Raw genomic sequence first — 115343 nt, 5'->3', positions numbered from 1 at the left:
GGCCGCTCGGCCTGGTGCACGCCCCCGACCCCGGGGCACTCGCGGCGGTGGCCCGCTTCTTCGCGACCAAGGACTTCGCGGTGAACAGCCGGACCGTGGTCAAGGGCCTGCGCCTGGAGGCGTCCGACGCCGGCTTCCGCACGGGCCGGGGCCCGGAGGTCGTGGGACCGCTGCTCTCCCTCGTCATGGTGATGGCGGGGCGGCCGGCGTTCCTGCCCGACCTCGACGGCGACGGCATGCCGGAGCTGCGCCGGCGGCTCGGTCAGGCGTCGGCGGGCACCTGACCGTCGGCGGAGGACTCGTCCCGCCCGGCCTCGCCCTCGTCCGCATCCGGCACGCGGTCCGGCGCCCGGTCCGGCACGTGGTCCGGCGCCGCTCCGCCCACGTCGTCACCCGTGGCGAAGATCGCCCCGACGCCCGCGCCGAGGCGCGTGTCCTGCGCGTTCTCCCGCACCCGGGCCAGCATGCCCGAGGCGTCCGCCGTGGCGCCGACCAGCACCGCCGCGGCCCCCGCGACCACCTCGCCGGCGATCAGTCCCGCGGACGCCAGCGGGTTCGCGCCGACCTCCGACAGCCGCCCCGGCCCGCCCGCACCCGCGGCGACCCACTGGCCGGCCAGCATGAGCACCCCCGGCGTGAGGAGCACACCGGCGAGCACCCAGGCGACGTCGGTCCAGCGCACCAGCTCCGGCTCGAGCCGTCGCCAGGCGAACAGCCCGGCCACGACGCCGCACGCGATCACGAGCACCGGCGCCCAGGCGCTGACCGCGTTGGCCCAGTCCTCGCCGGGCAGCGCGCCGAGCAGCGGGATCGCGGGCAGCGGCCCGGAGATCGTGCCGAAGGGCGTGAAGCTCGTGCCCTCCCCGACGGCGAAACCCGCACCGGCGAGCCAAGAAGCCGCCCAGAGCACGAGGTTGGGCAGCAGCGCGAGCTGGGCCACGGCGAACACGATGCCGCCGGTCCAGCCGGGTTCGAGGGCGGTGATGATGTCGGACGACGTCGCCCGGCCCGCCACCGCCCACGCGACCACCAGCAGCGCTGACGCACCCACGAGCAGCGCCGTCGCCACCGTGCCCGCGCGCAGGCCGAGCCGGAGCGTCGCGGGCACGAGGTCGCGGCCGGTACGGCGCAGGGCGAAGACCTCCGCGCGTTCGCCCAGGGCTGCGGGTCCGGGCGCGTCAGGACGGGCAAGGAGCCCCAGGCCGGTGCCGAGCCCGCCCATGACCAGGCCGCCCACGGCCGCGAGCGCGAGCGACCAGCCCGGTGCGCTGCCGGCGAGCAGGGCGACGCCCGTGGCGCCCAGCGCGTACGCGACCGTGCCGGCGGCCCAGCAGCGCACGGTGGTCACGGCGAACCGCTTGGCCGACGCGTAGACGGCGAACAGCGCGAGCACCGCGATGCCGAGCGGGGCGAGGGAGACGGTGACGTCGTCCGCGGTGAGCGGCACGCCGTGCCCGAGGAGCCACAGGCCCGCCGCGATCTCGACCGCGGAGCGCACCTGGACGGCGTCGGCGGCGCCGTCGGCCGGGGCGGCCTGGGCCGCCGTCCCGACGAGGTAGGCGACGACGGCGGGCAGGACCACGACCGCGAGGGACAGCACCAGCGCCTGCGCCGACGCGACGGCGCCGGCGACGAGCTGGGCGAGGGTCGACGGCCCGGCGGGCTGCGCGGGCTCGTCGACCAGCCGGCTCCGCCGGGCGGCCGGCCTGCTCGCCGGACGGCTCGTCCGGGCGCCCGGGGCGCGAGGGGCGGTGGTCGGGCGGGGTGGTGCGCTCACGCCCTCATCTTCACCCGCCCCCCGGTGTCACACGGGGGACATCCTTCGGCGCGCCCGGGTGAACCTGCCCGGATATCACGGCCGGACATGGATCTGACGGAGTGGTCTGGGGTAAAAGCCCGGTTCGCCACGCGACGAGGCCCCTCGCCCGGCGCGGCCGGGGCGAGGGGCCTCGTGGTCAGCGAGTCGTCAGAGCGACTGCAGGATCTCGCGCATGAGGTCGGCGGTCTCGGACGGCGTCTTGCCGACCTTGACGCCGACGGCCTCGAGGGCCTCCTTCTTGGCGGCGGCGGTGCCGGACGAGCCGGACACGATCGCGCCCGCGTGGCCCATCGTCTTGCCCTCGGGGGCGGTGAAGCCCGCGACGTAGCCGACGACCGGCTTGGTGACGTGCTCCTTGATGTACGCGGCGGCCCGCTCCTCGGCGTCGCCGCCGATCTCGCCGATCATCACGATCGCCTTGGTCTCCGGGTCGTTCTCGAAGGCCTCGAGCGCGTCGATGTGCGTGGTGCCGACGATCGGGTCGCCGCCGATGCCGATGGCGGTCGAGAAGCCGAAGTCCTTCAGCTCGTACATCATCTGGTAGGTCAGCGTGCCCGACTTGGACACGAGGCCGATCGGGCCCTTGCCCGTGATGGTGTGCGGGGTGATGCCGGCGAGCGACTCGCCCGGCGTGATGATGCCCGGGCAGTTCGGCCCGATCATCCGGGTCTCCTTGCCCTGCAGGTACGACCACACCTCGGCGGTGTCCTGCACCGGCACGCCCTCGGTGATGACCACGAGCAGGCCGATGCCCGCGTCGATGGCCTCGATGGCGGCGTCCTTGGTGAAGGCCGGCGGCACGAAGACGACGGAGACGTCCGCGCCGGTCTCGGCCATGGCCTCCTTGACCGTGCCGTACACCGGCAGGGTCACGTCGTTGCCGGCCTGGTCCTTGTGGGTCACCGTGGTGCCGGCCTTGCGGGCGTTCACGCCGCCGACGATCTGCGCGCCCGAGTCGAGCATCAGGGCGGTGTGCTTGGCACCCATGCCGCCCGTGATGCCCTGGACGATGATCTTCGAGTCCTTGTTCAGGTAGATCGACATTGTTGTGGAGTCTCTGCTTTCGAAGTCTTCAGCGGGCGATCAGGCGGCGGCAGCCTTGGCGGCGGCGAGGTCGGCGCCACCGTCCATGGTGTCGGCGAGGGTGACGAGCGGGTGGTTGCGCTCGTTCAGGATCTGGCGGCCGAGCTCGACGTTGTTGCCGTCGAGACGGACGACCAGCGGCTTGGAGGCCTCGTCGCCGAGGATGTCGAGCGCGCCCACGATGCCGTTCGCGACCTCGTCGCACGCGGTGATGCCGCCGAACACGTTCACGAACACCGACTTGACCTGCTCGTCGTTCAGGATCACGTCGAGACCGTTCGCCATGACCTGCGCGTTGGCGCCGCCACCGATGTCGAGGAAGTTGGCGGGCTTGACGCCGCCGTGCTTCTCGCCGGCGTACGCGACGACGTCGAGCGTGGACATGACCAGGCCCGCGCCGTTGCCGATGATGCCGACCTCGCCGTCGAGCTTGACGTAGTTGAGGTCGTTCTCCTTGGCCTTCGCCTCCAGCGGGTCGGCCGCGGCGGAGTCCTCGAGCTCGGCGTGGTCCGCGTGGCGGAAGCCCGCGTTCTCGTCGAGGGTGACCTTGCCGTCGAGGGCGACGATCTCGCCGTCCTCGGTGCGGACCAGCGGGTTCACCTCGACCAGCGTGGCGTCCTCGGCCTCGAAGACCGTCCAGAGCTGCTGGATGACGGCGGCGACCTTGCCCTTGATGTCGTCCGCGAAGCCCGCGGCGTCCACGATCTCGGCGGCCTTGGCCTCGTCGATGCCGACGGCCGGGTCGACGGCGATGCGGGCGAGGGCCTCGGGACGCTCGACGGCGAGCTGCTCGATCTCCATGCCGCCCTCGACCGAGCACATCGCGAGGTAGTTGCGGTTGGACCGGTCCAGGAGCACCGAGAAGTAGAACTCCTCGGCGATCTTGGCGCCCTGGGCGATCATCACGCGGTGCACGGTGTGGCCCTTGATGTCCATGCCGAGGATCTCGGCGGCCTTCTCGGCGGCCTCCGCGGGCGAGTGGGCCAGCTTGACGCCGCCCGCCTTGCCGCGACCACCGGTCTTGACCTGGGCCTTCACGACGACAGTACCGCCGCCCAGCTTCTCGGCGCCTTCGCGAGCTTCCTCGGGGGTCGTCGCGACAACCCCACCCAGCACGGGCACGCCGTGCTTCTCGAAGATGTCGCGCGCCTGGTATTCGAACAGGTCCACCCTGCTGCGTCCTTCCATCGGGATGCGGCCCTCAGACGTCGTAGTCGCCCGGAGCCCGGCTGAAGCGATGTCTCGACGTCAAGACATCCCGGTACAGGGTAGCCCCGTATTGCTTGTGGTTCCGAACGAAGCGGCGGTATTCCGCGGCTCTCTACGTGGCGGTCACCACAGCCTGCGTCAGGGCAATGTGTCAACCAGGGTTGACACGCTCCGTTGCGTCAACCAAGGTTGACACATGACCCAGCAAGCACTCGCCGCATCCGCCGCCGGGGACGACCCGGCCGAGGGGCTGCGCGCCGTCCGGGCCCTGCGCGAGCTGGCCGACCGCCTCGAGGCGCTCCAGGTGGAGCGCGCCCGGCGGCTCGGCTGGTCCTGGCAGGACATCGCCGGCGCACTCGGGGTCTCCCGGCAGGCGGTCCACAAGAAGTACAACCGGAGGATCTGATGTTCGAGAAGTTCACGAAGGACGCCCGCGCCACCGTCGTCGAGGCCCAGGTCGTGGCGCGTGACGCCCACAACGACCAGATCGACGGCCGCCACCTCCTCGTCGCGCTCGCGTCGCGGCCCGGTCCGGCCCGCGAGGCCCTGGCCGCCGCGGGGGTCGACGTCGCCGAGCTCCTCGGACGGGCGCGGAACGGCCTCACGGCCGGCGACGCGCTCGACCCGGCAGCGCTCGCCGCCGTCGGCATCGACCTGGACGAGGTGACGCGCCGCACCGAGGCCACGTTCGGCGAGGGCGCGCTGGCCCGGGCGGGCCGGGCGCTGCGCGGGCGCCGCGGGCACATCCCGTTCACGCCGGACGCCAAGAAGTCGCTGGAGCTCGCGCTGCGCGAGGCGATCCGGCTGGGCTCGCGCGAGATCACCGGCGGGCACCTGCTGCTCGGGCTCACCCGCGCCGACTCCCCCGCCCGCCGTCTCCTGGCCGACGGCGGCGCCGACCTCGACCGCGTCCGGCACCTCGCGGAGGGCTCGGCCGAGGCGGCCTGACGCCGTCCGGAACCTGCCATCTGACTGGTATCGGCCAGGTTTCCGGCCTGCTGTTACACGCGCGAAACCCAGTGGTCCGACCCCCGGCACTAGGAAAAGGGCACGTTCTCTCGAAAGGGACTTCTGTGCTCACCATCTCCACCCCCGTCAGGGGGCTCGTCGCCGCAGGCGTGACGGCCGCCCTGGCGGTCGGTGCCGCGACGGCTTCCGTCGCGGCACCCGCGAGCCCCGGCGGCCCCGCCGCACCGGGCGGCACGACGGCGGCGCTCCCGCCGTCGTCGCCCGGCTCGCGCAGCGTCACCCTGATCACCGGCGACACCGTCACCCTCGCGACCGCGGCGGACGGCTCGACCGTCACCACGGTCACGGGACCCGGCGGCGTCGCCTCGTCCTACCACCGCACCGAGCGGGACGGCAGCACGTACGTCTACCCGGACGCCGTGCTGCCCTACGTCACCGCCGGCACCCTCGACGACCGCCTGTTCAACGTGACGCAGCTCCTGGCGACGGGTACGACGACGCTCGCACCGACGCGCTGCCGCTGATCGTGCGGTATACCGAGGCGGCGGCGCGGTCGCGCGCCACGACCCCGCTCGACGGCTCCGACGTCGTGCGCGCGCTGCCCAGTGTCGACGGCGCCGCCGTCGCGCAGGACCGCGACGACGCGGCCGCGTTCTGGACCGCGCTGACCGGCACTCCGGGCGCCACGTCGGGCGCCGAGACCGCCCGGGGCGCGGACGGCACGCCCGCCTTCGCCCACGGCATCGAGAAGGTCTGGCTCGACGGCCCGGTCACCACTGACCTCGCCGAGTCGACCGCCCAGATCGGCGCGCCCGAGGTGTGGTCCGGCGGCAACACCGGCGAAGGGGTCGACGTCGCCGTCCTGGACACCGGCATCGACCCGACCCACCCGGACCTCGCGGACCAGGTGGCCGCGGCCGAGTCGTTCGTCGAGGGCGAGAGCTTCATCGAGGACTACGCGGGGCACGGCACCCACGTGGCCTCGACGATCGTCGGTACCGGCGCCGCCTCCGACGGCGTCGAGCGGGGTGTCGCACCCGGCGCACGCCTGCACGTCGGCAAGGTGCTGGACAGCGACGGCCGGGGCTACGAGTCCTGGATCATCGCCGGCATGGAGTGGGCCGCCCGCGACCAGGACGCCCGCGTGGTCAGCATGAGCCTCGGCGGCGCGCCCGCGGGCACCGACGACCCGATGGCCGCCGCGGTCGACGAGCTCAGTGCCGAGACCGGCGCGCTGTTCGTGGTGGCGTCGGGCAACTCCGGCCCGCGCTCGGTCGGCACCCCGGCGATGGCGACGTCGGCCCTCGCGGTCGGCGCCGTCGACGCGTCGGACGCCCTGGCCGAGTTCTCCAGCACCGGACCTGCGCTCGACGGCGGCATGAAGCCGGAGGTCAGCGCCCCCGGCGTCGACATCCTGGCCGCCCGCTCGCAGCTCACCCGCGGCTCGGGGCTGTACACGACCATGAGCGGCACCTCGATGGCGACCCCGCACGTGGCGGGCACCGCGGCGCTCGTCGCGGCGGCGCACCCGGACTGGACGGCGGAGCAGATCAAGGAGGCGATCGTCAGCACGGCCGTCGCCACCCCGGACCACACCGCCTTCGAGACCGGCAGCGGCCGGGTCGACGCGGTCGCGGCCGTGGACGCGACCGTGTTCGGCACCGCGAGCGCCGGCTTCGGCTTCCACGTCTGGGGCGAGGAGCCCGACGAGCCGGCGTCGAAGCCGATCACGTACACCAACCTCGGGGACGAGGCGGTCGACCTGGACCTGGCGGTCGAGGGCGCGGTGCCGGACGGTTTCCTGGCCCTGTCGGCGGACTCGGTCACGGTGCCGGCGCACGGCACGGCGTCGGTGACGCTCACGGCCGACCTCTCGCTGCTGCCCGCGGACGCCGACCTCTCCGCGCGCGTGGTGGCGACGGACGGCTCGGGCGCGGTGCGCGCCCGCACCCTGACGGGCGCGACCCGGGAGGGGCAGCGTCAGGACCTCACCATCACGGTGAAGGACGGCGCGGGGCGCCCGGCGGGCGGCAAGGTGATCGTCACGTCGGACGACATCTTCGCGGGTGCCGACCTGGACGAGGACGGCACCGCCGTGCTGCGCCTGCCGGTGGACAGCTACAGCGGCTGGCTGAGCGTCGACGTCGAGGGCGCGAACGGGCCGGGCTCGCAGGGTGCGGCGCTGCTGAGCTTCACCGACGTGGACCTGAGCCAGGACCGCGCCGTCGTGCTGGACGCCCGCAAGGTGGTCCAGGTGCAGGCCGTGGTGCCGCAGGAGACCGATCCCGCGGTGATGCGCCTGGACGTGCTGCGCTCGTACCCGAACGGCGGCCTCACGGCCAGCTCCATGTTCCCGGGGCCGGAGTACGACAGCCTGTGGGCGCTGCCGACGGACCGGAAGGTGACGGACGGGCTGTTCGAGTTCGGCACGCAGCTCCGCCTGGAGCAGCCTGCCCTCACGATCGACCAGGGCCGGGCCGAGCTGGGTGACCTGCGCGTCAGGCGCGGGTCCACGCCGCTGCCGGCCGGGCGGCGCACGCTGCCGGTGGTCGAGGTCGAGGGGGTGGCCGACCTGGCTCGGGCGGCGGCCTCACCCGGGGCCGGTGGGCCCGGGCACGGCCCGAAGCCGCCCGCGGTGAAGGGCAGCGCCGTCGTGGCGCACGCGAGCACGGTCGAGGAGATCGCGCCGCTGGCCGACGCGGCCGCCGACGCCGGGGCGCGCCTGCTGCTCGTCGTGCACGAGGGCACCGGACGCCTGGCCCCGTGGGACGAGGCGCCGTGGACCCCCGGTGCGCCGGCACCCCTGACCGTGGCGACGCTGACGTCCGGCCAGGGCGACCGGCTGCTGCGGTCGCTGGACGGCCGGCGGCCGGAGGTCACGGTCACCTCCAGCCCCACCACCGAGTACGCCTACGACGTGGTGCACCACTGGACCGGCGCCGTGCCGGCCCGGCCCACATGGACCACGACCAAGCGGGACCTCGCCCGGGTCGACGTCTCGTTCCTGCACGAGCGTCCGGGCCCGGCCCTGGAGTCCCGGTTCGACCTGTGGCACGGCTGGACCGCGGGCAACCAGCTCGCCGCCCCGGCGCAGGGTGAGCGCACGGACTGGGTGGACGCGGACACGTCGTGGACGCAGAGCGCCCACCTGCCGGGCGAGATGGGGCAGTCGTCCCTCGAGGTGCTGCGGTACGCGGCCCGCTCGACCAGCGAGGTGACGTTCTTCGGGCCGATCCTGCGCCCGCGCATGGGCGAGCTGGACCTGCAGCCGGTCCGGTACCTGGACCAGATGTACGTGCGGGTGCCGGGCTGGGGCGACTCCGGCAGCGGGCACCTGGGGTCCACCGGCGGCGGCAACTTCGCCGTCCGCAACTGGGCGGCGCTCTACCAGGGCGACACCGAGCTGCAGTGGAGCAACGCGGAGTTCCTGCCGGTCACGGGCCTGCCGGACGAGCGGCTGCCCTACCGCGTCGTGGTCGACAACGACCGGGCCGGCTGGACGGGGACGTACTCGACGCACACGCGCACGGAGTGGACGTTCACGTCGGGCGCGACGGGGCCCGACGCGGCCGAGCCGCTGCCGCTGGTCCAGCTCGACTACGGCATCGACACCGACTCCGCCGGACGGGCCGCGCGCACCGCCCGGCTGTCGGTGACGCCGTCGCACCTGACCGGCATCACCGCGACGGTGGGCCGCCCGACGGTCGAGGTCTCGTACGACGACGGCGCCACGTGGCGGCGGCTCGACCTCACGCGTGACCGTGGCTCCTGGTCGGGGCGGCTGTCGGCGCCGAAGGGGGCCGCGTTCGCCACGCTGCGGACGTCGGTCACCGACAGCGAGGGCAACGGGGTGACGCAGACGCTGACGCGGGCCTTCGGCCTCCGCTGACACGCGGCACCCCGGCAATCACCTTCGAGGCCGAGGTTGCTTCGCTTTGAGGCCGCTCAAAGCGAAGCGACCTCGGCCTCGAAGCGGATCGGGGCGGACGACGGCGGGGCCGCCGCCGCAGTCACGTCGACATCGTGGACTTTCGCCCGGAACGTCCTGTGTGCCCCGCTACGATCGGGCGCCATGAAGCACGCCCGCAGCGACGGACCCGACCTCGCGTTCCGGATCGGCCGCCGGGTGGTCGCGGCCGTCGCCGATGACATGTCGACCGCGCAGCGCGTCGGTGTCGGCGTCGTCGGGGCGCTCGTCGCCCTCACACCGTTCGGGGCGTGGAGCCCGGCCCAGGCGCAGACCGCCCCGCTGGTGACCGGCACCGCCGTCGAGGTCGGGCCGTTCGAGGTGACCGTCGAGAAGGCCGCCGTCGCCGACGACCTGGGCCTGCTGGTGCCGGAGCCGGGCAACCAGATGCTCGCCGTCGTCGCGAGCGTGACCAACACCGGCGAGGTGCCCGAGTACAGCGTCACGCTGGGCGACACCATGCCCGCCCCGCGCGGCGTCGGCATCGTTCCCGAGGAGCCGTTCGGCGAGCCGGCGGCAGAGACGGGCGGCGAGGCCGACCTGCCCTCCCCCACGATCGTGAACATCGCGGACGGGACGAGCCGCAGCATCCTGAACCCCGGGGTGACCTACCGCCTCGCGTTCATCTGGGAGCAGAGCGGCGACTTCGCGGGCGAGACCGTGCCGCTGGAGCTGATCGACCTCGGCTGGGTCGAGGAGGACCTGGCGGGCCTGGACGACGGCCACTGGTACGTCGGCGAGGCGGCCTTCTCGGGCGACGTCCCGGTCGGGCAGGCGGGGCCCGGCACAGAGGCAGGGCAGCAGTGAGGCACGGACGCCGCCGCATCACCTGGTCGGGCACCGCGCTCGTGCTCGGCGCCGTGACCGCGGGGTGCGCGCTGGTCACCTACCTGCCGCAGGACCAGGGCCTGGACACGCCCGTCGTCGTCGAGGGCGTCCCGGGCGAGACCCTCGACCTCACGTACGCGGAGCTCACCGTGACCGACGTGCGCGTCGCCGACACGCTGGAGGGCACGACGGAGACGGCGGTGGCCGGCGGCACGTTCCTCGTCGTCGACGTGACGTGGCGGGCCACGCGGACGCAGACGACCTTCGCGGGGGCCGAGGTCACCGACAGCCAGGGCCGTCGGTTCTGGCCGTCCGCCCTGGGCGACTGCGCGGCGTCCGCCACGTCCCAGCCGGGTTACGCCTGGCGTGCCACGTACTGCTTCGACGTGCCGGAGGACGCCCTGGCGGGCGCGACCGTACGGCTCGCCCGCGGCAGCCAGTCCGAGGAGCACGCGGAGCAGCGGCGCGACGCCGTCGCCGTCGTCGACCTCGGGATCACCGCGGGCGCGGCGCGCACCCTGTGGGACGCGGCCGAGACCGTGCGGCCCGAGCCGCAGGGGTTCGCCGTGCCGGGCGCGGGAGACGCGGCTACGGGAGACGCGAGCACAGGAGACGCGAGCACAGGAGACGCTGGAGGGGACGCATGACCACGCTGGTGACCCCGGCCGTACCGGGGCCGGGCGGGGAGCAGGACGAGCGCCCGGCGCCGAGCCTGCCGCCGGGCATGCTGCCCGGCACGATCCCGCCGAGCCCGCCGCCGCAGGCCGCGCGGGCGGGCTGGTGGCGGCGCAACGTGGTCTGGCTCGTGCTGCTGCCGGTGGCGGTCGTGGTGGCGGCGGGGGCGTCGTCGTTCCGGGTGTGGGCCTTCTGGTGGCCGACGGGGCTGCACCACGAGGTGGACCGCGTCACGCAGGGCGGCGTGGCGCACTACGCGGGTGAGTACTACGACCTCGGCCTCAGCCTGCCCGAGCGGGCGAACACCGACGTGCTGCGCGAGGTCGACATGACGGTGACGAACGTCGAGCAGGTGGCGACCCTGCCGGCGCCCCAGTTCGGCGACCCGGTGGAGGTCCCCGACGGGTCGGTCGCGTACCAGGTGCAGCTGCAGCTCGCGGCGGAGCCGCAGACGGACCTGTCGGGCTGCCAGATCGTCCTCGTGGCCGACGACGGCACGCGGTACGGGGAGGACACGTCGGACCTGCTGCTCGGCTCGGTCTACCGCTGCCTGCCGCCCGACGCCGAGGACTCGCTCAGCGTGCAGCCGTCGTGGGACGTGACGTCGTACGTGCTGGTGGACGCCGACGCGACGATCACCCAGGTCTGGCTCGCGTTCGGGGGCCCGGAGTACGTCAGGACCGACCTGCCGCCGCGGTGACCGGGCCGGCGGCGCGCTCCTCCGCCTCCTCCGCGCGGACCGCGAGGCCGTGCTCGACCAGCCGTGCGACGGTCGCCGCCACGAGCGCCGCCGCGAGCGCCAGCGAGATCGCGAGCCCGGCCGCAGCCTCCATGGGGCTGAAGGCGAGCCAGGTGTCGCTGTCCACGGGGCCGGTGACGGCACGCACCAGCCAGCCGACGGCGTACGGCGCCCGCATGACCACGAGGTAGCCGAGGCAGAAGACGAGCATGGGGCCGAGGCCGCCGTGCACGATCATCTTCAGCCCGTCCCACAGGGCGGAGAGCCGGGCGCGCAGGTCCTCGGTGAGCGACTCCAGCAGCGAGCGCAGGCCGGACGGGATCCAGGTCATGCGGTCGAGCCAGCGGTGCTCGGTGGACGGCGGCTCCATGAGGCGGTGGCCCAGCACCACGGCGCCGATCGCGAGCCAGGCCAGGGGCGCGACCAGGACCACGTCGAGCGACTCCAGGACGGTGACCGCGTTGTCGGCGGCGACGGACGCGGTCTCGTTCGCGGTCTCCCCCAGCGCCTCGCGCGCCGAGCCGATCGAGCCGGTCGCCGCCGCGACGAGCTGCCGGTCCTCCGCGACACCCCAGAGACGCTGCTGCACGGTCTCGATCTGGCCGGCCACCTGACCGGTCCAGTAGATCTCCAGGACCGCGCCGAGCACCGCGATGCCGAGGAACCCCACCCGCCCCTCGAGCCGGCCCAGCAGCCAGCGGAGCAGGAACGCGACGGCGACGATGGCGCACAGCGTCCAGCCGGACCAGACCCCGAGCCGGGCCGTGAAGTCCACGCCCTGCGTGGTGAACGTGTCGTTGAACAGCTCGTCGGCGGCGGCCTCGTTGAGGAACCGGGCGCGGTCGGCGTCCATGAGGCCCTCGACCTCGTACACCACGAGGAAGGGCACCAGCACGGAGAGGGCGACGTCGACGAGGCGCCGCTCGCGCTTCTCGGACGGCATCATCGGTGCGCCCGAGCCGGGCAGCAGGCCGGGGACCCCGCCGCGCGCGGGGGCCGGGTCCGGGCGCAGGACCGGGAGCGAGCCGCGGCACACCCAGAGCATCCCGACCACGGGCAGGAGGTAGCCCAGCGGGCTGACGATCAGCAGGAGCTGGGCCACGAACGAGTTCCAGTCGCTCAGCTCGACGGCGCCCCACATCGCGCCGTTGCGCACGGCGACGCCCAGCAGCCCGAGCGTCAGGAGCGCGGGCCAGTGCGCCACGAACAGGCGGCCGGCCGAGAGCAGGATCCTCATGGCGACACATAGTGGCCCATACCGGGCACCGGGCGCCAAGCCTGCCCGCGGGACGGGGCGGGCCGTGGTCCCCTCCCTTTCGAGACCGAGGTTGCTTCGCTTTGGAGGCCTCGAAAGCGAAGCAACCTCGGTCTCGAAGAAAAGGAGGGGACGACGGCGGACCTCAGGCCGCGTCAGCGACGCCCGTGGCGACCGGCCCAGCTGGGCCGGCCCGGCTGGGCCGGGGGTCGCTCAGAGCTTCGTGATCGCCGTGTACTTCAGCGCGATGCGCTTGGTGCCGTTGGTGCCGAAGTCGATCTTGACGACGGCGTTCGCCTCGACGTCCACGACGGTGCCGAGACCGTACGAGTCGTGGGTGACGCGGTCACCGATCTCCAGGCTGGGGACGTTCTTCTGGACGTCGATGCCGCCGAACCCGCCCTTCGCGCCCGCCTTGCGCTGCGGCGAGAACGCGTTGGTCTGACCACCGCCCGAGGCGCCCGAGCCGGACGCGCCGGACCCGCGCGACCCGCCCGTCCGGCCGCCCGACCAGGACGAGCCGGACCCGGACCCGGACCCGCGCGGGCCCCGCCCGGAGCCGTAGCCGCCCGAGCCGTACCCGCCGCCCCAGCCGCCGCGGCCCGCGCGGATGGCCGCTGTGGACGACTCCCGGCGCCGCCAGTCCCACAGGTCCTCGGGGATCTCCTGGAGGAACCGGCTCTCGGGGAACTCGTTGGACATGCCGAAGGCCGCCCGGGTCGAGGACCGCGTGATGTAGAGCCGCTCGCGCGCCCGGGTGATGCCTACATACGCCAGCCGGCGCTCCTCGGCGAGCTCCGTGTCGTCGTGCAGCGAGCGCATGTGGGGGAACGTGCCGTCCTCCATGCCCGTGAGGAACACGACCGGGAACTCCAGCCCCTTGGCCGTGTGCAGGGTCATGAGCGTGACGACGCCCTGGTTCTCGCGGGGGGCCTCCTCCGCGGCGCCGTCGGCCACGTCCTCGTCGGGGATCTGGTCGCTGTCCGCGACCAGCGACACCCGCTCGAGGAAGTCCGCGAGCGAGCCCTCGGGGTCGGTCTCCCCGAAGTCGACGGCGACCGCGTGCAGCTCGGCGAGGTTCTCCACGCGGCCCTCGTCCTGCGGGTCCTCGCTCGCGCGCAGCTCCGCGAGGTACCCGGTGCGGTCGAGCACGGCGCCGAGCACGACGGCGGGCGCCGCGCCGTCGTCGACCAGGCCGCGCAGCTCCCGCATGAGGTCGCGGAACGCGAGCAGCGGCTTGAGCGACCGGGTGGTCATGCCCGGGATCTCGTCGGCACGCTCCAGGGCGGCACCGAACGAGATGCGCTCCCGGTCGGCGAACGTCGCCACGAGCGACTCCGCACGGTCGCCCAGGCCACGCTTGGGCACGTTGAGGATGCGGCGCAGGTTCACGTCGTCGTCCTCGTTGGCCAGCGCGCGCAGGTAGGCGACCGCGTCCTTCACCTCGCGGCGCTCGTAGAAGCGCGTGCCGCCGACCACCTTGTACGGCAGCCCGACGCGCACCAGCACCTCCTCCAGCGCCCGCGACTGGGCGTTGGTGCGGTAGAAGATCGCGACGTCGCCCGGGCGCACGCCCTCGGCGTCCCCGAGCTTGTCGATCTCGTCGGCGACGAACCGGGCCTCCTGGTGCTCGTCGTCCGCCACGTAGCCGACGATCTTGGCCCCGGCCCCGGAGTCGGTCCACAGGCGCTTGGGCGTGCGGCCCGCGTTGCGCGAGATCACCGCGTTGGCCGCGGTCAGGATGTTCTGCGTGGAGCGGTAGTTCTGCTCCAGCAGGATGGTGGTGGCGGCCGGGTAGTCCTTCTCGAACTCCAGGATGTTGCGGATCGTGGCGCCGCGGAAGGCGTAGATGGACTGGTCCGAGTCGCCCACGACGGTGAGCTCGGCCGGGTCCAGGCCCGTCTCGTCGGACACGCCCACGCCCGCCAGCTCCCGCACCAGCGTGTACTGCGCGTGGTTGGTGTCCTGGTACTCGTCGACCATGATGTGCCGGAACCGGCGGCGGTAGTGCTCGGCGACGTTCGGGAACGCCTGGAGCAGGTTCACCGTGGTCATGATGATGTCGTCGAAGTCCAGCGCGTTCGCCTGCGCCAGGCGCGCCTGGTAGCGCGTGTAGACGTCGGCCAGCACCTGGTCGAACTTCGGCGTCGCCGCGTTGCGCTCGTCCGCCGACTGCCCGCCCCAGGGCCTGCGGATGCCGCCCGCCGGCTCGGCCTGCGCCTCCTGCTCGGCGTGGGCGCTCGCCTGGCGCGCGTAGGTCTCCGGGTCGACCAGCTCGTTCTTCAGGTCGCTGATCTTGTTGGACAGCCCGCGCGCCGGGTACTTCTTGGGGTCGAGGTTGAGCTCGCGCGTGACCAGCGTGATGAGGCGCTGGCTGTCCGCCGCGTCGTAGATGCTGAAGCTCGACCGCAGACCCAGGTTCGTCGCCTCCCGGCGCAGGATGCGCACGCACGCGGAGTGGAACGTGGACACCCACATGCGGTTCGCCGCGGGCCCGACCAGGCCCTCGACACGCTCGCGCATCTCGGCGGCGGCCTTGTTCGTGAACGTGATCGCGAGGATCTCCCCCGCCCGCGCCCGCCCGGTGGCCAGCAGGTAGGCGATGCGGTGCGTCAGCACGCGCGTCTTGCCCGACCCGGCGCCCGCGACGATGAGCAGCTGCCCGCCCTCGTGCACGACGGCGGCCCGCTGCTGCGGGTTGAGCCCGTCCAGGAGCTCCTCCGGGTCGAGGTGCGCGTAGGCGCCCCGGGCGCGCGGCGCCTCGGACTCGTGGGGCAGGCCCGCCAGCCACTCGGGCTCCGCGGGCAGCGCCGACTCGCCCGGGTCGCCGTCCGGCGCGTCGTCGTCCCAGCGCGGTGCCGTGCTGGGCAGGCGCGCCTCGTCGCCCGGCGCGGCGGGTTCGAGGCCGGGCAGGGACAGGCTGTCGAAGAGGGAAGTCATCGCCCCTAAGCCTAGGCGGGCTCACCGACACTGCCGACGGGCCACGCGCACTGCCGACGGGCCACGCGGCCCGGCCGACCGGCCGCCGCACCGCCCGCTATCACCGCTGCGATATCACGACGCCATTTCTGTGCTTCACCACCGCCCTGCCATACCACCCCGGAAAATGCCACCCCTGAACCCGGGTGATCTGTGGATGAACAATGCCGGGTGAAACGCTGGTTCACCCCCTCCCGCGCTTTCTGCCCCCGCCGGGCCGGGCAAGAATTTCGCACATGCCTCCCGCCGCCCCGCACGTGCTGGTGATCATCCAGAACCTGCCTTTCCGGATCGACCGCAGGGTCCGTTCCGAGTGCCGCGCGCTGACGGACGCGGGCTACCGCGTGAGCGTCGTCTGCCCGCAGGAGACCCCCGACGAGCCGGCCCGGTTCCAGGTGGACGAGGTCACCGTGCACTCGTACGCCCCGCCGCCCCCGTCCCGGGGCGCCGTGGGGTACGTGCGGGAGTTCGCCGTCTGCTGGTGGCGCACCGCGCGCGCCGCGGCGCGCGTGCACCGCACCGCCCCGTTCGACGTGATCCAGGCCTGCAACCCGCCGGACACCTTCTGGCTCCTGGCCCTGCTGTGGCGGCTGCGCCGCGGCGTGCGGTTCGTGTACGACCAGCACGACCTGTGCCCCGAGGTGTACCTGGCCAAGTTCGGCCGCCGCGACCTGCTCTACCGGGCCCTGCTGCTCCTGGAGCGCGCGACCTACCGGACGGCCGACCACGTCATCTCGACCAACGGCTCCTACCAGGAGATCGCGCAGCGCCGCGGCCGGGTCGACCCCGCGCGCAGCTCGGTGGTGCTGAGCACGCCGGACGCCGACCTCATGCGCCGCGGCGACACCGAGCCCGGGGCTCGTGACCAGGCCAAGCACCTCGTCGCGTACGTGGGCATCATGGGCGCGCAGGACGGCGTGGACCGCCTCCTGGCCGCCGCCGACCACGTGGTGCACGAGCGCGGGCGCACCGACGTGCGGTTCGCGCTGCTGGGGTTCGGTGACGCCCTCGACGACCTGCGGGCCGACTGCACGCGCCGCGGCCTGGACCCGTTCGTGACCTTCACCGGCAAGGTCGACCACGCCGCGATCGGCCGCTGGCTGTCCAGCGCCGACCTGGGCGTCACCCCCGACCCGCCGAGCGAGTTCAACGACCGCTCCACCATGAACAAGACGCTCGAGTACATGGCCCACGAGCTGCCCGTCGTCGCCTCGGACCTGACCGAGACGCGGCGCAGCGCGGGCGAGGCGGCGCGGTACGTGCCGGGTACCGACCCGGCCGCCCTCGGCGACGCGATCCTCGAGGTGCTCGACGACCCGGAGCGCGCCCGCGCGATGGGTGCCGTAGGCCGCGCCCGGATCGAGGGCGAGCTGTCCTGGCGCCGGCAGGCGGCCACCTACGTGGGGGTCTTCGACCGCCTCACCGGACGCACCGGCGAGCGCACGACGGCGGACGCCGCACCGCTCGGGTGAATACCCGGGCACGACATTCTTTATCACCCCGTGCGCCATTTCTGAGTTCACCCGGCAAAAAGCAGTCTCCGGGTGAATGTGCGGCACCGCGGGGTGATATCGAAACGCACCGGCAGTAGCGCCACGGGGCCGGGACGTACATTTGACCGAAGCCCGGGGCGGGGGACGAAAAACACCCGCCGGGCCGATCCGAGCTGATACCGGAAGAAGGCAGCATGGACCACGACATCTTGCGCGCGGCAGTGGTGGGCGCCGGGTACTGGGGACCCAACCTGGCGCGCAACTTCGCGGCGTCGGACCGCTGGGAGCTGGCCGCCGTGTGCGACCTCGACGCGGACCGCGCCGCGCGCGTCGCCGCGGCGAACGGCGGGGCCGACGTCGAGACGTCGCTCGCCGCCCTGCTCGAGCGCGACGACATCGACGCGGTGGCGGTGGCCACCCCCGCGGGCACGCACCACGCCATCGCCCTGGCCGCGCTGCGCGCCGGCAAGCACGTGGTGGTCGAGAAGCCCATCGCGGACCGGGCCGGCTCGGCGGCCGAGATGGTCGCGGAGGCGGACGCCCGGGGCCTGGTGCTGATGACCGACCACACCTACTGCTACACGCCCGCGGCCCGCAAGATCCGCCAGCTCGTGGCGGACGGCGAGCTCGGCGACATCCTCTACATCGACTCGGTGCGCATCAACCTGGGCCTCGTGCAGCCCGACGTCGACGTGTTCTGGGACCTCGCGCCCCACGACCTGTCGATCATCGACTTCGTGCTGCCGGGCGGGCTGCGCCCCCGCTCGGTCGCCGCGCACGGCGCCGACCCCATCGGCGCGGGCCGGTCCTGCGTGGGCTACCTCGTGCTGCCGCTCGACGGCGGCGCCGTGGCCAGCGTGCACGTCAACTGGCTCAGCCCCACCAAGATCCGCCGCATGACGATCGGCGGCTCGCGCCGCACGCTCGTCTGGGACGACCTGAACCCGCAGCAGCGCATCAGCGTCTACGACCGCGGCGTGGACCTGGAGACCCAGGCGCTCGACAGCCTCGAGCGCCGGGCCGCGACCATCTCCTACCGGCTGGGCGACACCTGGTCCCCCGCCCTGGAGGAGCGCGAGGCCCTCGGCACCATGGTGGCCGAGCTCGCCGACGCCATCCAGGAGGGGCGCCCCGCCCTGACCGACGGGGCCGCGGGCCTGCGCGTGCTCGACGTGCTGGAGGCGGCCGACCGCAGCCTCGCGGCCGGCGGCGGCGTCTCCCCCCTCGGGTCCGAGGCCCTCGAGCTCGCCGGAGGTGCCGCATGACCGCCCTGCAGGACGCGCGCGTGCTGGTCACCGGCGGCGCCGGGTTCATCGGCAGCCACCTCGTGGACGAGCTGCTGCGCCGCGACGCCGCCTCGGTCACCGTCGTCGACAACCTCGTCAACGGGCGGCGCGAGAACGTGGCGGACGACGCCCGCGTGCGGCTCGTGGCCGAGGACGTCCGCAGCGCCGCCGCGCTCGCCCTGGTCGACGACGCGGACGTCGTGTTCCACCTCGCCTGCCTCGGCGTGCGGCACAGCCTGCACGACCCGCGCGAGAACCACGAGGTCAACGCGACCGCGACGCTCGAGCTGCTCGAGCGGGCCCGGGCCGCCGGCGTCGGCCGGTTCGTGCACGTCAGCTCCAGCGAGGTGTTCGGCACCGCGCAGTACGCCCCCATGGACGAGAAGCACCCCACCTGGCCCGAGACGGTCTACGGCGGCTCCAAGCTCGCGGGCGAGGCGTACGCCCGGGCCGCGTACCGCACCCACGGCATGCCCGTCGTGGTGGTGCGCCCGTTCAACACCTTCGGCCCGCGCAGCCACTTCGAGGGCGACAGCGGCGAGGTGCTGCCCCGCACGATCGTGCGCGCGCTGTGCGGCCTGCCCGCCTTCGTGTACGGCGACGGCGAGCAGACGCGCGACTTCCTGCACGTCACCGACACCGCCCGGGCGCTGGCCGACATCGCGGGGTGCGACGCCGCCGTCGGCCGCACCGTCAACGTGGGCTCCGGCGCCGAGGTGACCATCAACGACCTGGTCTCCACGGTCGCCCGCCTCGCCGGCCGGCCCGACCTCGAGCCCGAGCGCCTGGAGGCCCGCCCGGGCGACGTGCGCCGCCTGCTCGTGGACAACACGCTGGTGCGGGAGCTGACCGGCTTCGAGCCGCGCACCAGCTTCGAGCAGGGCGTGGCCGACCTGGTGGAGTGGTTCCGCGGCCGCCCGGAGAGCCCGCAGGAGATGCTGGGCCGCATCGAGGACCGCAACTGGGTCGCGGCGGGCGCGGGGGTGACCGCATGACCGCCGTCGAGACGGGCCTGCCGCGCGTCGACGTCATGCGGCCGTGGCTCGGCCCCGAGGAGATCGCCGCGGTGGCCGAGGTGATCGAGTCGGGCTGGGTGGCGCAGGGACCGCGCGTCGCGGCCTTCGAGGCCGCGTTCGCGAGCGCCATGGACGCCCGCGCCGCCGTGGCGACGTCGAGCTGCACGACGGCGCTGCACCTCGCCCTCGTCGTGGCCGGCATCGGCCCGGGCGACGACGTCGTGGTGCCGTCGTTCTCGTTCGTCGCCACCGCCAACGCCCCCACCTACGTGGGCGCCCGCCCCGTCTTCGCCGACGTCGACGCCGCCACCGGCAACGTCACGGCCGAGACGGTCGCCGCCGCCCTCACGCCCGCCACGCGCGCCGTGATCGCCGTCGACCAGGGCGGCGTACCCGTGGACCTCGACCCGATCCGCGCCCTGTGCGACCCGCTCGGGATCGTCGTGGTCGAGGACGCCGCGTGCGGCGCCGGGTCGACGTACCGCGGCCGCCCCGTCGGCGCGGGCGCGGAGATCGCCGCCTGGTCGTTCCACCCCCGCAAGATCCTGACCACGGGCGAGGGCGGCATGCTCACCACGAGCCGCCCGGAGTGGGCCGACCGCGCCCGGCGGCTGCGCGAGCACGCGATGAGCGTCTCGGCGGCCGACCGCCACGCGTCGCTCGTCTCGCCGCCCGAGGAGTACGGCGAGATCGGGTTCAACTTCCGGATGACCGACCTGCAGGCCGCCGTCGGGCTCGTGCAGCTCGGCCGGCTCCCCGAGATCGTGGCGCGGCGGCGCGAGATCGCCGCCCGCTACCGGGACCGCCTCGCTGACGTGCCCGGGCTACGCCTCGTCGAGGACCCCGCCTGGGGCGCCGGCAACGTGCAGTCGCTGTGGGCGGAGGTGCGGCCCCCGTACCCCGTCGACCGCGAGGGGCTGCTGCGCTCGCTCGCCGCCGCGGGCATCTCCGCGCGGCGCGGCATCATGGCCGCGCACCTGCAGCCGGCGCACGCCGGCCGGGACCACGTGCCGCTGCCCGTCACCGAGCGCCTCACGGGCGCCACCCTGATCCTGCCCCTGTTCCACCAGATGACGGACGCCGAGCTGGACCGCGTGGTCGAGGCGGTCCGCGCACCCGGGGAGCGGTGACCATGGGAGCGGCGTGGGGCGGGCCGCTGCTGCTGGTCGGTGCGAGCGGGCTCGCGCGCGAGGCGCTGGCCGTGGCGCGGGAGGCGGGGCGGCCCGTGCTGGGCGTGCTCGACGACCGGCACGCCGACCTGCCGCCGTCGGTGGGCGGCGTGCCCGTGCTGGGCCCCGTCTCCGAGGCGGCCGCCCACCCGGACGCCGAGCTCGTGCTGTGCGTCGGACCCAGCCGCACCCGCGCCGCCGTGCACGAGCGGCTGACCCACGGCCCGCGCTTCGGGAGCGTCGTCGACCCGTCGGTGCGCAACCCCGGCACGTGCCCCGTGGGCGAGGGCGCGGTGCTGCTGGCCGGCGTGACGATCACGGCCGACGCGCGGCTGGGCGCGCACGTGGTCGCGATGCCCGGGGTGACCGTGACCCACGACTGCGTGGTGGAGGACTTCGCGACGTTCGCGGCCGGGGTGTCCCTCGGCGGCGGCGTGCGGGTGGGCCGCGCGGCCTACCTCGGCATGAACGCCTCCGTGCGCCCCGGCGTCCGGATCGGCGCGGGCGCCGTCGTGGGCATGGGCGCCGTCGTCCTGGCCGACGTGCCGGACGGCGAGACCTGGGCCGGCGTGCCCGCGCGTGCCCTGACCCCCCGCGCGACCCCGCGCACCGCCGTGGGAGGCCGGCGATGAGGGTCGTCGTGTACGTGCACCACATGGAGATCGGCGGCAGCCAGCTCAACGCGCTGGAGCTGGCCCGCGAGACCGCCGCGCGGGGGCACGACGTCGTGGTGCTCGCCCCGCCCGGCGGCGCGCTGTGGGACGTCGCCCGCGGGTTCGGCCTGGAGCTGGAGACGCTGCCGACGCACCTGACCTGGCCGTCGCCCCGGAACATGGCGCACGCCGTCTCGGCGGTGCGCCGGCTGCGCGCCGACGTCGTGCACGCCTACGAGTGGGGCCCCGCGATCGACGTCGCGCTCGGGCCGCACCTGCTGCTCGGCACGCCCGCGGTGGTGACCACGCTGTCGATGTACGTGTCGGGCTACATCCCCCGGCACGTGCCGCTCATCGTGGGCACGCGTCTGCTCGCGCAGGAGGCGGCCGCCCGGCATCGCGACGTGCGGCTCATGGAGCCGCCCATCGACACGACGGCGAACGCGCCCGGCACCGGCGGAGGCGCCGCGGCGCGGGACCGCTGGGGGTTCGGCCCCCAGGACGTGGTGCTGTCGGTGGTCTGCCGGCTGTCCGACGACCTCGACAAGACCGCGGGCGTGCTCGAGGCGATGGAGCTCGTGGGCCGCGGCGGGTGGACCGGTGCGCTGTGCCTGCTGGTGGCGGGCGAGGGCCCACGCTCGGCCGACGTCGCCGCGCGCGCCGCCGAGATCAACGCCGCCGCGGGACGGCGCGCCGTCGTCGTCGCCGGGGCGCTGGACGACCCCCGCCCCGCGTACGAGGCCGCGGACGTGGTGCTCGGCATGGGCAGCTCGGTGCTCAAGGGCATGGCCTTCGGCAAGCCCGTGGTGGTCCAGGGCGAGCGCGGTTTCTGGCGCCGCCTCGACGAGCAGAGCCTGCCCGTGTTCCTGGAGCAGGGCTGGTACGGGTCGGGTGGGGACGGCGTCGCGGCGCTGGCCGACGCGCTCGAGCCGCTCGTGCGCCGCCCGCTGCTGCGCGCGACCCTCGGCACCTTCGGCCAGCGGGTCGTCACCGACCGGTTCTCGCTCGCGTCGTCGGCGCAGCACCTGGAGCAGATCTACCGCGAGGCCCCCGCGGCCGGCCGCCGCTCGGCGCGCGCCCTCGCCCGCACGGCCGCCCTCGTCGCCCGCGACACCGCCCGCGGGCGCCTGCGCGAGAGGCCGGCGCATGGCTGAGGAGCTGAGCGGGCGCGTCGCCCGTGCCCTGCGCTGGAGCACCACCGGCACGCTGGTGGTGCGGCTCGGCAACCTCGGGCTCGGCATCGTCATCGCCCGCATCGTGTCGCCCGAGGAGTTCGGCCTGTACGCGATCGCACTCACGGTGCAGAGCGTGGTCATGGCCCTGGCCGACCTCGGGCTGAGCGCCGACCTGGTGCGCAGCCCGGACTTCGAGCGCCGCACCGGGCCGGTCGCGGTGCTCGGCCTGGCCACGGGCAGCACCCTCGCCGTCGGCACCGCGCTCGCCGCGCCCGCGCTCGCGACCGCGATGGGCGGGCCGGGCGCGGCCGGACCGATCGCGATCCTCGCGGGCACGTTCCTGCTCGCCGGCCTCGGCGTGGTCCCGTTCGCCGCGCTGCAGCGGCGGCTGGACCAGCGCGGCCTGTTCCGCTCGACCGCCGTCGACTTCGGCGTCGGCGCCGTGGTCACGCTCGTGCTCGCGGCCCTCGGGCACGGGCTGATCGGCCTGGCCGTGGGGCGCGTGGCCGGGCAGGCGTGCGGCGTCGCGCTGCAGTTCTGGATCGCGCGCACGGGCCTGCGCCTCTCGTGGGACCCCACCGTGGCGCGGTCCGTGCTGGCCTTCGGGCTGCCGGTCGCGGCGGCGAACCTGCTCTCCTGGGTGCTGCTGTCGGTCGACCGCGTGGTGCTGGGGAACGCCGCGGGCGCCGTGGAGCTCGGCTACTACGTGCTCGCCGCGAACATCTCGACCTGGCCCATGACCCTGGTGGGCTCGGCGTTGCGCTCGGTGACCCTGCCCGCGTTCTCCCAGGTCCGGGAGCGGGCGCGCGCCACCCTCGTACCGCTGCTCGGGCCGGTCTGGTGGGCCGTCGTCGCGGCCGCGGCGATGCTCGCGGCCCTGGCCCACCCCGTGGTCGTGCTGGTCTACGGCGCCCGGTGGGAGCCGGCCGCCGGGATCCTCGTGCCCCTGGCCGCCGCCGGGGCGGTCCGCGTGCTGGCCGACGTCGTGGCCGGCTACCTCTACGCGCTGGGCCGCTCGCGCGGCGTGCTCGTGGTGCAGGTCGTGTGGCTCGCCGCTTTGGTGCCCGCCGTGCTGGCGGGTGCGCGGCTCGGCGGCAGCCTCGGCGTGGGCGTGGCGCAGGCCGCCGTCGGCGTCGGGGTGCTGGTCCCCGCCTACCTGGTGCTGCTGCGCCGCTCGCGCGACGAGGTGGGCGCGCTCGCCCTCGCGCTCGCGGTGCCCGCCCTCGCCGGGGCGGGCGCGGTCGCCCTGGGCATCCTCGTCGCGGGCCGCGCCGGGGACCCGCTGCTCGGCGGGCTCCTCGGCGGCGTGGTCACCCTCGTCGTCTACCTCGCCACCACGCTCGCCTGGGCCGTGCCGCGCTGGCGCGCCGCCCGCGCGGCGCTCGACGGCCCGGGGCCCGCGGACGACGACCCCGCCGTCCAGGACCCCGCCGTCCAGGACCCCGCCGCACGCACGACGGACGACGACCCCGGCGCCGGTGCGGCGCCGGTCCCGGAACCGGCACACGCCGCCGGGCCCGCCGCCCCGGCCACCCGACCGAGAGGAACGACCCGATGACCGAGACCACGACGAACGCGGCGCCCGCCCAGCCCGCGGCCGCAGACCAGCCCGTGCCCTTCCTCGACCTCCAGGCGCAGACCGACGAGGTCGCGCCCGAGGTCCGCGAGCGCTGGGACGAGATCCTGCGCACGTCCGCGTTCGTGCTGGGCCCGGCGGTGGACCGGTTCGAGCGGGAGCTCGCCGAGCACACGGGCGCGCGGCACGCCGTCGGCGTCGGCAACGGCACGGACGCGCTGGAGATCGCGCTGCAGGCGGCCGGGATCGGCCCGGGCGACGAGGTGATCGTCCCGGCCAACACGTTCTTCGCGACGGCGGAGGCGGTGCTGCGCTGCGGCGCGACGCTCGTGCCCGTCGACGTCGACGACGACTACCTGATCGACCCGCAGGACGTGGCCGCGCACCTGACGCCGCGCACCCGCGCCGTGGTGGCCGTGCACCTGTACGGGCAGATGGCGCCGGTGGCGCGGCTGCGCGAGGTGGTCGGTCCCGACGTGCTGCTGGTCGAGGACGCCGCCCAGTCGCAGGGCGCGAGCCGTGACGGCCTGCGCTCGGGCGGCGCGGGCGACGTGGCCGCCACGAGCTTCTACCCGGGCAAGAACCTGGGCGCGTTCGGCGACGGCGGCGCGGTCCTCACGTCGCGGGACGACGTCGCCCTGCGTGCCCGGCGCCTGCGCAACCACGGCGGCGTCGGCCGGTACGAGCACCTGGAGGTCGGGACGAACTCGCGCCTCGACGCGCTGCAGGCCGCGGCGCTGTCGGTGAAGCTGACCCGCCTGGACGGCTGGAACGCCCTCCGGTCGGCGGCCGCCGGCCGGTACGCCGCGCTGCTGGCCGAGGCGTTCGCGGACGTGCCCGAGGTCGTGGTGCCCCGCGAGGTACCCGGGGCGGTGCACGTGTGGCACCTGTACGTGGTGCGCGTGCCGGGGCGGGCCGCGGTGTCGGAGGCCCTGTCCGCCGCGGGTATCGGCCACGGCATCCACTACCCCGCACCCGTGCACCTGCTGCCCGCCACCGCGCACCTGGGCCTCGGCCCGGGCACGGCGCCCCGGGCCGAGGCGCACGCGGGCGAGATCCTGTCGCTGCCGATGTTCCCCGGCATCACGGCGGCGCAGCAGGAGCGGGTCGTCGGCGCGCTGCACGCGGCGGTCCGCACGGCCCGGGCCGGGGCGCCGGGCGGGCGCGACCGCGCCGTGGTCGGATGAGCGCCCCCGCGGCCCCGGCCGCTCACCCGGGGACGCTCGACCGCGCGGTGACCGCGTGGCGCGCCTGGGTGGACCGGAACGCGACCGGCGCCCCGGGCCCGGACCGCGGCGCCACCGGCGGCCTGGTGCGGGTGCTCGGCTCGTGGGTGCGGTCGCCGCTGCGGCCGCGCGAGGTGCGGCGCGCCGCGCCCGCGGCGCCGCACCACCGCCCGACGGTCTCCGTGGTGGTGCCCTGCTACAACTACGGCCACTTCCTGCCGGAGACGGTCGGCAGCCTGGTGACGCAGGAGGGCGTGGAGGTCGAGGTGATCGTGGTCGACGACGCCTCGACGGACGACAGCCTCGCCGTCGCGCACGGCCTGGCCGGGCGGTACCCGCAGGTGCGCGTGGTCGCCAACGAGCACAACGCCGGGCAGGTCGAGTCGTTCAACCGCGGCTGGGCGCAGAGCACGGGCGAGCTCGTGGTGCGGCTCGACGCCGACGACCTGCTGCCGCCGGGCGCGCTCGCGCGGGCGGCGGCGGTCCTGGAGCAGCACCCCGAGGTGGGCCTGGTCTACGGCCACCCGCAGCACTTCGACGACGGCACCGACCCGCGGCCCGCCCTCGGCGGGCTCACCTGGACGGTCTGGGACGGGCACGCCTGGCTCGCCGAGCGGTGCCGTACCGGCGTCAGCTGCATCACCTCCCCCGAGGTGGTCATGCGGTCCGCGCTGCTGCACGACGTGGGGCCGCTGGACCCGGAGCTGAGCTTCACGATGGACGTCGAGATGTGGCTGCGGCTCGCCGCCGTCAGCGACGTCGCGTACGTGGGCGGCGCCGACCAGGCGCTGCACCGCGAGCACGCCGGGAGCCTGAGCGTGAACGAGGGGTCCGGCGCGCTGCTCGACCTGCGCGCCCGCGCCGACGCCTACGACCGGCTGTTCGCCAACGTGGGCGACCGGCTCCCGGACGCCCGCGACCTGCACGACCGGGCGCGCGCCGCGCTGGCCCGCGACGCCCTGCGGTACGCCGCCGCGGCCGCCGACCGCGGCGAGTCGCCGGCGCAGTACCTGGACCTGGCGGCCGAGTCGTGGCCGAAGTCGGCCGCCTGGTTCGCGACCGCGCGCATCGCGGGGCGCGCGCAGCGGGCGGCGCGGACCGGTCGGCACCCGCGCGGCGCCGCCGTGCGCCGGGTCGTGCGCCGTGCACGGACCGAGCTGACCTACCTGCGCTGGGCGACGTCCGGCCTGTGACGACACGGACCACGACGCCGCGGACCACCACGCTGCGGACCACCACGAGCGAGGAGACCTACCGATGAACCGGCTGACCAGGGCCACCGCGACGATCCGCCGCCTGCGGCAGGTGGGGCCGCGCGGGCTGGCCCAGCGCGTCGCCGCCCGCGCCTACCGCGCGACCGACGCGCGCGACCTCACCTTCCACCTCGACGTCGCCGACGTCGCCCGCGCGGTCCCGGCCACGCTCGCGACGCCGGAGCCCGTGCCCGGCAACCGCCCGCTCACGGTCGGCTGGGTCACGTCGCCGCCCGCGGCGGGGTCGGGCGGCCACACCACGCTGTTCCGCATGGTCGAGGGCCTGGAGGCGCGCGGGCACAGGTGCGTGGTGCTGCTGTACGACCGGCACGGGCTCGACGTCGCGCAGCGCACGGCCGAGCTCCGCGCGGGCTGGCCCGGGGTGCGCGCGGAGGTCCGCGACGCGCGCGAGGGCTTCGCCGGGCTGGACGCCGTGGTGGCGTCGTCCTGGGAGTCGGCCCACGTCATGCTCGCCTACGACGACACGCCCACGCACCGGCTGTACTTCATCCAGGACTACGAGCCGTACTTCTACCCGCGGGGCTCGGAGTACGAGCTGGCGGCCATGACGTACCGGTTCCCGTTCCGGCGCATCGCCCTCGGGGACATGGTCGCGGGCTGCCTGCGGTCGGAGCTGGGCCAGGACAGCGACCTGGTCCCGTTCGGCTGCGACACGGCCACGTACCGGCTGCCCGAGCCCGCCGTGCCGCGGTCCGGCGTGGTGCTGTACGCGAAGCCCGACGTCGGACGCCGCGGCTACCTGCTCGCCGTCCTGGCCCTCGAGCGCTTCCACCGGGAGCACCCGGACCAGCCGATCCACGTCTACGGCTCCCGGCCGACGGACCTGCCGTTCCCGGTGACCTACCACGGGCGCCTCACGCCGGACGGGCTCAACGCCCTGTACGGGACGGCCGTGGCGGGTCTGGCCATGTCGTTCACGAACATCTCGCTCGTCGCGGAGGAGATGCTCGCCGCCGGCGTGGTCCCCGTGGTCAACGACTCGCCCCTGGCCCGGGCCGACCTGCCGAACCCGTACGTCGCGTGGGCGGAGCCGACGGCCGAGGGCATCGCCGCCCGGCTCTCGTCCGCCGTGACGCACGCCGACGTGGCCGGGCAGGCGGAGAAGGCCGCGGCGAGCGTGACCGGGCGGTCGTGGGAGCTCACGCAGCGGCAGGTCGCCCGGATCGTGGAGGACGAGGTCCGTGGCCGGTCGCAGGGCTGAGGGGGGTCACGGCGCCGGCGCGCCCGAGGCCGAGACGGGCGCGCGTCTCCAGCACGACGATCAGCGACAGCGTCACCGCGACGCCCAGCACGCCTGCCATGCCAGCTGCCCGGGCCCGCGAACCCTTGACCTGGTGCACGACCGTCGACTCGGGGGCGACCGTCACCGTGATGTCGTTGACGGGCTCCACGCGGGCGTCCCGCTGGAGCGCGTCGAGCTCGTGGGCGATCTGCGCGATGATCGCGTGCTGCCGCTCCTCGACCTCCTCGGCGGTCGCGGCGACCACCTCGACGTACAGCACCTGCTCGGCGAAGTGGGTGGCCCACTGGCCGCCCGTGTCGGGCAGCCGCACGGACCAGCCGTCCCGCACGCCCTCGCCCACGAGCGTCGCGTCCGGCGAGGCGTACTTCGTGACGGCGTCCGGGCCGGACACCGCCTTGGCGACCACGCCCGCGGTGATGATGAGGTCCTCGGACGTGGTGCGCAGGGCGTTGGGGTAGGCGGTGCTCGGCGGCGCGAGGAAGACCACCTGCGTGCGGCTCCAGTACACGCCCTCGTCCAGCGTGGTGGCGTAGACCCCGCCCAGGGTCACGACGGCGCCCACCACGAGCACGGGCCAGCGCCGCAGCGCAGCACGCACCAGGTCCCACAGCGTCATCGGTTCTCCGCCATTTGTCGAGTGCGGGCGAAATTCGGGCCGGGCGGGCGAAATTCGCGCGGATATCGCACTGCCCTCTCCATTCCCGGCCCTTGGCACGATACCTTTGTCGAGCGTGGCGTGAAACGCCCGGAAAGGGTGAACACATGTCATTCCTCGACGTGATCGCAGCCGTGGGGCGCCAGTGGATCGTGGCCGTGGTGGGCGTCCTGGCGACCGCCGCGCTCGGCTGGGGCGCCACCACGATGGAGCCCCCCGTGTACACCGCCCGGGCGCTGGTGCTGCTGGTGCCCTCCGAGCAGGCCGTGGGCGTGGGCGGCAACCCGTTCCTCGCGCTCGGCGGCCTCGACCTGCCCGCGCGCGTGGTGGTCGCCTACTACGAGAGCGACGTCGCCAAGGCACGGTTCACCGGTGGCTCGGCCGACACCGAGTACGTCGTCGCCATCGAGGAGTCGACCCGCGGCCCGGTGATCGCCGTCGACGTCACGGACGCGACGCCCGGGCGCGCGCTCGAGACCCTGAACCTCATCACGTCGTCCGTGCCCGACGAGCTGCGCCGGCTCCAGGAGGAGGTCGACGCGCCGCCGGACACCATCGTGTCGACGCTGGTCCTGGCCAAGGACGAGCAGGCGGAGACCGACATGAGCGGCACCGTGCGCATGCTGATCGCCGCCGTGGGCGTCGGGCTCGTGGTCACCGTGGTCGGCGCCGTGGCGATCGACGGCGTGCAGCGCAGCCGGGCCCGCGGGCGCCGTCCGGTCACCGGGCCGCCCGTGGTCGGCCCGCCGTCGATCGAGCCCCAGGGTGCCCCGAAGGGCGGGGCCACGCCGTCGGGCAAGCCGGTGGTGGGCAAGCCGCCGGTCGGCAACCCGGCGTCGGGCAAGCCGCCGACCGTCCGCCTGCCCAGCGTGGCGCCCGCGTGGCACAACCCCGCACCCGACCCTCGTGACCGGCGGAGGGACGACGCGGCCGCCCGGGCCTCCACCGCGGAGCCCCGGTGACGCAGACGCGGCCGCCGGCCACCCAGCGGCACGCGGCGCCGCCCCCGCCGATGTTCCGGCGCCGGCTGCCGTTCGACGTCGTCACGTGGCTCTCGGTCTACCTCGTGCTGCTGTTCGCCGTGCCGTCGAAGCTGGTCCTCGGGCCGCTCGGCAGCGCGGGGGCGCCGTCGATGGTGGCCGGGCTGGCCGCCCTGCTGCTGTGGGTGCTCATCGGTGTCGGCAAGGCCCGGCCCGGCCTCGGCGGTGCCCGGCTCGTGCGGGTGGCGCTCGGGCTGTTCCTGCTCAGCGTCGGCCTCTCGTACGTGATCGCCATGTCGCGGCCGATCGTGTCGAGCGAGGTCAGCCCCGCCGACGTCGCCCTCCTGTCGGTGCTGTCCTGGTCGGGCACGCTGCTGCTGGCGCACGACGGGATCGTCTCGGCCGACCGGCGCGACCTGCTCGTGTGGCGGCTCGCGCTGGCCGGCGGCGCGATGGCCGTGCTGGGCATCGCCCAGTTCGTGCTGGGTGAGCTGTTCGTGGACCGGCTCAACGTGCCCGGCCTGACCCTGACCTCGCCGTACGAGCTGGGCGAGCGCAACGGCCGGATCCGCCCGCAGGGCACGGCGACGCACCCGATCGAGTTCGGCGTGCTGGTCACGATGCTGCTGCCGCTCGGTCTCCACGTCGGCTTCGAGCACACGCACCGGCCGGCGCTGCTGCGGTGGGCGCCCGCCGCGGCGTCGCTGATGCTGCTGCCGCTGACGGGCTCGCGGTCCGCCTACGTGGGCGCAGCCCTGGGCCTGGTGATCCTGCTGATCGGCTGGAAGGGGCCGCGCCGGCGCCGGATGCTGGGCGTCACCGCGGCGGGCGGCGTGACCGGGATCGTGGTCGCGCCCGGGATGCTGAACTCGATCCTCGGGCTGTTCTCGGGGGCCTCGGAGGATCCGAGCGTCGCCTCCCGCACGGGGTCGTTCTCGCTGGCGGGCGAGTTCATCGTGCGCGACCCGCTCTTCGGGCGAGGGCTCGGCACGTTCCTGCCGACCTACCGGATCTTCGACAACCAGTACCTGCTCCTGGCCGTCACGGTCGGCGTGGTGGGCACCGTCCTGTTCGCGGGCATCGGGGTCGCGGCGGTCCGGGTGCTGCTGCGTGCCCGCGCGCGCACGGCCCTCACCGACCAGCGGACGCACGACCTCGCGCTCGCCCTGATCGCCTCGGTGGTGGTGGGTTTCGTCAGCCTCTCCTTCTTCGACGCCTTCGCCTTTCCGATGACCATGGGCGCCCTCTTTCTGGTGACCGGTCTGGCCGGCGCGCTACGGGATCCCGAATGACCCGGGAATCACCCCGATATTCACCCGCTCCCGCATTCCGTGCGCGTACCTCTTCCCTCACGATGAACGAATGATCAATCTCTGCTTTCACGGCATCGGCGCGCCCCCGCACGGCGTGCCGACGGCGGAGGCCGCGTACTGGATCGGCGCCGACACGTTCCGCCGCGTGCTCGACCTGGTCGGCGAGCGTCCGGACGTCCGGCTCTCGTTCGACGACGGCAACTCCTCCGACGTCGACGTGGCGCTGCCCGAGCTCGCCGACCGCGGCCGGACGGCGGAGTTCTTCGTCATCGCGGGCCGCCTCGGCGAGCCCGGTTCGCTCTCGGCGGACGACGTGCGCGGGCTCCGCGCGGCCGGCATGGGTGTCGGGTCGCACGGCATGCACCACCGCGTCTGGCGCCGGCTGAGCCGTGCCGAGCAGCACGAGGAGCTCGTGGTGGCCCGCGACCTGCTGCAGGACGTGCTCGGCGAGCCCGTGCGGACGGCGGCCTGCCCGCTGGGCCGGTACGACCGCGGCACGCTGACCGCGCTGCGCCGCCTGCGCTACGACCGCGTGTACACGAGCGACCGCGCGCTCGCCCGCCCGGGCACGTGGCGGCAGGCGCGGTTCAGCCTGCGCGCGCACGACACCGCCGACGACGTCGCCACGTGGCTCCGGCACGGCGACCGGTACACCACGCGGCTCGCGGACTCGGCCCGGACCTTCGTGAAGGGGCTGCGCTGATGGGCGCCGAGGTGGCAGCGGTGGTCGTGACCTACAACAGCGAGCGGCACGTCGGCGCCCTGCTGGACAGCCTGCCCGCGGCGTTCGGCGACGTCCCCTACGTCACGGTCGTGGTGGACAACGGGTCCACGGACGGCACCCTGGCGCTGCTGCGCGGCCGCGGCGACTGCACGGTGGTGGAGAGCGTCAACGACGGCTACGGCGCGGGCATGAACCGGGCGGTGCGGCACGCGCCCGAGACGTCCGCCGTGCTGGTGCTCAACCCGGACGTGGAGCTCGACGCCGAGGCCGTGCCGCGGATGCTGAAGGTGCTGCGCCGCCCGGGCGTCGGCGTCGTGGTGCCGCGCACGCGCGAGGAGGACGGCAGCCTGTCGCCGACGCTGCGCCGCACCCCGACCGTGGCCCGCGCCGGCGGGCTGAGCTTCACGGGCCTGCCGATGCTCGCGGAGCGGATCGACGACCCGCGCGAGTACCGGACCGAGCGGACCGTGGACTGGGCGGTGGGCGCCATCTGGCTCGTGGACCGCGCGTGCTACGACGAGCTGGGCGGCTTCGACGAGTCGTACTTCCTCTACTCCGAGGAGACGGACTTCGCGCTCCGCGCCTGGGACCGCGGGTGGGCCTCGGTCTACACCCCGGAGGCGGGCGGCATGCACGTGGGGGGTGCCTCGGGCACGAGCCACGCGACGCACACGATGCAGATGCTGAACCGGGTGCGGCTGATCCGGCGGCGGCGCGGCACCGGTGCGGCCTGGCTGTACTACGGCGCGACCCTCCTCGTGGAGCTGCGCCGGGGCCTGCTGGGCCACAGGGCGTCCTGGCCGACGCTGCGGGCGCTCCTGCGCCCGAGCCTGCGCCCGCCGGTGCTCGGCGCGAGCGACGCGGTGCTGCCCCGATGACCGGCCGGGTGCCCGTGGCGTCCGTGGTGATCCCCGCGCACGACGAGGAGCGGACGATCGGGCGCCTCCTGGAGGCGCTGTGCGCCGATCCGGGGCTGCTGGAGATCGTCGTGGCCTGCAACGGGTGCACCGACGGCACGGCGCGCGTGGCCGGGCTGTACCCGGTGCGGGTGCTCGACCTGCCGGAGCCGTCCAAGGCGGCGGCCCTGCGCGCCGGGGACCTCGCGGCGCGCACGTACCCGCGGGTGTACCTGGACGCCGACGTCGAGATCACGGCGCAGGGCGTGGCGCGCCTGGCCGAGGTGGTCGCCGGCGGTGAGCCGGGCGGGGTCGCCGTCGCCGCGCCGTCGCGGACGCTGCCCCGGACGGGGGTCACGCTCCTCGCCCGCTGGTACTACGACGTCTGGGAGGCGCTGCCCGCCGTGCGGACCGGGCTGTTCGGGCGCGGGGTGCTCGCGGTGTCCCGGGAGGGCGTGCGCCGCGTGGCCGCGCTCCCCCAGGTGATGGCCGACGACCTGGTGCTGTCCGAGGCATTCGCCCCCGCCGAGCGCGTCGTGGTGCAGGACGTCGCCGTCGTGGTGCACCCGGCGCGCACCCTGGGGGACCTCGTCCGCCGCCGCGCCCGCGTGACCACGGGCAACGTGCAGGCCGACCGTGCCGGGCTGCGCGGTGCCGAGGCCCGGACGGGGCTGGGCGACCTCTGGCAGGTGGTCCGCGAGCGCCCGCTCCTGGCGCCGCGCGTCCCGGTGTTCCTCGCGGTGGTGCTCGCCGGCCGGCTGCGCGCCCGGCGGGCGGTCCGCGCGGCCGACTTCACGACCTGGGAGCGCGACACGAGCTCCCGCGCCTGACGGCGCCGGGGCCGCCGCCGTCCGGCCCCGGATTCTCTTCGAGACCGAGGTTGCTTCGCTTTGGAGGGCCTCAAAGCGAAGCAACCTCGGTCTCGAAGAGGAGTTCCGTGGCATCAGCCACCAGCCGGGCTCGGCCCGGGTAGGCGCAGCGTCAGTTGCCGACGCCCGTGCAGCGGATCTCCTCCGCCGGGGTCGTGCGGCCGGTCGAGCTGCTGACCGTGACCACGTGGGCCTGCCAGTGGCTCAGGGCGGAGCAGGCGACGTCGACGGGGCCGTAGCCCCAGCTGTCCCGGACCACCTGCAGGTTGCGCACGGTGCCCGGCGTGCCGGCGCGGAAGGCGTAGCCGCCGCCCTCGACGAGCAGACCGTCGACGGTCAGCGCGGTGTTGCCCTGGCCGCTCGGGTAGAAGAAGGGCGCGGTGCCGTAGCAGTCCGCGGTCTCGCGCATGATGATCCGGGTGTGCCGCACGGTCACGGTGCCGCCGCCGTAGCCCTGGACGCCGTCGCCGTGCCAGTCGTCGCAGACGTCGGGCGGCACGATGCGGACGAACGAGCTCTCCACCACCACGTCGCCGCACTGCTTGGCGCCCACCCGGATGCCCTCGGGCACGCCGTCGATGACGACGTCGCGCACGGTGAGGCCGCCGTCGCCGACCACGGGGACGTCGGTGTCCCGCGTCTGGCCCGATCCGGCGACGAACGTGGACGACTCGATGAGCAGCCCGGTGCCGCACGCGTCACCGCCGGCGTTGACCACCTGCGACCCGACGGCGTGCACCCGGCGCAGCGTGACGTTCTTCGCGGCGACGTGGATGACGCCGTTCGTGATCCGCAGGTCCTGCACCACGGTCCCGTTCTTGCGGATCCACAAATCGCCGGTGCGGGTCTGCTTCGGCGTCCACCCCGCGGGCAGCCCCGCCGACTTCGAGGTGGGGAAGGTGATCGGCGTGCCGCTCGTGCGGACCGGCTCCTCCGACGGCCGCCCGGACGGGTCGTCGGAGGGCTCCGGGGAGGGCCGCACGGAGGGTCCGGCGGACGGCGTCCCGGACGGCTCTCCCGAGGCGGCGGGCGACGGCGACGGCGACATCGACGCCGAGGGCGACGCAGTCGGCCGGCCCGTGGTGAACAGCCCGGACACGAAGGGGTCGGGCGGCGTGCTCGGGCCGGGCGCCCCGGACACGAACCCGCTCGGCGCCGGCTCGGGAAGTACCGGCGCGAGCGTCGCGAGCACCGTCGCGGCCAGCGCGCCGACTGCCCATCGGAGCACCCTCCGCGGGGACGGAGTCCTCATGCGCTCCATCGTGGCACCGGACCCGCCGTCGCTCATCCGCTGGCCGGTCCCGCCCGCGGGATTCACCCGCTGCGCCGTGCCGCGCGCATGCCGTCCCCGCGGGCCCTTGTGCCGCGCCCCGCCGGCTGCACCACGCTGTGCCCCGCCTCGTGCCCCGCCTCGTGCCGCGCTCATCCGGCGGCCCGCGTCCGGGTCCGCGCGCGCTCCGCGGCGACCTGCTCGTAGAGGTCGGCCATCCGGTCGACCCGGCGGGACCAGAGGTGGTGGGCGGCCACGTGCTCGCGAGCCGCGGCCCCCATCCGGAGCCGCAGCCCGGGGTCGGCGACGAGGCGCCGCACCGCACCGGCGGCGTCGTCCGCGAGCTGGTCCGGGGACCGGACGGGCAGCCGGACGGCGCACGCGTCGGACACGTTGGCGCCCGGTCCGCCCCGGTCGCACACGACGAGCGGCAGGCCGTACGCCATGGCCTCCAGGACCACCGCCCCGCCGGGTTCGCGGTAGCTCGGGAAGAGGAAGACGTCGGCGCGCTCGTAGAACCGGTCGACGTCGGCCCGGGGTACCGCGCCGTGCAGCGTCACCCGGTCGTCCAGCCCGAGGTCGTGGACCAGCTCCGCGCAGGCCGCGCGGTCGTTGCCGTCGCCCACCACGTCGAGGTGCACCGGCAGGTCGCGCAGCCGGGACAGGGCGCGGATCGCTTCCCGGGCCCCCTTGGTGCGTACGAGGCGTCCGACGAACAGCAGCCGGACGGGGTCCCGGCGGCCGGACCGGTCGACGGCGGGGCGCACCTCCTGGACCGCCACGTCACCCAGTGCCTCGAACCGCCGCAGCGTGAGGTCGCCGAGGATCTCGCGCACGTAGGGCGCGACGCCGACCACGCAGTCGGCGGTCTCGAACGTGGCCCGCAGCAGCGGGTCGTGCCGGAACCGGCTCCGGTCCAGGCGGCGCAGCCGCTGGTACCAGGGGGTGCCGCCCTCCTCGCGGGCGAACGCGGGCGGGGACTCCAGGCTGCCGCCCACCGGCCCGACCACGACCGGCAGGCCCAGGCCGACGAGCGGCGACGGGTACCGCAGGGCCACGGGCGTCACCTGGTGGGCGACGTCGAACCGCTCCCCCGCCGTCAGCCGGTGCCGGACGTACCGCCGCGCGCGCACGTAGAAGGGTGCGTACGCGGGCTGGAGCAGGCTGTTGAGCCGTTCGGCCCGGTGCACCACCGGCGGCTCGGCCCACTCGACCACCCGGGTGCGGGGCAGCTGGCGCGACGGCGGCACGTGACCGCGCTTGTAGGTGGACAGGAGCGTCACGTGGAACCGCTCGGAGAGCCGGGCGGCCCACTGGTGCGCCAGCCAGGACTCGCCGACGTCGTGCCCGTCGCAGGCCGGCGCCACGAGGAGCACGTGCGCCACGCGGGCCGGTCGACCGTGCTCGTTGTGGGCCATCACCCGATAGTGACCGGCACCGACCGGCCGGGGCAGCAAATACACGGGGTGAACGCAGGGTGAGAAATGCATCCGGCACCATGTGACAGGAAAGCACCGGATGAAAAGGCCCCGGTGCGCCCCTTTCACCCGCGACGAGGCGTTCCGAGGACATTTCATGGGGACCATACTCGCCCTCGTGAACGATTCCCCCCGGGTGCGCCTGGCACCGATCACCACCGACGATCTGCCGCGGGCGGGCGAATTCCTCAGCGTGCATCTCGACGGCACGCTGACCCCCGCGCAGTGGGCGCGGTCCCTGCGCCCCACGTGGAGCACGACCCACCCCGACCACGGGTTCCTCCTGGAGGCCGACGGGCTCGTGGTGGGGGTGTACGCCGCGCTCTACTCCGAGACGGGCGGGCCCGGCCGGGACCGGCCCGTGTGCAACCTCGCCGCGTGGTGCGTGCTCGAGGAGTACCGCGGCCACTCGCTGCGCCTCGTGCGCGCCATGCTCGCGCAGCGCGACCGCGAGCTCACCGACCTGTCGCCGAGCGGCACCGTGGTACCCCTCAACGAGCGGCTCGGCTTCCGCCGGCTGGACACCTCGGGCGCCCTCGCCGTCAACCTGCCGCTGCCCGCGCGGCGCGGAACGCGCCTGGTCACGGGGCACGCGAACATCGAGGCACTGCTCACGGGAGCCGACCTCGCCGCCTACCGCGACCACGCCGGCTCCCCGGCGGCGCACCACCTCGTCGCCGTGGTGGACGGGCGGCCGTGCTGGGTGGTGTTCCGCACCGTGCGGCGCAAGGGGCTGCGGCTGTTCGCGTCGGTGCTCCACGTGAGCGACCCCGACGTGTTCCGCGCCGCGGCGCCGGCGGTGTACCGGCACGTGCTGCTCGCCCACGGGCTGCCGTTCACCCTGCTGCAGACCCGGGTCTCCGGCCCTCGTCCCTGGCACTCCGTGCCGCTGCGCACGCAGCGCCCGGCCATGTACCTGAGCCGCACCAGCCAGCCGCCGGAGGCCGTCTCCTACCTCTACAGCGAGCTCACGCAGGTGCCGTGGTGAAAAGCACCGGCAAGGTGAAAGAAGCGATGTGACGCGCAATTCACTATGCATTTCACCTCCGGCGGCGGATGACGTTCCGCACTGGCACGGACATTCACCTCGTGCACATCACCACGGGGATTGACAGAACGACCCCGACAGGGCAGGTCGGCGGCATTTTTCGCCACGTCCGTGGTTCACCCTCTTCAGGGCCTTATTCACCCGTCATCGGCCTGCCGAAAAGGCTTGTGCGCGCTTTACCGTGATCCTCGTGACCGCCATCCAGCAGCTTGTGGAGCACCAGGCGCGCCTCCGGCCCGACGCCCCGGCGCTGTCCGCCCGGAACACGACCCTGTCGTACGCGCAGCTGTGGCGCGCCGTGCGCCGGGCCGCGGACCACCTGGCCGCGCACGGCGTCGGCCGGCACGACCGGGTGGCCGTGTACCTGGAGAAGCGGTTCGAGACCGTGGCCGCCCTGTGGGGCGCGGCCGCGGCAGGCGGCGTCTTCGTGCCCGTGAACCCGTTGCTCAAGGGCCGGCAGGTGGCCCACGTCGTGCGCGACTCGGGGGCCCGCGTGCTGGTCACCTCGGCCGGCCGGCTCGCCGCCGTCCGCGACCGGCTCGACGACGCCGGCCTCACCACCGTGCTGCTCGTCGACCTGCCGGACGACCCCGCCTCCGTCGACGTCCCCGCGGGCGTGACGGTCGCGGCCTGGCCGGCTGCGACGGACGAGGCGGACGACGGGGTCGACGTGGCCCTCGCGCGCCCCGGCCCCGACACCGACATCGCCGCGATCCTGTACACCTCGGGCAGCACGGGCGCGCCCAAGGGCGTCGTCCTCTCCCACCGCAACCTCGTGGTGGGCGCCACCAGCGTGTCGACCTACCTGGGCAACACCGCCGACGACGTGCTCCTCGCGGTGCTGCCCCTGAGCTTCGACGCGGGCCTGAGCCAGCTCACCACGGCGTTCGCCGTCGGCGCGCACGCCGTGCTGCTCGACTACCTGCTGCCGCGCGACGTCGCGGCCGTGTGCGAGCGCTACGGCGTCACGGGCATCACGGGCGTACCACCGCTGTGGACGCAGCTCGCCACCGCCGACTGGCCGCAGCGCGCGCGGCGCACGCTGCGCTACTTCGCGAACACGGGCGGGCGCATGCCGCGCACCCTGCTCAGCGAGCTGCGCGACCTGTTCCCGACGGCCGCCCCGTACCTGATGTACGGGCTCACCGAGTCGTTCCGGTCCACCTACCTGGACCCGGCGCAGGTCGACGAGCGGCCCGACTCGATCGGCCGCGCGATCCCCAACGCCGAGGTGCTGGTGCTGCGCCCGGACGGCACGCCGTGCGCGCCCGACGAGCCCGGCGAGCTGGTGCACCGCGGCAGCCTCGTCGCGCTCGGCTACTGGAACGACCCGGAGCGGACGGCGGCCCGGTTCCGTCCCGTACCCGGCTACGACGAGCCGTGGCGCGCGGTGCCGGAGCCTGCCGTCTGGTCGGGCGACACCGTGGTGCGCGACGCCGAGGGCTACCTGTACTTCGTGGGCCGCACGGACGAGATGATCAAGACGTCCGGGTACCGCGTGAGCCCCACGGAGGTCGAGGAGGCCGCGCTGGGCACGGGCCTGGTGCGCGAGGCGGTCGCCGTCGGCGTGCCCGACGACCGGCTGGGCCAGCGCATCGTGCTCGTCGCGGCCGCGCCCGACGACGTCGACACCGACCGGCTGCTCAAGGAGATGCGGCAGAGCCTGCCCACGTTCATGCTGCCCGCCGAGGTACGCCTGACCGGCACGCTGCCGCGCAACCCCAACGGCAAGCTGGACCGCCCGGCCATCCGGGCGCAGGTCACGGCGGAGGTGCCGGCATGACCACCGACGCCCCCGCGCCCCCGGCCGCCCCGCAGATCCCCTCCCACCCCGGCGTCCCCGACCTCCCCGTGGCCGACGGCCAGCTCCTGGTCGGCGGCGTGCCGCTGCGCCGGCTCGCGGAGCGGGTCGGCTCCACACCGTTCTTCGCGTACGACCGCCGCCGCATCACCGACCGCGTCGCCGAGGTCCGCGCCGCCCTGGGCGACGTGCGGCTCGGCTACGCGGTCAAGGCCAACCCGATGCCCGCCGTGGTGCAGCACCTCTCCGGGCTGGTCGACGCGCTCGACGTCGCCTCGGCGCACGAGATGCACACCGCGCTGGACACGGGCACCGACCCGGACCGGATCAGCTTCGCCGGCCCGGGCAAGACGCCGCAGGAGATCCGCTCGGCGGTCGCGGCGGGCGTGCTGATCGAGCTCGAGTCCGAGACGGAGGCGCGCCGCGTGGTCGCTGCGGGCGAGGACCTCGGTGTCACCCCTCGCGTGGCGGTGCGCGTGAACCCGGACTTCGCCGTGCGCGGCTCGGGCATGCGCATGTCCGGCGGGCCGCAGCAGTTCGGGGTCGACGCCGAGCAGGTGCCCGACCTGCTGGCCTGGCTGGGCGCCACGGGAGCCGACGTGACGGGCTTCCACGTCTTCGCCGGGTCGCAGAACCTCGACGCGGAGCTGATCGCGCACGCCCAGCGCGCCACCGCCGACCTCGTGGTCGCGCTGGCCGAGCACGCGCCCGGCCCCGTGCGGTACGTGAACCTGGGCGGCGGCCTCGGCATCCCCTACTTCCCCAAGGACCGCCCCGTCGACCTGGCCCGCGTGGGCGAGAGCCTCGCGTCCGTGGTGGCCGACCGCCTCGCGCCGGCCCTGCCGGACGCCGACGTGCACCTCGAGCTCGGCCGCTACCTCGTGGGCGAGGCCGGCTACTACGTGACCCGCGTGATCGACCGCAAGGTCTCGCGCGGCCGCACCTACCTCGTGGTCGACGGCGGCATGCACCACCAGCTCGCCGCGTCCGGGAACCTCGGACAGGTGATCCGGCGCAACTACCCGGTGCTGCTCGGCGACCGGATGACACCGGGCGGCGTGGACGGCGGCCCGGCCGACGGCGCCCAGCCCGCGACCGTCGTCGGCTGCCTGTGCACGCCGCTGGACCTGCTCGCGGACGACGTGCCGCTGCCGGCCGACGCCGAGCCGGGCGACCTCGTCGTCGTCCTGCAGGCCGGTGCCTACGGCCTGACCGCGAGCCCGACGGCGTTCCTCGGCCACCCCGCGCCCGCGGAGGTGCTCGTGTGAGCGCCGCCACCGAACCGAACCACCCGCGCACCACCCGTACATCAGACCGCACATCAGACAGGGGAGAAGGATGAGCAGCGACACCACCACCGGACCGGCCACCACCACCGAGGCGTCCGCGGAGGCGGGCGTGACGCTCGCCGACGTGCTGGACGTGCTCGGCACGACGCTCGGCATCGAGGACCGCGTCGGCACGTTCGACGCCGCCACCCCGCTGTTCGGCACGCTGCCGGAGCTGGACTCGCTCGCCGTGCTGGAGCTCGTGACCGCGGTCGAGGACCGGTTCGGCATCACGGTCGACGAGGAGGACCTCGGCGGCGGCCTGCTGGAGACGGCGGGCAGCCTGCACGACTACGTCCGCGACCGGGTGCGCTGAGCCGTGGGCACCCCCGTGACCGCGCCCCACGTCGAGCCGACCGCCGACGTCGACCCGCGCTCCACCGTGGGCCCCGGCACCACCGTCTGGCACCTCGCCCAGGTACGGGAGGACGCCGTCGTGGGCGCCGGCTGCATCGTCGGCCGCGGCGCGTACGTCGGGCCCGGCGTCCGCGTGGGCGACGGGTGCAAGCTGCAGAACTACGCGCTGGTCTACGAGCCGGCCGTGCTGGAGGACGGCGTGTTCGTCGGCCCCGCCGCGGTGCTCACCAACGACCTCTACCCCCGCGCGGTGACCCCGGACGGCGCCGTCAAGACCGCCGACGACTGGCACGCCGTCGGCGTCACGGTGCGCACGGGAGCCGCGATCGGCGCCCGTGCGGTCTGCGTGGCGCCGGTGACGATCGGCCGGTGGGCCACCGTGGCGGCCGGTGCGGTCGTGACGGCGGACGTACCCGACTTCGCGCTCGTGGCCGGCGTGCCCGCCAAGCGGATCCGCTGGGTGGGGCGCGCGGGCGTGCCCCTGGAGAGCACGGGTCCGGGCACGTGGCGATGTCCGGCCACGGGCGCCGAGTACGCGGAGCACGACGGCACCCTGACGGAGTCCGCCGGCTGAGTCCGTCCAGCAGGTCACGGCACGCCGCCACCGACCCGGTGGCGGCCGTGCCGATCTGCTGACGCGCGCTCGTCCCAGCCCCTTCCCCGGCTTTTATTTTCCGCGCGAGATAAGGGCCAGAAGAATGCGACCGAGGCTTTTTTCGCCCCTTTCCTGGAGACGGGTGAACACTCGGGTGAAAGGGACGACCCAGAACGACAGAATGTATCAGCGCTCCTAGTATTGACCTCAGAGAAAGACGAGAGCAAAGCGGCGCCAGGAGCGCCCCACAACCCCCCTGACCAGGCCCGGTGCGAGCACCACGGCCTCATCCGGCGCGCCGTCGTGCCGTTTTCGAAAACGAACTGGTGCTGCCCTTGACACAGAGGGAAGAAAGGATTCGACGTGGCTAGCCAGACGCTGGACGGCGAATTCGAGATTCATCCGCCACAAAGCCGGGTCCGGGTGAATGAACGCCCCGCACGCGGATTTCACGATCTTCGGACCACGCTCGGCCGCAGCCGGTGGCAGGCGCGCTACCAGGCGCGGCTGCGCATCACCGACGCCGTGGTCGTGGCCACCTCCGCGGTGGTCGCCTACGTGCTCGACTCCACGCTGCTGTTCGGCGCGCCGGGCTCCCCGAGCGCCGTGCGCTCGCTCCTGGTGCCGGCCGTGGTCGCCACGGTCTGGCTCGCGGCCCTGGCCGCCGACAAGGCGTACGACCTGCGGGTGATCGGCCGCGACGTCGCCGAGTACAAGCGCGTGCTGGACGCCACGTGGACCGCCGCGAGCCTGCTCGCCGTGATCGCGTGGCTCACCGACGTCGTCGAGCTGCGGGACGTGCTCGCGCAGGCGGTCGCCGTGCCGCTCGGCGTCGTAGGGCTGCTGACCGGGCGGTACGCGTGGCGGCAGCGCGTGATGCGGGCCCGGCGCCGGGGCACCGGCGGCCTCACCGCCGTCCTGGTGGTCGGGGAGCGCGCGCAGGCCGAGCGGGTGGTCAGCCGGCTCAACGGCGCGCCCGAGCAGGGTTTCGTCGCGGTGGGCGCGTGCCTGCCGCCGTCGGACGACGCGACGCCGGCCGACGACGACCTCGGCCTCCCCCGCGACAAGGTGGGCGCCGACGTCGCGGGCGTGCCCGTGCTCGGCGGCCTCGACCGCGTCGGCGAGGTCGCGGCCCTGGTGCGCGCGAGCGCCGTCGCGGTGAGCACGTCCGACACGATCACGGCTGACGAGGTCCGGCGCCTCGCGTGGCAGCTCGAGCGGGTGGGCGTGGACCTCATGCTCACCACGGAGCTGGCCGACGTCGACGTCGAGCGCGTCACCGTGACCCCGGCGTCGGGTCTCTCGCTGCTGCACGTGGCCTCGCCCCGCTTCGACGGACGCAAGTTCCGCGTGAAACAAGCCATGGACTGGTCGCTGGCCGCGCTGCTGACCGTGCTCGTCTCGCCGGTGCTCGTCGCCGTGGGGGCCGCTGTCGCGCTGACCAGCCGGGGCGGGCTGTTCTACCTCTCGGAGCGCGTGGGCCGGGGCGGCAAGATCTTCCGGATGATCAAGTTCCGCACCATGCGCACGGGCGCCGACCGGGAGGTGGCCGCGCTGACCACGGCGAACGACGCGGAGGGTCCGCTGTTCAAGATGCGCTCCGACCCGCGCGTCACCCGGGTGGGCGGGTTCCTGCGGCGGTACTCGCTCGACGAGCTGCCCCAGCTCGTCAACGTGCTCCTGGGTCACATGAGCCTGGTGGGGCCGCGCCCGGCCCTGCCGCACGAGGTGGCCGCGTACGGCGAGCGCATGCGGCGGCGCCTCCTGGTCAAGCCGGGCATGACGGGGATGTGGCAGGTCTCCGGGCGGTCCGACCTGCCGTGGGACGAGACCGTACGGCTCGACGTGTACTACGCCGAGAACTGGACGCCTTTCCTGGACGTGCTCATCCTGGCGCGCACCGCCCGCGCCGTCGTCTCGGGCCGGGGCGCCTACTGACGGCGACGCCTAGGCCTTCTCCCACACCGAGACGTGCTGCACGGAGTCCGCGTCGAACGGTGCGCGGTCCCAGTCCGACCAGCGGTGCCGCAGGCGCAGGCCGGCGATACGCGCCATGAGGTCCATCTCGGCCGGCCAGGCGTACCGGAACGGCACGGTCCAGAACCGGCCCGTGCCGTCCGGCGCCACCGTCACGTGGTTGGAGGTGAACAGCTGGGTGGCGACGTCGTACCGGTCGAAGCCCACGTAGCCGCCACCCTGCCCGTCGGGCGTCACGGCGTAGGGGACGGTGTCCTGGCCGGGCGGGAGCCGCCGCAGGTCCGGCACGCCGACCTCGATCAGGAACAGGCCGCCGGGCCGCAGGTGTGCCGCGGCGTTGCGGAACACGTCGACCTGACCGTTCTGCGTGGTCACGTTGCTGATCGTGTTGAAGACCAGGTAGGCCAGGGCGAAGTCGCCCGGCGCCACGTCGTCGAACGCGTCGAAGCGCGTGGTGGTCATGTCGCCGAGGGTCACCCCCACGGCGGCGCCGCCCGGCTTGTCGGCGACGCGGCGGGCCATCGCCCGGCTGAGCTCGATGCCGCCCACCCGGAGGCCCCGGGCCGCCAGCGGCGCCGCAATGCGTCCCGTGCCTACGGCGAGCTCCAGCACGGGGCCGCCGTCGGCCAGCTCGGCCAGCAGGTCCACCACCGGCCCTACGACCTCGGCGGCGTTGGCGCCGCCCGGTCCGTCGTACCCGGCGGCGACGCTCTCGGGGAACGCGCCGTCGGCAGGGTCGTCCGGCAACGGGTCGGTGGTGTTCGCGTCATCGGTCACGCGGCCGACGCTATGCCCGCCCACCCAACCGGGTCCTGTCATTTTTCAACCGCCACCACCTGACGGCCCGGGCAGCCGAGATCGGTCAGTTGCCCCGAGATCGGTCGATCGATGGACCGATCTCGAGGCAACTGACCGATCTCGCGGGGCCTACGGCATCACATCGCCCGGCGGAGGCGCATCGGGGTGTGCGGGATGCCGTCCTCCAGGAACTCGGCGCCGTCCGGCTCGAACCCGTGCTTGCCGTACCAGCGCGTCAGGGGCGACTGGGCGTCCAGCACCACGTCGCGCCGGTCGCCGGAGTCCTCCACGTACTTCAGCGCCGCGCGCATCACCTCGTCGGACAGCCCGCGCCCCCGCGCGCCCTTGACCAGCGCGACGCGGCCGATGCGCCACACGTCGCCGTCGTCCAGCACGCGAGCGGTGCCGAGCACACGCGTCCCGCCGTCGGACACGGAGTCGGGTGCCGCCTCGCCGAGCATCACCACCTGCATGGTCGTGGGCTCGAGGTCACGCCCGTCGAGGTCCTCGTAGGGACAGTCCTGCTCGACCACGAAGACGTCCTGGCGCAGCTTCCAGACCCCGTAGGCGATCACGACGTCGAGCTGGGTGAGGGGCGTGATGATGATGCGCACGGCAACGATGCTCTCATCCGACCGGCAGGTACCGCTGCCACCAGTCGAGGATGATCTCGAACCGCTGCTTGCGGTGCCGCGGCCGGCCCGCGCGGGACAGCTCATGGTTTTCGCCCGGGAAGACCACGAGCTCGGTCTCGACGCCGTGCCGCTTCAGCGCCGAGTAGTAGCGCTCCGCCTGGGACAGCGGGCAGCGCAGGTCGAGCTCGGAGTGCAGCACGAGCGTCGGCGTCGTCACCTGGCCGACGACGGCCTGCGGCGACTGCGCCGCCACCTGCTCGGGCGTCTCCCCCACGTACTCCAGCCCGAAGAACGAGCCGATGTCGCTGGTGCCGAAGAAGGTCTCCGGGTCGAGGAACCCGCGCTCCACGACCGCCCCGGCGAACCGGTGGTCGTGCGCGATGGTCCACGCCGTGAGGTACCCGCCGTACGAGCCGCCGAGCACGCCCACGCGGCCGGCATCCAGGCGCCCGTCGGCGGCGATCGCGCCGTCGAGGAAGTCGAGCACGTCGTGCAGGTCCACCGTGCCCATCGCCTGCCGGATCGCGCGGCCGTGCGCCTGCCCGTAGCCCGACGACCCGCGGGGGTTGCAGTAGACGACGGCGTACCCCGCGTCGACCAGCACCTGCGTCTCGTCGAACAGGGCGGTGGTGTAGGACGCGTAGGGGCCGCCGTGGATCATGAGCAGCGTGGGGTGGGTGCCGGTTCCCTCGGGCACGGCCACCCAGCCGTGCACCGGGTAGCCGTCGCGACCGGTCACGGTCAGCTCCTTCGGGGTGACGATCCCGGTGGCGCGCAGCGGGGCGGAGAAGTCGGTGACGCGGCGCAGGCCGCCGTCGGTCACGACGCCCACGTCGCCGTACGTGCCCGGGTCCCCGTAGACGACGACGAAGGTCCCGCCCGCGGTCCCGTACCCCGACACGACGACGTCTCCGCTGGTCAGCTGGGTTGTGGACCCGTCGTCGTCCACCCGGACGAGCTGCTGCGTGCCGCGCGTCTCGAGGGTGAGCAGCACGCCGCCGTCCGGCAGCGGGACGGGCTGGCCGCCCACCGTCTGCGTCTCCGGGTCGGTGAGGCGGCGCGGCTCCGGGTCGGCCCAGGCGGACAGCACGTACAGCGCGTCGTTGCGGGCCACGAAGTCCTTGCCCGCGGGGCCGAGGTCCTGCCCGACGACGTACAGCTCGCCGCCCGGACCGAACGCGATCGCGTGCGGGTTCAACGTGCCGAGGTCGACGTCGGCCGCGCCGCCGCCCGACCCGTTGAGCGGCAGCACGCGCACGACGCCGCGGAACGCCTGCCCCTGACCCTGCTCGCGCTCCGCGACGACGCCCAGCGCCGCCCCGTCGGGCGTGAAGGCGAGGTCGCTGTGGTCGACGTCGTGGGTGGTCACCCGGCGCGCCTCGGGGACGGCGGGGCGGGGCTCGGCCGGGCCCTCCGGCGTGGCGACCGGCTGCACCACGGGCTCGGCGGCGACGTCGGGCACGTCGACCACGTAGGCGTGCTGCGGGCGGTCGGCGTGATAGCCCAGGCCGTTGCGGGTCCAGCTCCAGCCCGTGATGCGCCGCGGGCCCTCCGCGGCGGGCGCGATGCCCTCGACCGAGCCGTACCGGCCGGCCTCCGGCTCGCGGCTCAGGAACGCGAGCCGCGCGCCGTCGGGCGACCAGCGGAAGTCGCCGACGCCGAGCGTGCGGTCCGTGACGCGCACGGCCTCGCCGCCGTCGACCGGCAGCACCCAGAGCTGCGGTGCCGCCTGGGGCTCCGCGCGCAGGAAGGCGACCAGGGCGCCGTCGGGCGAGAAGCGGGGCTCGGTGTCGCGGAAGCCGCGGGTGAGGCGGCGGGGCTCGCCGTCGCCGGTGAGCGGTACGCGCCAGAGCTGGCCCACCGTGGCGTCGGCGTCCAGGTCCGGTCGCGTGACCGACACGGCGGCCCAGGTGCCGTCGGGGTGCACGGCGGGGCGGGAGACGCTGCGGACGAGGGGGAGGTCGGCTGCCTGCATGTCCCGGACATTACCCTTGCGAACATGTCCGACACACAGCAGACCTCCGCACCGGCCACCCCCGGGCCGGACGACGCACCCGAGTCCTGGGGCGAGCCGCGCACCCGCGAGCTGACCTGGTACGACCCCCTGCAGATCGCCGCGCAGGCCCCCACCATGGCCGGCGTCGAGTTCCTGCGCAGGCTGCGCGACGGCGTCATCCCGCCGCCGCCCATCACCACGCACTTCGGCCTGGACATCGACGAGGTCGAGGAGGGGCGGGTCACGTTCACGTGCACGCCCGACGAGTCGGGGTTCAACCCGATCGGCACCATCCACGGCGGCGTGCTGTGCACGCTGCTGGACACGGTGTGCGGCTGCGCCATCCAGTCGGTGCTGCCGGCGGGCAAGGGCTACACGTCGGTGGAGATCAAGGTCAACTACCTCAAGGCCGTACGCGGGGCCGGTGCGGCGCTCACCGCGGAGGGCACCGTGGTCAAGGCGGGCTCGCGCGTCGGCTTCACGGAGGCCGTGGTGCGGGACGCGACCGGCGCGGTGGTGGCGACGGCGACGAGCACGCTGCTGATCTTCGACATCCCGCAGCCCTGACCGGGACGCGCGGGGGCGTGGCCCGGACCCCAAACGAGGGTGCGCCGCTACCCAGCGATTGCGCCCGAAACCCGTGCTGGATCTGGGCACAATCGCTGGGTAGCGGCGCACCCTCGCGTGTGGCGCGGTCGCCCGCCCGCGTCAGGTCACGTGAAGAAGAGGCCGATCACCCAGGCGGCCGCGGCGATCAGGGAGCCGATGAGCTGCACGCCGATGGTGATCAGCGTGGCCTGGACCGCCGCCTTGGTGGAGGCCCAGGCCGCGGGCACCTCCTTGTGGCGCGCCCACTCCAGCAGGAAGATCGCGCCCACGAAGAAGAGGAACAGGCCGACCACCGGCACCACGAAGAACCCGATGATGCCCGCGATGCCGCCGACCGCGAGCGTCACCCACGGCAGGTTCGCCTTGCGCAGGTGCTTCCCGGCGAGCAGCCACTGCGCCACCTCGGCCACCGCGATCGCGGCGGCGGCGATGCCGAAGACCACCCAGGCCTCGACACCTCCCGTGAAGATGGCCCACACGAGGATGCCGCCCAGCACCAGCACGGCGCCCGGCAGCACCTGGACCACGATGCCGATCAGCCCCACGAAGATGGCGACACCGACAAGAACTTCTCCCCAAACGTCCACGCCCGAACCCTAGCGGGTTATCGATGCGACCCGGGCCGGGCCTGGTCTACGCTCGCTGGCCATGAACGCAGGTCAGGAGACGGGCGTGACGGCCTACCTCGCCAGGCTGGGTCTGGACGAACGACCCCCGGCGACGGTCGAGACGCTGACAGCGATCCACCAACGGCACATCGAGCAGATCCCCTACGAGAACCTGGGCGCGGTGCTGGGCGCCGCCCCGGACATCGACGCGGCGACGACGCTGGCTCGGGTCGCGGCCGGCGGCAACGCCGGCTACTGCTTCCACCACAACGGCCTGCTGACCCTGGTGCTCCGCGAGCTCGGATTCAACGTTGTGCCAGCCTGGGGCTACCCCTGGGGCTCGGAGGAAGGACGGCGGGACCGGCGCGTCGAGCACCTCGCGCTCACCGTCCGCGGCCTGCCCACCGACGAGAACCCGGGCGGCATCTGGTACCCCGACGTCGGCTGCGGCGACGGCATCCACGCGCCGCTCCCCCTGGTCACCGGCGAGTACCGACAGGGCCCGTTCACCTACCGCCTGGAAGTGCGCGACGGCGAGTGGACGTTCTTCCACGACCCCAAGGGCAGCTACACCGGCGCGGAGATCATCGACGAGGAGCTCGCACCCGGCCAGGCGGAGGCGTCGCACCACCGCCTGACCGACCCGGACGGCGGCCCGTACACGAGCCACCTCATCGCGCAGCACCGTCTGCCCGACGCCGTGGAGGCGCTCCGGGGCTGCGTGTTCACGCGCAAGGCCGACACGATCGACCGCACCGAGGTCACACGCTACGACGACTGGCGCGACGCCCTGCACACGGTGGGCGTCTCGTTCCAGGACGTCGACGCCGACGCGCTGCGCGGCCTGTTCGACCGGAGCCTCGCCGCCCACCGTGAGCTGCAGGAGGCCGGTTAGTTCCAGAAGACGGCGACGAGGATGTTCACCAGGGTCAGGCCGAGCACCGCACCCTTGAGACCCTGCGAGACGTTCTCGCCCTTGCGGACGGCGATCACCGCGGTCACGGCCACGGCCAGCGCGATGACCAGCTTGACGCCGATCTTCGCCATCGACGGGCCGCCGTCGTCCCACAGGCCGCCCATCTCGGCGATGCCGACCATGATGACGCCCGCGACGACGGCGCCCATGGCACCGTGCGAGACGCCCTTGTAGAGGGCCTTCGTCCGCAGCGACGCGATGGAGCCGCCGAAGACGAGAGCCCAGCTCGCGAAGTGCAGGAACACGAAGAGGTTGTAAAGGAACTCCATGGTGGGCAGCCTAGCCGGGGCGAGGGCTGCAGAGGCCCGGAAACGGGCTGGTGGGGTGGGCCGTGACATGTTCACGAGCCCGACAGCTGCCAGACCGCAGGTGGTGTCGCCTGCAGGGATCTCCCCGTGACGTGTCGCCCCCGCGGAACGCCGGCGAGACGGCCCACGAGCAGGTGCTTGACGCCCGTCGTTGCTGGGCAGAGTCAAGATTGGGCAGGTATCGCAACGGCCCCTGTGTCCGGTTTGATCGTGGTTGTCGAGACCTGATCGAACCGAGAACGAGGGGCCGTTGCGCTACCACCTACTGTCGGGCTGAACCCTGCCCAGACCTGCGAACTGATCGTCCGCGCGTGGCAGGTGCACGACGGTCAGCCGCCTGCCGAACGAGCGAACGTCACAATGCCCTTCGGACGGGCGGTCGTGATGGTGCCAATTATGGCGCGGCATAATCTGCGCAGCAGATGGACCACCGACCTGTACGAGAGCTCTCAGCCCACGGTCTCGCGGATCTGGCGGTACCTGATCGCTCTGCTCGGGCAGGTCACCGCCTCGGACCGCAAGCACCTCGCTGAGGCCCTGAAGATCGGGCTCGTGCTGATCGACGGCACGCCGATCCCGACCGGAAACCATGCGGGCACGGGCACGGGCACGACGAACTTCAGCGGCAAGCACCGCAAGCATGCCCTGAACATCCAGGCCGCCGCCCGACTGGGCGGCGACCTGGTCGCCGTCTCCGTGCCGGTGCGCGGCTCACGGCACGACTCTGGGCGTTGGAAAGAGTTGGCTGGGCCGACCAGATCACCACCACCCGGGCCGGCAATGAGCTGCTGACCGTGTTCGCCGACTCCGCCTACGACAAGCACACCAGGCTCGCACCGCGACCGAAGAAGAAGGACGTGACGCGCACCGAGGCCGACAGAGAGTGGAACCGCAAGATCGCCCGCATGCGCGCCGCGGTCGAACGAACGATCGCGCGCCTCAAGCCATAGAAGATCCTGTCCACCGGCTACCGCGGCCGGCCGAGCGAACTACCAAGCGTGATCCACGCGAGCACCAACCTCGAGCCTTACCGCCAGAACCCGTGAATAACGCTCCTATTCATGCGGATACTCTCGACGCACGCAGACGCATACGAGACGTCCAGCGGCACCGCCGTCGACCTGGTCGATGCACCCGATCGTCAAGAAGAGCACGCGCAGCGACGCGGCGGAGATCGCACATCAGATGGCGCTCCGGAGAGCGGCCGAAGCCGCCGCCAAGACCCGCAGTGCAGCAACCTAGAGGCGCGAACAAAAGAACAGTTGGCTCACTTCGGTTTACGATTCTTTTGTCGAGAACAAGAGCGCGATCGGCACGGTACTGGGTGCTGTGAGTACAGCCACCGGTATCGCAGCTCTAGTCCTGGCCGCAACAGGCGTCAGTGCTCCACTGATGGCTTTTCTGGGCGTCGTTTCCGTAGGAACGGTGTTTGCGTCGGCGGCGATCGGCCGCTCTGACGGTGTTGATCTTAGTTAGGTAAGTGCTACGGGCGCCGTACTTGGCGGCGCTGGCGTTGCAGTGAAGGCAACTCGTATAATCAGGCCAGTTGATGACGTTCTGCAACTTTCTGACGACTCGGTGCGGAACACAGACATGGTATCGGGTGGTCTCAGAACCTTTACGGCGGGGTTGGCTTGGCCGGCACAGCGATCGACAATCGAAGGGAGGTCACGGATGGTAAAGGAGTGGGAGCCTGGCCTGGAGAGGGATCTGCTGCGTGGGCCTCGCGCCGGGAAATTGGCGGTCTTGGTTGCTGGCGGCGCTGTGATCTTTGTCGTTTACACAATTTCGTTGTTTGCCGGAATGGCCGTTGCCGGTGTTGGATACCGTGTTTCTCCTGTCCTCACTGTAGTCTTTGTAATTTGGGGCAGTCTCGGATGTGTAGTAGTAGGGCTAAATCTCTACATGCACATCAGGGTAATTCCACGCGAGGTGCGCGCGGGATATACAACGGGCTACAGGATTCACAAGGAAGTTGACTATGTCGATCCCGATACCGGACACGTTCTGAGGGTCGCGGGCGAAGAGTTCCTCAAGACCGACGAGCGTCGTAGACGCGAAGCTCTCGTTGCCGAGGCGGTTGACAAGCGGCGTGCAGCAGGAGATGGGCGCAGTTGAGTGCTATGCGCGACTGCGAGTCAGTTCGCGCGGCGCACGGACGACGGACCTACCGGTTCACTGATCCGGGACTACCCCAGGGATGGTTGACATCTTGGCCTGCCCTACGGGTTGGTTTCCAGCCTGCAGGAATACACCCGCGCTCATGTCATCGTCTCGCGCCACCACCATGGTGTCCAAGCCCGTCTCATCCGACATCATTCTGGTCGAGCTTCTGGTCGGCCTGCCCGACCCGCGCGCCCGGCGCGGACGTCGTCACCCAGTCCGGGCGCTGGTGGCCGTGGCGCTGTGCGCGGTCCTGACCGGCGCGAGGAGCTTCACCGCGATCGCTGAATGGGCCCGCGACGCAGGCAGGACCCGGCTACGGCGGCTGGGAATGATGCGGCGGGCCGCGGACGTGGCCACGTTCCGCCGGGTCCTGACCCGGCTGGACCCGGCCGCCCTTCAGGAGGCCTTCGGCGTCTGGTCACTCACCCGTGCCCGATGCTCGGGCGGGCGGCGCGTCTACGCGATCGACGGGAAGTCGCTGCGTGGCGCGCGGAAGAAGGGCGCCGCTCGCGCGTTCCTCGTCGCGGCCCTCGACCATGCCACGGGGACCGTTGCCGCGCAGACCGCTGTGGATACCAAGGGCTCGGAGATCACTGCCGCCCGGGTTCTGATCGGTCTGCTCGACCTGACCGGCGCCGTCCTGACTCTGGACGCCCTGCACACGAACAACGCCACCGCCTCCCAGATCCTGGCCGCGGGCGCGCACTACGTCTTGACCGTGAAGGGCAACTCTCGGCTGCTGTTCCGCATGCTCAAGGCGCTGCCCTGGGTCCAGATCCCTGCGAACACGACCACCGAGACCGGCCACGGGCGGCGAGCGACGCGCACGATCAAGGTCCTGGACGCGCCCGCGTGGATCGAGTTCACCGGCGCCGCCCAGGTTGCCCAGCTGCGCCGCACGGTCACCCGCAAGGGCAAGAAGACCGTCGAGGTCGTCTACCTCGTACCTCCGCCGACGCCCGCACGGCGAGTTCCGAGACCCTGGCGACCTGGGCACACACGCTTTGGTCGATCGAGAACCGGCTCCACTGGGTGCGCGACGTGACGTTCGACGAAGACCGCTGCCAGATCCATACCGGCCACGCACCACAGAACATGGCCGCCCTGCGGAACACCGCTATCGCGATCCTGCGCCACGCCGGCTGGGACAACATCGCCCAAGCCCTACGTCACCACGCCAGAGACGTCGACCAGCCCATCCACGCACTCCTACAGTCATGACTTTGCCGGGGCCCTGCCCGGTGACCGCATCGGCCCGCGCTTGGCCACCTCTGTCTCCCACCTCGACGGTCGTCCCACAAACCCTCCTGACCGACCACCGGTTGAGCCCAGGCAATATGTCGCCATCCGCTACACCCAGCGTCTCGCCGAGGCCCGGGCCGTCGCCTCGGTCGGATCCACCGGCGACTCCTACGACAACGCCCTGGCCGAGGCGTTCAACTCGCTGTTCAAGGCCGAGCTCGTGCGCAACCTCGGACCCTGGCGCGACATCGACGACCTCAAGATCGCGACTGCGGAGTACCTCGACTGGTTCAACCACCGACGCCTGCACGGCGAGATCGGGTCGTCCCACCGGCCGAATCCGAGGACCACTACCCCCGTCACAACCCCGCGCCGACTACCGTCGACGCGTCAGTTCCGAGTCTCCACTGAACTCGTCACGAGACAGGCCAGCGATCAAGGCCCTGCCCGAGTGAGCGTGGGCCCCGTATCTCGACCACGACGGCACCACCCTCACGGCTCTGCCCGCCGTGACCTGACCAGCCCGACGACTTTCCGACGAGCCCGGAACGGAGCGACCGCACGACCCAGGCCGGAACCGGCGCGCGCAGCGACACGCGACAGTGAAACCCTGCCAAACGCAGCCAAGCCACACACCAGACGAAACCCTCAGGCCGCTCTACCACCAGGTGAAGAATCGAGGCTAGCGTGCATCCTCACCACCAGTCGCTCTTATTCTCGCCATCCGAGTTTCATATATGTCCTTTGTCAGAAACTTCTCTCCGGCAGAACGCACGACCCGGCTTGAATCCGGGTCTACTTGATCCACCGAGATATGCGCTCGCATTATTGTCGTGTAACCCGCATGAAACTCGCGTGCTTCCTTGATCTTGCCGGCGCTATGAACGACCACCGTTGCGACAATCAGCAAGAAAATGACCGCCAGGATGAATCCAAATAGGGGTCGCTCGCCAAAGCCGCTCCCCAAGATCACCGCCAATACGGCCGTAGCTATCACTGAAGCGCCAACAAGCAACGCCATCCGCGCGGACAACATCGTCATGGATGCCGCAGACTTTCCCTTGAGCATCTGCACATACTCGCCCACTGCTCGCGGATTCGGTTCATCCATTTACCATCTTCTCCAATACTCCGGCGACATCCAAGGTCTTACTCCAAACATTACCGATTACTTCAAACCCTTCGACGGTGACGGGATCTAGCCGCCCTGCAGTCCGCGCCGCAAATCCCAGCGAACCTGCAGCGATAGCTGCACCACCGATTACGCAACCGGCCGATCTCAGGGATGATGCACAATCAATTGCGGTCGCAGCAGCACCGGCAACGGCGGAGATTCCCCCCAGGACGCCAGCCACTGCAGCAGTGACGGGGTGGGCGGCGCACCATTTAGTCAGGAAACACGTTCCAGCCGTCCCCCAGCCGATGATCACGCTCGCGTCGCCGAGAACCCCGCTCACCTTCTGGCCACTCCAACCACCGTATCCACGCTCGGCACTTGCCCAGCCAGTCACCGTCTGCCACAGATTCTTTTGCTCACGCTTCTGGGTTTCTGTTTCCCGTGTCTCAGATACCGCAGCTTCTGCAGCCTTGCGTAGGGCGAGCTGGTGGGCGGCGGCTGCCGCACCGCTACGGATCTCCTTAACCCCACCACCCAATGCGCCGGTCTGATTGACAAGGTCGACGGCGTTGCCACTGGACGTCTCGTACGCGTCTGCGTGCGTCGAAAAGTATCCGCAGGCATAAGCCGTATAGCACTCACGAACCTTGACCGGCGCACCCCCAGAGCCATTCGACGTCTTGATACAGCTTGTCGCACCGGCACACGGGTCACCACCATTCGGCTGCGTCCTGGGGTCATACCCCAGATGCCCCGCACCGATCGGCTTCAACCCAGTCGGGTCTGACCATGTCACCGGGTTGTTGTTCGCGTACGCATACGCGTTCCACTGCTGCGGATCAGACAGGTCCATCACCGGATCCACACCGATGAACGACCCCAGCACCGGGTCGTACAACCGTGCCCCCACCGCCGTCAGACCCGTGGCATCAGCCGGCTTGTCCAAGAACCCATGATCACCAGCCCACGCCGAGGCCCCGCTCGCAGTGTCGTCCGGAAGACCTGCCGCGCTGTCCCGCTCAGCACCGAACGGGTCCGTGTACCGGCGCACCACCTGGTTGGTCGTGTTCCCGATCTGGATCGTGCCAGTGCCCTGGTGATCCGAGAACACCGACGTCGTCGCATAGGACTGCGACACATCCCGCACCGCCACCGTCCGCCCGGCGAACGCGTAGTACCGGTTCGCCGTCACCTGTCCGGTCTCACCATCCAACGTGACCTCCTGCCCCGGCAGGTACAACGTCGTGTCCCCACCCTGCGCACGGACCAACCGACTCCCGTCGGCCGAGTACACATAGCCATCAGCCTGGCCCGCCTCGTCCTCGGAGACCGAGCCATCGTCGTCGGTGTCCTGCGCGACGGACTCCAGCTCACCCTCCACATCCCACGACAGCTCCTGCACGGCCTCGCCGGCCACCTCGCGACCAGTCATGTTCCCGGCCTGGTCGTACGTGAACGCGCTCGTCCCGAGCATGGCCCCGCCACCGGACGCCGACACACCCGTCACCGCGTGCGGCCGCGTCGAGGAGGCGCCCGAGTCCGGCTGCGTGTAGGTCGAGGTGACGTTCCCACCATCAGACACTGCCCTGTGCAGCGTGCTCGTCTCACGGTTCCCGATCGCGTCATACGTGTACGACTTCTGGTACGGGTCCGCACCGCCCAGACCCGCCACCGTCGGAGTCGTAGCGCAGTCGCCGGTCTCAGGCGTCCACGCGCCGGTCAGCCTTCGTGCCCAGTCGTACGTGAAGCACTGCTGATCGGACGGCTGGTTGCCCAGCACCGGGTCCGGGGTGTCCTTCACGGACAGGACGTTACCGGCGTCGTCGTACGTGTAGGACGCATGCCGCAGGTCCGTCAGCTGTTCGTCAGTGCTCCCTGTCTGCTGGGTCGTCGTCACGCCCCCCAGTCGCCTCGTGCCCCGGTCGTAGTACAGGCTTTCCTGGTAGGCATAGGTGTTGCCGGTGCGCATGTAGGACAGCTCACCGGTGGGCAGGTAGTCCGCCCGCACGACGTACGAACCCCAGCCGAACCCACCCGTCAGACCGTCCACGGCGTTCGTGTCCGAGTAGAACGTCGTGAGGCCTTCCTGCGCGATCGGCCCCGCGCCTGGCACGAGCTGAGTCCGGAGGCGACCGTCCTCGGTGTAGGTGTATTCGTAGGTGTAGTCGCCCGCGAGACCTTCGGGCGTCGTGGACGTCTCCGGGACCGAGACCGTGGTGGCAGTCGGCAGGTACCGGTCCGTGAACCCGTCGATCGTCGTCGTGTACTGCGCGCCGCCCTGGTGACGGGTCGATGCCGTTTGCTGTCCCTTCACGACCGTCCCGTCGTCGAGCCGGTCGTACGTCCAGGACGCCCGCACTGTGCCCGAGGTACCGCCGGCGCGCATCGTCGTCTTGCGGCCCAGCGCGTCATAGGTGTACCCGAGGGTCTCGCCCCGGGCGTCCGTCGTGGTCAGCACCCGTCCCGCGGCGTCGTAGGTCATCGAGCTGTCGCCCTTGTCCGGGTCCGACGCACTGGTCTGGCGGCCACGCAGGTCGTACTCGTACGACCACCGGTTCCCCGCTGGGTCCGACACTCCGATCAGCCTGTCCGCGCCGTCGTACTGGTAGGACGTCACGTGGTGGGTTCCCGACGGGGAGGCACCCTCGTACTGCCACAACTCGTCCGTGCGGCCACGCGCGTCGATGATCGTGGTCGTCGGTGTCCCGCCCACCGGCGGGTTCACGCTGACCCGGTCACCGCCGTAGGACGTCGTCGTGGTCCAGGTGTCGAGGTACGACCCGTCGTCCGCTTCGTCGCCCTCGCCGGCCTGGAAGGTCTCCCGCACAGGACGGCCCGCACCGTCGAACATGGTCACGACTCGAGAGTCGACCGCCTTCTGCGACACCACCAGGGAGGCCGAAGGCACACCGGTCGTCGGCCATCCGTCGCGTGTGACCCAAGTGAGACCACGCGAGTCGTACAGGGTGTCGGAGATGACCCGGCCGACCACCGTGGCCGAGGCAGAGGGCGCCTGGGACTGCCGTTCCCGCAGCAACCCGTCATAGATCACCGACGAAGCCACGTAGCCCGACGCATCCCAGTTGAGCGTCTCGGTCCGCACCGAATTCAGGCCGGACGTGCTTACCTGATAGGTGAACTTCGTCGTGGGGTCGTCCTGGTCCGGCACCCGCCCAGGTTCCCACACCTGGGTGAGGCGGCCCAGGGCGTCGTACCGTCCCGTGGTGACCTTGCCGTTCGGGTCGGTCGCACGCAGCGGGACGCCCCACAACGGGTCGACCGCGGTCGTCGTCACGTGGGCCTGGAGGGCACCGGTCCCGTCCGGGTCCGGTGACGTCACCGTCGACGAGCGCAGCAGCCCGCCCGCGTTGTCGTAGCTCGTCGTCGTGGTCTTGCCCAGAGCGTCGGTGGAGCTCGTCAGCTGCCCGTAGCTGTTGTAACCCGCGCGTGCCGCGTCCACGTAGACCGGGTTGCCCGCCTCGTACCGGTCGACCTCCTGGGTCAGCGTGACCCGTCCGCGGATCGGAGCAGCGCTGACAGTGCCGGAGTCGTACGCGTAACGAAGGTCCGACACGACATCGACAGGTCGCGCCGCAGTCTGGTCGCATCGCACGTCAACAGTCTCGACCCGCCCAGCGGTATTCAGGATGTTCTTGGTCGTGTTGCGGTTGTACGTCGTTCGGGTACACAGCTCGTCCCCGGTCGTAGCGGTATCGCCGCTCTCCGAGACGCTCGTCGGCATGCCGTACGGGTCGAACGTGGTCTCGGTCCGTGTCGTTCGTGAGCCGCCCGCCGCCAGCGGCGTCACTGTCTCGGTAGCGGAGACACCCGTGTGGAAGGCCTTGCGCGAGGTGTTGTCGGGATCCGTCGCCGTCACCGCTGATCGCCACGGGGTACTGATCACCTGTTCGACGATGTCGTTGCCGTCGTAGGTGATCTCCTCGCGGACCATCCCCGCGTACTGGTCCAGGTCCTCGATGCCGTCCACCTTGACGGTCGTGGTCCCACCGGCTCCGTCCCTGTCACCATGCATTCCGCGGAAGTACCGGGTCGCTGTGTGCAGCCTCGGGGACCCTTCCTCACCTGATGCACCGGTGTAGACGTCGACCCGTTCGTAGCCCCGCAGTTCGCCCCACGTCCGGTACTTCGGCTCGATGAGCTCGTTGTCTGTGTAGTGCCACCCGGGTCCGCCCGAGTACTCGTACGTCGTGTCGACAGGGACCGTTCCGGAGATGCGCCCGTCCTGCGTCACCGAGGTCACGCGGTAGTGGTGGAAGTACTCCATCACCTGCTCGTCAGCGCCCTCTGGCGTCCAGAACACCGGCTGGCACCGCATCGAGTTGTTCTGCGGCGACGACGGTAGGTTGGATGTGGAGCATTCCTTGCCGGAGTAGGCGATGGTCGTCACGCCGCCGGACTCTGAGGTGATCTTGTCCAGGCGATATCTCGTCATCGCTGGACCCACGTCACCCGTCGTGTCGACCCGGTTGTCCTTCTGCGCGCCATGGAAGACAACCGACGGCAGCGCGATGTCTGCGGCTGACCCGCCCCTGCCTGTGTGCTTGATCGACTCCAGCCAAAGGGCCGGGTCTTCACCGTCACCAGCGTCGGGAAAGCTCTGCGCGAATGTCCACGTGTCCACCGGCACGAGCGCGCCGGCATCACGGATGTTGGTCGTCATCCCGGTCAACCGCATGCGGTCGTAGAACGCGGGCGCAGTCTGGGTGCAGGACGATGTGGAGGTACAGATCAAATCTTGCGGGACATCTGGCCAGTGCGCGCTGTTGGCCGCGTTCAGCTTCTCCGGGGCGCAGTCGAAGTCGGCCGTCGGGATGCATCGTTCGGCGTAGGTGAGCGAGAGACGAGCCGGAGCCTCCGTGGTGCCCTCAGCGCCCGCGCGCGTGCCGTACTCCATGTACCAGAGCCGACCTCCCGAGACGTACTGGGAGCTTCCTGAGTTGTTGTTGTGCCCGTAACGGTTGTACTCGCGGGTGTACCGATAAGTCATGGAGTTGCCCGACACGTCCTCGACGTAATCCAGCATCCATCGCCACACCTGGTCACACTTCGATCCGGCGAAGTCACCAGCCTGGTAGCACGGTTCACCGGGATGATTCCCATACACAGGGACATGCCAGGACGAGTTCAACCCCAGCCCGTCTGACCGCTGTCCCTGCCCGAAGCGGTACTTGGTCCCGTCGTCCGTCGTCACCACCCAGGACTCGCCGTTGTTGTCTGAGTTGGCGCTGCCCGTCACGTGGGACACGACCGTGTTGTCGTCGTTCTCGGGCCGCCACGTACTTGTCGCCCCGTCCCGGACAAGCTCCGTCGCTGACCCGTTGAACACCAGCGTCGCGTTGTTGGATTTCCAGCACAGGTCTCCCGTGGCGCGCGAGGCGTTGTTCGGCGCCTGCCCGCCCACAGCTCCCTGGTCCTGCGAGCACGGGACGTACTTGCGCTCGACGTAGCCCGAAAGGTTAGCCTCCCACCCGTCGCCCACCTGCGAAGACTGGCTGTTGGCGGAAACGACCTTGCCGTCCATGCTCGCAGAGGAGTACGAGAGCGACAGGTCGGGGGCGAGGCCGCCCGGCACGGGCGGCGTACGCATCGGGTACGACCAGGTGAACGCACCGGTCTGCGCCGACACGTTCCACGACGCCGACGGCGCGAGCGAGGTGGCACCCCAGTCGCCCGCAGATCCAGAGGTTTCCGCCATCACCGCCAGAACGAGGGTGTCGGACGCCCTGGAAGCGACCCGCTCGACAGCATCCGGCGACCGCAGCCCGGCCGAGGAACTATCAGCCTGGTCACTGACGGCGGGAAGCTCGACCGTGCCGCTCAGAGTGAGCAAGTCGGGGTCCAGCTTGCTGTCCGCCACCGGTGCCGGTTCACCGCAGACGGTTGACGACGCGGGTGCCGAACTCACCGCGCACGCAGGCAACTGGACGAGGCGCAGCCGATGAATCAGGCCGCCACCTGCACCAGCCAGGTAGGACACATCAAGGTCCACGACCGCACGTCGATCGGAGGCCTCCGCGGACGGTGTCTTCGCCATTGGACTGTCGACGGGGGCGGCCGGCGTGAGCGTCACGACCGGGCCGGCCGCGCCAAGCCGATCAGCGGCGGCGGAGCCCAGATAGGACACAGTGACTGGGCGAGCTGTCTTCATAGCGTCCGGGTCGATCGGATGCAGGCCCACCTGCAGACCACCCGCGCGGCCTCGTCGCCCGTCGCTCTTCGCACTCGCCGCCTTTGCGTCATTGCCCGTAGTCGAAGGATCGAGCGTGATCGACCCCGGCTCAGGAAGTGTCACCGTCTGGGGCCGTACGGCCTCCATGGGTTCCAGGCCCGCTTCAGTGACCGCGAGCTCCTCTGCGGTCATCTCGGTGGCCTCGACCAGGTCGACCTCTGGGTTCTCGAACCCGAGCTTGTCGGTGTACTCGCGCGCTTCCTCGAGGGTCATCTCCTGCCGAGCAGTTGCGTCGAAGCCAGCCGCCACCGCCGTTGCCACGGCGGGTGTCGCCAGGAGCAGAACCATGGCCCCGGCCACGGCAGCAGCACCGCGGGCATGCAGTCTCTCTGATGCTCGCATCGTCGTACGCCGCAAGTTCCCCATCACTCGGCTCCCTCGTCGCCTCGCCCGTACCTACTGCCCATGTGCAACTGACTGATTTCGGTACAGGTCATGGGACGCTGGCCCCCTCGCAGATGAGCTGCAGCGTGTCCTCGTCATAGATATGACCGGCAGCCACTCGGACCTCGTCCACAGCACCGTGGAACGGCCAGACCGTGCTGCCGTTCTTCATCCCCGACCCAAGACGCAAGCGGCCCGCGACGTTCCACGGGTTCCAGGGCTCCTCGCTGTCGTCCTCGAACCTTCCGACGCCGCCGGCCTCGGGACGCTGGGCGGGGAACGCGAACATCGGGCATGCCCATGCCTGCAGCGACTTCTCCGCTGCGTTGTAGACACCGACCACGTGGGTCCACTGTCCGGGCACCGCCTCGACCGGCGTCCTGGAGGCCACGTTGATGGAGTTGGGCTTGTTGTCTCGCACGCTCCAGAACGCCCAGCAGGGTGCAACTGAGCCCTCGTTGCCGGGGTCAGCATCGGTCGGGCATGCCTGACTGGTCGAGACCCCCAGGTGGAAGGATGAGCGGTAGTCGCCGTCCACCGTCTCTGACGCGTCGGGGACCTGGGTGACGGCTGCTCCCGTTTCACTGGTGTCATCCGCACGCAGGAAGGCCGAGACCGTGAAGGACTCCGTACCGTTCACCACCGGACGCTGGCTGACGGCGATGTCGTCCTGAGTACCCGGATCGGGATTGAACAGCCACGCCCCGTCCGCGACCCGATCAGGGATCTGCCCGTTCGGATCCGGGGGCCACAGGCCTTGCGGACTCGCACCATCAGTCCAGGTGACACCACCTGCGGCGGTCAGGCCGCCGGCGGTCGACGTGCTCTCCCCGTTCACGGCCGAACCTGCGGCTGCCCCGTCGACCCAGCCGGTGTCGTTCATATGCCAGTGAGCCGTTGTGAAGGCGAAGCCCACGTAGAACTCATAGATGGTGGGATCCGACACGAGGTGGGCGTCATCCTCGGAGTACACCGCGATGTAGTTCAGCCCAGCACGGGTGATCGGGATCGAGAACGCGGGGACCGCACCCCCGAGTGACGACGGCGTCCTACGCTCGGAGTACGTCTGGGAGTTCAGCGAGTACCAGTAGTGGGCCACGTCGGCCGAACCGTTGGCAGAGAACACCACCGAGATCGGTGTGCCGACACCACCAGCCACGCGCCCCTCTGGGTAGTTGGAACTCGTCACCTTCGGCGGGGCCGGCTTGGATGTGTCCACCGTAAAGAAGCACAGCGGCGAGTCCAGGAACGACGTCCTCTCGATATGGCCCGACACCGGATCGGTCGACGCCACCTGAACCCGCCATCTATAGGTCTTGCCAGACTGCAACCCGACCTTGCCCGGCACCGTCGCTGCGCGCCAGGTGCTCGCTGCAGACGGCTCGGACCAGTCCGACCACCAGATCGGTTCCAGCGTGTCCTGCGACTCGACACGGAATCGGATCGTGACCTGCGTTGTCCCGTCCGGTTCGCTCCCACCTCTGGCGCGCAGCTGCGGTGTGCTGTCGCGCACCTGGCGCCGCCCGTCCCACGTGTCCGGGCAGTCGATGGGCTCTCCACCAGCCTCCGGCACGATCTCCGTCTGGTCCGCGGTGGGCGGCAGCGGCGGCCGGTCGAACAGGATCGACAGCGTTCCGGACGAACCGTTGTACCGCTTCCACCAGTTCATCGAGCCCTCTTCGGCAGCTCGCATGGCGAGCGAGATCCACGACAGACCGCTGTTGGCCGCAGCCCTGACCTGTCCGGTGACGTTGAACTCCGCGCGCGTGGTCCGCCCCGCACATCCGTCGCGATGCGTGCCGGTCCATCGGCCCAGCCACGCACCCCAGTCCACGTCACTCCAGACCGTGGACGAGGTCAGGTACGTCGAGACGCCGTACATCTCCACGGAGCGCGGATTGCAGTCGAAACTATGAGTTCCCGAGACCGCGAACTCGGCTCGGAGAATCTCGGAGCCCTTGAGGCTGCCCAGCCACACACCGTCCGAACCCTGCCGCAAGCCGCTGAACCGCCACAGGAGCCGCTGCAAGTTTCGCTGCGTGCACTCGGTGTGCGCCGCCGGGTCGCAGAGACCGACGCCTTCGGAGCCTGAGAAGTTCCAGCTCGGCGTGTCGGTCCACGCCGGGTACGTCTGCACCATGGCCCATCCCGCCGGGTCCGGTGCACCGATCTTGGGGTCCAGGAGGAGCGGCATGGCAACGTCAGGATCCGCGAGCATCTCAGCATCCGGGGTGACGGTCACGGTGCCGCCGACCGACGTCGCCTGCACTGCGACGTCCATGATCGCGACGGAATCGCCGGCCAGCGGGTTCTCCAGGCGAACATCGGCGACGCTGGCGTCGGCGCCCTCAGAGCTGTCCGCGCCGAGCCCGGCCTCCCGCACGGAGACAGTGCTGTCGAGCCCGACCTCGTCCCAGTTCGTCGGCCCCGCGGAGTCCCACATCAGCGGCGGGCCAGACTCCCAGGCGATCTCGCCGTCCGAGCCGACGACCTCGAATCCCTCCCCGGACGACGCGGCACGCACCTGCATCCCCACGGCGGCCTCCAGCGGGAAGTCCAACGCCAGGTCCGGCGAACCGCCCAGGATGTCCTCGGCGAGGTAAGTAAGCGCCTGCTGCGATGCGACGCGCACGACCGGGATCGCTGTGGTCCCGGCCTCGTTGATCGACACGACCAGGTCCACGCCCTCGCCGAACGAGTAGGTCACGCGCCGGCCGCCGTCGTCGACCACCGCGGCCGAAGCCCCCGATGGAGGCACCGACGCGGAGAACATGCGCACCCGCTCCTCGGGCGCACCCAGCACGACCAACGGGAGCCCGGCCCCGGTGGCACCGCCGGGATTCACCCACAGCGGTTCGACGCCTCCCGTGACGGGAAGCATCCCGGCCAGCTCACCACTCGCCACCGGATCCGACCCGACCTGGACATCCACGGGAGCCCAGGTGCCGTCACCATCACCGTCCTGGCGGACGGCGGACGTCGAGTAGTCCATCCGGACGTCGCCGGTCGCCGTGGCCTACCCCGTCGCGAACTCCGACAGCGTCTCTCCGACCCGGGTCTCGGCACCGCACGCGACGGCGGCCGCGACCGCGTCGTCGACGGACTCGACCTGTTCCGGGCACTCCGCCACGGTCGAGACCGGGCCCAGTTCCACCGGGGCGGCGTCCGCCACGACGGGTAGACCCGCCGTTCCCACAGCCAGTAGAAGTGCCAGCGGCAGTGACACCGCAGACCGAGAACGCATGGTGAACCGCATCAACGACCCCTCACCCGACAGTCAAGAACTGTGCCGATGAGGGCATCACACAAGCACTGTGCACTATTTTGCACCATCTTGCCCGCCTCAGCGCCGCTGACTCTCGCACTTCAGCAAAGGCCACGTCAATGCTTCACAGAGCAGCCTTCGCCTGCGACTGCGGAGCCGGTCAGCCTAAAGTTCACCCTCTCGCGCTTCCTCGATGAGATGCGATCCCCGCAATCTCGGCGCATTGCCGTCGAAAATTCACCCACCACACTCATCTCTTTCTCGGTGCTTCCTACTTCATAAATCACCCGGCCGGCCGGTGGCACACCAGACATTCCCGACCAGTCCAGTCGGGAAATCCATAGGAAACATCGATGCCCCCAATAGACATCCACTATGTGGACGTGGTCTTCCGCCCGCTCGACCCCCCGATTACCGTCGTCGCCATGACCAAGGCAGCAGCGCGCACAGCTCTCGTGACACCCCGTCACGAGATGCGAATGCCCGCCATGCCGACCTGTGCCTGCGACCGCTGTCGCAGCTGTCTGCACTGACGCGCCCCTCGCCCCTCGCAAGGTCAGCGCGCGCCGCCGGCCCGCAGCGCTGAGTCCCTGGTCATCCCCCGGGAAACGGCCTCCTGCCCGTAACGACGCGCACCACTCCCCCAGCCAGCTCCATGCCCGCGCGCCCCGCACGAACAGGACCCTGCCCATGGTGAACACCGCCCCGCCCGCCCAGCCCCGCACCAGCAAGCGCCCCGCCCGGCCCAATGGCCAGTGGAAGGTCGACGGCACCGCCCCGCTGAACCACAACGAGGAGTTCAAGGCGGAGTCCGACCCGCTGGAGGTCCGCGACCGGATCGAGAAGATCTACGCCAAGGAGGGCTTCGACTCCATCCCCGGCGACGACCTGCACGGCCGGTTCCGCTGGTGGGGCCTCTACACGCAGCGCAAGCCCGGGATCGACGGCGGCAAGACGGCCACCCTGGAGCCGCACGAGCTCGAGGACAAGTACTTCATGCTGCGCGTCCGGATCGACGGCGGCGCCCTGACCACCGAGCAGCTGCGCACCATCGCGGGCATCAGCACCGAGTTCGGCCGCGGCAGCGCGGACATCACCGACCGGCAGAACATCCAGCTCCACTGGGTCGAGGTCGAGTCGGTCCCCGAGATCTGGCGCCGCCTGGAGGCCGTCGGGCTCAGCACCACGGAGGCCTGCGGCGACGTGCCGCGCGTGATCCTCGGCAGCCCCGTGGCGGGCGTGGCCAAGGACGAGCTCATCGATCCCACGCCGGTGATCGAGGAGATCCAGGAGCGGTTCATCGGCGACCCTGCGCTGGCGAACCTGCCGCGCAAGTTCAAGTCGGCGATCACCGGCCACCCCAGCCTCGACGTGGTGCACGAGATCAACGACATCTCGTTCGTCGCCGTCGACCACCCCGAGCACGGCGTCGGGTACGACGTCTGGGTGGGCGGCGCGCTGTCCACGGCGCCGCGCCTCGCGGAGCGGCTGAACGCCTTCGTCTCCACGGAGGAGGCGCCCGACGTCTGGCACGGCGTGGTCCGCATCTTCCGCGACTACGGGTATCGCCGGCTGCGCAACAAGGCCCGCCTGAAGTTCCTGCTCGCCGACTGGGGCGTCGAGAAGTTCCGGCAGGTCCTGGAGGACGAGTACCTGGGCTACCGGCTCCGCGACAGCATCGAACCGCCGTCGCCCGCCTCGCTCGGGCTCGACGAGCGCGGCGACCACGTGGGCGTGCACGAGCAGCACGACGGCCGCTTCTACGTCGGCGCCGCCCCCACCGTGGGGCGTGTCTCGGGCGAGACGCTCGCGCGGCTCGCCGACCTCGCCGAGGCGCACGGCAGCAGCCGCGTGCGCCTGACGCCGCAGCAGAAGCTGCTCGTGCTCGATGTCGCGGAGGACGAGGTCGAGCCGCTGATCACCGGCCTGGCCGGGCTCGGCCTCCAGGCCCGGCCCAGCCCGTTCCGCCGCAGCACCATCGCGTGCACGGGCATCGAGTACTGCAAGCTCGCCATCGTCGAGACCAAGGCGACGTCGGCTGCCGCGATCACCCAGCTTGAGGAACGGCTCGGCGACCTCACGGACCTCAAGCCCCTGACCCTGCACGTCAACGGCTGCCCCAACTCGTGCGCGCGCATCCAGACGGCCGACATCGGCCTCAAGGGCCAGCTCGTGCTCGACGACGACGGCAACCAGGTGCCCGGCTTTCAGGTGCACCTCGGCGGCGGCCTCACGTCGCTGGACCGGGACGACGCCGGGCTCGGGCGCACCGTGCGCGGCCTCAAGGTGACCGCCGACGGCATCGGTGACTACGTCGAGCGGGTCGTGCGCCGGTACGACGCCGACCACGACGGCGACGAGACGTTCGCGCAGTGGGCGCACCGCGCCGACGAGGAGGCCCTGCGATGACCACGACGGAGCCTGCGTCCGCGCTGACCCTGACGGCGCCCGCCCACGGGTCCGGCGTGAACCCCCGCCTCGCCCGGGTGCGGGCCCGGGCCGCCGCCCGGGAGAGCATCCGCGCCGCGCGGCCGATCGCCCGGACGCGCCGCCGTCGTCGGACCACCGAGGAGCTGCGGGCCGTGGTGGAGCGCGGCCAGGCGCAGCTGCACGCGTCGTCCGGCAACCCGGAGGCGGACGCCCACGCCGTGATCGCGTGGGCCGTGCGCGAGTTCGGCCCGTTCATGGCCGTCGCGTCGTCCATGCAGGACACCGTGCTGTCCCACCTGGTCGCGGAGCAGTTCCCCTTCGTGGACGTGCTGTTCGGCGACACGGGCTACCACTTCGCCGAGACGCTGGGCACGCGCGGCGCCGTCGAGATCGAGCTGGACGTCAACGTCATCGACGTGCGGCCCGACCTGAGCGTCGCCGAGCAGGACGCGCGGTACGGACCCCGGCTGCACGACCGCGACCCCGAGGCGTGCTGCGCCATGCGCAAGGTCGCGCCGATGACCAAGGCCCTCGCGGGCTACGAGGCCTGGGCCACGGGTGTGCGGCGCAGCGAGACGGCGGCGCGCGCCAACGCGCCGCTGGTGAGCTGGGACGAGCGCAACGGCGTGGTCAAGATCAACCCGATCGCCGCCTGGACCGACGACCAGGTGGCCGAGTACGCGGACCGCCACGGCCTCGTGGTCAACCCGCTGCTCGCCGACGGCTACCCGTCGGTGGGCTGCGAGCCGTGCACCGCGCGGCCGCTACCCGGTCAGGACGCACGCTCCGGCCGCTGGGCCGGGCGCGACAAGGACGAGTGCGGTCTCCATGTCTGACGCCGGCCAGATCTATCCCCTGGGGCTCCGGGTCGCCGGGCGGCTCGTCGTCGTGGTCGGCGGCGGCCCCGTGGCCGCGCGGCGCGTGGGCGCGCTGGTCGGGGCGGGTGCGCGGGTGCGCGTCGTCGCGCCGCACACAGTGCTGGACGAGGTGCTGGACGAGCAGGGCGTCGTCGCCTCCGAGACGCTCGAACCCGCGGGCGAGCCGCCGGCTGGCGGCGTCGAGTGGGTGCGCCGCGACTACCGCACGGGCGACCTCGACGGGGCCTGGCTCGTGCACACCGCGACCGGTTCGCCGGCCGTGGACCAGCAGGTGGCCGACGACGCCGAACGCGCCCGGGTCTTCTGCGTCACCGCGGGCGACGCGTCCGCGGGCAGCGCCTGGGTGCCCGCCGTCGCTCGCACCGAGCTGACCGACGGCGCCGAGGTGACCGTCGCCGTCACCGCCGGGCGCGACCCCCGCCGCTCGCGCGCGATCCGCGACGCGGTGGCGGCGGCCCTGCAGTCGGGCGTGCTCCCGCTGCGCCGCCACCGCGCGCGGCCCGCGGGATCCGGACCGGGCCGCGTGTGGCTCGTCGGCGGCGGGCCGGGCGACACCGGTCTCGTCACCGCCCGCGGCCGCGCCGTCCTGGCGCAGGCCGACGTCGTGGTCGTCGACCGGCTCGGCCCGCGCGCCCTGTTGCGCGACCTCTCCCCCGAGGTCGAGGTGATCGACGTCGGCAAGACCAGCGGCAACCACCCCGTGCCGCAGCACGAGATCAACGCCCTGCTCATCCAGCACGCCCTGGCCGGACGCGACGTGGTGCGGCTCAAGGGCGGCGACCCCTACGTGCTGGGCCGCGGCGGCGAGGAGCTCGTGGCCTGCCGCACGGCGGGGATCGAGGTCGAGGTGGTGCCGGGCGTCACGTCGGCGGTGTCGGTGCCGGCCGCGGCCGGCATCCCGGTGACCCACCGCGGCGTCGCACGCGGGTTCAGCGTGCTGACGGGGCACGACGGCGCGGCCTCCGTGCCCGGCGGCCCCGACCACACCCTCGTGCTGCTCATGGGCGTGACCCGGCTGGCCGAGACGGCGGAGGCGCTGGTGACGCACGAGCGCCCCGCGGACACGCCGGTCGCGATCGTCGAGGACGGCTACGGCCCGCGGCAGCGGGTCACGGTGGGCACGCTGGCCACTATCGCCGACCGGGCCGCGGCCGCCGACGTCCGGCCGCCCGCGGTGATCGTGGTCGGCACGGTGGTGCGCCTCTCCCCGGCCTGGACCGCACAAGCTCGTTGAGTGCTGGATCTTCGCCCGCGCGAAGGCCATCAACCGGGCGAAGATCCAGCACTCAACGGAAGTCAGCCGAGCGGGGCGGCCCGGAGCAGCACGTAGCGGAGCGCCTCGACGTGCTCCGTGCGGACGGCGACGCTCCACGCGCCCGAGCCGGACGCCCCCTCGACCTGCGTGTACGCCGACCGGTCGAACAGCCCGCGCGTCGGCTCCTGCGTGCTGAACACCCGGTGCGGTGCGGCGCCGAGCACCTCGGCCAGCCCCTCGAGCGACTCGGAGTCCAGCCCGACCCGCAGCGTGACCCGCCGCACCTTGCGCTCCATGAGGTAGGCGACGACATCGAGCGTGCCGCCGTTCACGACGACGGAGAGGTTCTCGCCCGGTGCCCCGTGCGTGCGCCGCAGCCGGGACAGCCCCGGCCGGCCGGACGTCCGCGGTCGGCGGGGCGGGCGGGGGTCGCTCCGGCGCCGGGGCCGGCGCGGTGGTGCGGTCCGAGGGCCGGCCTCGGAGGGCGGCTCCGGCGGCATGGCAGACGGCGGCATGGCAGACGGCGGCAGGCCGGGCGCCGGCAACCCGGGTACGGGCGACGGGTCAGGCGGCCGTGATGCCGGTCCCGGACGCGGTTGCGGGTCCGGCGGCGTGCCGCGCTCCCGCGGCGGCACCTGCCCGGGCGGTGGCACCTGCTCCCGCCAGGCCGCGGGCTCGGAACGCTCCGGCTGCGGGTCCGCCGGCGCCTCGGCCGACGTCGCGACGGCCTCGTCGTGCGTCGCGTCCCGGCCGCGCAGGTCGCGGACGGTGAGCACGAGCCACTCGGCGGCCGCGGCGACCGTGACCACCCCGGCGGCGACCCGCAGCACGAAGTTCAGCGGGTTCCACGTGTTCGAGAAGTTCGCGAGCGTGCTCAGCACCCAGATGATGCCCGCGACCAACGCGACCATGAGACTGACGAGACGGCGTGTGCGCACTGGACCTGGCTTCATCTCCGACGGACGTGCGGCGGGGAGCCGCCGAAACTGTGCACGATGCCCGCGCGGGAGGCATCCCCGCGGGGCGCCGCCCCACCCGGGCACCGCAGCGTACCAACGCGCCCGACCAGTGTGAACGCACAGTTGTGTACTTCATCCCCTGCCACGACCATCGCCCGTGGCGGCCCCCTGAGTTCGGTCCCTCGCCTCGAGATCGGTCCATCGAACGACCGATCTCGAGGCAACGGACCGAACTCAATGCCGTGCCTGGTGCGGAGGCTCAGAGCAGGCGGCGGGCCACGGCCCAGCGGGTCAGCTCGTACCGGGACGAGAGCTGGAGCTTGCGCAGCACCGCGCTCACGTGGGTCTCCACCGTCTTGATCGAGATGAACAGCTCGCCCGCGACCTCCCGGTAGGAGTACCCGCGCGCGATGAGCCGCATGACCTCCTGCTCGCGCTTGGAGAGGCGGTCGAGCTCGTCGTCGGCCACGGCGATGTCGTTGGCGGAGGCGCCGAACGCGTCCAGCACGAAGCCGGCCAGACGCGGCGAGAAGACGGCGTCACCGCCGGCCACCTGCACCACCGCCGACGACAGGTCGGCGGGCGCGATGTTCTTGGTGACGTATCCCCGGGCACCGGCCCGGATGACGGAGACGACGTCCTCCGCCGCGTCCGACACGGACAGCGCGAGGAACCGGACGCCCTCCGCCAGCAGGCCGGCGCACCGCTGCACCACCTCGGCGCCGCCGCCGCCGTTGCCGCCGGGCAGGTGCACGTCGAGCAGCACCACGGGCGGCCGGTGCTGGTGCACCTGCGCCACCGCGGAGTCGACGTCGAACGCCTCGCCCACCACGGTCACCCGGTCGTCGAGCGAGGCCCGCACGCCGGTGCGGAACAGGTGGTGGTCGTCCACGAGCACCACGGGCACCGGGATCGTCACGGAGCTCTGCGTGCTGCCCGACGGCGTCGCGGGGGTTGTCATCTCGTCGCACCTTCCACAGTGGCGGGCACGGCACCGGGGGCCGACGCCGCCCGTGCCCTGCCGTTCTTCTCGGTCTTCTTGTCGCCTGTCCGGTCCAGCGGCATGCGCAGGCGCACCTCGGTACCCCATCCTGGCCTGCTCACGACCTCGGCGCTGCCGTCGCGGCGGCGCACGCGCCCGAGGATCGACTCCCGGACGCCGAACCGGTCCTGGGCGATCTCGTCGAGGTCGAACCCCTCGCCGCGGTCGCGCACGAACACCTCCGCCACCTCGTCGGTGACCTCCAGGTACACGGACACGGGCGGCGCGCCGTGCTTGAACGCGTTGAGCAGCGCCTCGCGGGTGGCCTGGAGCATCGCGGACGTCGACTCCGTGGGCGGGCAGTCGCCCACGACCACGGTCTCCACGGTGAGCGGCGCCACGGCGTCCTCGATCTCGGCCACGAGCTCCTTGAGCTCCGCCGCCACCGACGTGCCGGGCTCGCGGCGGTCGTCGTAGAGCCAGCCACGCAGCTCGCGCTCCTGGGCGCGGGCCATGCGGGACACGGCCTCGGGGTCCTTGGCCTGAGACCGGATCAGGGCGAGGGTCTGCAGCACGGAGTCGTGCAGGTGGGCGGCGATGTCGGCCCGCTCTGCCTCGCGGGCGCGGGCCGCGCGCTCGTCACCGAGCTGCCGCACGAGCCGGATCCACCACGGCACGGAGACCAGCACCAGGCCGGCGACCATCGCCACCGACGCGACGGTGGCCTGCATCAGCACGCTGACCGGCGTGTCCTGCCCCACCAGCATGAGCACGCCGAGCATGGTCAGCACCACGCCGCCGGCCAGGCGCAGCAGCGCCGTCCGCGAGCGCAGGAGCGACCCGGAGCCGCCCACCCACTTGTCCCGCTCGGTGGCGTCGATCTGGCTCCAGGCGAGGGCCACGCCGCCGAGCCCGATGAGCGCGGGCAGCACCCAGGATGCGACGGGGTCCCATCCGGCGCGGTAGGCGACGAGCAGCGCGGCGCTGGACAGCAGCACGACGCCGACCCAGATGTCGCGCACCGCGAGCCGCGACACGGGCCCGGACAGGCGCACCCGCTCGGCGAGCGACGCCGTGGTGCGCTCCTGCGCGGCAGCGTCGGCGGAGGCGTCGGTGGTCAGGCGCGGGGCGAGCCGGGCGCGTTCGGTGGGCACGGTGTCGTCGGGCCGCGTGGGCACGCCGGTGGGCACGGTCACCCACCAGAAGATGTAGGCGACGGCGCCCGCGCCCGCGAACCCCGTCAGCACGATGAAGCCGAGGCGGACCAGCCACACGGGCAGGCCGGTGTGCGCGGCGAGGCCGGCGGCCACACCGGCCAGCCAGCGGCCGCTGTACCCCGGCCCGGCCTTGCCCGGCCTGCGGAGGGTGAGTCGTTGCGTCACCCCCCGATCGTCACACGGGCGCGGTCCCCCTGAACATGGCTGAGCCTGGATCTCAGGGTGCCGCGCCGGGGGAACCAGGGTTGGTTCAGGGCCGGTCCCCGATGCCCCGGGGGCGGCGGATGAACCAGCATGGGCACCATGAGCACCGATGAGACGCGTCCCCAGGACGCCACGAGCGGGCCGGGTGGCCCGGCCGACGCGGGGTCGGCCGAGCAGGGCGCACGGTACTCCGGCCCGGCAGTCGACCCCGCCGAACCGGCGTCCGAGCCTCAGCCCGACGCCGCACCCGACGCCGCACCCGCGAGCGCCGGACAGCAGCCCTATCCGGAGTCCGGCTTCTTCGCCTCCATCCGCCGCGGCCTGTTCCCCCGTTCCGACCAGCGCTGGGTGGGCGGTGTGGCCGGGGGTGTCGCCGAGCGGATCGGCTGGGACCCGCTGCTGGTGCGCGGCCTGCTGATCATCAGCTTCTTCCTCGGCGGCCTCGGCCTGGTGCTGTACGGCATCGCCTGGGCGCTCCTGCCCGAGCGCGACGGACGCATCCACCTGCAGGAGGCGGCGCGCGGCAACTTCGACGTCGCGATGCTCGGCTCCGTGGCCGTGTTCCTCATCGGCTTCGCGTGGGGCGGCCCCATCGGCTGGTGGGACAACGGCGGCTGGGAGTGGCTCGGCGCCCTGTTCTGGCTGGCGGTCCTGGGCGTGACGGCGTACCTGATCGTCCAGGGCGTGCAGCGGCACCGCGAGTCGCGCCGGGCGGGCTACGGGCCTGCGACGCCCGGAGCGGTCCCGACGCCGACCGTGCCCACCCCGGGTGCTCCTGCCGCCACGCCCGGCGCTCCGGGCAGCCAGACCTCGTTCGCACCCGCACCGCCGGTCGACTACCGGCGGCCCGACGGGCTGGTCCACGCGACCGGCGCGGGCCCCGCACCGCACCGGCAGCCGCAGTACCGGGCGGCCCCGCCGCCCACGCCGCCGCTCGTCCGGACGGCGCCACCCCCGGTGCGCGTGCGCCGCGGCCCTGGCAGCGCCGCGGTCGGCATCACGTTCGGCCTGATCCTGCTGGGCGGCGCCTTGCTCCTGGCCGCCGAGCGGGTGGGCGCCACGAGCTTCGCCACCGACGGCTTCGGCCTGGGGATGGTCTGGGTCGGCGCGTCCACGGTGGTGGTCGGCATCGCGATCGTCGTGTCCGCGCTGCGGGGCCGCACCAGCGGCGTGCTCGGCTTCCTCGGCATCCTCGCGCTGCTGTTCGGCCTGACCTACATCACCTTCTTCGGCAGCTCGGCCAGCTACCTGACCGACGAGGCCGTGGTCACCGGCCGGCAGATCGAGGACATCATGAGCGAGCCGGAGAACCCGGACGCGGCCACCCTCACCGAGGGCACCGTGACCGTGCAGACCATCCGCGAGGCGGAGAACGGCTTCTACGTGCGGTGGGGCGACCCGGTGATCGACCTGTCCGAGCTGGACCTGTCCGACGTGGAGCCCGGCGAATCCGTGCTGGTGCCCATCGAGCTCGGCGCGGGCCAGGCCGTCGTCGTCGTACCGGCCGACGTGCCGGTCGACGCCAACGCCTACATCGGCGCCGGCAACGTGCGCTGGACCCTCGACGAGCAGGACCGCGCCACCAGCGGCGTCGGCTCGTCGGCCTACTTCGCGAGCGACGAGGTGGGTGACGACGGCGCCGTGCTCAGCCTGGACATCCGGGCCGGCGCCGGCGAAGTGATCGTCAGCGAGATCGAGAGGGGGAGCACGCGATGAGCGGGCAGACCGACGACGACCGCACCGAGCCCTCGACCGAGAGCCCGGACGACACCCAGGGCCGTACCGAGTCCCCGCCCGGGACATCCGGCGGGCCCGAGAGCCAGGACGTGAGCGAGGCCATGAACACTTCTGAGAACACCGAGAACACCGAGAAGAACCCTGCGGCCGAGTCCGCCGAGACCACCCAGGTGCTGCCCCCCGCGGCGGTCCTGACGGAGGCCACGACGCAGCTGACGCCCGCGGCGACCCCGCCCACGCAGGAGATCGCCCAGGCGACCTCGCGGATCCCCGACGGCGCGGCCCCCGAGGGAGAGGTGCACCCGGCCTACGGCGCCGCCGCGGCCCGGGTCCAGGCGGAGGAGGCGGCGGCCGCCGTCCACGACGCCCCTGCGCACGACGACGACCCGCTCGCCCCGCTGCGCGACTCCGCGCCGCAGGCGGCGGCCGGCGCCACCACGGGCACCGGCTCCGCTCCGGCGGGCGCGTCCCAGGACACGCCCGCGGCCACGACGGCGCAGGCCGATCAGCACGCGGACCAGGCTCCGGTGCGCCGCCCGCGCGTCGGGACGGCGGTCTGGGGGCTCATCGTGATCGCCGTCGGCCTCGGGATCCTCGCTGTCGCGGCGGGCGTGATGTTCGACCTCGGGGTCGCGCTGATCGTGCTGCTGGGCGTGGCGGGCGTGATCCTCGTCGTCGGTTCGGTGGTCTCCAGCCTCCGGCGGCGCTAGACCGCCGGGGGCAGGGGCGCGCGGCCCAGGCGCCGCAGCGCCCCGCCCACCACCCACAGGACGATCCCGAGCCCGATCACCAGGGCGCAGATCCCAAACGAGACCACCGACGTGAAGAGCGACGCCCGCAGGAAGGACGCGTTCATCATGGTGTCTCGGACGGGATCGTCCTGCTCCAGCTCGGCATAGGTGGCCCCGCCCGAGGCCTCCAGCGCGTGGTGGTTGATGATGTCGGCCTGGGCGTAGGCCGTCAGGGGTCCCTGGACCTGCTGGCCGGCGAGGGCTCCAGCCAGGAACGTGGAGTCGTCGGAGACCGTGATGTTCTCCGCGGCGAGCTGCGTCGCCACGAGGATCCAGACTGCGATCCCGGCCAGGATCATGATCACCCCGGCCAGGACCGTGAACGCGCCGGCGCCTCGGACGCCTTTCACAGGAACGTTCGTGTACTCGGTCATGCCGTCCACGGTAGGTTCGCCCCGGCCGCAGCGCGCGGCGTGCCCCTGAGGAACCGGGCTCCCGGTGCGAGGATGACGGGCGTGCGCATCACCCACGTGTCGGACACGTACCTCCCCCTCCTCGGTGGCATCGAGGCCCAGGTGAGCCGGCTGGCCGAGCAGCAGGCGGCGGCCGGGCACGAGGTCGAGGTCGTCACGACCACCCCCGCCCGCCGCGGGGCGCACGGGGTGACCACCGCCGTCGAGCGTGGCGTCACCGTGCACCGCGTCGCCGCCCGGGTGCCGGGCGGCTGGCCCGTCCACCCGCGCTCCACCGCCCACGTGACCCGCCGCCTGCGGGACGCGATCGCCCGGGGCGAGCGACCCGACGTCGTGCACCTGCACATGGGGGTGCTCGCCCCCACGGCGCAGGCCGCGCTGCGTCCCGTGACCCGGCTGGGGCTGCCCGCGGTGCTGACCGTGCACAGCGTGTGGGGCGCGGCCGCACCGGCGCTCGCCGCGCTGGACAGGATGACCGGCTGGTCAGGTTGGCCGGTCCGGTGGACCGCCGTCAGCGAGCTCACCGCGGCTCCGCTCCACCGGATCGTGGCCCGTCGGGGCGCCGACGTCGCGATCCTGCCCAACGGCCTGGACCTGGCGTCCTGGCGGGTGCCGCGCACCGAGCGCGACCGGCGGCCCGAGGGTCCCGCGGTGCACGTCGTGTCCGCCGCGCGGTTCGCGTCGCGCAAACGGATGCTGCCGCTGCTCGCCGCCGTCGCCGACGCCGCGGCCCGGCTCCCCGGCGACGCCCTTTTCGTGACCCTCGCCGGCGACGGCCCCGAACGCCCCGCCGCCCTCCGGTTCGTCGCCGAGCACGGCCTGCGCGACGTGGTCGCCCTGCCCGGCCGGCTCACCGCGACCGAGCTCAAGCGGCTCTACGCGCGGGCCGACGTGTTCGTGGCGCCCGCCGTCGCGGAGGCCTTCGGCCTCGCCGCCCTGGAGGCGCAGGCCGCGGGGCTCACGGTGGTCACGCGGGCGGGTTCGGGGGTGGCAGAGCGGGTCGTGGACGGCACCTCGGGCCTCGTGGTGCCCGACGACGGCGCACTGGCGGACGCCCTCGTGCGCCTCTCGACCGAGCCCGGCCTTCTCGACCGGCTGCTGGCGGCGGCCGCCGAACCGCCGTCGGCCATGGACTGGCCGGAGGTCCTGGCGACCACGGAGCGGACGTACGCGGAGGCGATCGCGCTGACCCGCCCCTCTCCCCTTTGAGACCGAGGTTGCTTCGCTTTGAGCGGCCTCAAAGCGAAGCAACCTCGGTCTCGAAAAGGAGGGCCGCCGGTCCGACGGCGACCCCGGTCCGCCGTCGCGCTGCGGCACGCCCTGAGCGCCGATAGCCTCCCCGGGTGAGCCCCAGCGAACCGGCCCCGACGAGCCCCGCGGAGCCCTTCGCGGTGCGCCACTACCGGCGCGCGCGGGCCGAGGTGGCTCCGTTCGCGCGGGGCATCGGCATCGCCGTCGTGCCGGCCGTGGCCTGGGCCGTCTGGGCGAGCGGACCCGGTTGGCTCACCCCCGCCTACGTGGTGCTCGCGGTGGTGGGCGCCGCGCTCGGCGTCATCGACGCGCGCACCCACCGGCTCCCGAACGCGCTCGTGCTCCCGCTCGGCTGGACGACGGCGGCACTGCTCGCAGTCGCCGCGCTCGGCACCGGCCAGTGGGGCTCGCTGGGCCGGGCAGCGCTGGGCGCGCTGGCGTACTTCGCCCTGTACCGGGTGCTCTACCAGGTGTCGCGGCGCGGCGGCATCGGGTACGGCGACGTCCGGCTCTCCGTGAGCCTGGGGGCCGCACTGGCCTGGCACTCGTGGGGCACCCTCCTGGCCGGTGTCTTCGCGGCGCACGTGCTCGCGGCCGCCGTGGCCACCGTGCTGCTGCTGGGCCGCCGGGCTGGGTGGCGCACGGGCATCGCGTTCGGCCCGTACATGCTGCTGGGCACCGCCGTCGGGCTGACGTGGGCTCGGCTGAGCGGCTGGTAGGCGGACCGGCAGAGACGACCGCGGCCCCGCACCCGGACGGGTGCGGGGCCGCGGGACGTCACTCCCACTCGATGGTGCCCGGCGGCTTGCTCGTCACGTCGAGCACCACGCGGTTGACCTCTCGCACCTCGTTGGTGATCCGGGTCGAGATGACGGACAGCACGTCGTACGGCAGGCGCGTCCAGTCCGCCGTCATCGCGTCCTCGGACGAGACGGGGCGCAGCACGATCGGGTGCCCGTAGGTGCGGCCGTCGCCCTGGACGCCGACGCTACGCACGTCGGCGAGCAGCACCACGGGGCACTGCCAGATTTCGTTGTCCAGGCCGGCCTTCGTCAGCTCCTCGCGGGCGATCGCGTCGGCGCGGCGCAGGATCTCCAGGCGCTCGGCCGTGATCTCGCCGACGATGCGGATGCCCAGGCCGGGGCCGGGGAACGGCTGGCGCGAGACGATCTCCTCCGGCACGCCGAGCTCGCGGCCCACCGCGCGGACCTCGTCCTTGAACAGCGTGCGCAGCGGCTCGACGAGCTCGAAGTTCAGGTCGTCGGGCAGGCCGCCCACGTTGTGGTGGCTCTTGATGTTGGCCGCGCCCTCGCCGCCACCGGACTCGACGACGTCCGGGTACAGCGTGCCCTGCACGAGGAACCTGACTTCTTCCCCCGCCTCGCCTGCTTCTTCGATGATGTCCCGCTGCGCGTCCTCGAACACGCGGATGAACTCGCGGCCGATGATCTTGCGCTTGGTCTCGGGGTCGCTGACGCCGGCGAGCGCCCTCAGGAACCGCTCCTTCTCGTCGCGGATCACGAGGTTGACACCGGTCGAGGCGACGAAGTCGTTCTCGATCTGCTCGACCTCGCCGGCGCGCATGAGGCCGTGGTCCACGTGCACGCAGGTGAGCTGGTCGCCCACGGCGCGCTGCACGAGCGCGGCGGCGACGGCGGAGTCGACGCCGCCGGACAGCGCGCAGATGACGCGGGCGTCACCGATCTGCGCCTTGATCGCGGCCACCTGGTCGGCGATGACGTTGCCGGGCGTCCAGTCGGGCTTCAGCCCGGCGCCCTCGTAGAGGAAGTGCTCCAGCACGGTCTGGCCGTGCGCGGAGTGCCGTACCTCGGGGTGCCACTGGACGCCGTAGAGGCGGCGGCGCGTGTCCTCGAACGCGGCGACGGGCGAACCCACCGACGTCGCGAGCACCTCGAACCCGACGGGAGCCTTGTGGACGGCGTCGCCGTGGCTCATCCAGGCGGTCTGGTGCTCGGGGGTGTCGGCGAGCAGCACGCCCGCGGAGCACACCTCGACCTCGGTGCCGCCGAACTCGCTCAGCCCGGTCTGCGCCACCTCGCCGCCGAGCGCCTGCGCCATGGCCTGGAAGCCGTAGCAGATGCCCATGACCGGCACGCCGGCCTCGAACAGCTTGGGGTCCACGAACGGGGCGCCCGCCGCGTACACGGAGGACGGGCCGCCCGACAGGATGATGGCCGCCGGGTCCTTGGCGAGCATCTGCTCGACCGTGAACGTGTGGGGCACGATCTCCGAGTACACCTTGGCCTCGCGCACGCGGCGCGCGATGAGCTGGGCGTACTGCGCGCCGAAGTCGACGACGATGACCGGTCGGGGGGTCTGGGGCTGAGCCTCGGGGGTGGTGGCGGGTGACGTCACCCGCCCAGTCTATGGCCCGCCCGGCGGTCGGGCGCCCCGCGGCCGTGTAACCTCCCGCACCCTGGGCGCGGAGTCGGCGCTCACCACTCGGCGAACGACCCGTCGGCGTGCCGCCACACGGGGTTGCGCCACCGGTGCCCCTCGGCGGCGCGCTCGCGCACGTACTCCTCGTCGACCTCGATCCCGAGGCCGGGGCCGCGCGGGATGGCGACCGACCCGTCGACGTAGTCGAAGACCGACGGGTCGACGAGATAGTCGAGCAGGTCGTTCGAGGTGTTGTAGTGGATGCCGAGGCTCTGCTCCTGGATCACCGCGTTGTAGGCGACGGCGTCGAGCTGGAGGCACGCGGCGAGCGCGATCGGGCCGAGCGGGCAGTGCGGCGCGACGGCGATGTCGTAGGCCTCGGCCATCGCGGCGATCTTGCGCACCTCGGTGATGCCGCCCGCGTGGGAGAGGTCCGGCTGCACCACGTCGACGACGCCGGACGTGATGACGTCCTTGAAGTCCCAGCGGGAGAACAGCCGCTCGCCCAGCGCGATCGGCGTCGCCGAGCCGCGCAGCACGTCCGCGATGCCGTCGACGTGCTCCGACAGCACGGGCTCCTCGACGAACATGAGGTGGAACGGCGCCAGCGCCTCGAGCAGCACGCGGGCCATGGGGCGGTGCACGCGGCCGTGGAAGTCGACGCCGATGCTGACGTCCGGGCCGACCGCCTCGCGCACCGCCGACACGTTGGCGACCACCGTCTCGACCTTGGCGCGCGTGTCGAGGTACTGCAGCTCCTCGGGGCCGTTCATCTTGACCGCGGAGAACCCGCGGTCGACGGCGGCCCGCGCCTGGGCGGCTGTCTCGGCCGGCCGGTCGCCGCCGATCCACGAGTAGACCTTGATCCGGTCGCGCACGCGGCCGCCGAGCAGCTCGTGCACGGGCGCGCCGAGCGCCTTGCCGGTGATGTCCCAGAGCGCCTGGTCGATGCCGGCCAGCGCGCTCATGTGCAGCCCGCCGCCGCGGTAGAACCCGGACCGGTACAGCACCGTCCAGTGCTCCTCGATGCGACGCGGGTCCCGGCCGACCAGGTAGTCGCTGAGCTCCTCGACGAGCGCGGCGACGGTCGCCGCCCGGCCCTCGAGCGTGGCCTCGCCCCAGCCGACGACGCCGGTGTCGGTCTCGATCCGCACGAACAGCCACCGGGGCGGCACGGCGAACGTCGTCACGGAGGTGATCTTCACGGGGGTCCTTCCGAGGTGGGGTGGGGTGGGGGCCGCCGAGGGCGGGTGCGTTACAGGGCGGCACGGGCCGTGTGCCAGGCGGCGACGAGGGCGGCGGCCCGGCCGGCCACCGTCGACGCGGTGTCGCCCGGGCGGTACAGCGACGTGCCGATCCCGGCCCCGGCAGCGCCCGCCCGTGCCCAGTCGGCGAGGTTGCCCGCGTCGACGCCACCCACCGGCACGAGGCCCGTGCCGCCGGGGAGCACGCTCGCCCACGCCCGCATGCCGTCGACGCCGACCGCCGTGCTCGGGAACAGCTTGACCGCGCGCGCCCCGGCGTCCAGCGCGACGAAGGCCTCGGTCGGCGTCGCGGCCCCGGGGTAGCTCTCCAGGCCGAGGCGCACGGTCTCGGCGACCACGTCGGCCCGCGTGTTCGGCGACACGATCAGCGAGGCGCCGGCGTCGGCGGCCCGGCGGACGTCGTCGGGCGTGAGCACGGTGCCCGCCCCGACCCGGCTCGCGGCGGGGACCGCGGCGCGGATGCGGCGGATCGACTCCAGCGGGTCGGGCGAGTTGTAGGGCACCTCGACGGCGTCGAAACCCGCGTCGAGCACCGCGGCGGCGATCTCGACGGCCTCGTCCGGGGTCACGCCGCGGAGGATCGCGACGAGGCCGGTGTCGGGGTAGGTCATGCGGCCTCCTGTGGGTCGGCGGGGTCCGGCACCAGGCCTGCGTCGCGTGCGACGCGCCACAGCCCGACCACGGCGGCGTCCGGACCGACGACACGCACGCGCGCACCGTGACGCTCGAGCGCGTGGCGGTACCGGCCGGCGGTCGATTCCGGCCCGCACAGCGCGACGACGTCGCCCGCCGCGCGCAGCCCGTGCCGCACCTCGGCGCCGACGAGCAGGCCGGACACGTAGTCGGCCACCTCCGTGGGGTCGAGCCGGCCCGCGAGCACGAGCGTGCGCGCGGTGAACAGCAGGGCGGGCAGGCCCCGGTCGTCGCCGTGGTCGCGCTCGGTGTCCAGCCCTCGCACGAACGCGCTCGTGACGTCCGGCGCCGGGTCGCCGTCCGCGAGCCGCGCGAGGATGCTGTCCCGCAGCAGCAGGCCGTACAGCTCGCCGGTCATGGCGGTGGTGAACCCGGTGACGCGCGCCCCGTCCAGGCGTACCCACTTCGAGTGCGTACCGGGCAGCACCACGGTCGACGGCGGGTCGTCCGCCAGCGCGAGCACACCGGCGAGCTGGACCTCCTCGCCCCGCATGACGTCAGGGTCGGCGCCCGCGACCCGCAGTCCGGGCACGAGGTGCACCGTGACGCCGTGGGCGGGCACGGCGGTGAGCCGGTCGGCCAGGGAGTCGAGGGTCGCGGGGACGTCGACGTAGCCGGCCTCGGCCCACCCGTGGTTCGACCCGGCCATGCCGGCGCAGAGCACAGGCAGGCCGGGGTACGCGGCGAGCCACGGTCCGCACCTCTGCTCGAACACCGACTCGAACGCCCGCGCGCGGTTCGCGGCAGGGACCCCGTCGGCCGAGACCGCGAGCGCCCCGTCGTCGGAACGGACCGTGTCGAGCACCCCGCCTGCGCCGTCGAGCAGCCAGGCACGGAACGTGGTGCTGCCCCAGTCGAGGGCGACGAGCGCGGCGTCGGGCATGTGCGGGACGGTAGGCCGCCGGTCCCGGTCCTGGGAACCGCGTCCCCATAATCGGGACGGTACGGTGCGACTGTGGCCACCTCCCCCGCACCGCCGCCCGGCACGCAGACGCTCGCGCGCGGGATCGCCGTGGTCGACGCCGTGGCCCGCGGCCGCACCCGGCTGCGCGACATCGCGGAGCAGACCGGCGTGGGCCGCAGCACCACGCACCGCCTGCTCCAGCTCCTACGCACCACCGGGTATCTCCGCCGGCTCGACGACGGTGCGTACGCCCTGGGTCCCGCCCTGATCCAGCTCGGCTACCAGGCGCTGCAGGAGAACCCGGTGACGGCCGTCGCCGCGCCGGTGCTGCGCGCGCTCGCCGAGCGGGTGCGCGACACCGTGCACCTCGCGATCGAGGACCGGGGTCAGGTGCTCTACCTCGAGAAGATCCCGGGGACGCGCGGCGCCGTGATGCGCTCGCAGATCGGGCACCGCATGCCGCTGACCCGCACGGGCATCGGCAAGGCGCTCCTGCTGGACAGCCCGGACCGCTGGCGGGACCAGTTCCTCGCCGAGCGACCTGCCGCGGCCGACGACGGCCTGGACCGGGACGTGCTCACCACCGACGCGTTCGTCGAGGTCATGCGCGCCTCGGCGGCCCGCGGGGTGGCGTTCGACCTCGAGGAGAACGAGCCGGGGATCCTCTGTGTCGCCGCGCCGGTCCGTGACGCCTCGGGCGGCATCGTCGCGGCGGTAAGCGTCACCGCGACGCGTCCGTTCATGCCGCCCGAGCGGCTCGAGGCGCTGGTGCCCGTGGTGCGCGAGGCGGCGGGTCGGGTGTCGGCGGGCCTGGGCGCCCCGACGGGCACGTAGCGGCCCGGCGCGGCGGGCCGGGCCTACTCGTGCTGCCAGCTGTGCCAGAGGCTCGCGTACTCGCCGTTCGCCGCCACGAGCTCGTCGTGCGCGCCGATCTCCGTGATGCGCCCTCCGTCGAGCACCGCCACACGGTCGGCGTCGTGCGCCGTGTGCAGGCGGTGCGCGATCGCCACGACGGTGCGCCCCTCGAGCACCGCGTTGAGCGACCGCTCCAGGTGCCGCGCCGCCCGCGGGTCGAGCAGGGACGTGGCCTCGTCGAGCACGAGCGTGTGCGGGTCCAGCAGCACCAGCCGCGCCAGGGCGACCTGCTGCGCCTGGGCCGGCGTGAGCTTGTGTCCGCCCGAGCCGACCTCGGTCGCGAGCCCCTCGTCGAGCGCCTCCACCCAGCCGTGCGCGTCGACCGCGCGCAGGGCGGCCAGGAGCTCCGCGTCGTCGGCGTCGATCTTGGCCAGCCGCAGGTTGTCCGCCAGCGAGCCCACGAAGACGTGGTGCTCCTGGGTCACGAGCGCCACGTGCTTGCGCAGGTCCTCCAGGGGGAGGTCCACCAGCGGCACCCCGCCCACCCGCACCGTGCCGCCCGTGGGCGGGTGGATGCCGGCGAGCATGCGGCCCAGCGTCGACTTGCCGGAGCCCGACGGGCCCACGATCGCCAGCCGCTCCCCCACCCGCAGGTCGAGGTCGATGCCGTGCAGCACGTCGGTGCCCTCGCGGTAGGCGTAACGCACCCCCTCGCCCCGGACGTGCTCGTCGGTGGGCACGGCGGTGCCGGCGACCCGGTCGGTGGGCACCAGCCGGACACCGATGATCCGCGACAGGGACGTCGCGGCCACCTGGATCTCGTCGAGCCAGAAGATGAGCTCCCAGACGGGGCCCTGCAGCTGGTAGGTGTACATGACGATGCTCGCGACGCCGCCGATCGTCACCGTGCCCTCGGAGGCGAGGTAGCAGCCCCACACGAGCACGGAGATCGGCGCGATCATGAACGCGAAGTCCACGCCGGGGAACAGCACCGTGCGCAGGAAGAGGGTCCCGCGCTCGGCCTGGAAGGCCTCGTGCAGGTCGTCGTCGCCGCGCGCGGTGCGCCGCCGGCCGATCTTCAGGGCGTCGACCGTGCGGGCGCCCTCGACCGACTCGGTGACCGTGCCGTCGAGCTGCGCGTACGCCGCCGACTCCCGCTGGTAGGCGGGTGTGGCCCGCTTGAGGTACCAGCGGGCCACGGCGACCAGCACCGGCACGCCGACGAGGATGGCGACGGCCACGAGGGGCGCCAGGACGAAGCTCACCGCGATGGTGAGCACCAGCGTGACCACCGCGACCACGAGTCGCGGCACACCGAAGCGCACGGCGTTCTGGATGCGGCTGACGTCCCGGGTCGTGCGGGCGATGAGGTCGCCCGTGCCCGCGGTCTCCACCGTCGACAGCGGCAGGGACGTGACGGTCTCGACGAACTCCTCACGCATGTCGGCGAACACCGTCTCGCCGAAGACCATCGCCCGGCGCTGCGCGAACCGCGTGATCAGCGACTGCAGCACGATCGCGCCCACGGCGAGCAGCACCAGGTCGCGCGCGGCCTCGAGCGTGATGCCCTCGGTCACGCCGTCGACGAGCCGGCCGAGCACGAACGGCCCGGCCAGGCCCGCCACGGCGGCCACCGTGTTCGCCACCGTGATGACGACCAGGGGCGCCCGGTGCCGCCCCAGCAGCCGACGTGTGTACGCCCAGGTCTGGGCGGCGTCGGCGATCGGCAGGATCTTTCCCGTGCTCATGCCGTGCCTCCTTCCTGTGCGTTCGCGCCCAGCAGGGCGTCGAGCTCCTGGTCCAGCCCCGCGGCCTCGTCGTCCTCCGCGAGGGAGCGGCCGACCACGCGCCGGTAGCGCGCGGCCGCCTGGCCGCCCGGGGCGTCCGGGGCCAGGTCGAGCAGCTCGCGGTGCGTGCCGCGGGCCGCGACGGTGCCGTCGTCGAGGAACAGCACCTCGTCCACGTGGTCGAGCACGAGCGGGCTGGCCGTGACGATCAGCGTGGTGCGGCCGCGGCGCCACTCGGTGAGCCGCTGCGCGATCCGCGCCTCGGTGTGCGCGTCGACCGCCGACGTGGGCTCCACCAGCACGAGCACCTCCGGGTCGGTGACCAGCGCCCGCGCGAGCGCGACCCGCTGCCGCTGGCCGCCCGACAGCGAGCGCCCCTTCTCCGGGATCTCGCCCTCGATGCCGTCCGGCAGCGACTCCAGCACGTCGTGCGCGTCGGCCACGTGCAGGGCGCGCAGCAGCGCCTCGCGGTTCGCGGCGTCGCGCACGTCGAGCTCGCCCGCGAGCCGCCCGGAGAACAGGGCGGGCGTCGCGTCGGCGACCACGACCCGGTCGCGCAGGGCCTCCTTGTCGAGGTCGGCGAGCCGCACGCCCCCGAGGGTGACCGGCGTCGCCGTCTCCGCCTCGTCGTCGAACCGGCCCATCCGGATCGCGACCTGCGCCGACTCGTCCGGGTCTGCGCTGACGAGCGCGAGGACGCGGCCGGGCTCGAGCGTCACGCCCGTGGTCTCGTCGACCAGCGCCACGTCGGGCGGCGGCATGGTCGCCGACGAGCCGGTCGCTCCGGTGGCGGGCACCACCTGCAGCACCTTGACCACCTTGCCCGCGGCGACGTGCGCCTTGGTCACGACGTTGACCGACTGCACGAGCAGGTGCACCGGCCAGGACAGGAACGACGCGTACCCGTAGAACGCGACGAGCTGCCCGGTGCTGATGCGCCCCGCGATGGCCTCGGCCGCGCCGAGGTAGACGACCAGCGCGATGAACAGCCCGGGCAGCAGCACCTGCAGGGCGTCGAGCACCGACTGCGTGCCCGCGACGTCGACCCCCGCCTGCCGCACCTTCTGCGACTGGTCGCGGTAGCGGCCGGTGAAGACCTTCTCGCCGCCGATGCCGCGCAGGATGCGCAGGCCGGAGACGGTGTCCGCGCCGAGCGTGGTCAGCCGGCCCTGCGCGTCGCGCTGCTTCTTCTGGTGCTTCTGCAGCGGCTTGACGAGCAGGGCCAGGACAGCGGCGACGACAGGCAGGCCCAGGGCGATCACCAGGCCGAGCGTGAGCGACTGGCGCAGCATGAGCACCACGACGATCGTGTATGTGGCGACGCTGCCGAGCGTCTGCCCCAGGACGGCGAAGACCTCGCCGATCCGCATGGTGTCGTTGGCGACCGACGAGACGACCTCGCCCGTCGGGAGCTCCTTGGTGATGTTGTGGCCCGAGCGCGCGACGGTGCGGGTCACGAGCTGCGAGGTGCGGAAGGCCGCGTGCATCCACGCCGTGATGTCCCACCGGTGGCCGATCGCGTTCGAGGCGATCCACACGACCCCGACGCCGCCCATGACGGCCACCCAGCTCCACGTGGTGCGGCTCAGCCCCGACCCCGTGGCGCTGTCGATGACGTGGCCCAGCAGGTAGGGCTGGAACGCGCTGCACGTGAAGGAGAGCACTCCGAAGAACATGGCCACGAGCAGCACGTGGGCCTGCTTGCGGGCGAGCCACAGCAGGAGGGTGAGCGGACCGCGCAGCGGCGGTGTGCCGGGATCGGCGAAGGGGAGGGAGCGCACGACGAACACCGTACGGACGACCACTGACATCGATCCACGCTTTATCCACAGGCCTGAGCGGTGCGGTCCGGGACGCTCGGGAAAAGGCATATCCTCGATTGCTGTGAGTACCCCGCAGACCGCTCCCGAGATCTCCGCCGAGGCGGCCGCCACGGCCATCCGCAAGGCCCGTGGCGCCATGGCGCGCTACCGCTTCATGGCGCTCGTCACCGGTGTCATGCTGCTGGTCCTGTGCGTCGAGCTGGGCATCAAGTACGGCGTGGGCGCGGTCACCGACGTCGACGGCGTCCTGCCGTTCATCGCGTGGGTGCCGTTCGCGCACGGCTGGATCTACGTCGTGTACCTGGTCACGGTCGCCGACCTGTGGTCGAAGATGCGCTGGGGCTTCGGCCGCCTGGTCACGATGGTGATCGCCGGCGTGGTCCCGGTCATGTCGTTCGTGCTGGAGAAGAAGATCCACGCCGAGGCCGACGCCAAGCTGGCCACGCTCGAGGCGCGCTACCTCTCCTGACCCGCGGGGCCCGTTCACGGACCGGGCGCCTGCGCGGACCGTCCCGGCGGCCTGTTTCAATGCGCGGGTGAATGCTCACGCCTTCGACGCCATCACCGCCGACGACCTCCGCAGGGCCGGCAGCCTCAAGTGGACGGCCTATCCCGACGCCCTCGGTGCCTGGGTCGCGGAGGCGGACTTCCCCGTCGCACCGCCGATCGCCGCCGCGCTGCACGACGCCGTCGACCGCGGCCTGCTCGGCTACCTCCCGCCCGATCTGGTGCGGGGCACCAGCGAGGCCTACGCCTCGTTCGCCGCCGACCGGTACGGCTGGACCGTCGACCCCGCGCGCGTCCGCCCCGCCTCCGACGTGCTCACCGTGCTGGAGCACACCATCCGGCACTTCTCGCGGCCGGGTTCGCCGGTGATCGTGCCGACGCCGTCGTACATGCCGTTCCACACCCTGCCGGGCGAGCTGGGCCGCGAGGTGCTTCAGGTGCCGATGGTGCGCGACGAGGCGGGCCGCTACACCTACGACCTGGACGCCCTCGACGCGGCGTTCGCCGCGGGCGGCCACCTCATGATCGTCTGCAACCCGCACAACCCGATCGGCCGCGTGCTGGAGCCCGCGGAGATGCTGGCCGTCGCCGAGGTCGTGGACCGGCACGGCGGGCGCGTCTTCTCCGACGAGATCCACGCCCCGCTGGTGCACCCCGGCCGCAGGCACGTGCCGTACGCGTCGCTCAGCGAGACGACGGCGGGCCACACCCTCACGGCCACGTCCGCGTCGAAGGCGTGGAACCTGCCGGGCCTCAAGTGCGCCCAGGTGGTGCTGTCGAACGACGCCGACGTGAAGCTCTGGGACGAGGTGGGCGAGCGTGTCGAGGAGGGCGCGTCCACGCTGGGCATCCTGGCGGGCGGGGTCGCCTATGCCGAGGGACGCGAGTGGCTCGACGACGTCCTCCCGTACGTGCAGGGCAACGCGGCCCGGCTGGGCGAGCTGCTCGCCGGGTCGCCGATCGGCTACCGGGCCCCCGAGGGCACGTACCTGGCCTGGCTGGACTGCCGGGGTCTGGACCTCCCGGGCGACGCGGCGACGTACTTCCGCGAGCGCGCGGGCGTCGTCCTGGTCGACGGCGCGGACTGCGGTGACGCCGGCCGCGGCTTCGTGCGGTTCAACCTCGGGCTGCCGCGTCCGCTCCTGGAGCAGGCGGTCGGCCAGATGCTGGAGAGCCTCCCGGCCTGACCTCCTCTTCGAGACCGAGGTTGCTTCGCTTTGAGGCCGCTCAAAGCGAAGCAACCTCGGTCTCGAAGAGGTGAGAGGCTCACGCAGCCGGCAGGCCCGCGATGCCCGTGTCCGCGTCGGTAGGCGGGCCACCGCGGCGTCCGCCCGCCATCTCGTCACGGACCAGGCGCACCCAGAGCAGAACCGCGAACCCGCCGAAGACCCACCACTGCAGCGCGTAGAAGATGTTCTGCAGGTTGGCGCCGGTGCCGCCGTCGATCGTGGGCCGCGGCAGCGCCACCACTCCCCCGTCCACGGGCGAGCCCGGGCCGTCGGTCGCCACGAGGTAACCCGTGTAGATGGGCCCGCCCCACTCGTTGACCAGCGCGCTCAGGGCGATCTGCTCGGTGCGGTCGCCCTCGACGGCAGCCCTGCCCGACGTCGACTCACCCACCTGGAGCCAGCCCGTCAAGGTCACCTCGCCCTCGGGTCGCACCAGGACCTCGGCGTCCGCGGGGCGCTGCACCCAGCCCTGCACCACGGCCAGCACGGGCGGGCCCGACAGGTCGGCCCAGGAGGCGCCGCCGGTGCCGTCGTCGGACACACGGAACGGCGTGAGCACCAGGTAGCCCGTGTGCCCCTCGAGGGCTCGGCCGGGGACCAGGAGCGCGCCGTCCGGCTCGAACCGGCCGGTCACCTGCACCTCCCGGCCCACGAGCTCGCCCGGGAAGCTCTCCTGCGGTGCCAGCACGTCGCCCAGCCAGGACGGTCCCGCCGCCGCGGCCTCCGCCGCCTCCTGCTGCGCCGCGAGCGCCGCCCGCTCGTACGCGCGGTCGAGCTGCCAGGCACCCAGCCGGCCGCACACGAGCGCGGCCAGCAGGAACACGAGGAGCAGCCCGATCATGCGGGGCTGCCGGGCCACCTGGAGGAAGCCGCGACGCTCCGGCAGGGCGTCGCCGGCCGACCCCGTCGAGGCGGGTGTGCTGGGGGCACTGACAGGCATGCCTCAACCGTAACCGCCCCGGTGACCTCGGACGCACCGACCGGACGAGTCGCACGTCACCCGGCACAGCCCTCGCGTGCACGGCGGTTCTGCGTTCGAATGATCACGCAGCCACACGTACCCCCGCACGTAGGAGCGTGAGCGATGACGACGACGACAGTCCCCGACTCCCCGGCCACCGGATGGCGCGCCACCGGGGTCGCCCAGCTCGAGCCCGCGGAGCTGGAGCGGATCGACGCGTGGTGGCGGGCGGCCAACTACCTCTCGGTCGGCCAGATCTACCTGCTCGACAACCCGCTCCTGCGCGAGAAGCTGACGCCCGACCACGTCAAGCCGCGCCTGCTCGGCCACTGGGGCACCACGCCGGGCCTCAACTTCCTGTACGCGCACCTGAACCGCGCCGTCGCGCAGCGGCAGCAGCCGACCATGTACCTCACGGGCCCCGGCCACGGCGGGCCGGGTCTGGTCGCGTCCGCCTACCTGGACGGCACGTACTCGGAGGTCTACAGCGACATCACGCAGGACACCGAGGGTGTGCGCCGGCTGTTCCGGCAGTTCTCGTTCCCCGGCGGCATCCCGAGCCACGTGGCGCCCGAGACGCCCGGCTCGATCCACGAGGGAGGTGAGCTCGGGTACGCCCTGAGCCACGCGTACGGCGCGGCGTTCGACAACCCGGACCTGCTGGTCGCGGCCGTGGTCGGCGACGGCGAGGCCGAGACCGGCCCGCTGGCGACGTCCTGGCACTCGAACAAGTTCCTCAACCCCGCCCAGGACGGCGTCGTGCTGCCGATCCTGCACCTCAACGGCTACAAGATCGCGAACCCGACCGTCCTGGCCCGCATCCCGCAGGACGAGCTGCGCGACCTGATGGTCGGCTACGGGTACACACCGCACTTCTTCGAGGGCGGCTACGACGAGGACGAGTCGCCGCTCGACGTGCACCGCCGGTTCGCGACGCTGCTCGACGAGGTGCTCGACGAGATCGCGGCCATCAAGGAGCGTGCGGCGGACGGCGACCTGAGCCGCCCCGCCTGGCCCATGATCGTGTTCCGCACGCCCAAGGGCTGGAGCGGTCCGGCGGAGATCGACGGCAAGAAGACCACCGGATCGTGGCGCGCGCACCAGGTGCCGCTCGCCAACGCCCGGGACACGCCGGAGCACCTGGCGGTGCTGGAGACGTGGCTGAGGTCGTACCGGCCCGAGGAGCTGTTCGACGACGAGGGTCGCGTGCTGCCGGAGATCACCGCGCTGGCGCCGCAGGGTGCGCTGCGGATGAGCGCCACCCCGCACGCGAACGGTGGCCTGCTGCTCAAGGACCTGCGCCTGCCGGACTTCCGCGACTACGCCGTGGACGTGCCGGTACCCGGCGGGTCGACGTCGGAGGCGCCGCGCGTGCTGGGCCAGTGGCTCACCGACGTGATCCGGCTGAACCCGGACAACTTCCGCATCTTCGGCCCGGACGAGGTCGCCTCCAACCGCCTGCAGGCCGTGTACGACACGACGGACAAGCAGTGGAACGCCGAGTTCATCGGGCCGGAGGTGGACGAGCACATGGCCCGGGCCGGCCGGGTCATGGAGATGCTCAGCGAGCACCAGGTGCAGGGCTGGCTGGAGGGCTACCTCCTGACCGGCCGGCACGGCCTGCTGACCAGCTACGAGGCGTTCATCCACATCATCGACTCGATGTTCAACCAGCACGCCAAGTGGCTCAAGGTCACGAACGACATCTCGTGGCGGCGGCCGGTCGCCTCGCTGAACTACCTGCTGTCCAGCCACGTGTGGCGGCAGGACCACAACGGTTTCAGCCACCAGGACCCCGGGTTCATCGACCACGTGGTGAACAAGAAGGCCGAGATCGTGCGGGTGTACCTGCCGCCGGACGCCAACACGCTGCTGTCCACCTACGACCACTGCCTGCGCAGCCGGCAGTACGTCAACGTGGTCGTGGCCGGCAAGCAGCCCGCGCCGAACTTCCTCGACATGGAGGCGGCGATCGAGCACTGCACGCGCGGCCTGGGCATCTGGGAGTGGGCGGGCACGGAGACGGCGGGCGAGAAGCCGGACGTGGTGCTCGGCTGCGCGGGCGACGTGCCGACCATGGAGGTGCTCGCCGCCGCCGACATCCTGCGCCGCGAGCTGCCGGACCTCAAGGTGCGCGTCGTCAACGTCGTCGACCTCATGCGGCTGCAGGACGCGACCGAGCACCCGCACGGTCTGACCGACCGCGAGTTCGACGGCCTGTTCACACCCGACCGGCCCGTCGTCTTCGCCTACCACGGCTACCCGTGGCTCATCCACCGCCTCACCTACCGGCGCACCGGCCACGAGCACTGGCACGTGCGCGGGTACAAGGAGGAGGGCACGACGACGACGCCGTTCGACATGGTCATGCTCAACGACCTCGACCGGTACCACCTGGTGATCGACGTCATCGACCGGGTGCCCTCGCTCGGCAGCACCCAGGCCGGGCTGCGCCAGCGCATGCAGGACGCCCGGATCCGGGCCCGCGCCTGGACCCGCGAGCACGGGGACGACATCCCCGAGGTGCGCGACTGGGTGTGGCCCGACGCCCAGGACCAGGCCGACTCCGGGCAGGTGGGCGCTACGCTCGGCACCGGTGGAGACAACGAGTAGCAGCAATTCCCACGAAGTGAACACGGAGCGGCATGTGACCGGTACGACCCGCAGCATCGTCATCGCAAGCCCGGAGGGCGAGAGCGGGAAGTCGACGGTCGCGCTCGGTGTCCTCGACCTGCTGGTCCGCAAGGGCCGGCGGGTCGGGGTGTTCCGGCCGGTCTCGCGCGCCACCGAGTCCGAGGGTGCGGGCGGTGAGCGCGACCACGTGCTGGAGCTGCTCCTGGAGCACGACGGCGTCGACATCGCGTACGACGACGCCGTGGGCGTGACCTACGCCGACGTGCACGACGACCCGGAGGACGCGCTGGCGCGGATCGTGTCCCGGTTCCACGACCTGGCGGAACGCTGCGACGCGGTGGTGGTCCTCGGCACGGACTACACCGACGTGGCCGGGCCCACCGAGCTCTCGTTCAACGCGCGCGTCGCGGCGAACCTGGGCGCGCCGGTGCTGCTGGTGGTGTCGGGCCGCGAGCGCACCCCGGACGGCGTGCGGGCGCTGGCCGACGTGAGCCTCGCCGAGCTGGCGGCGCACCACGCGCAGGCGATCGGCCTGGTGGTCAACCGCGCGGAGCCGGACGACGCCGCGCAGATCCGCGCGGTGCTGGAGCGGGCCCAGCCCGACGTGCCCGTGTGGACCATCCCCGAGGAGCCGTTCCTGCAGGCCCCGACGGTCGCGCAGCTCCTGGACGCCGTGGACGGCACGCTCGTGCTGGGCGACCCCGAGCTGCTGAGCCGAGAGGCGCTGGACCTGCAGGTGGGGGCGATGAGCTTCGAGCACCTGCTGGAGCGGCTGACCGACGGCGCGGTGGTCATCACGCCCGGCGACCGCATCGACCAGCTCATCGGGCTGCTCGCCACCCACCTCACGCCGTCGTTCCCGTCGCTGTCCGGGATCATCCTCAACGGCGGGTTCTATCCCCAGGGCCGGCCCGCGGAGCTGCTGGAGGCGATGCGGCCCCGGCTGCCGATCATCACGACGCCGCTCGGCACCTACCCCACGGCGCGCGCCGCGGCGACCACGCGGGGCCGCGTGGACAAGGACTCCGTGCGCAAGGTCGAGGTCGCCCGCTCCCTGTTCGAGCAGCACGTCGACGCCGCTGCCCTGGCCGCGCGGCTCGACCTGCCGCGGCCGCAGGTGGTCACGCCGCTGATGTTCGCCTACCAGCTCATCGAACGGGCCCGGGCCGACCGCCGGCACATCGTGCTGCCCGAGGGGTCCGACGACCGCATCCTGCGAGCCGCCTCCACGGTGCTGGCGCGGCAGATCGCGGACCTCACGATCCTCGGCGACGAGGAGCCGATCCGGGCCCGCGCCGCCGAGCTGGGCCTCGACATCGCGGCCGCCCGCGTGCTGTCTCCGCACGACCCGGAGCACGTCGAGAAGTTCGCCGCCGAGTACGCCCGGCTGCGCGCCCACAAGGGCATGACGGTCGAGCGCGCGCGGGAGATCGTCACCGACGTCTCCTACTTCGGCACGATGATGGTGCACCTCGGGCTCGCCGACGGCATGGTCTCCGGCGCCGCGCACTCGACCGCGCACACCATCCGGCCGTCGTTCGAGATCATCAAGACGAAGCCGGGCACGTCGTCGGTGTCGTCGGTGTTCTTCATGTGCCTGGAGGACAGGGTGCTCGTGTACGGCGACTGCGCCGTCATCCCCGACCCGACATCCGACGAGCTCGCCGACATCGCCGTCTCGTCGGCCGCCACGGCGCGGCAGTTCGGCGTCGAGCCGCGCATCGCCATGCTGTCCTACTCGACGGGCGAGTCCGGCACGGGCGCCGACGTCGACAAGGTGCGCACCGCCACGGGTCTGGTCCGTGAGCGCGCCTCCGAGCTCCACGTCGAGGGCCCCATCCAGTACGACGCCGCCGTGGACGCGTCGGTCGCGGCGTCCAAGCTGCCGGGGTCCGACGTCGCGGGGCGGGCGACCGTGTTCGTGTTCCCCGACCTCAACACGGGCAACAACACGTACAAGGCGGTGCAGCGCTCGGCGGGCGCCGTCGCCGTCGGCCCGGTGCTGCAAGGACTGAACAAGCCGGTCAACGACCTGTCCCGCGGGGCACTGGTGGAGGACATCGTGAACACCGTGGCGATCACGGCCATCCAGGCACAGGGCAAGGGGGTCGTCGCGTGAGCACGGTGCTGGTACTGAACTCCGGGTCGTCGTCGCTGAAGTACCAGCTGCTCGACCCCGCGTCGGGCGACGTGAAGATCACGGGCATCGTCGAGCGCATCGGCCAGGCCAAGGGGTCGGTCACGCAGAAGGCGAACGGGGAGACGATCGAGCGGAACCTGCCGGTCCCGGACTACCGGGAGGCGCTGGCCATCCTCGGCCGGCTGTTCGAGGAGGTCGGCCTGCCCATCGCGGAGGCGGGCATCACCGCCGTGGGTCACCGGGTGGTGCACGGCGGCGACGTGTTCACCGAGCCCACCCTCGTGGACGACGACGTCGTGGCCGCCATCCGCGATCTGATCCCGCTGGCACCGCTGCACAACCCGGCCAACCTCACGGGCATCGAGGTGGGTCGCGAGTTCCTCGACGTGCCGCACGTGGCCGTCTTCGACACAGCGTTCTTCGCCGACCTGCCGGAGGTCGCCTCGACGTACGCGATCGACCGGGAGGTCGCGGCCGAGCACCGCGTGCGGCGGTACGGGTTCCACGGCACGTCGCACGAGTACGTCTCGTCCGTGGCCGCGGCGCACCCCGCGGTCCAGGAGAAGCTCGCGGCCGAGGGGCGGACGCCGGACTCGCTGCGGCAGGTGGTGCTGCACCTGGGCAACGGGGCGTCGGCGTCGGCGATCCTGGGTGGCCGGCCGATGGACACGTCGATGGGGCTGACGCCGCTCGAGGGCCTGGTCATGGGTACCCGCTCGGGCGACATCGACCCCGGTGTGGTGTTCCACCTCATGCGTGAGGGGATGTCGGGCGAGGACGTCGACACGCTGCTGAACAAGAAGTCCGGCCTGCTCGGGCTCGCCGGCGAGAGCGACATGCGTGAGCTGCGCGCCCTGGCCGACTCCGGCGACGCCGCCGCCCGGCTGGCGCTGGAGGTCTACCTGCACCGGCTGCGCAAGTACGTCGGCGCGTACGCGGCGGTGCTGGGCGGGATCGACGTGCTGACGTTCACCGCCGGGGTCGGGGAGAACGCGCACCCGATCCGCTCCGGCGTGGTGCGCGGGCTGAAGTTCCTCGGGCTGACGATCGACCCTGCGGCGAACGAGGCGCGGTCCGACGAGGCGCGGGTCGTGTCGGTGCGGGGTGGTGCCGAGGCGCCGCTGGTGATGGTGGTGCCGACCAACGAGGAGCTGGCAATCGCGCGGCAGGCGGTGGAGGTGGCGGGGGGCTGAGCTTGGGCGTGTGACCGGGCGGCTCGCCGTAACAACGAAACATATGCATCGGACAGAGAACTGAATCCCGATACTGCCGGGACGCGATCGGTGGCCCTGAACGGTAGCGCGCTCAATTCATCGTGTGCGAGCCGGGTCGAATTCATCGGACTACAGATACCAGTCGACGCCACCGGAGCTCAATGCTCGGTCCAGGAAATCTCCCAGGTCGTTTGCAACCCACCGCCGACTGTCGTCTTCGTGCTCCCACACGAAAATATCGGAACGCTCAGCCCTGTCCACGAAAGCGAATTGATCGCCACCTCCATTATCGCCGAAGAATCGCAGCCCATCGAACGGAAGATATAGGGTCTCAAATTCGGCTGAACCGTTGAACTGGTTGTTTATTTCAAGAATTCTCCCGGTCGGCCACACATACTCCGCAGACCACGCAGTCAAACCATTGCACTCCAATAGAAAGGACCGCAGCTCCGCAGGAACTTGCCAGCCCAGAGCCCCCTCAAGGCGATCGATCTGTTCGCTGGCCACTGGGGCGCCCAACTCAACTTCGCCAGTCACGGCAAGCACACGTTCCCGCCACATTCCACACTCCCTATCTGATGCGAAGAACCATTCGGCTGCCGAAGAGGCCGTCGACAAACTCGGCGGCCCATCGAGGCGCAGAACGTCGGGCGACGAGATGTCCGACACCACACTTCGGTCACCGCGCCCGAGCAGGAGCGCCCCGGCGCCGATGGTGGTGCCGGCCAACGAGAAGCTGGCTATCGCGCGACCGGCGGTCGGGACGGCCGGCACTGAGATCATCTGTTCAAAACGGTCGAACTCGGCGCTGCTCGCGGCGGTCCAGGATCATGTTCGGGCTTGAGTACCACCCGGTGCCAACCGGGGGAACTCGTCAAGATCTGTCAATCGGCGTGTCAGGCAGCGCGACCGTCTCGTCACGATTCGTCATAAACACCACGTCCGCACGGTCATCCTGCGCACCCGGTTCCAGCGATCGCCACGCGGCGCCGGGAAGCATGGCGCGCATCCACGCGGGGTCCGTCTCAGCGCCTGCCAAGAAGTGCCGACAGGCGTCGTGCACTGCTCCCAGCAGCAGCGAGTAGAGGTGTGCCGCTGGCCACGGAGGTAGGTCCCCTGCATCGGAGAGCACCCGCAGCCGGGCGAAGATCGGCTCCTGGAGCCTGGCTTTGGCCTCAAGGAGGTCGCGATGCTGCGGCCCGCTCAGCTCCAGTGCCATCGCCTGGTACATGAACCGGGCCTCATCGGGGTGTGCGAGGGCCCACTCGAGGAATGAATCGACCAGAGTGCGCACCGTTTCCTCGGCCGTGCCGGCGCGAGCGAGCCGCGACTGCATGTGTGCGGTGACCCGCTCGAAGGTCCTCAGCAAGACCGCGGTGGTCAGGTCTCCGATATCGCGGAAGTGGTGGTAGACGCTCGAAGGACTCGCGCCCGCGCGCCTGCGGATCTGCTCTATGCCCACGCCGAGCAGCCCGTCCTCGGCGAAAGAATCCAGAGCTGCGTCGAGGAGCGACTCACGTCGCCGCCGTCCGTCTGCACGTTGAGGCGTGGGCATAGTTGGAATCTTACTCCAGTTCTTGTGCTAGGTTGTGAACTGGAAGAATCATCCAAGTAGGAGGCGTGAGGATGTACGACGACAAGACCCTCGCCCTGGTCACCGGGGGCGGGCGCGGAATCGGGCTGGAGGTCGTCAGCGACCTCGCCGACCAGGGGATGCGAGTACTGCTCGGGGCCCGCAACCCGAAGCATGTCGAGGAGACCATCAGCTCCCTGCGTGCTCGGGGTGGCGATGTCGTGCCCGTCGAGATCGACGTCAGCGACACCGCCTCGATCACCAGAGCCGCCGAGTGGGTCGATCACCGGTACGGACGCCTGGACGTCCTGGTGAACAACGCCGGCATCGCCGGTGACCAGGCCGCCCAGGTCGCCGGCCACGTCGACCTGGACGTGGTCCGCCAGGTGTTCGCGACCAACGTGTTCGGCGTCATCGCGGTGACCGAGGCGATGATCCCGCTCCTTCGGCGCTCGCGACGCGGGCGCATCGTGAACGTGTCCTCCAGTGTCGGATCACTGACTCGGATGAGCGACCCCGGCCACTACTTCGCCGACATGCCCGGGCTCCTGGCCTACCCGGCCTCCAAGACCGCCCTGAACCAGGTGACCCTGCAGTACGCGAAGGCACTCCGAGCCGATGGAATCCTCGTCAACGCCGCCGATCCGGGCCCGTGCCGAACCGACTTCACCGTGGGGATTCCCGGGGTCGAGCGGACCGCGGCCGACGGCGCCCGGGTCATCTGCGACCTGGCCACCCTCGGCCACGGTGACGAGACGGGCTCCTACCGTCGCGACGACGGACCGGTCCCGTGGTGACCCCACCCGCCGCGCTAGCCTCACCCCGTGACCGTCTTCATCGACCCACCCGCGTGGCCCGCGCACGGGACCCTGTTCTCCCACCTGGTCTCGGACGGGTCTCTGCGTGAGCTCCGGCTCTTCGCCCGGGCGGCCGAGGTGCCCGACCGGGCGCTCGACCTCGACCACTACGACGTGCCGGCGTCCCGGTACGACGACCTGGTCGCCGCGGGCGCCGTGCCGGTCGACGGCGGTGACCTGGCGCGACGGCTTGCCGGGTCCGCCCTGCGCGTCTCGGGCGCCGAGCGCAAGAGGGCGAAGCGGGCCGCGCTCCTGACCCGGTGGGATGCCCTGTGGGCGGACCCGAGCCTGGCCCGCAAGGCCGGTGAGGACCTCGTCGACCGCTGGCGCGAGCCGCACCGCGTCTACCACTCGCCGCTGCACCTGGCCGTCGCCCTCGACGCGCTCGACACCCTGGCGGCCGAGAGCGGGGTCGCCGAGCGCACGGCCTGGCAGGCACGGCTCGCCCTCTGGTTCCACGACGCGGTGCACGACGGCGTCGCCGGGCAGGACGAGGAGCGGTCCGCCGGCCTCGTCGCCGAGCTGCTCGGCCCGCTCGCCGGTGCGGGGGTGTCGGCGGCCGACGTCGACGAGGTCGCCCGCCTCGTCCTCGTCACCACGGACCACACCCCCGCGCCCGACGACGTCGTGGGCGGCCTGGTCAGCGACGCCGACCTGGCGGTGCTCGGCGGCACCCCCGCTGTCTACACGCGGTACACGCACCAGGTGCGGGCCGAGTACTGCGATGTCCCCGAACCCCTGTTCCGCGCCGCCCGCGCCGACGTGCTCCGCGGCCTGCTGGCCCGCGGACCGCTCTTCCGCACCGCGCCGGGCGCGGCCCGCTGGCAGGACGCCGCGGAGGCGAACCTGCGCGCCGAGCTGACCCTGCTCGCGGCGTGAACCGCGTGGAACGCACTGTGATCAGGCACGACCCCGCCGGCGCGGTACCGTTCCGCACGTGACTCCGCTCAAGGCCGCCGCGATCGTCGCGGGCGCGCTCGCCGTCGCGTTCGTCGTCCCCGTCGCCGCCGTCCAGGCCACCGGCCACCCGCGGGTGCGTCGGCACCCCGACGACATCGAGAAGGCCGACGCCGTCATCGTGCTGGGCTGCGGACTGAACACCGACGGCACACCGTCGACCTACCTGCGCCGCCGTGTCGAGGGCGGCGCCGAGCTGTTCCGCGCGGGCCTGGCCCCCACGGTGATCCTGAGCGGCGACGCGCACGACCGTCCCGACGGCACCCGGTACGACGAGCCCGGCTCGATGCGCGCCTGGCTGCTCGACAACGACCTCGGCGTCCCGGACCACGCCATCGTGCTCGACCGTGAGGGCTTCAACACCACCGCCACGTGCCGCCGCGCCTACGACCTGTACGGGGTGCGCTCCGCCGTCGTCGTCACGCAGGACTACCACCTGCGGCGCACGCTCTTCTCGTGCGTCGAGGCGGGGCTGGACGCGGTGGGTTTCGGCGTGAGCTCCGCGAGCGTCCGGCCGGTGCGCAAGGCGTGGTGGCAGGTGCGCGAGCTGCTGGCGAGCTGGAAGGCCGCCGTCCGCTCGCTCCGCCGCCGCCCCCGCTGACAGCTCAGCGCTTCGTGGGGGTGACCCAGAGATGGATGGTGCCCTCGACCACCACGGTGCCGTCGGCCAGCACGCCGCGCACGCGGACGGGCAGGTCCTTGTCGTCGCCGTCCCACTGGGCCTGGTCGGTCTCGGCGATGCAGGTCACGTCGCCCGTCGACTTCGCGAGGTAGGCGACCTCCATGCCCTTGGGCAGCCAGCGCTTGTCGGCCGGCACGGTGGCCTCCGCGAGCGACCCCATCGCCATCTCCAGCCCGTTGCAGACGGCGATCGCGTGCACCGTGCCGATGTGGTTGCGGTTGCGCCACCGGTTCGGGACCACGACCTCGCCGTAGTTCGGTCGCATGTCCGCCACGCGCGGCGCGATCGTGCCGAAGTACGGGGCCTTGAGGCTGAAGGCCACGGAGAAGATGCGCCTGCCGAGCAGACCGCCGACGAGTGGCAGGGAGTTCGCGGTCTTCCAGAAGGCGTGGAGCTGCGTCGTCATGCGGGTGAGCGTACCGGTGAAGGCCGTTCACTCAAGACATGCGCAGCCTGCGCATCACCGACAGGGCGGTGGTCAGCACCCGGCTCGGGGTGTCGCCGCCCAGGCCGTACAGGCTGTCGAGCGTGGCGCCGAAGCGCGCGCCCCGGGACGTCACGACGGTCTGCCGGCGCGTGAGCCCGTCGATCGACGCCGAACCGTGCCTGCCACCCAGCCCGGAGGCCTTCCAGCCGCCGAGCGGCGCCGCCACGGAACCCCAGGTCAGCGTGTACCCGTCGTTGATCGCGACGGACCCGCACTCGACACGCTCGGCCACGCGGCGGGCCCGCCCGACGTCGCGCGACCACACGGCCGCGTGCAGCCCGTACTCGGTGTCGTTCATGACCGTGACCGCATCCTCGTCGCAGTCCACGCGGGTGATCGTCACGACCGGGCCGAAGGTCTCCTCGCGCGCGACGGTCGCCTGCGCGGGCACGTCGTCGAGCACGGTGGGGGCGTAGAAGTACGGGCCGACGTCGGCGCGGTGCACCCCACCGGCGAGCACCCGGGCGCCGCGGGCCAGTGCGTCGTCCACGTGGGCCGTCACCTTGTCGAGCTGCGCGGCCGAGGTCAGCGACCCGACGTCGGCGGTGTAGTCGAGGGCCGGGCCGAGCCGGAGGTTCCGCACCGCGCGCACGAACTTCGCGACGAACTCGTCGGCGATCGCCTCGTGCACCACCAGACGTTCGACGGAGACGCACAGCTGACCGGCGTTCGAGAAGCAGGCCCGGACAATGCCCGGCACCGCAGCGTCGACGTCGACGTCGTCGGCCACGTAGAGGGCGTTCTTGCCGCCGAGCTCCAGGGTGGCGCCGATCAGCCGTTCGCCCGCGCGGGCCGCGACCTTGCGGCCCGTGGCGGTGGACCCCGTGAACGCCACGTGGTCCACGTGCTCGACCAGCTCCTCGCCGACCTCCGGGCCACCCGCGACCACCTGGAACAGCCCGGCCGGCAGACCGGCATCGTCCAGCGCCTCCGCCGCCCACAGGGCGGTGAGCGTGGTCTGGGGGTCCGGCTTGAGCACCACCGCGTTCCCGGCGAGCAGCGCGGGCAGCGCCTCGGCGAGCGCGAGCACCAGCGGGTAGTTCCACGGCGCGATCGCGCCGACGACGCCGACCGGCCTGCGGTGCACCTGAACCCCGGTGAGCAGGGGAATCATGCCCGAGAGCCGCCGCGAGGACAGGTACCGCTCGCCGCGCACGGCGTAGTGCCGGGCGACCTGCGCGATGTCCGCGACCTCCTCGAAGGCCGCCCGGCGGGCCTTGCCCGTCTCGAGCTGGACCAGGTCGAGCGCCTCGGACTGTCGCTCCAGCACGATGCGACCGAGCCGCTGCAGCACCTCCGCACGCTCCCGGACGGGGCGGCGCGCCCACGCGCGCTGGGCCACCCGCGCCCGGACGACGCACGCGGCGACGTCCTCGGCCGAGGAGACCGGGAAGGTCACCAGCGGCGCACCCGTGAACGGGCACATGGACCGGTGCGTCCCAGATCCCTCGGAGGTGGCGATCCGAGCCACGAGAGGTGCCATCACCCCGGGCTCGAGGACGAACGTCCCTTGCGGGTGCTCGGGGTCGAGCACGCCGCCGACCGCACCACTAGCCGCTGCTTCGGCTGCTGCGTCGTCGATCATGGCGGCCACCATACGCGCAAAACCCTGCACCACGTATTGATAGGTGTGTGAAACTGACTTTCAGCGCGGTTGATCGCGGTACTGCGCGGCGCGTCGTTCCACCCTGCGAAATCAGCTGGATTCGACCCAGCGACCCAGCACCGTGCAGTCCTGGTCGGAGTAGCCCAGACGGGCGTAGAAACCGAGTACGTCGGTGTTCGTCGTGCGCACCATGAGCTGGATCTTGCGCGCTCCGCGCGCCACGAGCCAGGCCTCCGCGGCGACGACGGCAGCCCGGCCCAGACCCGAACCCTGGAGGTCCGGCGCCACGGCCACGTAGTACAGCCACCCGCGGTGGCCGTCGTGACCCGCCATCGCCGTGGCGACGACCCGGCCGCCGGACCGGGCCACGAGCACGGTCGACGTGTCACCGGCACGGGCGTCCGCGAGATCGACGTGAGGGTCGTTCCACGGCCGGGTCAGGCCGCAGTCGCGCCACAGCCCGACCACCTGCTCCACGTCGGCGTCGGTGATCTCGACGAACTCGCCGTCGGCCGCGGGGGCCGCGGCCAGGACAGGGGCGAGCCGCTCGTCGCCCGGCACGGCGCTCACCGCGGCTGGTAGGGCGACACGACGACCTCGACCCGCTGGAACTCCTTGAGGTCGGAGTAGCCGGTCGTGGCCATGGCGCGGCGCAGGGCGCCGACCAGGTTCAGCGTGCCGTCGGCCTGCTTGCCCGGCCCGAAGAGGATCTCCTCCAGCGTGCCGACCGTGCCGACCTCGACGCGCTCGCCGCGCGGGAGCTGCGGGTGGTGCGCCTCGGGCCCCCAGTGGAAGCCCTTGCCGGGTGCCTCCGCGGCCCGCGCGAGCGCGGCACCGAGCATGACGGCGTCCGCGCCGCACGCCACGGCCTTGACGATGTCGCCCGAGTGCCCCACGCCGCCGTCCGCGATGACGTGCACGTAGCGGCCGCCCGACTCGTCGAGGTAGTCGCGGCGCGCCGCGGCGACGTCGGCCACCGAGGTGGCCATGGGCGCGTGGATGCCGAGGCTGACGCGTGTCGTGTGGGCGGCACCGCCGCCGAAGCCGACCAGCACGCCCGCCGCACCCGTACGCATCAGGTGCAGAGCCGCGGTGTACGTCGACGCGCCGCCGACGACGACGGGCACGTCCAGCTCGTAGATGAACCGCTTGAGGTTGAGCGGCTCGGCGTTGCCCGACACGTGCTCGGCCGAGACCGTGGTGCCGCGGATGACGAACAGGTCCACACCCGCGTCGACCACCGTCTTGTAGAACTCCTGCGTGCGCTGCGGGGTCAGCGCGCCGGCCACGGTGACGCCGGCCGACCGGATCTCCTTGAGACGCTGCGTGATGAGCTCCGGCTTGATGGGCTCCGCGTAGATCTCCTGCATGCGGTGCGTCGCCTCGCCCGCCGGCAGCTCCGCGATCTCGGCCAGCAGCGGCTCGGGGGACTCGTACCGGGTCCACAGGCCCTCGAGGTCGAGCACGCCGAGGCCGCCGAACCGGCCGAGCGCGACGGCGCTCTCCGGCGTCATCACGGAGTCCATCGGCGCCGCGACGATCGGCAGCTCGAAGTGGTAGGCGTCGATCTGCCAGCCGACCGAGACGTCCTTCGGGTCGCGCGTGCGCCGGGACGGCACCACCGCGATGTCGTCGAAGGAATAGGCGCGCCGCCCACGCTTGCCGCGTCCGATCTCGATCTCGTTGCTCACCCGCCAAGCCTACCCATCGCCGCCGACACGGCGCGCCGGGGTCCGTGATGTGCGCGGGTGGCGTGGACCGCAGTGTCAGTGACCGGTGGCAAGGTTCTCCGTGAACGCACCGGGGGGCAGGGCGCCGCACCGCACGAGGACCGCGAAACCCCGGACGAGCAGGGAGGACACCATGAACGAGACCTGGATCGACAGGCCGCTGCTGGGTTTCGACACCGAGACCACCGGGGTGGACGTCGCGGGCGACCGCATCGTCACGGCGGCGCTCGTGCTGCGCACGCCAGGGGTGGGTACACAGGTCGACACGTGGCTGATCGACCCGGGTGTCGAGATCCCCCAGGAGGCCGCCGCGATCCACGGCATCTCCACCGAGCACGCGCGGGCCTACGGCGTCCGGCCCCTCGAGGCGCTCGAGGAGATCGCCGGCCGTCTCGCCGAGCACCTGGCCGACGGCGTGCCCGTGGTCGCCTACAACGCGGCGTTCGACCTCTCCCTGCTCGACGCCGAGCTGGTGCGCCACGGGCTCAAGACCCTGCCCCAGCGGCTGGGCCGCCCCGTGGAGCCGGTGATCGACCCGCTCGTGATCGACCGCTGGCTGGACCGGTACCGCCCGGGCAAGCGGCGCCTCGGCGACCTGTCGCAGTGGTACGGCATCGTCTCCGAGGGCGACCTGCACACCGCCGAGGTGGACGTGCTGGCCACGCTCGACCTGCTGGAAGCGCTGGCCCGGCGGTTCCCGCAGCTCGCGCGCATGCCGCTGACCGATCTCCACCAGCAGCAGATCGGTGCCCACCGGCAGTGGGCGGTGAGCTTCAACGACTGGCGCCGTGAGCAGGGGCTGGAGGGTCCCGGCGCGTCCGGGACGTGGCCGGTGCAGCACGCGGCAGGGCCGCTGTGAGGGATCGGCCGGTGCCGCAGAAACAGCATGGTTACCAGGAGCAACTGGAATGAAACGGTACAGAATCTCCACGGTGACCTTCCCTCCCTAGCGTCCTGTACGGCGCTGACGGTGGCTCCCGGTGGCCTATCGGGTCCGCAGTGCGTCAGCCCTGTCGACACGAGAGGTAGGGACCCGTGGTCATCGAGCAGAGCACTTCCGGAGTCACCCGTCGCAACTTCCTGCAGGCCGTCGGCGCGGGGTCCAGCGCGGGCGTCCTGTTCGCCACCATGGGCGCCCTCGGGCTCGCGCCCACGGCGTCCGCCCAGCCCCGGCCCGAGTCGTGGGTCCCGCCCCGCACCGGCGACTTCACGCTGACGGGCCGCTCGGCCAGGAAGGTCGTCGTCGTGGGCGCGGGCCCGGCGGGCCTCGCCACCGCCTACGAGCTGCAGAAGGCGGGCTACCGCGTGACGGTTCTCGAGGCCCGGCACCGGGTGGGCGGGCGCACGCTGACGATCCGAGGCGGGGACTCGGAGACGGACCTCGATGGAGTCACCCAGACCGCGCGGTTCGCCGACGGCGTGTACCTCAACGCCGGGGCGGGCCGCATCGCGCAGTGGATGGTCACCATGGACTACCTCCGGGAGCTGGGCGTGCCCTACGAGGTGTTCACCAACGCGAACGCCGACGCCTACCTCTACAACGAGCGGTCGGGCGCGACCCCGGGCAACCCGGTGCGCTACCGCACGGCCAAGGCGGACGTCTTCGGCTACACGTCGGAGCTGCTGTACCAGGCCGCCGACCAGGGCGCGCTCGACCAGCGCCTCACCGACCAGGACAAGGACAACCTCCGGTCCTTCCTGCGCAGCTGGGGGTCGCTGCGGTCGGACGGCACCTACGCCGGCGGCAGCAACCGCGGCTACTCGGTCTACCCGTCCGCGTGGAACGAGCACGGCACGCCGCTGCCCGGTCCGGGCACGGTCTCGGAGGTGCTCGCCTCGAAGGTGGGGCAGTACTTCCCCTTCGAGATCAACTGGGAGCAGTCCATGCTCATGTTCCAGCCGAAGGGCGGCATGGACACCACCTACCGGTACCTGGTGCGGGCCATCGGCGCGCAGAACGTGCACCTGAGCTCACCGGTCACGGCGGTCGAGAACACGAGCCGCGGGGTCCGGGTCACGTACACGCCGCGCGGTGGCAGGCCCCGGCAGCTCGACGCCGACTTCGCCGTCGTCACAGCGCCGGCCGGTCTCATGCGCCGGTGGGACACCAACTGGGGTGCGGAGGTCGACACGGCGCTGGGCGAGTTCGCCGTCGGCTCGCCCGCCGGCAAGATCGGGCTGCAGTACCGGTCCCGGTTCTGGGAGGACGACCACCGGATCTACGGCGGCATCACCGAGACGGACATGGACCTCGCTCACGTCTGGTACCCGTCCTACGGGTACGGGGAGCGCCGGGGCCTGGTCGTCGGGTACTACAACACCGGTGCGAACGCCCGCACGTACGCGGACCTGGCCCCGCGGGAGCGCGAGGCGCGCGCGGTGGCGCAGGGCGTGAAGATCCACGGCGAGAAGTACCGCACCGAGCTGGAGAGCTCCTTCTCCGTGGCCTGGCACAAGGTGCCCTACATCGAGGGCGCGTGGGCCTACCCGGACACCTCGTCGGCCGGGTTCCGGCTGCTGCAGCAGGGTGTGGGGCAGGTCTACTTCGCCGGGGACTGGATGTCAGAGGTGTCCGCCTGGCAGCACGGCGCGTTCTGGTCGGCCCGCTACGCGGTCCAGGCCCTGCACGCCCGCGTCATGGCGAACTGACCAGCGCGGTCCGCCGAGATAGAACCGTGGCGAGATAGAACTGGGGCCGGGGCGCTGATCAGCGCCCCGGCCCCAGTTCTATCTCGCCACGGTTCTATCTCGCCACGGTTCTATCTCGCCACGGTTCTATCTCGCCACGGTTCTATCTCGCGGAGGGGCGGGGATCAGAAGCCGCTGTAGTTCGGGGCCTCGACCGTCATCTGCACGTCGTGCGGGTGGCTCTCCTTGAGCGAGGCCGACGTGATCCGGACGAAGCGGCCGTTGGCCTGCAGCTCCGGGACCGTCCGCGCGCCGGTGTAGAACATCGTCTGGTGCAGGCCGCCGATGAGCTGGTGCGCCACGGTGGCCAGCGGGCCCTTGTAGGCGACCTGGCCCTCGATGCCCTCGGGGACGATCTTGTCGTCGCTGGTGACCTCTGCCTGGAAGTACCGGTCCTTCGAGTACGACTTCTTGCCGCGCGACGACATGGCGCCCATCGAGCCCATGCCGCGGTAGGTCTTGAACTGCTTGCCGTTGACCAGCACGAGGTCGCCCGGGGTCTCCTCGCAGCCCGCGAACAGGGAGCCCAGCATCACGCTGTCGGCGCCGGCCACGAGCGCCTTGCCGATCTCGCCGGAGTGCTTGAGGCCGCCGTCGGCGATCACGGGGACGCCCGCCGGCTTGCACGCGAGCGACGCCTCGTAGACCGCGGTGATCTGCGGCACGCCCACGCCGGTGACGACGCGCGTGGTGCAGATCGAGCCCGGGCCCACGCCCACCTTCACGGCGTCGGCACCGGCGTCGACGAACGCCTGCGCGCCCTGGCGGGTGGCGACGTTGCCGCCGATCACCTGCACGTCCTTGGTGGCCGGGTCGGTCTTGAGGCGCTTGACCATGTCGATCAGCATGCGGACGTTGCCGTGCGCGGTGTCGGCCACGAGCACGTCCACGCCCGCCTCGATCAGGGCGGTGGCGCGCTGCCAGGCGTCGCCGAAGTAGCCGATCGCGGCGCCCACCATGAGGCGGCCCTGGCCGTCCTTGGACGAGTTCGGGAACTGCTCGGACTTGACGAAGTCCTTCACGGTGATGAGCCCGGTGATGCGGCCGTCCGGGTCGATCAGCGGGAGCCGCTCCAGCTTGTGCTTGCGCAGCAGCAGCGTGGCGTCGTCGCGCGAGATGCCCGCCGGGCCCGTGATCAGGGGCTGCGGCGTCATGACCTCGTCCACCTTGGTGGTGGCCCACTCCGCGACCGGCGTGAAGCGCAGGTCGCGGTTGGTGACCATGCCGATGAGCTTGTTGTCGGAGTCCACGACCGGGAACCCGGAGATCCGGAACTGGCCCGCGAGGGTGTCGAGCTCCTCGAGCGTGGCGTCCGGGCCGATGGTGACCGGGTTGGTGATGATGCCGGTCTGCGTGCGCTTCACGAGGTCGACCTGCGTGGCCTGGTCCTCGATCGAGAGGTTGCGGTGCAGCACGCCCAGGCCGCCCTGGCGCGCCATGGCGATCGCCATGGCCGACTCGGTGACCGTGTCCATCGCCGCTGAGATCAGCGGGATCTTGAGCGAGATCTCGCGCGTCAGGCGAGACGTCGTGTCGATGTCCGACGGCGCCAGGTCGGAGTAACCCGGCAGCAGCAGGACGTCGTCATAGGTGAGCCCGAGGAACCCGAACGGGTCGGCCGGCGCGGTCTGGTCCGTCATGCAGCAAGTCTACGACCGGCGCGGCGGGTGATCCCGGCAGGGTGGTGATGCCCACGCGAGGCGTGCGTCACCTCGCCTTGATGACCGCCAGCACCTCGTGCAGCAGGCCGGTGAACGAGCGCACGCGCTGCACCGTGGGGCCGAACGGCAGGTCCGTCGCGGCCGCGTCGGCCCGCAGGCCCACGAAGATCGGCAGCTCCGGGTAGCTCTCGTTCACGGCGTGGACGACGTCGAGGTCCGGCTTGTTCTGCGTGGTGGCCAGCACCACCGCCGTCGGGCGCACCATGGTGACCAGCTCGACCGACCGGTGCGTGCTGGCCGGGCCCGTGACGATGCGCGCCATCGAACCCTGCGCGGCCAGCGCCGCGGCGAGCGCGTGGGCCGACAGCGGGACCACCTCGTCGGGGGCCGCGAACACCAGGACGATCTTGCGCATGCGGCTGGGGTGGTTGGCCGGCGGGCCACCCGCCTCGACCATCGCCCGCTCGAACTCCTCGGTGTAGTGCCGCAGCGCGCGCAGGGCGGCCGTCGCGAGCACCACCTCGGGCATCTCACCGGGACCGGCGAGGACCGTGCGCTCGGACAGCCGTAGCCAGGCGGGCTCCACGAGCTCGGTCCACCAGGTGGCGGGGTCCCCGTCGGGCCCGAGCACCAGCAGGTTGTCGCAGGCCGTGCGGCTGTAGGCCAGGGCCGCGTCGACGAGGGCGGACACCCGGCCGGACGTCGGCGTCGCGCCCGCGGCCGGCCGCGGTCCGTGACCACCCGGAGCACCGGCGGGGGCGCTGCCCCCGGTCGCCCCGCCCGGCAGGGCGCGCAGGCGCGCCCGTCCGCGCGGCTCCTCGGCGGGTGGCACGGCGGCCGGCCCGGCGGCCACGGGGCCTGAGTCCTCGTCGGCGGCCTCGGCGTCCGAACCCGGCGCCTCGACGGTGCCCAGGAACTGCTCGGCGAACTCGTCGGACCCGTCCTCCGGCTCCTCCCCCTCGTCGCCCGGGTGCTCGTCCGCGCCCTGCCCCGGGACCTGAACCGTGGGCAGCGCCGGGGCCGTGCGCGCGGCGGTCTCGAGCTCTGCGTCACCGGCCTCGACGGCGGCCCGCGCGGCGTCGACGGGCGCGACACCCTCCAGGGTGAGCCGGCGCATGACCAGCAGCCGGGCGACGTCGTCCGGCGTGTAGCGACGGTGGGATCCGGCGGTGCGTCCCGACGGGCCGAGGCCGTACCGGCGGTCCCAGGTGCGCAGGGTCGCGGGAGCGACCCCGAGGCGCCTGGCCACAGCCGCGACGGCCAACCCGGGGCTGGACGTACGTGACCCGCCCGAGTTCTGGGCGGGTCGCGAAGGAGTCATGGGTTCGATTCTGCCGACCCGGACCTCTCCGCGCCACTGCGAAATCCGGCGTGCCGCCGATCTCGGCGGAATTCGGTTCACATCCGAACAAATCCGGTCAGCACTGACCGGCTTGCCTCCGGCGCGATCCGGCACACATCTGGAGCGAATTGCCCCTTGAACAACTTCTGCACAACTTGTAGGTTGTTCGCCATGACGGAGATCTCGAGGCTTCCCGGTCCGGTGATGGAGCTGTGGGAATGGCAGTACCAGGGGGCGTGCCGCGACGCGGACGACACCCTGTTCTTCCACCCCGAGGGCGAGCGGGGGTCGACGCGCCGCCGGCGCGCTGAGGCCGCCAAGGCGATCTGCCGCTCGTGCCCCGTGATGATGCAGTGCCGCGAGCAGTCGCTCCGCGTGCGCGAGCCGTACGGGGTGTGGGGCGGCCTGAGCGAGGACGAGCGGTCCGCCATCCTCGCCGGCAAGTCCGTCTCGGCCTGACGCGATTCGCCCGCTCGACGAACTTGTCCACCCTGGTCTCCGCCTGACCATCGGCAACGGCCGCACGCGCCCGTGACGGAGCGGCGCACGGCAGAGGGCCCCGCACCGAACGGTGCGGGGCCCTCTGCGCGAACCTGGGTCCGGGGGCTGGATCAGCCCACGACCACGGCGAGGACGTCACGGGCCGAGAGGACCAGGTAGTCCTCACCCGCGTACTTGACCTCGGTGCCGCCGTACTTGGAGTAGATCACCTTGTCACCGACGGCGACGTCCAGCGGCACACGGTTGCCGTTGTCGTCGATGCGGCCCTGGCCCACGGCCAGGACCTCGCCCTCCTGGGGCTTCTCCTTCGCGGTGTCCGGGATGACCAGGCCGGAAGCGGTCGTGGTCTCGGCTTCGAGAGCCTTGACGACGATCCGGTCCTCGAGCGGCTTGATGGGGACCGACACGTCGGACCTCCTCTTTCATGAGCGGATCGAGAGATCTGCTTCGGGATGGACTGAGTGGCTCGAACGTTCGACGGTCCGCCGTCGTCGCGGGTGCCGGCGGGCACGAACGTCTGGATCCTCCGTCGCGGGCCCGGCGACCGGGCGCCACAGCGGTGGACAACCCCAAATCTAGGTCGGCGCTAGCACTCGGTCAAGGCGAGTGCCAACGGCGTGAACCTGGTCACGCCGCAGCCGCTCCCGGGCCGCCCGATACCCCGGGATCTCACCATCTCCACGAAAAGGTCGTCCCCGCTTGCTCGCCACGACCAGGACAAACGTGGAAAGATCTTCCCATGGATGCGGCGATTCTGAGCAAACTCCTCAGCCCCGAGGGTTGGGCCCTGCTTGGCGCCCTGCCGCCGTACGACGAGCGTCAGGCGATGAAGACGGTCACGACACTGCGCGCCCAGGGCGTGGCCCCGGACCTCGCCGCTGCGGTCGTGACGCAGTCCCGGCTGCGGGCCCGCGCCCGGGCCAAGTTCGGCGACTTCGCGGACGGCATGCTGTTCACCTCCGACGGCCTGGAGCAGGCCACCCGGCTCCTGGTCGCCGCGCTGCACGCCCGACGCTACCTGGAGGCCGGCACCACCGCGCTCGCCGACCTGACCTCCGGCATCGGCGCCGACTCGCTCGCCTTCGCCGGCACCGGCCTGCGCGTGGTGGCGACCGACCTGGACGAGTGCACCGCCGCCATCGCGCGGTGGAACCTGCGCCACTTCCCCGAGGCCGACGTGCGGCACGCGGACGGGCTCTCGCTCGACCTGCGGGCCGAGGGGATCGACGGCGTCTTCGCCGACCCGGCGCGCCGCACCGCAGGCGGCTCGGGCGGCCGCAGCCGGCGGGTCTTCGACCCGCGCGCCTACGCACCCCCGCTCGACAGCGTCTGGGCGCTGCGCGGGACGGTGCCCGCCGTGGGCATCAAGGTCGGCCCCGGCATCGCGCACGAGGGCCTGCCGGACGACGCCGAGACCCAGTGGGTCTCCGTCGACGGCGACGTGGTCGAGGCCGGCCTCTGGTTCGGCCCCCTCGCACCCGACGGCCCCGGCCGGTCCGCCCTCGTGCTGCGCACGTTCACCGACGACGACGGCAAGGAGCACACGCTCAGCCGCACCGTGCGGGGCGACGACGACGCGCCCGACGTCGGCGCCGTCGGCCAGTACCTCTACGAGCCCGACGGCGCTGTCATCCGCGCCGGGCTGGTGGCCCAGGCGGCCGCCGAGCTGGGCGGGCGCCTCGTCGACCCGACCATCGCCTACGTGACCACCGACTCCCCCGCCGACCTGCCGCCGGCCCGCCCCGCCGAACCGGCCGGGGCTCCCGCCCCGATCGCGACCGGCTACCGGGTGCTCGACACCATGCCGTTCGGCCTCAAGCGGCTCAAGTCGTACCTGCGCGACCGCGGCGTCGGGCGCGTCACCATCAAGAAGCGGGGCACCGCCGTGGTGCCTGAACAACTTCGCAAGCAGCTCGTGCTCACCGGGACCGAGGAGGCGACGATCGTGCTCACACGTGTGGCAGGGACCCAACAGGTGCTCGTCGTCGAACCGCTGGGACGCGTATGAGCTCGCCGGCCCGGCTCGGCTTCGGCGCATCCCCGCGCTCCACCGTGGGCATCGAGTGGGAGATCGGGCTCGTCGAGTCCGGCAGCGCCGATCTCGCCCAGTCCGCCCCGCAGGTGCTGGAGGCACTCGCGCGGGACGACGCCGGACGCTCCGCGGACGCCGCCGGCGGCCCCGCCCCGCAGGTCACCGGCGAGTTCATGAAGAACACGATCGAGCTGGTCAGCGGGGTCTGCCGGACCGTCGGCCAGGCCGGGGCCGACCTGGAGCGCCTGCTGGGACGCGTGCGTGCGGTCACCGACCCCCTCGGCCTGGAGCTCATGGGCGGCGGCACGCACCCGTTCGCGCGCGGGGCCGACCAGCAGGTCGGCGACACGGAGCGCTACGCGCGGATCATGGACCGCACCGGGATCTGGGGCGCGCAGCTGATCATCTGGGGCCTGCACGTGCACGTCGGTGTCGAGCACCGGGACAAGGCGCTGCCGCTGATGCGGGCGATGCTCACCTACTTCCCGCACCTGCAGGCGCTCTCGGCGGGGTCCCCCTACTGGGCGGGCGAGCACACCGGGTACGCCTCGAACCGGTCGCTGCTGTTCCAGCAGATCCCGAGCTCGGGCCTGCCGGTCGCGTTCGAGACGTGGCAGGAGCTCGAGACCTACGCGGCCGACCTGCAGCACGTCGGCGCGGTCGAGGGGTTCAACGAGGTGCACTGGGACGTGCGGCCGTCGCCCGCCCTCGGCACGCTCGAGGTGCGCGTCTGCGACGGCCCCACCAACCTGACCGAGGCGCTCCGGCTGGCCGCCCTGGTGCACTGCCTGGTGGAGCACCTGTCCACCCTCCTGGACCAGGGCCGCGACCTGCCCGTGCTGCCGCCGTGGTTCGTGCAGGAGAACAAGTTCCGCTCGGCGCGGTACGGGCTCGACGCCACGGTGATCCTGGACGCCGAGGGCAACCAGGGGCCCGTCACGGACGCGATAGCGAAGCTCCTCGTCGAGCTGGAGCCCGTCGCGCAGCGGATCGGCTGCGCGACGGAGCTGGCCGGGATCCGGGACATCGTCCGCACCGGCGCCTCCTACCAGCGCCAGCAGGCGGTGGCTGCGGCGCACGACGGCGACCTGACCGCCGTCGTGCGCGCGATGCTGCGGGAGATGCGCGAGGGCCGCCCGCTGCCGTCCGCGTAGTGCGGTCGGAGCGGACGGCCCGTCGGAGGAGCCGGACGGTCAGACGATCCGGGCCGCGTCCTCGAAGCTCAGGCGAGGCGCGCGGGGGCGGGTCGTGTCCGCACCCTCGGCCACGCTGACGTTGATGACCAGGAAGCTCTTCCAGGCGGTGTCGCCGAGGAACTCGGCGTCGATCTCGCCGTAGTTGCCGTGCATCGGGCCGGCCGCGAGGCCGGCGGCGCGCAGGCCGACGATGAAGTAGCCGGCCTGGATCTGCGCGCTGGTGCGCGCGTCCTCGGCCCGCGCGCCGGCGTCGCCCGCGAACATGTCGCGCGCGCCGGGCATGTGCGGCACGAGGACGTCGAGCCGCTCGTGGAAGTCGGTGTCGTAGGCGAGCACGACGGTGACGGGCGCCTTGGCCACGCGCTCCTGGTTGCCCTCGGGCACGCGCTCCACGAGGCGCCGGCGGGCCTCGGGGTCGCGGACGACGAGCATCCGCAGCGGGCTGGTGTTCATCATCGTCGGACCCCACTTGACGAGGTCGTACACGGCGGCGAGCTGCTCGTCCGTCACCTCGGTGTCAGCGAAGGTCGTCACGGTGCGCGCCGTGCGGAACAGGCGGTCCGCCGTCGCGTCGTCGATGGCGAGGCCGGTGGCCTCAAGAGTCTCGGTCATGCGGACGACAACAACGGCGCCCCGGGCGATAGTTCCATGTTCAACTATGAGGCGCGCCACAGAGCGAGCCCCACACCATCCATCAGACGGCAACCAACTAGGCTGGGCCCCATGGCAGATCCCCTGGTCCTCGGCATCGAGACCTCCTGCGACGAGACCGGCGTGGCGCTGGTCCGTGGCGACGAGCTGCTGGTCGACGCCGTCGCCAGCTCGATGGAGGAGCACGCGCGCTACGGCGGCATCATCCCCGAGGTCGCCAGCCGGGCCCATCTCGAGGCCATGGTCCCCACCATCCAGAAGGCGCTCGGCGACGCCGACGTCGACCTGTCCGAGGTGGACGCCATCGCCGTGACCGCCGGACCCGGCCTGGTCGGGCCGCTGACCATCGGCGCCTCGGCCGCCAAGGCCCTCTCGATCGGCCTGAACAAGCCGCTGTACGGCGTGAACCACGTGATCGGGCACGCGTGCGTGGACCAGCTCGTCGACGGGCCGCTGCCCGAGCGGGCGATGGCCCTCGTGGTGAGCGGCGGCCACAGCTCGCTGCTCCTCGTCGACGACATCGCCACCGACGTCACCGAGCTGGGTTCCACGCTCGACGACGCGGCCGGCGAGGCGTTCGACAAGGTCGGCCGGCTGCTCGGCCTGCCGTACCCGGGCGGCCCGCACATCGACCGGCTCGCCCGCGAGGGGGACCCCACCGCCATCCGCTTCCCGCGCGGTCTCACCGCAGCGAAGGACCAGGCCAAGCACGCCTACGACTTCTCGTTCTCCGGCCTCAAGACGGCGGTGGCCCGCTGGGTCGAGGCCCGCACCGACGCGGGTCAGGAGATCCCGGTGAACGACGTCGCGGCGTCCTTCGCCGAGGCCGTCGCCGATGTGCTCACCGCCAAGACCATCGCGGCGTGCCACCGCCACGGCGTCGACACCCTCGTCATCGGCGGCGGGTTCTCGGCCAACAGCCAGCTGCGCGACATGGCCGCCAAGCGCTGCGCCGAGGCGGGCATCGACCTGCGTATCCCGCCCATCCGCTACTGCACCGACAACGGTGCGATGATCGCGGCGCTGGGTTCCGCCGTCGTGCGTGCCGGGGTGGCCCCGAGCACCCTCGACATCCCCGTCGACTCGTCGATGCCGCTCACGACGATCACCGTCTGAGCACCCGGATTCACCGGCCGGGGTGCGCGCCGGTGACGGCACGCACCCCGGCCGACACACTCAGCGCGCGGCCGCCGTCCTCCGCCGGTACCGGCTGAACAGGATCGCTCCGGTGCCCACGACCAGCAGCACGAGGGCCGCTCCGACCAGCAGCAGCACGTCGGCGCCCGTGGTCGCGAGCCCGTCGGGGCCCTGCGGGCCCGGTTCCCCGCCGTCCGCGGGACCGGCCTGGTCGCCCTTGCCGGGTCCGGGGATCTCGGAGGGCTGCGGGTCGGGCGTGGCACCGTTCCCGGGCCCCGAGGGTTCCGGGCTCGGCTCGGTCGACGGGTCCGGGCTGGGCTCGGTCGACGGTTCCGGGCTGGGCTCGGTCGACGGGTCCGGGCTCGGCTCGGTCGACGGGTCCGGGGTGGGCTCCGGCGTCGGGTCCGGCCCGCCCGGCTCCTCGGGCCGCAGCTCGTCCACGGTCACCGCGCTGGTCTCGATCCAGGCCATGCCCTGGTAGTGGATGACCGGCGTCTGCGCCTCGTACGTCGCGACCGCCCACGCCGGGGTGGCCTCGGGGACCGACAGCGCCCGCGTGACCACGGGACCCTGCTCCGTGACGACGTCCGTCGGGATGCCCTCGCTGTGGAACGGGTCCTGCGCGTACCGCTGCGCACCCTCACCCACGTCGAGGTGGAACCCGGGCGAGTACGCGGCGTGGCGGAAGCTCACCTCGTACGCGACGGGCCGCGCGGCGTCCTGCGGGTGTTCCGGGGCCGACAGGTGGACCCACAGGTCCTGCGCCACCTCGGGCGACCCGTCCGCGCACCGGCTGGGTCCGTCCGTGTTCTCGTACGTCCCGACCGCCTCGCCGTCCGCGAAGATCTCGATACGCGTGACGCCGGTGAGGTCGTACATCTCGGTGCCGGCCCCCTCCCGGGCGTAGGCCGCCGCCTCGATGCGGCCCCCGTCGCACAGGGTGTAGCGCACCAGGGGGTACAGGTCGGTCCCGGAGCGGTTGTCGACCGTCACGTCGAGACGGTCGGGATCACCGGACCGCGGTGCGAACGTCACCGCGCTGGGCTCGATCGCGTCGGGCGTGAACTCCGTGCTCACGCTCGGTCCGGCCGAGCCGTCCGAGAGCAGCACGGTCACGGTGCCGACGAGCGGCTCCGCCGCCGCTGGCACCCGTGCGGTCTGGTACGTCAGCACGGGGAGGCCGGGGACGCTGCCCAGCCGGTCCACCGTCTCGAGGTAGGTCTCGCCGCTGCGCGCGGACACGATCGTGGCGCGCACGGACCCCGAACCCGAGTAGGTGGCGTCGAGCTCGGCCCGGGGGGTGCCGTCCCAGGCCCCGACCGAGTACCCCCAGAGAGAGCTCACCGTCAGCGGCGACACCCGGAACGGCGCCGACACCTCGGTGCCCGCACCCCGGAGCGTGAGCGTGTGCTCCCCCTCGGCGAGGTCGCCGGGGAGGGCCACGTACCAGTCCAGCCGGCCCGACGCCGCGGACCGCCCGGACCGGACAGGCGTCGTGGAGCCGTCCACGACCACCTCGTGCACGGCACCGCCCGCCAGGCCCGACGCGGTCACCCGGACGTCCCCGCCCGCGCGCGCCCACTCCGGGCCCACGGTCAGCTCCGGCTCGGCCGGGTCCTGCGGCGCCGCCGCCCCCGCGTCGACGGTCACCAGCGTGCGCAGCCCGGTGTCCCCGAAGGTCACGGCGCCGAGGTAGGCGCCAGGTGCGAGGTCGTGCCAGGAGGCGGTCACCACCGCCCGCTCGCCCAGCGTGCCCTCGAGCGTCCCGGGGTCGGTGGTGAAGCCGCCCTCCCCTGCGCCCGTGCCGAGCACGTACGACGTGAACGTGTAGCCGAGCTCGGTCGGCTGCTCGGTCCCGCCGGAGTAGAAGTCGACCTCGACGAGGTACGCGCCGGGCTCCGGCAGCGTCACGTCGACCTGCTCGTCGGCCGATCCGGTGGCCGACTGCCCCACCCGCAGGAACCCGCCGGTGTCGCTCTCGCGGTACAGGAACAGGTCGAGGTCCGCGCTGTCGTCGGCCGCGTCGAGGGCGAACCGGGCGAACGCGGCGCCGTCCGGGACGTCGACCGCGTAGCGATGCGTGGACCCGCCCACCGTCCCGGTGCCGTCGACGGACTCGCCACGGGCGAGGCCGTCCGCGGTCAGCGGGATGTCCGCCGTCTCCCCCACGTTCGCCGCGATCTCGACGCTCCCCGTCGTGCCGGAACCATCCACCGCGGGCGGCACGTCGAGGGCCACCGGGCGTACGGCGAGGGCACTGCGCACGGCGGGCACCCCGTCGCCGGACCAGGTGAGGTACCCGGTCACCTGGTCGCCCAGGGCCGCGTCGCGCCGGGCGATCGTCAGGGTCACGTCCTGCTGCTCGCCCGCGGACCCGAACACGAGGGACGACGGCTCCACGGCGACGTCCACGCCGGCCAGCCCGGAGACCTCGG

Annotated in this window: 96 protein-coding genes and 2 pseudogenes (2 of these 98 running past the window's edge); 59 read left to right on the top strand and 39 right to left on the bottom strand. The window is 72.6% G+C overall.

The genetic code is table 11. The features are described 5' to 3' along the window. Positions 1-284, top strand: partial view of a maleylpyruvate isomerase family mycothiol-dependent enzyme gene (locus APR03_RS11475; RefSeq protein ID WP_253835780.1) — the 3' portion only. The gene continues 355 nt to the left of window position 1, outside the view; 284 of the gene's 639 nt are visible here — the last part of the coding sequence; its start codon lies off the left edge, out of view; its stop codon occupies positions 282-284. On the opposite strand, the gene APR03_RS11470 is transcribed toward APR03_RS11475, so the two are convergent. From APR03_RS11470 to sucC, 3 genes are all read right to left on the bottom strand, one after another. Further along, entirely contained in the window at positions 263-1777 is a 1515-nt protein-coding gene (locus APR03_RS11470) for a cell division protein PerM (RefSeq protein WP_253835778.1), read from the bottom strand. The two genes, APR03_RS11475 and APR03_RS11470, sit on opposite strands and share 22 nt — an antisense overlap. Positions 1778-1966: 189 nt before the next feature. Beyond that, positions 1967-2863 (bottom strand): succinate--CoA ligase subunit alpha, encoded by an 897-nt coding sequence (gene sucD, locus APR03_RS11465; RefSeq protein ID WP_253835776.1) that lies wholly within the window; start codon positions 2861-2863, stop codon positions 1967-1969. A gap of 39 nt (positions 2864-2902) precedes the next feature. Then, positions 2903-4072, bottom strand: coding sequence for an ADP-forming succinate--CoA ligase subunit beta (sucC, locus tag APR03_RS11460; protein ID WP_253835774.1), 1170 nt, complete (start codon positions 4070-4072; stop codon positions 2903-2905). Positions 4073-4307: 235 nt separating this feature from the next. Here sucC and APR03_RS11455 point away from each other — a divergent pair, with 235 nt between their 5' ends. The 7 genes from APR03_RS11455 (at position 4308) to APR03_RS11425 (ending at position 11250) form a co-directional block, all read left to right on the top strand. After that, positions 4308-4517 carry a helix-turn-helix domain-containing protein gene (locus APR03_RS11455; RefSeq protein WP_253835772.1) on the top strand — a complete coding sequence of 70 codons (210 nt, stop codon included), beginning with the start codon at positions 4308-4310 and terminating at the stop codon, positions 4515-4517. Further along, the gene (locus APR03_RS11450) at positions 4517-5059 is read left to right on the top strand and encodes a Clp protease N-terminal domain-containing protein (protein ID WP_253835770.1); all 543 of its coding nucleotides are present in this window, start codon (positions 4517-4519) and stop codon (positions 5057-5059) included. The genes APR03_RS11455 and APR03_RS11450 overlap by 1 nt, the downstream gene beginning before the upstream one ends. A gap of 125 nt (positions 5060-5184) precedes the next feature. Further along, entirely contained in the window at positions 5185-5604 is a 420-nt protein-coding gene (locus APR03_RS11445) for a hypothetical protein (RefSeq protein WP_253835768.1), read from the top strand. Positions 5605-5606: 2 nt separating this feature from the next. Then, the gene (locus APR03_RS11440) at positions 5607-8969 is read left to right on the top strand and encodes a S8 family peptidase (RefSeq protein WP_253835767.1); all 3363 of its coding nucleotides are present in this window, start codon (positions 5607-5609) and stop codon (positions 8967-8969) included. Positions 8970-9152: 183 nt separating this feature from the next. Continuing rightward, the gene (locus tag APR03_RS11435) at positions 9153-9854 is read left to right on the top strand and encodes a hypothetical protein (RefSeq protein ID WP_253835766.1); all 702 of its coding nucleotides are present in this window, start codon (positions 9153-9155) and stop codon (positions 9852-9854) included. Continuing rightward, positions 9851-10522: a DUF4352 domain-containing protein gene (locus APR03_RS11430; RefSeq protein WP_253835765.1), complete on the top strand. Its 672-nt coding sequence runs from the start codon at positions 9851-9853 to the stop codon at positions 10520-10522. The genes APR03_RS11435 and APR03_RS11430 overlap by 4 nt, the downstream gene beginning before the upstream one ends. Continuing rightward, positions 10519-11250 (top strand): hypothetical protein, encoded by a 732-nt coding sequence (locus APR03_RS11425; protein ID WP_253835764.1) that lies wholly within the window; start codon positions 10519-10521, stop codon positions 11248-11250. The genes APR03_RS11430 and APR03_RS11425 overlap by 4 nt, the downstream gene beginning before the upstream one ends. On the opposite strand, the gene APR03_RS11420 is transcribed toward APR03_RS11425, so the two are convergent. Both APR03_RS11420 and APR03_RS11415 read right to left on the bottom strand, forming a co-directional pair. Beyond that, the gene (locus APR03_RS11420; protein ID WP_253835763.1) at positions 11225-12526 is read right to left on the bottom strand and encodes a hypothetical protein; all 1302 of its coding nucleotides are present in this window, start codon (positions 12524-12526) and stop codon (positions 11225-11227) included. The two genes, APR03_RS11425 and APR03_RS11420, sit on opposite strands and share 26 nt — an antisense overlap. Before the next feature lie 231 nt (positions 12527-12757). Then, on the bottom strand, positions 12758-15484 hold the full coding sequence (locus tag APR03_RS11415; RefSeq protein ID WP_253835762.1) for a UvrD-helicase domain-containing protein: 2727 nt from the start codon (positions 15482-15484) through the stop codon (positions 12758-12760). A gap of 275 nt (positions 15485-15759) precedes the next feature. Here APR03_RS11415 and APR03_RS11410 point away from each other — a divergent pair, with 275 nt between their 5' ends. The 10 genes from APR03_RS11410 (at position 15760) to APR03_RS11365 (ending at position 27592) form a co-directional block, all read left to right on the top strand. Then, positions 15760-16995 (top strand): glycosyltransferase family 4 protein, encoded by a 1236-nt coding sequence (locus APR03_RS11410; RefSeq protein WP_253835761.1) that lies wholly within the window; start codon positions 15760-15762, stop codon positions 16993-16995. A 215-nt stretch (positions 16996-17210) separates the two neighbouring features. Next, a complete protein-coding gene (locus APR03_RS11405; protein ID WP_253835759.1) occupies positions 17211-18281 on the top strand; it encodes a Gfo/Idh/MocA family protein in 1071 nt (356 codons plus the stop codon). After that, entirely contained in the window at positions 18278-19297 is a 1020-nt protein-coding gene (locus APR03_RS11400; RefSeq protein ID WP_253835756.1) for a dTDP-glucose 4,6-dehydratase, read from the top strand. The genes APR03_RS11405 and APR03_RS11400 overlap by 4 nt, the downstream gene beginning before the upstream one ends. Further along, positions 19294-20448, top strand: a complete 1155-nt coding sequence (locus tag APR03_RS11395; protein WP_253835754.1) for a DegT/DnrJ/EryC1/StrS family aminotransferase — start codon at positions 19294-19296, stop codon at positions 20446-20448. Before APR03_RS11400 ends, APR03_RS11395 begins: the two co-directional genes overlap by 4 nt. A gap of 2 nt (positions 20449-20450) precedes the next feature. Then, a complete protein-coding gene (locus APR03_RS11390) occupies positions 20451-21119 on the top strand; it encodes an acetyltransferase (protein WP_253835921.1) in 669 nt (222 codons plus the stop codon). Continuing rightward, positions 21116-22294 carry a glycosyltransferase family 4 protein gene (locus APR03_RS11385; RefSeq protein WP_253835752.1) on the top strand — a complete coding sequence of 393 codons (1179 nt, stop codon included), beginning with the start codon at positions 21116-21118 and terminating at the stop codon, positions 22292-22294. Before APR03_RS11390 ends, APR03_RS11385 begins: the two co-directional genes overlap by 4 nt. Continuing rightward, the gene (locus APR03_RS11380; RefSeq protein ID WP_253835750.1) at positions 22287-23873 is read left to right on the top strand and encodes an oligosaccharide flippase family protein; all 1587 of its coding nucleotides are present in this window, start codon (positions 22287-22289) and stop codon (positions 23871-23873) included. Before APR03_RS11385 ends, APR03_RS11380 begins: the two co-directional genes overlap by 8 nt. Next, entirely contained in the window at positions 23870-25078 is a 1209-nt protein-coding gene (locus tag APR03_RS11375) for a DegT/DnrJ/EryC1/StrS family aminotransferase (protein WP_253835748.1), read from the top strand. The genes APR03_RS11380 and APR03_RS11375 overlap by 4 nt, the downstream gene beginning before the upstream one ends. After that, positions 25075-26310, top strand: a complete 1236-nt coding sequence (locus tag APR03_RS11370; RefSeq protein ID WP_253835746.1) for a glycosyltransferase family 2 protein — start codon at positions 25075-25077, stop codon at positions 26308-26310. The genes APR03_RS11375 and APR03_RS11370 overlap by 4 nt, the downstream gene beginning before the upstream one ends. 64 nt (positions 26311-26374) lie before the next feature. Then, on the top strand, positions 26375-27592 hold the full coding sequence (locus tag APR03_RS11365) for a rhamnosyltransferase WsaF family glycosyltransferase (protein WP_253835744.1): 1218 nt from the start codon (positions 26375-26377) through the stop codon (positions 27590-27592). Here the strand turns inward: APR03_RS11365 and APR03_RS11360 are convergent. Further along, the gene (locus APR03_RS11360; protein ID WP_253835743.1) at positions 27531-28250 is read right to left on the bottom strand and encodes a hypothetical protein; all 720 of its coding nucleotides are present in this window, start codon (positions 28248-28250) and stop codon (positions 27531-27533) included. The genes APR03_RS11365 and APR03_RS11360 overlap by 62 nt on opposite strands. A gap of 146 nt (positions 28251-28396) precedes the next feature. Here APR03_RS11360 and APR03_RS11355 point away from each other — a divergent pair, with 146 nt between their 5' ends. The 5 genes from APR03_RS11355 to APR03_RS11335 all read left to right on the top strand — a co-directional run bounded on the left by APR03_RS11355 (position 28397) and on the right by APR03_RS11335 (position 33032). Continuing rightward, positions 28397-29251: a hypothetical protein gene (locus tag APR03_RS11355; protein ID WP_253835742.1), complete on the top strand. Its 855-nt coding sequence runs from the start codon at positions 28397-28399 to the stop codon at positions 29249-29251. After that, on the top strand, positions 29248-30561 hold the full coding sequence (locus tag APR03_RS11350; RefSeq protein ID WP_253835741.1) for an O-antigen ligase family protein: 1314 nt from the start codon (positions 29248-29250) through the stop codon (positions 30559-30561). Before APR03_RS11355 ends, APR03_RS11350 begins: the two co-directional genes overlap by 4 nt. A gap of 70 nt (positions 30562-30631) precedes the next feature. Beyond that, entirely contained in the window at positions 30632-31285 is a 654-nt protein-coding gene (locus tag APR03_RS11345; protein ID WP_253835740.1) for a polysaccharide deacetylase family protein, read from the top strand. Continuing rightward, complete coding sequence (locus APR03_RS11340; protein ID WP_253835739.1) at positions 31285-32184, top strand: glycosyltransferase; 900 nt, start codon at positions 31285-31287, stop codon at positions 32182-32184. The genes APR03_RS11345 and APR03_RS11340 overlap by 1 nt, the downstream gene beginning before the upstream one ends. Beyond that, on the top strand, positions 32181-33032 hold the full coding sequence (locus APR03_RS11335) for a glycosyltransferase family 2 protein (RefSeq protein WP_253835738.1): 852 nt from the start codon (positions 32181-32183) through the stop codon (positions 33030-33032). Before APR03_RS11340 ends, APR03_RS11335 begins: the two co-directional genes overlap by 4 nt. Before the next feature lie 151 nt (positions 33033-33183). Here APR03_RS11335 and APR03_RS11330 read toward each other — a convergent pair whose 3' ends face one another. Both APR03_RS11330 and APR03_RS11325 read right to left on the bottom strand, forming a co-directional pair. Next, complete coding sequence (locus tag APR03_RS11330; RefSeq protein WP_253835736.1) at positions 33184-34323, bottom strand: hypothetical protein; 1140 nt, start codon at positions 34321-34323, stop codon at positions 33184-33186. A gap of 170 nt (positions 34324-34493) precedes the next feature. After that, positions 34494-35759 carry a glycosyltransferase family 4 protein gene (locus APR03_RS11325; RefSeq protein ID WP_253835734.1) on the bottom strand — a complete coding sequence of 422 codons (1266 nt, stop codon included), beginning with the start codon at positions 35757-35759 and terminating at the stop codon, positions 34494-34496. 178 nt (positions 35760-35937) lie between these two features. Here APR03_RS11325 and APR03_RS11320 point away from each other — a divergent pair, with 178 nt between their 5' ends. The 6 genes from APR03_RS11320 (at position 35938) to APR03_RS11295 (ending at position 42886) form a co-directional block, all read left to right on the top strand. After that, positions 35938-36807 (top strand): hypothetical protein, encoded by an 870-nt coding sequence (locus APR03_RS11320; protein WP_253835732.1) that lies wholly within the window; start codon positions 35938-35940, stop codon positions 36805-36807. 250 nt (positions 36808-37057) lie between these two features. Beyond that, positions 37058-38650, top strand: a complete 1593-nt coding sequence (locus tag APR03_RS11315) for an acyl-CoA ligase (AMP-forming), exosortase A system-associated (protein WP_253835730.1) — start codon at positions 37058-37060, stop codon at positions 38648-38650. Further along, on the top strand, positions 38647-39936 hold the full coding sequence (locus APR03_RS11310; protein WP_253835728.1) for a pyridoxal-dependent decarboxylase, exosortase A system-associated: 1290 nt from the start codon (positions 38647-38649) through the stop codon (positions 39934-39936). The genes APR03_RS11315 and APR03_RS11310 overlap by 4 nt, the downstream gene beginning before the upstream one ends. A gap of 70 nt (positions 39937-40006) precedes the next feature. After that, positions 40007-40312, top strand: a complete 306-nt coding sequence (locus APR03_RS11305; protein WP_253835727.1) for an acyl carrier protein — start codon at positions 40007-40009, stop codon at positions 40310-40312. A 15-nt stretch (positions 40313-40327) separates the two neighbouring features. Continuing rightward, a complete protein-coding gene (locus APR03_RS11300) occupies positions 40328-40927 on the top strand; it encodes an acyltransferase (protein ID WP_253835726.1) in 600 nt (199 codons plus the stop codon). Positions 40928-41371: 444 nt separating this feature from the next. Next, entirely contained in the window at positions 41372-42886 is a 1515-nt protein-coding gene (locus tag APR03_RS11295) for a sugar transferase (RefSeq protein WP_253835725.1), read from the top strand. A 9-nt stretch (positions 42887-42895) separates the two neighbouring features. On the opposite strand, the gene APR03_RS11290 is transcribed toward APR03_RS11295, so the two are convergent. From APR03_RS11290 to APR03_RS11280, 3 genes are all read right to left on the bottom strand, one after another. Beyond that, a complete protein-coding gene (locus APR03_RS11290; RefSeq protein ID WP_253835724.1) occupies positions 42896-43702 on the bottom strand; it encodes a class I SAM-dependent DNA methyltransferase in 807 nt (268 codons plus the stop codon). Between the two features lie 158 nt (positions 43703-43860). After that, positions 43861-44337: a GNAT family N-acetyltransferase gene (locus tag APR03_RS11285; protein WP_253835723.1), complete on the bottom strand. Its 477-nt coding sequence runs from the start codon at positions 44335-44337 to the stop codon at positions 43861-43863. 13 nt (positions 44338-44350) lie between these two features. After that, positions 44351-46333: a S9 family peptidase gene (locus APR03_RS11280; RefSeq protein ID WP_253835722.1), complete on the bottom strand. Its 1983-nt coding sequence runs from the start codon at positions 46331-46333 to the stop codon at positions 44351-44353. Positions 46334-46357: 24 nt separating this feature from the next. Here APR03_RS11280 and APR03_RS11275 point away from each other — a divergent pair, with 24 nt between their 5' ends. Further along, positions 46358-46921, top strand: a complete 564-nt coding sequence (locus tag APR03_RS11275) for a PaaI family thioesterase (RefSeq protein WP_253835721.1) — start codon at positions 46358-46360, stop codon at positions 46919-46921. A gap of 146 nt (positions 46922-47067) precedes the next feature. On the opposite strand, the gene APR03_RS11270 is transcribed toward APR03_RS11275, so the two are convergent. Then, a complete protein-coding gene (locus APR03_RS11270) occupies positions 47068-47550 on the bottom strand; it encodes a DUF456 domain-containing protein (RefSeq protein ID WP_253835719.1) in 483 nt (160 codons plus the stop codon). A 61-nt stretch (positions 47551-47611) separates the two neighbouring features. Here APR03_RS11270 and APR03_RS11265 point away from each other — a divergent pair, with 61 nt between their 5' ends. After that, entirely contained in the window at positions 47612-48466 is an 855-nt protein-coding gene (locus APR03_RS11265; protein WP_253835717.1) for an arylamine N-acetyltransferase family protein, read from the top strand. Here the strand turns inward: APR03_RS11265 and APR03_RS11260 are convergent. After that, entirely contained in the window at positions 48463-48816 is a 354-nt protein-coding gene (locus APR03_RS11260) for a hypothetical protein (protein ID WP_253835715.1), read from the bottom strand. The two genes, APR03_RS11265 and APR03_RS11260, sit on opposite strands and share 4 nt — an antisense overlap. A 399-nt stretch (positions 48817-49215) precedes the next feature. On the opposite strand from APR03_RS11260, the gene APR03_RS11255 reads away from it, so the two are divergent. From APR03_RS11255 to APR03_RS11230, 6 genes and pseudogenes are all read left to right on the top strand, one after another. Next, positions 49216-49647 carry a hypothetical protein gene (locus APR03_RS11255; protein WP_253835713.1) on the top strand — a complete coding sequence of 144 codons (432 nt, stop codon included), beginning with the start codon at positions 49216-49218 and terminating at the stop codon, positions 49645-49647. 2 nt (positions 49648-49649) lie between these two features. Then, positions 49650-49805 (top strand): transposase family protein, encoded by a 156-nt coding sequence (locus tag APR03_RS11250; RefSeq protein WP_253835711.1) that lies wholly within the window; start codon positions 49650-49652, stop codon positions 49803-49805. Between the two features lie 724 nt (positions 49806-50529). Beyond that, positions 50530-50973 (top strand): hypothetical protein, encoded by a 444-nt coding sequence (locus tag APR03_RS11245; protein ID WP_253835709.1) that lies wholly within the window; start codon positions 50530-50532, stop codon positions 50971-50973. Positions 50974-51055: 82 nt separating this feature from the next. Further along, positions 51056-51955 (top strand): annotated as a pseudogene (locus tag APR03_RS11240) (ISAs1 family transposase); the annotation flags it as partial. Beyond that, on the top strand, positions 51874-52242 hold the full coding sequence (locus APR03_RS11235; protein ID WP_253835707.1) for a hypothetical protein: 369 nt from the start codon (positions 51874-51876) through the stop codon (positions 52240-52242). The pseudogene APR03_RS11240 and the gene APR03_RS11235, both read left to right, overlap by 82 nt. A 112-nt stretch (positions 52243-52354) precedes the next feature. Further along, positions 52355-52674: pseudogene (locus tag APR03_RS11230) on the top strand (integrase core domain-containing protein); the annotation flags it as partial. Between the two features lie 271 nt (positions 52675-52945). Here the strand turns inward: APR03_RS11230 and APR03_RS11225 are convergent. The 4 genes from APR03_RS11225 to APR03_RS11210 all read right to left on the bottom strand — a co-directional run bounded on the left by APR03_RS11225 (position 52946) and on the right by APR03_RS11210 (position 63168). Continuing rightward, positions 52946-53374, bottom strand: coding sequence for a hypothetical protein (locus APR03_RS11225; RefSeq protein WP_253835705.1), 429 nt, complete (start codon positions 53372-53374; stop codon positions 52946-52948). After that, entirely contained in the window at positions 53367-59918 is a 6552-nt protein-coding gene (locus tag APR03_RS11220; protein WP_253835703.1) for an RHS repeat-associated core domain-containing protein, read from the bottom strand. Before APR03_RS11220 ends, APR03_RS11225 begins: the two co-directional genes overlap by 8 nt. A gap of 145 nt (positions 59919-60063) precedes the next feature. Then, on the bottom strand, positions 60064-63006 hold the full coding sequence (locus APR03_RS11215; RefSeq protein ID WP_253835701.1) for a LamG-like jellyroll fold domain-containing protein: 2943 nt from the start codon (positions 63004-63006) through the stop codon (positions 60064-60066). Between the two features lie 24 nt (positions 63007-63030). Continuing rightward, positions 63031-63168, bottom strand: a complete 138-nt coding sequence (locus APR03_RS11210; protein ID WP_253835700.1) for a hypothetical protein — start codon at positions 63166-63168, stop codon at positions 63031-63033. Between the two features lie 801 nt (positions 63169-63969). Between APR03_RS11210 and APR03_RS11205 the strand changes: the two genes are divergently transcribed. Genes APR03_RS11205 through cobA form a run of 3 tightly spaced genes read left to right on the top strand, consistent with a single transcriptional unit; the run spans position 63970 to position 67821 of the window. Next, positions 63970-65688 carry a nitrite/sulfite reductase gene (locus tag APR03_RS11205; RefSeq protein WP_253835698.1) on the top strand — a complete coding sequence of 573 codons (1719 nt, stop codon included), beginning with the start codon at positions 63970-63972 and terminating at the stop codon, positions 65686-65688. Then, positions 65685-66545 carry a phosphoadenylyl-sulfate reductase gene (locus APR03_RS11200; RefSeq protein WP_253835696.1) on the top strand — a complete coding sequence of 287 codons (861 nt, stop codon included), beginning with the start codon at positions 65685-65687 and terminating at the stop codon, positions 66543-66545. Before APR03_RS11205 ends, APR03_RS11200 begins: the two co-directional genes overlap by 4 nt. Continuing rightward, positions 66538-67821 (top strand): uroporphyrinogen-III C-methyltransferase, encoded by a 1284-nt coding sequence (cobA, locus tag APR03_RS11195; protein WP_253835694.1) that lies wholly within the window; start codon positions 66538-66540, stop codon positions 67819-67821. The genes APR03_RS11200 and cobA overlap by 8 nt, the downstream gene beginning before the upstream one ends. 62 nt (positions 67822-67883) lie before the next feature. Here the strand turns inward: cobA and APR03_RS11190 are convergent, their stop codons facing one another. From APR03_RS11190 to APR03_RS11180, 3 genes are all read right to left on the bottom strand, one after another. Further along, positions 67884-68753 carry a hypothetical protein gene (locus APR03_RS11190; protein WP_253835692.1) on the bottom strand — a complete coding sequence of 290 codons (870 nt, stop codon included), beginning with the start codon at positions 68751-68753 and terminating at the stop codon, positions 67884-67886. Positions 68754-69060: 307 nt separating this feature from the next. Beyond that, a complete protein-coding gene (locus tag APR03_RS11185; RefSeq protein WP_253835690.1) occupies positions 69061-69762 on the bottom strand; it encodes a LuxR C-terminal-related transcriptional regulator in 702 nt (233 codons plus the stop codon). Further along, positions 69759-71165 (bottom strand): sensor histidine kinase, encoded by a 1407-nt coding sequence (locus tag APR03_RS11180; protein WP_253835688.1) that lies wholly within the window; start codon positions 71163-71165, stop codon positions 69759-69761. The genes APR03_RS11185 and APR03_RS11180 overlap by 4 nt, the downstream gene beginning before the upstream one ends. A gap of 138 nt (positions 71166-71303) precedes the next feature. On the opposite strand from APR03_RS11180, the gene APR03_RS11175 reads away from it, so the two are divergent. Together APR03_RS11175 and APR03_RS11170 are read left to right on the top strand one after the other, a co-directional pair. Further along, a complete protein-coding gene (locus tag APR03_RS11175) occupies positions 71304-72920 on the top strand; it encodes a PspC domain-containing protein (protein WP_253835687.1) in 1617 nt (538 codons plus the stop codon). Then, positions 72917-73651, top strand: a complete 735-nt coding sequence (locus tag APR03_RS11170; protein ID WP_253835686.1) for a hypothetical protein — start codon at positions 72917-72919, stop codon at positions 73649-73651. Before APR03_RS11175 ends, APR03_RS11170 begins: the two co-directional genes overlap by 4 nt. Here APR03_RS11170 and APR03_RS11165 read toward each other — a convergent pair. Continuing rightward, positions 73648-74106, bottom strand: coding sequence for an aromatic ring-opening dioxygenase LigA (locus tag APR03_RS11165; RefSeq protein WP_253835685.1), 459 nt, complete (start codon positions 74104-74106; stop codon positions 73648-73650). The two genes, APR03_RS11170 and APR03_RS11165, sit on opposite strands and share 4 nt — an antisense overlap. An 81-nt stretch (positions 74107-74187) precedes the next feature. Here APR03_RS11165 and APR03_RS11160 point away from each other — a divergent pair, with 81 nt between their 5' ends. Then, on the top strand, positions 74188-75354 hold the full coding sequence (locus APR03_RS11160) for a glycosyltransferase family 4 protein (RefSeq protein ID WP_253835684.1): 1167 nt from the start codon (positions 74188-74190) through the stop codon (positions 75352-75354). 134 nt (positions 75355-75488) lie between these two features. Next, positions 75489-76115, top strand: coding sequence for a prepilin peptidase (locus tag APR03_RS11155; RefSeq protein WP_253835683.1), 627 nt, complete (start codon positions 75489-75491; stop codon positions 76113-76115). Positions 76116-76173: 58 nt separating this feature from the next. Here APR03_RS11155 and guaA read toward each other — a convergent pair whose 3' ends face one another. From guaA to APR03_RS11135, 4 genes are all read right to left on the bottom strand, one after another. After that, positions 76174-77772: a glutamine-hydrolyzing GMP synthase gene (gene guaA, locus APR03_RS11150; RefSeq protein ID WP_253835682.1), complete on the bottom strand. Its 1599-nt coding sequence runs from the start codon at positions 77770-77772 to the stop codon at positions 76174-76176. Between the two features lie 80 nt (positions 77773-77852). Continuing rightward, positions 77853-79001 (bottom strand): galactonate dehydratase, encoded by a 1149-nt coding sequence (dgoD, locus tag APR03_RS11145; protein ID WP_253835680.1) that lies wholly within the window; start codon positions 78999-79001, stop codon positions 77853-77855. A 50-nt stretch (positions 79002-79051) separates the two neighbouring features. Further along, entirely contained in the window at positions 79052-79672 is a 621-nt protein-coding gene (locus APR03_RS11140) for a 2-dehydro-3-deoxy-6-phosphogalactonate aldolase (RefSeq protein WP_253835678.1), read from the bottom strand. Next, positions 79669-80637: a 2-dehydro-3-deoxygalactonokinase gene (locus APR03_RS11135; protein WP_253835676.1), complete on the bottom strand. Its 969-nt coding sequence runs from the start codon at positions 80635-80637 to the stop codon at positions 79669-79671. The genes APR03_RS11140 and APR03_RS11135 overlap by 4 nt, the downstream gene beginning before the upstream one ends. Before the next feature lie 72 nt (positions 80638-80709). Between APR03_RS11135 and APR03_RS25230 the strand changes: the two genes are divergently transcribed. Further along, on the top strand, positions 80710-81492 hold the full coding sequence (locus APR03_RS25230) for an IclR family transcriptional regulator (RefSeq protein WP_253835674.1): 783 nt from the start codon (positions 80710-80712) through the stop codon (positions 81490-81492). Between the two features lie 23 nt (positions 81493-81515). On the opposite strand, the gene APR03_RS11125 is transcribed toward APR03_RS25230, so the two are convergent. Next, the gene (locus APR03_RS11125) at positions 81516-83261 is read right to left on the bottom strand and encodes an ABC transporter ATP-binding protein (RefSeq protein WP_253835672.1); all 1746 of its coding nucleotides are present in this window, start codon (positions 83259-83261) and stop codon (positions 81516-81518) included. Then, positions 83258-85111: an ABC transporter ATP-binding protein gene (locus tag APR03_RS11120; RefSeq protein ID WP_253835670.1), complete on the bottom strand. Its 1854-nt coding sequence runs from the start codon at positions 85109-85111 to the stop codon at positions 83258-83260. Before APR03_RS11120 ends, APR03_RS11125 begins: the two co-directional genes overlap by 4 nt. Before the next feature lie 73 nt (positions 85112-85184). On the opposite strand from APR03_RS11120, the gene APR03_RS11115 reads away from it, so the two are divergent. Next, positions 85185-85592, top strand: a complete 408-nt coding sequence (locus APR03_RS11115; protein WP_253835668.1) for a DUF3817 domain-containing protein — start codon at positions 85185-85187, stop codon at positions 85590-85592. Positions 85593-85659: 67 nt separating this feature from the next. After that, entirely contained in the window at positions 85660-86817 is a 1158-nt protein-coding gene (locus APR03_RS11110) for a MalY/PatB family protein (protein WP_253835666.1), read from the top strand. Between the two features lie 79 nt (positions 86818-86896). Here APR03_RS11110 and APR03_RS11105 read toward each other — a convergent pair whose 3' ends face one another. Further along, positions 86897-87799 carry an SURF1 family protein gene (locus APR03_RS11105; protein WP_253835664.1) on the bottom strand — a complete coding sequence of 301 codons (903 nt, stop codon included), beginning with the start codon at positions 87797-87799 and terminating at the stop codon, positions 86897-86899. Positions 87800-87943: 144 nt separating this feature from the next. On the opposite strand from APR03_RS11105, the gene APR03_RS11100 reads away from it, so the two are divergent. Genes APR03_RS11100 through APR03_RS11090 form a run of 3 tightly spaced genes read left to right on the top strand, consistent with a single transcriptional unit; the run spans position 87944 to position 93787 of the window. Then, complete coding sequence (locus APR03_RS11100; protein ID WP_253835662.1) at positions 87944-90433, top strand: phosphoketolase family protein; 2490 nt, start codon at positions 87944-87946, stop codon at positions 90431-90433. A 34-nt stretch (positions 90434-90467) separates the two neighbouring features. Beyond that, entirely contained in the window at positions 90468-92573 is a 2106-nt protein-coding gene (gene pta, locus APR03_RS11095) for a phosphate acetyltransferase (protein ID WP_253835660.1), read from the top strand. Then, on the top strand, positions 92570-93787 hold the full coding sequence (locus APR03_RS11090) for an acetate/propionate family kinase (protein ID WP_253835658.1): 1218 nt from the start codon (positions 92570-92572) through the stop codon (positions 93785-93787). The genes pta and APR03_RS11090 overlap by 4 nt, the downstream gene beginning before the upstream one ends. A 150-nt stretch (positions 93788-93937) precedes the next feature. On the opposite strand, the gene APR03_RS11085 is transcribed toward APR03_RS11090, so the two are convergent. After that, positions 93938-94591, bottom strand: coding sequence for an SMI1/KNR4 family protein (locus APR03_RS11085; RefSeq protein WP_253835656.1), 654 nt, complete (start codon positions 94589-94591; stop codon positions 93938-93940). A 91-nt stretch (positions 94592-94682) separates the two neighbouring features. Beyond that, positions 94683-95363 (bottom strand): TetR/AcrR family transcriptional regulator, encoded by a 681-nt coding sequence (locus APR03_RS11080; RefSeq protein ID WP_253835653.1) that lies wholly within the window; start codon positions 95361-95363, stop codon positions 94683-94685. 71 nt (positions 95364-95434) lie between these two features. Between APR03_RS11080 and APR03_RS11075 the strand changes: the two genes are divergently transcribed. From APR03_RS11075 to APR03_RS11065, 3 genes are read left to right on the top strand one after another with little or no spacing between them, the layout of a single operon-like run. Beyond that, complete coding sequence (locus APR03_RS11075; RefSeq protein WP_253835651.1) at positions 95435-96178, top strand: SDR family NAD(P)-dependent oxidoreductase; 744 nt, start codon at positions 95435-95437, stop codon at positions 96176-96178. Positions 96179-96205: 27 nt separating this feature from the next. Then, the gene (locus APR03_RS11070) at positions 96206-97117 is read left to right on the top strand and encodes a DUF4031 domain-containing protein (protein WP_253835648.1); all 912 of its coding nucleotides are present in this window, start codon (positions 96206-96208) and stop codon (positions 97115-97117) included. A gap of 58 nt (positions 97118-97175) precedes the next feature. After that, entirely contained in the window at positions 97176-97796 is a 621-nt protein-coding gene (locus tag APR03_RS11065; RefSeq protein WP_253835646.1) for a SanA/YdcF family protein, read from the top strand. Between the two features lie 4 nt (positions 97797-97800). Here APR03_RS11065 and APR03_RS11060 read toward each other — a convergent pair whose 3' ends face one another. From APR03_RS11060 to APR03_RS11045, 4 genes are all read right to left on the bottom strand, one after another. Further along, positions 97801-98283 carry a hotdog fold domain-containing protein gene (locus tag APR03_RS11060; RefSeq protein ID WP_253835644.1) on the bottom strand — a complete coding sequence of 161 codons (483 nt, stop codon included), beginning with the start codon at positions 98281-98283 and terminating at the stop codon, positions 97801-97803. A gap of 31 nt (positions 98284-98314) precedes the next feature. After that, entirely contained in the window at positions 98315-99949 is a 1635-nt protein-coding gene (locus tag APR03_RS11055; protein ID WP_253835642.1) for a succinic semialdehyde dehydrogenase, read from the bottom strand. A gap of 111 nt (positions 99950-100060) precedes the next feature. Next, a complete protein-coding gene (locus APR03_RS11050) occupies positions 100061-100540 on the bottom strand; it encodes a GNAT family acetyltransferase (RefSeq protein WP_253835640.1) in 480 nt (159 codons plus the stop codon). Next, positions 100537-101661: a GuaB3 family IMP dehydrogenase-related protein gene (locus APR03_RS11045; RefSeq protein ID WP_253835639.1), complete on the bottom strand. Its 1125-nt coding sequence runs from the start codon at positions 101659-101661 to the stop codon at positions 100537-100539. The genes APR03_RS11050 and APR03_RS11045 overlap by 4 nt, the downstream gene beginning before the upstream one ends. 172 nt (positions 101662-101833) lie before the next feature. Between APR03_RS11045 and APR03_RS11040 the strand changes: the two genes are divergently transcribed. Further along, positions 101834-102559, top strand: a complete 726-nt coding sequence (locus tag APR03_RS11040; RefSeq protein ID WP_253835637.1) for an exonuclease domain-containing protein — start codon at positions 101834-101836, stop codon at positions 102557-102559. 176 nt (positions 102560-102735) lie between these two features. Further along, entirely contained in the window at positions 102736-104349 is a 1614-nt protein-coding gene (locus tag APR03_RS11035; protein ID WP_253835634.1) for a flavin monoamine oxidase family protein, read from the top strand. Between the two features lie 164 nt (positions 104350-104513). Here the strand turns inward: APR03_RS11035 and guaB are convergent, their stop codons facing one another. Both guaB and APR03_RS11025 read right to left on the bottom strand, forming a co-directional pair. Beyond that, positions 104514-106028 (bottom strand): IMP dehydrogenase, encoded by a 1515-nt coding sequence (guaB, locus tag APR03_RS11030; RefSeq protein ID WP_253835633.1) that lies wholly within the window; start codon positions 106026-106028, stop codon positions 104514-104516. Between the two features lie 67 nt (positions 106029-106095). Beyond that, positions 106096-107370 (bottom strand): MerR family transcriptional regulator, encoded by a 1275-nt coding sequence (locus APR03_RS11025; protein WP_253835632.1) that lies wholly within the window; start codon positions 107368-107370, stop codon positions 106096-106098. Between the two features lie 192 nt (positions 107371-107562). On the opposite strand from APR03_RS11025, the gene APR03_RS11020 reads away from it, so the two are divergent. Continuing rightward, positions 107563-107850, top strand: a complete 288-nt coding sequence (locus APR03_RS11020; RefSeq protein WP_020016179.1) for a WhiB family transcriptional regulator — start codon at positions 107563-107565, stop codon at positions 107848-107850. Positions 107851-108002: 152 nt separating this feature from the next. On the opposite strand, the gene groES is transcribed toward APR03_RS11020, so the two are convergent. After that, entirely contained in the window at positions 108003-108299 is a 297-nt protein-coding gene (groES, locus tag APR03_RS11015; protein WP_119139803.1) for a co-chaperone GroES, read from the bottom strand. 332 nt (positions 108300-108631) lie between these two features. Here groES and APR03_RS11010 point away from each other — a divergent pair, with 332 nt between their 5' ends. Further along, positions 108632-109900 (top strand): class I SAM-dependent methyltransferase, encoded by a 1269-nt coding sequence (locus tag APR03_RS11010; RefSeq protein WP_253835631.1) that lies wholly within the window; start codon positions 108632-108634, stop codon positions 109898-109900. After that, positions 109897-111078: a glutamate--cysteine ligase gene (locus APR03_RS11005; protein WP_253835629.1), complete on the top strand. Its 1182-nt coding sequence runs from the start codon at positions 109897-109899 to the stop codon at positions 111076-111078. The genes APR03_RS11010 and APR03_RS11005 overlap by 4 nt, the downstream gene beginning before the upstream one ends. A 39-nt stretch (positions 111079-111117) precedes the next feature. Here the strand turns inward: APR03_RS11005 and APR03_RS11000 are convergent, their stop codons facing one another. Then, complete coding sequence (locus APR03_RS11000; protein WP_253835627.1) at positions 111118-111732, bottom strand: malonic semialdehyde reductase; 615 nt, start codon at positions 111730-111732, stop codon at positions 111118-111120. 111 nt (positions 111733-111843) lie between these two features. Here APR03_RS11000 and tsaD point away from each other — a divergent pair, with 111 nt between their 5' ends. After that, on the top strand, positions 111844-112887 hold the full coding sequence (gene tsaD, locus APR03_RS10995; protein ID WP_253835625.1) for a tRNA (adenosine(37)-N6)-threonylcarbamoyltransferase complex transferase subunit TsaD: 1044 nt from the start codon (positions 111844-111846) through the stop codon (positions 112885-112887). A gap of 60 nt (positions 112888-112947) precedes the next feature. On the opposite strand, the gene APR03_RS10990 is transcribed toward tsaD, so the two are convergent. Continuing rightward, positions 112948-115343, bottom strand: the 3' portion of a protein-coding gene (locus APR03_RS10990) for a S8 family serine peptidase (protein ID WP_253835622.1). It continues 2269 nt past the right edge of the window; only the last 2396 of its 4665 coding nucleotides appear in the window; the start codon falls outside the window, past its right edge — the gene reads right to left on this strand; the stop codon is at positions 112948-112950.

Source organism: Promicromonospora thailandica, from assembly GCF_024171955.1.
Classification (GTDB): domain Bacteria; phylum Actinomycetota; class Actinomycetes; order Actinomycetales; family Cellulomonadaceae; genus Promicromonospora; species Promicromonospora thailandica.
This window is presented reverse-complemented; position numbering and strand designations above follow the sequence as displayed.

Excerpts from the sequence above, each read along its gene's own strand:
- APR03_RS11220 (WP_253835703.1), bottom strand. The coding sequence starts at position 59,918 with ATGGTTCTGCTCCTGGCGACACCCGCCGTGGCAACGGCGGTGGCGGCT.
- APR03_RS11375 (WP_253835748.1), top strand. The coding sequence starts at position 23,870 with ATGACCGAGACCACGACGAACGCGGCGCCCGCCCAGCCCGCGGCCGCA.
- APR03_RS11205 (WP_253835698.1), top strand. The coding sequence starts at position 63,970 with ATGGTGAACACCGCCCCGCCCGCCCAGCCCCGCACCAGCAAGCGCCCC.
- APR03_RS11420 (WP_253835763.1), bottom strand. The coding sequence starts at position 12,526 with ATGAGGATCCTGCTCTCGGCCGGCCGCCTGTTCGTGGCGCACTGGCCC.
- APR03_RS11305 (WP_253835727.1), top strand. The coding sequence starts at position 40,007 with ATGAGCAGCGACACCACCACCGGACCGGCCACCACCACCGAGGCGTCC.
- sucD (WP_253835776.1), bottom strand. The coding sequence starts at position 2,863 with ATGTCGATCTACCTGAACAAGGACTCGAAGATCATCGTCCAGGGCATC.
- APR03_RS11025 (WP_253835632.1), bottom strand. The coding sequence starts at position 107,370 with ATGACTCCTTCGCGACCCGCCCAGAACTCGGGCGGGTCACGTACGTCC.
- APR03_RS11415 (WP_253835762.1), bottom strand. The coding sequence starts at position 15,484 with ATGACTTCCCTCTTCGACAGCCTGTCCCTGCCCGGCCTCGAACCCGCC.
- APR03_RS11000 (WP_253835627.1), bottom strand. The coding sequence starts at position 111,732 with ATGACCGAGACTCTTGAGGCCACCGGCCTCGCCATCGACGACGCGACG.
- APR03_RS11005 (WP_253835629.1), top strand. The coding sequence starts at position 109,897 with ATGAGCTCGCCGGCCCGGCTCGGCTTCGGCGCATCCCCGCGCTCCACC.
- APR03_RS11335 (WP_253835738.1), top strand. The coding sequence starts at position 32,181 with ATGACCGGCCGGGTGCCCGTGGCGTCCGTGGTGATCCCCGCGCACGAC.
- APR03_RS11010 (WP_253835631.1), top strand. The coding sequence starts at position 108,632 with ATGGATGCGGCGATTCTGAGCAAACTCCTCAGCCCCGAGGGTTGGGCC.
- APR03_RS11080 (WP_253835653.1), bottom strand. The coding sequence starts at position 95,363 with ATGCCCACGCCTCAACGTGCAGACGGACGGCGGCGACGTGAGTCGCTC.
- APR03_RS11265 (WP_253835717.1), top strand. The coding sequence starts at position 47,612 with ATGAACGCAGGTCAGGAGACGGGCGTGACGGCCTACCTCGCCAGGCTG.
- APR03_RS11190 (WP_253835692.1), bottom strand. The coding sequence starts at position 68,753 with ATGGTCGCGTTGGTCGCGGGCATCATCTGGGTGCTGAGCACGCTCGCG.
- APR03_RS11120 (WP_253835670.1), bottom strand. The coding sequence starts at position 85,111 with ATGTCAGTGGTCGTCCGTACGGTGTTCGTCGTGCGCTCCCTCCCCTTC.
- APR03_RS11360 (WP_253835743.1), bottom strand. The coding sequence starts at position 28,250 with ATGACGCTGTGGGACCTGGTGCGTGCTGCGCTGCGGCGCTGGCCCGTG.
- APR03_RS11325 (WP_253835734.1), bottom strand. The coding sequence starts at position 35,759 with ATGGCCCACAACGAGCACGGTCGACCGGCCCGCGTGGCGCACGTGCTC.
- APR03_RS11370 (WP_253835746.1), top strand. The coding sequence starts at position 25,075 with ATGAGCGCCCCCGCGGCCCCGGCCGCTCACCCGGGGACGCTCGACCGC.
- APR03_RS11435 (WP_253835766.1), top strand. The coding sequence starts at position 9,153 with ATGAAGCACGCCCGCAGCGACGGACCCGACCTCGCGTTCCGGATCGGC.
- APR03_RS11330 (WP_253835736.1), bottom strand. The coding sequence starts at position 34,323 with ATGAGGACTCCGTCCCCGCGGAGGGTGCTCCGATGGGCAGTCGGCGCG.
- APR03_RS11345 (WP_253835740.1), top strand. The coding sequence starts at position 30,632 with ATGATCAATCTCTGCTTTCACGGCATCGGCGCGCCCCCGCACGGCGTG.
- APR03_RS11355 (WP_253835742.1), top strand. The coding sequence starts at position 28,397 with ATGTCATTCCTCGACGTGATCGCAGCCGTGGGGCGCCAGTGGATCGTG.
- APR03_RS11255 (WP_253835713.1), top strand. The coding sequence starts at position 49,216 with ATGCCCTTCGGACGGGCGGTCGTGATGGTGCCAATTATGGCGCGGCAT.
- guaB (WP_253835633.1), bottom strand. The coding sequence starts at position 106,028 with ATGACGGACCAGACCGCGCCGGCCGACCCGTTCGGGTTCCTCGGGCTC.
- APR03_RS11165 (WP_253835685.1), bottom strand. The coding sequence starts at position 74,106 with ATGACCGAGTACACGAACGTTCCTGTGAAAGGCGTCCGAGGCGCCGGC.
- APR03_RS11105 (WP_253835664.1), bottom strand. The coding sequence starts at position 87,799 with ATGCCTGTCAGTGCCCCCAGCACACCCGCCTCGACGGGGTCGGCCGGC.
- APR03_RS11215 (WP_253835701.1), bottom strand. The coding sequence starts at position 63,006 with ATGGACTACTCGACGTCCGCCGTCCGCCAGGACGGTGATGGTGACGGC.
- APR03_RS11400 (WP_253835756.1), top strand. The coding sequence starts at position 18,278 with ATGACCGCCCTGCAGGACGCGCGCGTGCTGGTCACCGGCGGCGCCGGG.
- tsaD (WP_253835625.1), top strand. The coding sequence starts at position 111,844 with ATGGCAGATCCCCTGGTCCTCGGCATCGAGACCTCCTGCGACGAGACC.
- APR03_RS11200 (WP_253835696.1), top strand. The coding sequence starts at position 65,685 with ATGACCACGACGGAGCCTGCGTCCGCGCTGACCCTGACGGCGCCCGCC.
- APR03_RS11175 (WP_253835687.1), top strand. The coding sequence starts at position 71,304 with ATGAGCACCGATGAGACGCGTCCCCAGGACGCCACGAGCGGGCCGGGT.
- APR03_RS11225 (WP_253835705.1), bottom strand. The coding sequence starts at position 53,374 with ATGGATGAACCGAATCCGCGAGCAGTGGGCGAGTATGTGCAGATGCTC.
- APR03_RS11280 (WP_253835722.1), bottom strand. The coding sequence starts at position 46,333 with ATGCAGGCAGCCGACCTCCCCCTCGTCCGCAGCGTCTCCCGCCCCGCC.
- APR03_RS11125 (WP_253835672.1), bottom strand. The coding sequence starts at position 83,261 with ATGAGCACGGGAAAGATCCTGCCGATCGCCGACGCCGCCCAGACCTGG.
- APR03_RS11405 (WP_253835759.1), top strand. The coding sequence starts at position 17,211 with ATGGACCACGACATCTTGCGCGCGGCAGTGGTGGGCGCCGGGTACTGG.
- APR03_RS11020 (WP_020016179.1), top strand. The coding sequence starts at position 107,563 with ATGACGGAGATCTCGAGGCTTCCCGGTCCGGTGATGGAGCTGTGGGAA.
- APR03_RS11245 (WP_253835709.1), top strand. The coding sequence starts at position 50,530 with ATGGTAAAGGAGTGGGAGCCTGGCCTGGAGAGGGATCTGCTGCGTGGG.
- cobA (WP_253835694.1), top strand. The coding sequence starts at position 66,538 with ATGTCTGACGCCGGCCAGATCTATCCCCTGGGGCTCCGGGTCGCCGGG.
- APR03_RS11425 (WP_253835764.1), top strand. The coding sequence starts at position 10,519 with ATGACCACGCTGGTGACCCCGGCCGTACCGGGGCCGGGCGGGGAGCAG.
- APR03_RS11140 (WP_253835678.1), bottom strand. The coding sequence starts at position 79,672 with ATGACCTACCCCGACACCGGCCTCGTCGCGATCCTCCGCGGCGTGACC.
- APR03_RS11390 (WP_253835921.1), top strand. The coding sequence starts at position 20,451 with ATGGGAGCGGCGTGGGGCGGGCCGCTGCTGCTGGTCGGTGCGAGCGGG.
- APR03_RS11385 (WP_253835752.1), top strand. The coding sequence starts at position 21,116 with ATGAGGGTCGTCGTGTACGTGCACCACATGGAGATCGGCGGCAGCCAG.
- APR03_RS11340 (WP_253835739.1), top strand. The coding sequence starts at position 31,285 with ATGGGCGCCGAGGTGGCAGCGGTGGTCGTGACCTACAACAGCGAGCGG.
- APR03_RS11085 (WP_253835656.1), bottom strand. The coding sequence starts at position 94,591 with ATGATCTCAGTGCCGGCCGTCCCGACCGCCGGTCGCGCGATAGCCAGC.
- APR03_RS11395 (WP_253835754.1), top strand. The coding sequence starts at position 19,294 with ATGACCGCCGTCGAGACGGGCCTGCCGCGCGTCGACGTCATGCGGCCG.
- APR03_RS11055 (WP_253835642.1), bottom strand. The coding sequence starts at position 99,949 with ATGATCGACGACGCAGCAGCCGAAGCAGCGGCTAGTGGTGCGGTCGGC.
- APR03_RS11040 (WP_253835637.1), top strand. The coding sequence starts at position 101,834 with ATGAACGAGACCTGGATCGACAGGCCGCTGCTGGGTTTCGACACCGAG.
- APR03_RS11135 (WP_253835676.1), bottom strand. The coding sequence starts at position 80,637 with ATGCCCGACGCCGCGCTCGTCGCCCTCGACTGGGGCAGCACCACGTTC.
- APR03_RS11410 (WP_253835761.1), top strand. The coding sequence starts at position 15,760 with ATGCCTCCCGCCGCCCCGCACGTGCTGGTGATCATCCAGAACCTGCCT.
- APR03_RS11380 (WP_253835750.1), top strand. The coding sequence starts at position 22,287 with ATGGCTGAGGAGCTGAGCGGGCGCGTCGCCCGTGCCCTGCGCTGGAGC.
- APR03_RS11455 (WP_253835772.1), top strand. The coding sequence starts at position 4,308 with ATGACCCAGCAAGCACTCGCCGCATCCGCCGCCGGGGACGACCCGGCC.
- APR03_RS11060 (WP_253835644.1), bottom strand. The coding sequence starts at position 98,283 with ATGACGACGCAGCTCCACGCCTTCTGGAAGACCGCGAACTCCCTGCCA.
- APR03_RS11275 (WP_253835721.1), top strand. The coding sequence starts at position 46,358 with ATGTCCGACACACAGCAGACCTCCGCACCGGCCACCCCCGGGCCGGAC.
- APR03_RS11185 (WP_253835690.1), bottom strand. The coding sequence starts at position 69,762 with ATGACAACCCCCGCGACGCCGTCGGGCAGCACGCAGAGCTCCGTGACG.
- APR03_RS11310 (WP_253835728.1), top strand. The coding sequence starts at position 38,647 with ATGACCACCGACGCCCCCGCGCCCCCGGCCGCCCCGCAGATCCCCTCC.
- APR03_RS11450 (WP_253835770.1), top strand. The coding sequence starts at position 4,517 with ATGTTCGAGAAGTTCACGAAGGACGCCCGCGCCACCGTCGTCGAGGCC.
- APR03_RS11075 (WP_253835651.1), top strand. The coding sequence starts at position 95,435 with ATGTACGACGACAAGACCCTCGCCCTGGTCACCGGGGGCGGGCGCGGA.
- APR03_RS11260 (WP_253835715.1), bottom strand. The coding sequence starts at position 48,816 with ATGGAGTTCCTTTACAACCTCTTCGTGTTCCTGCACTTCGCGAGCTGG.
- APR03_RS11365 (WP_253835744.1), top strand. The coding sequence starts at position 26,375 with ATGAACCGGCTGACCAGGGCCACCGCGACGATCCGCCGCCTGCGGCAG.
- APR03_RS11100 (WP_253835662.1), top strand. The coding sequence starts at position 87,944 with ATGACGACGACGACAGTCCCCGACTCCCCGGCCACCGGATGGCGCGCC.
- APR03_RS11170 (WP_253835686.1), top strand. The coding sequence starts at position 72,917 with ATGAGCGGGCAGACCGACGACGACCGCACCGAGCCCTCGACCGAGAGC.